This is a genomic window from Streptomyces sp. NPDC043746 (assembly GCF_056436485.1).
The window spans coordinates 144,499-257,338 of sequence record NZ_JBWKCM010000001.1 but is presented as its reverse complement, the minus strand read 5'-3'; the positions used below and the strand labels follow the sequence as shown (position 1 = coordinate 257,338).

The following is a 112,840-nucleotide window of genomic DNA, read 5'->3' as shown; positions in this document are numbered from 1 at the left end:
CCCCCGTACGCACGGCACGCGCTCGGTAGTCACGGCGTCCGCTCCGACCTACCGGCGGGCGTCGGCCCACGCCTGCTGGGCCTCCAGGTCCTTCTTCACCTCGGCCAGCTGGACGGCGACGGCGGAGGGGGCCGTGCCGCCCCGGCCGCTGCGGGAGGCGAGGGCACCGCGCACGTTGAGGACGGTGCGGACCTCGGGGGTGAGGTGCTCGGAGATCTTCGCGAACTGCTCGTCGGTGAGCTGGTCCAGCTCGATGCCGTGCTGCTCGCACTCCTTGACGCAGGCGCCCGCGACCTCGTGGGCGACCCGGAAGGGCACGCCCTGCTTGACCAGCCACTCCGCGATGTCGGTGGCGAGTGAGAACCCGGCCGGGGCCAGCTCCTCCATGCGCTCGCGGTTGACGGTGAGGGTGGCCATCATCCCGGTGAAGGCGGGGAGCAGGACTTCGAGCTGGTCGCAGGAGTCGAAGACGGGCTCCTTGTCCTCCTGGAGGTCCCGGTTGTACGCGAGCGGGAGCGCCTTGAGGGTGGCGAGGAGGCCGGTCAGATTGCCGATGAGGCGGCCGGACTTGCCGCGGGCCAGCTCCGCGATGTCCGGGTTCTTCTTCTGCGGCATGATCGAGGAGCCGGTGGAGAAGGCGTCGTGGAGGGTGACGAAGGAGAACTCCTTCGTGTTCCAGATGATGATCTCCTCCGCGATCCGGGAGAGGTTGACGCCGATCATCGCGGTGACGAACGCGAACTCCGCGACGAAGTCCCGCGAGGCGGTGCCGTCGATGGAGTTGCCGGCCGAGCCGTGCTCGAAGCCGAGGTCGGCGGCGACCGCCTCGGGGTCGAGCCCGAGCGAGGAGCCCGCGAGCGCCCCGGATCCGTACGGGGAGACCGCCGTGCGCTCGTCCCACTGGCGCAGCCGCTCGGCGTCCCGGGAGAGGGACTGCACGTGGGCGAGCACATGGTGGGCGAAGAGCACCGGCTGGGCGTGCTGGAGGTGGGTGCGGCCGGGCATCGCCACGTCGGGGTGGGCCTCCGCGAGGCCGACCAGGGCTGCCTGGAGGTCCGCGATCAGGCCGCCGATGATCCGGGCGTGGTCGCGCAGGTACATCCGGAAGAGCGTGGCGATCTGGTCGTTCCGGGACCGCCCGGCGCGCAGCTTGCCGCCCAGGTCGGGGCCGAGCCGTTCCAGGAGCCCGCGCTCCAGGGCGGTGTGGACGTCCTCGTCCGCGATGGTGCCGGTGAAGGAGCCGTCCGCGACATCGGTCTCGAGCTGGTCGAGCCCGGCGAGCATCCGGGTCAGCTCGTCCTCGGTGAGCAGGCCCGCCTTGTTCAGGACGCGGGCGTGGGCGCGGGAGCCCGCGATGTCGTACGGGGCGAGCCGCCAGTCGAAGTGGACGGAGGCGGACAGCCTGGCCAGCGCCTCGGCCGGTCCGTCGGCGAAACGCGCGCCCCAGAGCCGGACGTCACCGTTGTTGCTGCTCACTGCGTGCTCCTCAAAGGCAAGGGCGTGGGGCCGGGGTGCGGATATGCGGCCGCCTCCCTGCCGCGTGACGACGGGGAGGCGGCTGTACAACGAGAAGAGGTCGGGCGAGGTACGCGTCGGGCTATGCCTGCAGATCACGCTTCGCGGCGATCTTCGAGGAGAGGCCGAAGATCTCGATGAAGCCCTGCGCCTTGGACTGGTCGAAGGTGTCGCCCGAGTCGTAGGTGGCGAGGTTGAAGTCGTACAGCGACTCCTCGGACCGCCTGCCGGTGACGACGGCACGGCCCGCGTGCAGGGTCATCCGGATGTCGCCGGTGACGTGCTGGTTGGCTTCGTTGATGAAGCCGTCCAGGGCCCGCTTCAGCGGGGAGAACCAGAGGCCGTCGTAGACCATCTCGCCCCAGCGCTGCTCGACCTGCCGCTTGTAGCGGGCCAGCTCGCGCTCGACGGTGACGTTCTCCAGCTCCTGGTGGGCGATGATCAGTGCGATCGCGCCGGGCGCCTCGTACACCTCACGGGACTTGATGCCCACGAGCCGGTCCTCGACCATGTCGATCCGGCCGACGCCCTGGGCACCGGCCCGCTCGTTGAGCTGCTGGATCGCCTGGAGGACCGTGACGGGGCGGCCGTCGATGGCGACCGGGACACCCTCCTTGAAGGAGATGACGACCTCGTCGGCCTCGCGCGGGGTGGCGGGGTTGGAGGTGTACTCGTAGATGTCCTCGATCGGCGCGTTCCAGATGTCCTCCAGGAAGCCCGTCTCGACGGCCCGTCCGAAGACGTTCTGGTCGATGGAGTACGGGGATTTCTTGGTGGTGGCGATCGGGAGGTTCTTGTCCTCGCAGAAGGCGATGGCCTTGTCCCGGGTCATCGCGTAGTCCCGGACCGGGGCGATGCACTTGAGGTCGGGGCCGAGCGCGGAGATACCGGCCTCGAAGCGGACCTGGTCGTTGCCCTTGCCGGTGCAGCCGTGGGCGACGATCCCGGCGTTGTGCTTCTTGGCGGCGGCGACGAGGTGCTTGACGATGGTCGGCCGGGAGAGGGCCGACACCAGCGGATAGCGGTCCATGTAGAGGGCGTTGGCCTTGATCGCCGGGAGGCAGTACTCCTCGGCGAACTCGTCCTTGGCGTCCGCGACCTCGGCTTCGACGGCACCGCAGGCGAGCGCGCGCTTGCGGATGACGTCCAGGTCCTCGCCGCCCTGGCCGACGTCCACGGCAACGGCGATGACCTCGGCGCCCGTCTCCTCGGCGATCCAGCCGATGGCGACGGAGGTGTCCAGGCCGCCCGAGTAGGCGAGTACGACGCGCTCGGTCACGGGTTTCTCCTTACGGTGCAATCACTGATGGGCATAACTATGCAGTGGTCCGTATGCTTTGTCAAAGCAGCAGGTCAGGGCGGCGCATACGGGTGCATGACCGACGGGTGGGGCACTGGGCCGTACGGAGCAGACGCGGAGGCCCCTCACCCGGGCCCGCCGTACGGTCCGGGCATGCGCCGACCCCTGCTGACCCTCGCCGTCCTCCTCGCCCTGGCCACCGGCTCCCTCGGGGCCGCCCCCGTTGACACCCCGCCTCCGCTCCCGTATCGGCTGGCGGACACCGGCGGCGGCTCGCAGCTGATCACGGCCGAGGCCCCCGACACCGGCTCGACCACCGGCACGGTGTCCTGGTGGGAGCGGCGCGGGGGCCGGTGGGTGGAGAAAGGCTCGGCTCCGGCGCGGTTCGGGGCGAACGGGCTGGCCGAGGGCGGCAGTCGTAAGCAGGGCACCAGCACCACGCCGACCGGGCTGTACGACCTGCCGTACGCGTTCGGCACCGAGGACGCCCCGGCGGGGACGCGGTATCCGTACCGCAAGGTGAACGACGACTCCTGGTGGTGCCAGGACAACGCCTCGCGCGCGTACAACCGCTGGGTGGAGCCCCGGCCGGACCACTGCCGGGCGGACGAGGCCGAGCATCTGGTCACGTACGGGACGCAGTACGCCCGGGCGCTGGTGATCGGGTTCAACTACGACCGTCCGGTACGCGGCCGGGGCGCCGGGATCTTCCTGCATGTGAACGGGCGCGGGGCGACGGCGGGTTGTGTCTCGGTCCCGGCCCAGGCCATGGCGGAGATCCTGGCCTGGGTGCGGCCGGAGCGGCGGCCGCACATCGCGGTCGGGACCTCGTCGGGCCCGACCGCGATCACGCGGTACTAGCTCTCCGGCTCAGCGGTCGTTCTGAGCGAGCCTCAGCAGATGGTCGGCGAGCGCCTGGCCACCGTGGGGGTCGCGGCTGATGAGCATCAGCGTGTCGTCGCCCGCGATGGTGCCGAGGATGTCGTGCAGTTCGGCCTGGTCGATGGCCGAGGCGAGGAACTGGGCGGCGCCCGGCGGCGTACGGAGCACCACCAGGTTGGCCGAGGCCTCGGCCGAGATGAGCAGTTCGGCCGAGAGGCGGCGCATCCGCTCCTCCTTGGCCGAGCCGCCGAGCGGCGCCTGCGGGGTGCGGAAGCCGCCCTCGCTCGGCACCGCGTAGATCAGCTCGCCGCCGGTGTTGCGGATCTTGACCGCGCCCAGCTCGTCGAGGTCGCGGGAGAGCGTCGCCTGGGTGACGCTCAGCCCGTCGTCCGCGAGGAGCTTGGCCAGCTGGCTCTGCGAGCGGACCGGCTGCCGGTTCAGGATGTCCACGATCCGGCGGTGGCGGGCGGTGCGGGTCTGCGGCACGGACGGCCCGCCGTGCTCGGTCTCCTGCGCCTCGGTCATCGTCGTCGCCTCATTCTCCGGAGGGTCATGCTCCGGATCGTCCGTCCCCGTGTGCCGCGTCGAGAGCGCCCGGCAGGATCTCCAGGAACGCGTCCACCTCCGCGTCACCGATGATCAGCGGCGGCATGAGCCGTACGACATCGGGGGCGGGCGCGTTCACCAGGAGGCCGGCTCCCTGGGCCGCCTGCTGCACCTGCGGTGCGAGGGGTCCGGTGAGCACGATACCCAGCAGCAGGCCGCTGCCGCGGACATGGGAGACCAGCGGGTGTCCCAGCGCCTCCACACCGTCGCGGATCCTCTCCCCGAGCCGCTTGACCTGGTCGAGCACGCCGTCGGCCGCGAGGGTGTCCAGGACGGCGAGTCCGGCGGCGCAGGCGACCGGGTTGCCACCGAACGTGGTGCCGTGGTGGCCGGGCTTCAGCAGGTCGGCGGCCGGGCCGAAGGCGACGGTCGCACCGATCGGCAGCCCGCCGCCGAGCCCCTTGGCGAGGGTGACGATGTCCGGCTCGACGCCCTGGTGGGCCTGGTGCTCGAACCACTGGCCGCAGCGGCCGATCCCGGTCTGCACCTCGTCCAGGACGAGGAGGGTGCCGGTGGCGCGCGTGATCTCGCGGGCGGCTTCCAGGTAGCCCTTGGGCGGGACGACGACCCCGTTCTCGCCCTGCGTCGGCTCGACGATGACCAGTGCGGTGTCGGTGGTGACGGCCGCGCGCAGGGCGTCCACGTCCCCGTAGGGGACATGGGTGACGTCACCGGGCAGCGGGAGGAAGGGCTCCTGCTTGCCGGGCTGGCCGGTGAGCGCGAGCGCCCCCATCGTCCGGCCGTGGAAGCCTCCGTCGGTGGCGACCATGTGGGTGCGCCCGGTGAGCCGGCCGATCTTGAACGCGGCCTCGTTGGCCTCCGCGCCGGAGTTGGCGAAGAAGACCCGGCCCTGACGGCCGAAGAGCTGGAGCAGCCGTTCGGCGAGCGCGACGGGCGGCTCGGCGATGAAGAGGTTCGACACATGGCCCAGGGAGCCGATCTGGGTGGAGACGGCCTCGACGACGGCGGGGTGGGCGTGGCCGAGGGCGTTGACCGCGATGCCGCCGACGAAGTCGAGGTAGCGGGTGCCGTCCTCGTCCCAGACGTGCGCGCCCTCGCCGCGGACGAGGGGCAGGCGGGGGGTGCCGTAGTTGTCCATCAGCGCGCCCTGCCACCGCGCGGTGAGTCCGGTCTCGGATCCGGTGCCGGTCGTCATGATTCCCCCAGTTCAGGACCTGTGTGTACGGCGACGGGAGCGTCGGGCACGACCATCGTGCCGATCCCCTCGTCGGTGAAGATCTCCAGCAGGATGGAGTGCTGGACCCGGCCGTCGATGACTCGGGCGGTCTCCACGCCGTTGCGTACGGCGTGGAGGCAGCCCTGCATCTTGGGGACCATGCCGCTGGACAGCTCGGGCAGCAGCTTCTCCAGCTCGCTCGCGGTGAGGCGGCTGATGACGTCGTCGCTGTTGGGCCAGTCCTCGTACAGCCCCTCGACGTCGGTGAGCACCATCAGTGTCTCGGCGTTCAGGGCGGCGGCGAGCGCGGCGGCCGCGGTGTCGGCGTTGACGTTGTAGACGTGGTGGTCGTCGGCGGAGCGGGCGATGGAGGAGACGACGGGGATGCGGCCGTCGTCCAGGAGCGCCTGGATGGCCCCGGTGTCGATGGCGGTGATCTCCCCGACCCGGCCGATGTCGACCAACTCGCCGTCGATGGTGGGCCGGTGCTGGGTGGCGGTGATGGTGTGGGCGTCCTCGCCGGTCATGCCGACGGCGAGGGGGCCGTGCTGGTTGAGGAGGCCGACGAGTTCGCGCTGGACCTGTCCGGCGAGGACCATCCGTACGACGTCCATCGCCTCGGGCGTGGTGACCCGCAGCCCCGCCTTGAACTCGCTGACCAGGCCCTGCTTGTCGAGCTGGGCGCTGATCTGGGGGCCGCCGCCGTGCACGACGACGGGCTTGAGACCGGCATGGCGCAGGAAGACGACGTCCTGGGCGAAGGCGGCCTTCAGCTCCTCGTCGATCATGGCGTTGCCGCCGAACTTGATGACGACCGTCTTGCCGTGGTGCCGGGTCAGCCAGGGCAGCGCCTCGATGAGGGTCTGCGCCTTCGGGAGTGCGGTGTGCTTCCGCGCCGTGCTCATGAGCTGTACGCGCTGTTCTCGTGGACGTAGTCCGCGGTGAGGTCGTTGGCCCAGATGACGGCGGACTCGGTGCCCGCGGCGAGGTCGGCGGTGATCCTGACCTCCCGGTAGCGCATGTCGACGAGGTCGCGGTCCTCGCCCACTCCCCCGTTCTTGCAGACCCAGACGTCGTTGATGGCGACGTTGAGCCGGTCCGGCTCGAAGGCGGCCTGCGTGGTGCCGATGGCGGAGAGGACCCGGCCCCAGTTGGGGTCCTCGCCGTGGATGGCGCACTTGAGCAGGTTGTTGCGGGCGATGGAGCGGCCGACCTCGACGGCGTCGTCCTCGGTGGCCGCGTTGATCACCTCGATCCGGATGTCCTTGGAGGCGCCCTCGGCGTCCCCGATGAGCTGCCGGGCGAGGTCGTCGCAGACGGCCCGTACGGCCTCGGCGAACGCGTCCTGCTCCGGGGTGATGCCGCTGGCGCCGGAGGCGAGCAGCAGCACGGTGTCGTTGGTGGACATGCAGCCGTCGGAGTCGACCCGGTCGAAGGTGGTCCGGGTGGCCTCGCGGAGGACGGCGTCCAGCTGCGGGGCGGGCACGTCGGCGTCGGTGGTGAGGACGACGAGCATGGTGGCGAGGCCCGGTGCGAGCATGCCGGCGCCCTTGGCCATGCCGCCGACGGTCCAGCCCTCGCCGCCCGCGACGGCGGTCTTGTGGACGGTGTCGGTGGTCTTGATGGCGATGGCGGCCTTCTCGCCGCCGTGCTCGCTGAGGGCGGCGGCGGCCTGCTCGATGCCCGGGAGCAGCTTGTCCATGGGGAGCAGGATGCCGATGAGCCCGGTGGAGGCGACGGCGACCTCGCCCGCGCTGTGGCCCTCCAGCACCTCGGCCGCCTTCTCGGCCGTGGCGTGGGTGTCCTGGAACCCCTTGGGTCCCGTACAGGCGTTGGCGCCACCGGAGTTGAGGACGACGGCGGAGACCGCGCCGCCCTTGAGGACCTGCTCCGACCAGAGCACGGGGGCGGCCTTGACCCGGTTGGAGGTGAAGACGCCCGCGGCGGCGCGACGCGGCCCGTGGTTGACCACGAGGGCCAGGTCCGGGTTACCGCTCTCCTTGATCCCCGCGGCGATGCCCGCCGCCGAGAATCCCTGTGCTGCCGTGACGCTCACTGCATCTCCTTGTTCGCTTCTCCGACCGCGCAGCGCGGCGGCGCGGCTTTCGTGGCCCTCGGCAGCCCGGTGGCTGCGCGCTCGACGCTCACGGTGCGACTCCGACCGTCGTGAGTCCGGTGTCCTCGGGCAGCCCGAGGGCGATGTTCATGCTCTGGAGGGCGCCTCCCGCGGTGCCCTTGGCGAGGTTGTCGATGGCCGCGACGACGACGATCCGCCCGGCGGCGGGGTCGTACGCGACCTGGACCTGGACGGCGTTGGAGCCGTACACGGAGGCCGTGGCGGGCCACTGCCCCTCGGGCAGGAGGTCGACGAACGGCTCCCCCGCGAACGCCTTCCCGTACACCGCCCGCAGGCTCTCCGCGCTCACACCCGCCGTCGCCTTGGCACTGCAGGTGGCGAGGATGCCGCGCGCCATGGGGGCGAGAGTGGGCGTGAAGGAGACGGTGACCGGCTGCCCGGCGGCGGCGCTGAGGTTCTGGATCATCTCGGGTGTGTGGCGGTGGCCGCCGCCGACGCCGTACGGGGTCATGTTGCCCATCACCTCGGAGCCGAGCAGATGCGGCTTGGCCGCCTTGCCCGCCCCGGAGGTCCCGGACGCGGCGACGACGACGGCCTCCGGCTCGGCGATACCGGCCTCGTACGCCGGGAAGAGCGCGAGCGAGACGGCGGTCGGATAGCACCCCGGCACGGCGATCCGCTTCACCCCGGCGAGCGCGTCCCGCCCGCCCGGCAGCTCGGGCAGCCCGTAGGGCCAGGTCCCGGCGTGCGGGGGCCCGTAGAACGCCTCCCAGTCCCCCGCGTCCTTCAGCCGGAAGTCGGCCCCCATGTCGACGACGAGGACCTCGTCCCCGAGCTGCTCGGCGACGGCGGCGGACTGCCCGTGCGGGAGCGCCAGGAAGACGACGTCGTGCCCGGCCAGCACCTCGGCGGTGGTGGGCTCCAGCACCCGGTCGGCCAGCGGCCGCAGGTGCGGCTGGAGCGAGCCGAGGGTCTGGCCCGCGTTGGAGTGCCCGGTGAGCGCCCCGATCTCGACTCCGGGGTGCGCCAGCAGGAGTCGGAGCAGCTCACCACCGGCGTATCCACTCGCCCCTGCGACTGCTGCGCGTACCGCCATCGGAACCCTCCTCGTTGATGGCATGACTATACGCAGTGCCGCACTTTTATGCAATCAGGGGTGACCTGTCGACGTGGGAACCTGGTGCGACCGAGATTTTTGCTTGGCGGACGAGCGTAGTAGTTGGCGGATCTTGCTTCGGTAACGCTGCGTTGTTGAGACTTGGCGCTCTCGTTGGCCCTTGAACGTTGCAGCTAGCCTGTGCCTGCCTGTGACTGAGCTCGGTAGGTGGCCCTTGAGCATTCCGGTTGGCCCCTGTGCATGATGGGTGGCCCCGTACGAGCCGCTGGATCACCGCCGAGAGGCTTCCGGTGGGCCGCCGGGCCAGCCATGATCAAGTTCCGGGGATTCGACAGTTGGGGTGTGACGTGGACTGGCGGACCGATCCGACGTTCGAGATGTGTCGGAAAGTGACGGACGGGGCGGACCTGGCCTCGTTCTCGGGGGGTCCGTTCGACGTGCGGGCGGCGGTGGCCAGCATCCTGCCCGAGCCTCGACAGGCCTTGGACTTGGATGCCGTCCCGTGGGGTAACTTCCCCCATGGGTACGACGTCCGGGAGGCGGTTTCCCTCCTGCGCGCTGGCGGCGAACCGGTCGTGGATGCGACGGGTGTGCTGTGGGGCCTGTGCGCCGACGACAGCCGGGCCGCCGCTGCCCTTGCCGTGCCGTTCCTCATTCCCCTCGCCATCAACGCCCACCACCCACACCGCACTGCCGCCCTCGCAGTCCTCTCCGGCCCCGTCCGTGCCAGGCACCACGGCGTCGCCTCTCGCGAGGAATTCCTCCTCCACCGCAACGATCCCCGGCGCCACGCCCCCGATACCCACGACGACTACGGCTACGAGGTGACCGGCTACCCGGCCGGCTGGTCGGTGGCCGCCGCCCGAGCCGCGATCACCACCGCCACCACCGCGCTCCTGCCCCTTCTTGGAGACTCCGACCCCACCGTCCGCGTCGACGCCGCCTACGTCCTGGCGACCGCCGCCGACCCCGCCCACACCATCCGGACTGCCTTGGCCAACGGATTCGCCACCGAAGGCGACGCCACGGTCCGCGCCGCCCTGCTCCTGGCCGCCGCCGAGATCACCCGGGCCCACCCGTACCCGCCGACTGTCAGGTGGCTGCGCGAACGGTGGCACGACCGAGCGGAGGCCCCCGAAGTCCGTCTGTCGGCGGCGGTCGGCTGGCTCTGCCTCACCGACCAATCCGCACCGGAGGAACTCCGCCGGGCCGTCGACACCCTCGCCGACAACGAGCGCGCACACGCCATGGAGGCCCTGCCGTGGATGAGCGCCGCCTCGGGCGCTAACGAACCAGGACTCCTGCGCTGCAGACGCTGCATGCTCCACCCAGAAGAACCTGACCCGGAAGAGGTCCTCTGGGACTCCTTGTTCTGAGCAACCGGTCGGCCAACTACCGTGCTCGGCCCGACTACCCGACTCGGGCACCCACCGCCCCGGCTCTTGAGGTTCCTGAGCTGGGCGTTAGCCTCAGCGGATGATTCCTGAGCCGCCACCGAAGGTCATCACGCGTCTCCGCGACGGCGGATGATTCCTGAGCCGCCACCGAAGGTCATCACGCGTCTCCGCGACGGGCGGATCCACGCCTACGTTGTGGGCTCCGGCGTCTACGGGACGCTGGAGCCCACAGCGGTTTTCCAACCGCGGGATGGCGAGGAGGTCGTAGCGTCGGTGGTCCGGCAGGATTTGGAGCGGGTCGTGTACACGACGCTGAACGAGGTCGTCTGCCTTACGCGCGCCGGCGACCTCATGTGGGCCTCGGACTTCGAACCGCGCTCTGACGTACGCCATGGCCACCGGCCTAACTGTGTGCTGTCGCGGGACGGTCGGACGGTGTGGGTCTACCGGCCGGACGCGATGGCGGGCCGCGGGGGCGGGGACCAGTGGGTCGTGCACGATGCCGACAACGGTGCGGTTCTCGCCCGCTGCGAGCTGGAGACGGTCGGGCACGGCGCCTCCCACCACGTGCATCCCGTGGACGGCAGCACCTACCTCGACATCGGTGAGGGCCAGGACGGCTCTGTCATTCTCCGGGGCACGGTTGGGGTGGACAGCGAGCCGGAGTTCGTGACGTACCCGTGGCAGGACCGCTGCCTGATCGACCTGGCTCCGTCCGGGCGTCAGTTCATGACCGTGGACCACGGGCAGGCGGACGTCGCCTTCCATGACCACCCCAACGGGGACGTGCTCTTCACCTTCCCTGTCGAAGCCTTCGGGTACGACCCGGAGGAGTCCTTCGTGGAATGGAGCGGCGGCTACCTGAGCGAGGACACGGCCATCGTCACCCTCGGCGGTGAGAGTCAGGACGAGGAGGAGTGGTTCCGTCACCACCTGGTCGACGTACGCACGGGCACCCTCAGCGGCGAGTTCACCGTTGAGGCGAGCAACCCGTACGAGCTGGTGCCTCTGGGCGACGGTTCCTGGCTCACCGGCGGCCCCGGCGGCGCCCCTGTCCGTTGGTCCAGCGCTCAGCAGCCGTCGGCACCGCCGCACCCGGCCGCACCGACCTCTCCATGCGGGGGGCAGCAACCGTGACGGCGGACCCCCGAGTGCCGGTGATTCCTCAGGCGCCTGAGGGCTTGAGCCGGCGAGCTCGTTACTTCGTTGAGGGACACGGGCTGCGTGTTCCACACCGCGACCTCAAGCTCTTCCGGGAGGCATGGCTCAAGCAAGGGATTCCGGATGCCGAGATCGACCGGGCTGTCGCCTTCCAAGAGCGCTGGGGCGGTCTCGCCCTGCCCCCGGCCCCCGAATACGAGGGCGGCCCGCGCGTTCTGGAAGCCGATGCCCCGGAGGGCTCAGCCGCGAACGGATGGCGGTTCCCGGCTGGCGACTGTCGTGTCTCCATGGCCCACGGGTTCATGATCGGGCCAGGAGGTGAGTTCGGGATCGACGCTGACCACTGGACGCCGCTGCACGCCAGCACAGAGGGATGGGTGGAAGCCCTGGCACTGGCCAGCCACGCGGGCTACTGGGCCAAGACCATCACGAAGATCAAAGGCAGCGCCGTCGAGGACCTGAACCTCGACGGATTCGAGCCGGTACCCGAAGTCCAGGGACTCGCTGACACCTGGTGGCGGGGCAAGGACTCGCTTATCGCCATCTACCGCGGCGAAGCCTCAGGCTTCAGCGCCCCCCACTGCCTGAGGGCGCATATCTACGGCGGGCTCGATGCATGGGGCCTGGCCGGCAACTGATCCCCGAACGCCGAGCCCTCGGTCCCGCCGCTGAGCGTTCGGGTTGCCACAGGGGCCAAATTGCAGCGCTAAGTCACAGTTGTGATCAGTTCCGAAGATCGGGCCCTGTCGCCATGCTGGTGGTGATGCTCTGGGTGAGTGAGCGAGGTAGCCAGGCCAAGGATCCGGTCGGACTCGAGTCGCCTCGATGAGCTTGTCGCGGGGTACAGCGGGGATGCCGCATTTCGGGATCAACTCGATCTCGCGGATGGCTGGATCTGTCGGTGGAGTTCGACGTGGCGGGTGGGTGCCGGTGAAGTCTGCTGGCCGGTCCGCGACGTGGCTCATGTTCCGGTGCTGTCGTCGCGGCCGATGCGGGGGTTCACATGGCGGGCGAAGCAGCGGCATCGTCCCGGCCTGGAGGTGATGGCGTCCACGGGCAGGGGGCACGGCTTCGAGTCGCTGGAGGAGATGCGGCTGCTGGTCGCGCTGGACTTCCTGGGGGCCTCGGAGGTGCTGTCGCAGCCCTTCCGGCTGGACTTCGCGCACAAGAGCGGATCGTCCTGGCACATCCCGGACTACTTGGCCGTGAGCGGCGGCGGGATCTGGCTGATGGACGTACGCCCGATGGGACTGATCAAGGACGAGGACGCGCTGAAGTTCGCGGCGGCCAGGGAGATGGCGGCGGCTTGCGGCTGGCAATACTCGGTGATCGCGGGCTGGCGCCCGCACGTCTGGAGCGTCCTTGACCACTTGTCATCGCGTCGTCGGCCGGTGAGGGATCTGCTGGGCATGCGGGACCAGCTGCTCACGATCATCGGTGGCCAGGAGGGGCGCGTGATGACGTTCTCCGCGCTGGCGGACGCGACCAGCGTGCCTTCCGTCGGCCGGGCCAACATCGTCCGGCTGCTCTGGCAGCGCGAGCTCGGCGTCGATCTGGGCAGTCCCTTGCGCGACAGCTCGCTGATCTGGGGGGTGTGATGGCGGCGAGGGGATTTTTGCAGGTCGCGCCGGGCAGGCGGGTCGCGCTCAACGGTGTCGAGTGGACGGTTGAGGATGTCCACGGCCAGTACGGTCGGCTCGTGCTCGTGGATGGCGGCGGTCACGCTGAGACCCGCTCGTTCCGCTGGCTCATCAACCATGCCGACCTGCGGCTCCTTCCGGCGGCCGAAGGGCCGGGGCGGCCGGCGCCGGTCTCCCGGCAGCCGAGGACACTGGCCGACCTGACCGAGGACCAGCTGGAACGGGCCCGGCTGCGGGCCGCGCATGTGCTGGAAGCCGAGACGGGGTTCCGGGAGGGGCACCCGGCTCGGGCCCTGCCCGGAGAGCCTCGCCCGGCTTACGACCCGGACCGCACGACGCTGACCCAGCGGCGGCACGCGAAGGCGGCGGAGATGAAGGCGATGCCCCGGCCGGAGGCGGTCCGGCTCGGTCTGCAGCACCTCAGTTTCCGGACGCTGGAGCGTCTGTCGGGACTCGCGGGTGGCAGTCTCCTGCTGGCCTGCGCGGACGGACGCTGGACCCGGCGACGCAGTGGCCACCGCAGCGTCACCGAGGAGGTCCGTGAGGCGATCTTCGCGGTCAAGGCCGAGTGCGGGGAACGCGCCCGCCTGAGTCTGGCCGCCCGGCACCGGTTGATGCACCAGTACATGCGCGAGCGGTTTCCGGCGTTTCCGGCCGAGAAGATCCCTTCCCGTTGGACGTTCGCGGACGTCTGGGAGGAATGGTTCGGGCCTGGGGGCGCCCGGCCGCGCTACGGGCGGACAGCGCAGGCCGCCGCGGAAGTCGGCGTTTCGGGCCGGATGGTGGTCCACCGCCCGGGCCAGGTCCTGGTGCGGACTCGACGCCGATGCCGGTGAAGCTGCGCGAGACCGTGTTCGGCGACGCGGTCACCGCGACGCTGACCCTCGCGCTCGATCTCTACACGCACGGGCTGCCGGCCTTCCGGCTCACGCTGCAGTCCGACACCTCGGTCGACATCGCGATGCTGCTGCGGGACGTGATGCTGCCCCTTCCGATGCGGGAGGGCTGGGGCGAGGACATGGAATGGCCCTACGCCGGGGTCCCGGCCGACGTGATCGCCGAGTTCACCGGGCACAAGGTCGCCGCTCTGCCGTTCTTCGCCCCGGAGACGGTCACCACCGACCACGGCGGCCCCTACAAGAACCACGACCTGGTGGAGGCCGAGCGGGAGATCGGCTGCCGGATCCTGCCTGCCCGTGTCCTGCGGCAGACCGACAAGTTCGCGGTCGAGCGCCAGTTCCTCACCGTCCAGACCATGCTCTTCGAGCACCTGCTGGGCTTTACCGGCGGTGACGTCGCCGACCGCGGGGCCGACCCGGAACGCGATGCGAGCCTCACGCTCGCGCAGGCCGAGCACCTCATCGCGACTTGGATCGTCCAGATCTGGCAGAACCGCAAACTAGGCGAATATGCACCGAGTTGGGCGCCGGGTGAGGATCACAGTCCCAGCACCCTGTTCGCTGCGGCGATGGAACAGGGTGGCTTCGACCTGGACTTCCCCGAACCGAGCTTCTTCTACAAGGTCCTGCGCAAGCATCACGTGAAGATCCATCCGCGTCGCGGGGTGAAGATCGTCGGGCTTTGGTATCACCACCCGGTCCTCGACGAGCCGCGCTTCCTGCAGCCCTCCGCCCGGGGCGGCAAGCACGCGGGCCAGTGGGTGGTCCGCAGTGACCGAAGGGACCGCCGGCAGGTGTTCTTCCAGGACCCTGCCGACCACGAAACCTGGCACATCCTGCGCTGGCGAGGGCTGCCGCCCGAAGGTGAGATCCCCGCTTTCTCGGACAAGACTGCCGACGCCCTCCTGACGCACGTGAGGGCGAACAACATCAGGATCCACTCCGAGAGCGAGCTCCTGGAGCATCTGCTCGGGATCCTCGGCTCGGTCACCCCCGTTGACCAGTGGCCCAGCCAGGCCAAAAAGAAGGCTGGGAAGAAGCGGCGCGTCGCCCAGGCGCGCGAGATCACCCGAGCGCAGGCCGCAGCGGCCGACCGCCCCGCCGCCCCGGCCGCCGAAGTCGAGCAGGCTCCGGCCGAGATGCCCGCGGTCTGGGCCGAGCACGCTCGCACGATCGACCACGCGGTCGACGCCGACCGGCGCCGACGACGCGAGGAAGCACTCGCCGACACCAGGCCCGTCGCTCCAGCAACACTGCACGCGGCCCTGAACCGACGCCGCATGTTCCGGCTTCCGCCTCCCGACGGCCCGGAAGCCGACTCAACCGTCAGGGAGGACGAAACGTGACCCAGGCTCTCTCTCACGACGATTCGGTGGAGGGCCTGCCTTCACGGGCCAGGATCGCCGAGTTGATCCTGAGCAGCCGCCCGTCCCTCGACACCTACGCCGGCTGGCAGCACTACCGCACCCACTGCGATCTACTCGTACCTGCCTCCGTGATCTCGCCGAAGCAGTGGTCAATGCTTCCCGCGAGCCGCCAGTACGACTACGACCTCTACCGAGAGCTGACGAACGCGAACCTCCCGCTGCAGGACACCCCCATGCACGACAAGGTCGGCAGGCTGATCCGACGCCGGTTGAGCGGCAACACCAGAAAGAAGAACGACCCGACCCGCGCCGGCGTCATGATCAGCGGCTGGGGCAATTACGGCAAGACCGCGTCTGTCTGCTCGGCCGGGGCCGTCTTCGAAGCCCAGTGGCTGGAGCTGCACAGCTCTCTCAACCCCGCGGCTGTTCCGGGCACTCGGGACCTCCATGCACCGGTCGTCTATGTCTCGACCCCGGTAACCGCGACCCCGAAGAGCCTTTGCGCATCCATCCTGGGCTTCTTCCGGGCCCAGACCCGCAAGTCGGCCACGCTGCCGGAACTGGTACGGCAGGTCTCTGACTCCCTGCACGACCACGGCGTCAAGGCGCTGATCCTGGAAGACATCAGCCGACTACGGATGCACAGAGCCGACGACCAGGACGTCCTCGACCTGATGCGGGCCTTCATGAGCCTGGACGTCACCTTGATCCTGACCGGCGTCAACATCCCCGGCACCGGGCTGCTTCGCGAGGCCAGGTGGAACAAGAAGACCCAGCAGTGGGAAATGCCGCCGCTGGAATCGACCCGCATCCACGATCTGGAGATCACCCAGACCGAGCACCGCTTCGAGCTCATCGAGATCGACCGCTTCCGCTACACCACGGCGAAGCAGATCCGGGCCTTCGTCGATCATCTGGAGGGAATCGAACAGCACCTGCGGCTCCTCAACGCGAAGGCGGGCATGCTCACCGGCGGCACCATGCCTGAGTACTTGATGCGTCGCACCGGTGGGGTCGTCGGTCTGCTGGGGCGCCTGCTCGAGGACGGTGCCCAGGAGGCCATGGAGTCCGGGAAGGAACTGATCGACGAGAGTGTGCTGGACGAGATCGTGCTCAGGCGGGACGCGCCCGAGCAAGCGCCGGACGAGCCCGTGATCCCAGCCGCCCCGCCGACCGCTGACAAGAAGACCAGGCCGGCGAAGCGCCCGCGGAACACCGTTTTCGATGATTCTGGCCCGGTTGCCCGGGCGGGCGCCTGACGGGTGATGCCACGATGCATCCACTGCCCCGGAGCCTCGACACTCTGTCTGGAGAGTCCCTGGTCAGCTATCTGCTGCGGCTCGGGCATCGTCTCGACCTCTCGCCTCTCCACCTGATTCGCGCGGCGGACTGGATCAAGCAGGGCAACCCCAATCACTTCCCCGGCAGTCTGCTGCTGGACCTTTCCAAGCCCCGAGCCGAAGCCTTCGCCCGGCTCACGGGACAGACGGCTAGGGAGGTCTCCGCTCTGACGCTGGCGCAGTGGCGGGACCGCTACCCGCCGATCGCCCGGTCCCTGCCCGGCCCGGGGCGCTTGATGAGGCCGGACGCATGGCTCTACGTCGGCTCGCCCCGCTTCTGCCCGTCCTGCCTGGCGGGCGATGGCAGCACGGTCCAGCAACTGCACGGCGGGCCCTGGCTCAAGCTCTGGCACCTGCCCATCGTCTTCGCCTGCACCGAGCATCGGATCTACTTGCAGACCGCATGCCCGCACTGCGGTCAGCCGCACGAGGCAGGAGGAGCTCTGATTCAACGAGCCAACGACCACACGCTGCATCCAGCGCAATGCCGGTGGACGGTCGACGCGCAGACGCCGAGGAGGAAGTCCTTCGCCTGCGCCGGCAGACTCGATCTCACCGTCTCGGGACGTGACCGGCCCCGACCGACTGCGGATATCCTCCGCTTCCAGAAGTCCCTCCGGGGCCGCCTGATATCGCCCACTCGAACCACGGACGCATCCGAGTACTTCACCGATCTCCGGCTGGCGACCGCACTGATCATCGCGACATGGCCTCACAGCCGGAGCCTCCTCGACGCCAACACCGCTGAGCGAATCGACTCCCACTTGCAGGACCCGCGTGTCGTTCCTGGCGGGAGGCGCAACCTGCAAATCCACGACACGCCACCGCGCGACCCCGTCACCTGCGGAGCTCTGCTCATGGCCGCAGATCGCCTGCTCTCGAGAGACGACCTGCCTGACCTCATCTCGGATCTCACGCGCGCGGCCTTCGGCAGCCCGTCGAGCCGAACACCATGGGCCGTTCTCTACGACAAGCACAAGAACGACTGCTCTGAGCGACTCCGCCAGGTCGCTGAACCCGTGACTCGGACGTTTCCCCGGGTCAACGGCCGCAGAGGCACACGAGGACCACTCCGAAGCGGCTACTACCAACCCGAGCACATCCCGGCGTTTCTGGAGCCCGACTGGTATCAGCGCTTCCTGGCCACCTGCGCGGGCTCAGAAGTCAAGTCCGTGCGCAGGGCCGCCGCCGTCCGGCTGGTCCAGTGGACCATGGGCGGAACCTATGACGACGCCGCGCGATTCCTCGGGATCGCCCCCGTCCAGACCCACCTACTCTCGGCACGCGAGACCCGGCGCTCAGGGCGAACAGGCTGCAACCCTCTTGAATTCGACAGGGCTCTCCGCGCTCTTGCCTCCGAACTGCAATCAGCACGTCAACCACTCGTTGACTACCGGCGCAGGCGCGAAGCGCTCCAGGAGTGGGTACTCGGCATCGACGCATGGAATGCGCTGGTCAGCGAACTTCCGCCCACGCTCGTCCAGTTCCGCCCCCGGACTGATGACCGCAAGCGCCAGAACGCCTCGGTATTCGTCTGGACGCTGGTCACGCGAGGCGAGCACCTCTTCGCTCCCCGCCCGCTCGAAGCCGCACAACCCACCGAGATCCAGCAACAGTGGGCCGCGCGGCGGAACACCACATGGTTCCAGTTCTCGCGCTCCGACCCACTGCCTCATTACGCGGACCTCCGCCGAGTCCTCGCCACCTACGCGCGGCGACTTGCCCGGGACATCGACTCGGGAGCTGGGCAGATCGGCATCAACTGAGCCCGGTCCAGTCTCAGGCCGGGCCTACCGCCTTGCCTGACCTGCGGATCGGCAAGCCAAGAACCTTGTCGACCTCCGTGGCCGCGACGTCGAGAAGTTCCTCACCGAACAGGCAGAGAGACTCTTCCCAAGGGTGTCCGAAGCTGCCTATGCGGAAGTCCTCTGTAAGGAAGATGTAGTAGTCACCGTCGGGATACGGGCTCAACGGCCAGGCCGGTTGACCAGGACCGCCCACCTCTTGCGGTGCGAAGCGGTACGACGGGTGCTGCCAGTCGAGGGCGAACAGAGTGCCTGACGGGCCCACGCAGGAGGACAGTCCCTGCTCGACGACGGCGACCAGGCGGTCCAGACGCTCGTAGTCAGGTTCGTCGGGAAGCGTCGCCAGACTCCATGTAACTGACGCACCGGGCTCTTTGATGGCTGGCCATTTGGACGGACGCGTGCTCGGCTGGAAGCTGAACTTCTCGTAGAAGCACTCCCAGACGCGGCGGTCCTCACCGTCTGACAGCTCCATCACAGGTTCGTCCATCACCCGTCGATCGTACCGACCGGCCAGCAGAGAGGGTGCTGAGAAATCGTTCACGAAAGTGCGGACAGCACCTTGATTTTCCCCACCCGGTGCTCAGGGGTTCTCCAGACCTGCTCACATTTCACCCTGCCCGCAGCGCGCTAACCCGCGGACGGGTGCCACCCGGGGAGTGCCATCCGATAGCCAGCCCAGCCAGAGCCGGAATGGCCGATGCTACGGCTGCTCGGTTGCCGACGGCAGGTTGTGCCACGCATGTCCGCAGGCGCCTTTGCAGTACGTCTCGCGGCGGCGATTGTCAGCAACGGCGAACACCGAAACGAGGACGCGGAACGCGTTGACGTGTTCGGCGGAGGGCAGGTCCGCGAACCCGTAGCGGGGCGGGTCCATGCAGATCATCACCGAGGGGTTAGCGGTGGGCTTCACACCGGATCGCGCCACCCCCACACGGCCGTCCACAGCTGTTATGTGCGTCTGCATCGCATAGCCAGCGACTTCCCGCAGAACCATCTGCTGGCGTGTCGGGGCGAGGCGGGAGAACCAGCTCACACCAGCGTCCAACGGGCGCAGCCCCTGTGCGATCTCGTTGACGACCAGCTCGGTCTCGCGCCGGAAGGTGCGGCTGTCGTCGCTGCTCGGTTCGGTCATCGCCTGATGATTTCATGACGCCGATTCCGAGCGAAGGCCGATACGCGCACCCGGGACAGCTCAGGCATCGTTCACGAGGTCGGCCGCCACACGACTCCCGAGGAACCGGACACAGCACGGGCGGCCCCGGCCATCGTTGCCGGCAGCAACCGGCTGGGGAACGAAGAGCAGCACTGGCCGACTTCACAGATCCTCATCACCAGCACCGTCGGCAATTACGCACAGTGATCATCGGCGCCCTTGAGTGCCAACTATCCCGCTCGGGTTGTGCCAACAAGAATTCTCCGAGCGAGCCTGACCTGCACGGCTCAGGCCGAGATGTGCCAACTAGAAGTCTCGGTCACACCTGGCTCCTCAGCCCTTGGGGGTCGCCCCCGACGCGGCGTTGGACCTGGTCGACGCGGCGGTCGACGGACGGTTCCACAGCTGGACCGACCACACGCTGCTCGGCAGCCGGCCGTCGCACGTTCCGACGTGTCGGCCGGCCCGGGGCAGCAGGCGCAACCGCCCAGCAGCGCGGGCCCGCCGTTGAACTCCGCGGAGTGCCGGCCGGGTGCGCGTCTCCGGGGTCCTGACGACGAGGATTCCGGATGGCAGGGCGCCATCGACCTCTTCCTCCTCAACAACGGCAACGCCTACACCGCGCTCGCCCGCCTGTTCGGCGTCCGGAACTCGTTCGGCTTCCGCCCACTGGCCGAGGGCCGCGGATTCCCGGGCGACGCATCCGAGGCGCTGCGGGTCGACTACGCCGCGTACGGCGAATCCCCCGACACCCACGGCACGACCTGGATCACCCGGGCCGAACTCGCCTCCGCCGAATGGCGGGAGACGGACGACTCCGGGGCCCGGAGCCGGGGGTCGGTCGCCGGGGACGGGAGCGGCCGGGGTCCGGTATCGGCGGTGATGCGGACGCTCGGGGAACTCCATGGGGCGGAGCATGTGCGGCTCGTCGTGTGGTTCTTCTGATCCCGGCTCGGCGTCGGATGCGCTCCAGGCCCTAGCCTGAGGCGCATGATCGTATGGCTGAACGGCACCCATGGCGCGGGCAAGACGACGACCAGCGCGCTCGTGCAGCAACTGCTGCCGGATTCACGCGTGTTCGACGCCGAGAAGGTCGGGGAAGCACTCATGGACATCAAGCCCGGGCTGCCCGCCCTGGGCAACTTCCAGCACTGGCCGCCGTGGCGGACGCTCGTGGTCGAGACCGCCCGTCGCGTACTCGACTACACCGGCGGCACCCTGGTGATGCCGATGACGGTCCTGGTCGAGGAGTACTGGCGGGAGATCAGCGCGGGCCTCCATCAACACGCCATCCCTGTACGGCACTTCGTGCTCCACGCCGACCAGGCCACGTTGCGGGGCCGGATCGAGGGCGATCCGGACATGGGCCCTTCCGCGTTCCGCCTCGAACACCTGGAGCCGTACGCCGAAGCGGCTCGCACCTGGCTGCACGCCGACGCCGAGGTGATCGACACCACGCGCCTGACGCCTACTCAGGTGGCCCAGCGGATCGTCGAGGCCGTGAAGAACTGACGCTGCGTCAGGGCACGTCGTAGCGCACCAGGGCCCTGGCGACCGGTTCGCCGCTGCGCCCGGCGTACGTCATCCGTTCGCGGACCTCCCGCAGCGTGCGAGGGCGGTAACCGGGGCCGCCACAGCAGCTCTTGTGGAAGCCGACACCGGCGTTCAGCAGCACACTGAGGGTCCGCCAGGCCGCCGTGTCCCGTCGACGGGGCGGGGCGAACGCCGAGCCCGCGTGGATCAGCGGCTCGGCGCAGCGCGGGCAACTCCGCTGCCTCGTGGGGTCGTAGCACTGCTTGTACGACGCCCGGCAGGCGAGGCAGACGTACGAGGTTCTCGCGGTGGCCATGGGGGCAGCCTAGGGATCCCGCCACCGGGGGGCCAGCGAGTTCCGGGCGCGCGTCACAGGCGGTCGCGGCCGGTGGCGCAGAGCAGGAGGGAGACCGTCGCCGCTGCGGTGACCGTGAAACCGGTCACCGCCAGGACCGTGAGGCGTCGACGACGGCCTCCTCCGACCGGCTCCTTCGGGAACCTCTTGACGCGCTTGGCCACCCGGCGGAACCCCGTGGCGGCCCGTTGTCGGCCACCCCGCTACCGGCCGCGCGGCTTTCCGCGTTTGCCCGCCGTCCTGCCGCCCTTGGGGGCGCCCGCGCGGCGGCCGGAGCCGGGCTGCCTGCCGCTCTGCTTGCCCTGCTGCTTTCCGCCGGACGTCGGCTTGGCGGAGCGCTTCGGCCGGGGCTCGGTCCTCGCCGCCTGCTGCTGGGCCGCCCGGCCCCGGGTGCTGTTGACCGTGCGGCCCCGGACGATGCCGATGAACTCCTCCACCAGGTCCGGGGTCGGCTCCTCCTGCGGCCACGACAGGGCGACGCGGGACTCGGGGGCCTCCGGGACCGGGCGGTAGGTGAGGTCCTTGCGGTGGTGCAGGCGGGCCAGGGACTGCGGGACCAGGAGGACGCCCACGCCCGCCGCCACCAGTTCGATCGCGTCCGCCGTGGTGGCCGGGCGTTCGATGGCGGGGCGTCCGGGGAGGGTGTCCCAGTCCAGGACGTCGTCGAGCGGGTGCAGGACGATCTCGTCGGCCAGATCGGGGAGCGTGACCTCCTCCGCGGCCGTGGCGGCGTGGTCCTTGGGAACCACGACGACCGTCGTCTCGGTGTAGAGGGGGATCGCGCTGAGGACGTCCCGGTCGACCGGGAGCCGTACGAGTCCGGCCTCCGCGCCGCCGTCCGCCAGCAGGCGGCCCGCGTCGGCCGGGGGGACCTGGACCAGCTCCAGCGGGGTGCCGGGCAGCCGCTCGTGCCAGACCCTCACCCACTTGGTGGGCGTCACGCCGGGTACGTACGCGAGCCTGAAGGATGAGGGTGTGTCCGAGCCTGTCACGGGTTCAGGCTACCGGTCCGTGGTCGGAGGTATGTCCTGTGGTCGATACCCTGGACCCATGACGTCGCACAAGACCGCCCAGACCATGAAGCCCGCCACCGCGGCGAAGAAGCTGGGTGTGTACCTCCAGGCCACCCCCGCCGAGTTCCAGGAGGGTGCCGTCTCGCGCACCGAGCTCAACGCCCTCCAGACCGACCCGCCCGCCTGGCTGGTCGAGCTGCGCCAGAGGGGGCCGCACCCGCGTCCCGTCGTCGCGGCGAAGCTCGGCGTCTCCATCGCGGGGCTGGCCCGCGGCGGGGTGACCGACGCCCTCACCACCGAGCAGATCGACGCCCTCAAGGCCGAGATGCCCGAGTGGCTCCAGAAGGAGCGGGCGACCCAGGCGGAGGTCCGCAAGGAGGCCGCCCGGATCAAGGAGCGCAACGCGGAGCGGGCCGCCCGGTCGGACTGACCGCGGCCCACCAGGAGAGCCGCGGAGAAACGGGAAGCCCGGCCGACGCCGTCGCGTCGGCCGGGCTCCCGTGTGTACGGGCCCGGAGGCTCGCTGTGCACGGGCCCGAAGGCTCGCGCTTCGGTCAGAGAACGCCGGACTCGGCGATGGTGACCTTGCCCCGGGTGCGACCGCTGGGGGAGCCGAGCGCCTCGATCTTGCGGACCAGGGCCATGCTGTCGTCGTCGGCGACCTCGCCGAAGACCACGTGCTTGCCGTCCAGCCACGGGGTCAGCACCGTGGTGATGAAGAACTGCGAGCCGTTGGTGTTCGGCCCGGCGTTGGCCATCGAGAGCAGGCCCACGCGGTCGTGCTTGAGCGTGAAGTTCTCGTCGGCGAACTTCTCGCCGTAGATGCTCTTGCCGCCGGTGCCGTCGCCGCGGGTGAAGTCCCCGCCCTGGAGCATGAAGTCCGTGATGACGCGGTGGAAGGACGAGCCGGCGTAGCCGAAGCCCTTCTCACCGGTGGCGAGCGCGCGGAAGTTCTCCGTCGTCTTGGGGACGACGTCGTCGAACAGGTTGAACGTGATCCGCCCAGCGGGCGCGTCGTCGATGGTGATGTCGAAGTAGACCTTGGTTGTCATGGTGACATCCTCACATTCCTGGCAACCGCAGGTGAAACCCGGGTTGGGTCAGCGGTGTGGAACGTCGCGCTCCGGTCATCCGCGGGCGGCGTCCCCGAGGGAGGCGTACACCGCGTCCACCAGGGCCCTCTTCCGCGGGTCGTCGGCCACGCCCGAACCCATCCGGTTCATGACGCACCCCAGGGCGATTCCGGCTTCCGGGTCGGCCAGTCCGCAGGAGCCGCCCGCGCCGTCGTGGCCCATCGCCCGCGGGTTGGGCCCGTAGGAGCGGTTGCGGCCGCTCAGCCAGAGGCCGAGCGCGATCTCCGTCTCGTGGGTGAAGGCGTCACCGAGGACCAGGTCGCGGCAGGCGCCCTGGCTCTCGCGGACGCGTTCGACGGCCTGCTCGGAGAGGATCCGGCGGCCGTCGAGGGTGCCGCGTCCGGCGAGGACGCCGTAGAGCGCGGCGACCGCGCGGGCGGTGCCGTGTCCGTTGGCGGCGGGGATCTCGGCGGCGCGCCACTCGGGTGTGTTGGCGACGGCCCGGCCGGTGGGCGGGTTGAGCAGGGAGGCGACGGCGACCGGTTCCATCCGGGCCAGCAGCGCGGCCTGGGCGGCACGGTCGGCGCGCTCCTGGACGAGTTCGGCCAGCCGGTGGGTCTCCTTGTCCGGGAGGCCGAAGGTGAAGTCGATCCCGAGCGGTCCGGTGATCTCCTGCCGCAGGTACTCCCCCGGCAGCATCCCGCCGACCCGGCGGACCACCTCGCCGACGAGGAACCCGTACGAGATCGCGTGGTAGCCGGACCGGGTCCCCGGCTCCCACCAGGGGGTGGTGGCGGCGAGCCGGGCGCAGGTCAGCTCCCAGTCGTACAGGTCGTCCAGCGTGTGCGGTACGTCGATCCCGGCGACCCCGGAGCGGTGCGAGAGGAGATGGCGTACGAGGACGGATTCCTTGCCGCCCGCCGCGAACTCCGGCCAGTACGCGGCCACGGGGGCGTCCAGGTCGAGCAGGCCGCGGTCCGCGAGGAGGTGGGCGCAGAGGGCGGTGGGGCCCTTGCTGGTGGACCAGACGTTGACCAGGGTGTCCCGCTCCCAGGGGCGGGTGCGGGCCTCGTCGGCCCAGCCGCCCCAGAGGTCCGCCACGGGCCGGCCGTCGAGGAGGACGGTGACGGCGGCGCCGAGTTCGCCGCGGGCCGCGAAGTTCTCCTCGAAGGCTTCCCGGACCCGGGCGAAGCGGTCGTCGCAGTGGCCGTGGATCTGCGGCACGTGGCCCCCTCCGGTGCGTTGCGGGATCGATGCCCCTGCAACGTACCGACTGGTCGGACCGGAGGGAAGAGCCCGGATGCCGCCCGGGGCGGACTTCAGGGAGGGATGCCGGTGAGGGACCGCCGTGATCGGGTCAGCGGACGCCGGACTCCAGGCTCAGGCTCCAGCGGCCGGGCGAGCCGGCGAGCGTGATCGTGGAGAGCGGGCGGACGTCCACGTTCCAGTACGCGGTCGGCGGCGCGTTCAGCGCGTAGACGAGGGCGGCCCTGATCACGGCGGGTTCCGCGACCGCGACGATGAAGCCGTCGCAGACCGGGCGGGTGTCCAGCCAGCCCCCGATCCGCCCGATGAAGGCGAGGAGCGGTTCCCCGCCGTGCGGGGCGCCGCCCGGGTCCGCGAACCAGGCGTCGACGGCGGCCGGTTCCCGGGCGGCGACCTCGGCCAGGGTCGCCCCGCGCCAGCGGCCCATGTCGCAGTCGCGCAGGGCGGGCTGGGCCATCGGGGCGTAGCCGAGCGCGTCGGCGGTGGCGCGGCTGCGCGGGCTCGGTGAGCAGTACCGCAGTTCGGCCGCCCCGAGCGGGACCAGGGTGTGGGCGACGCGCTGCACCTCGTACCAGCCGGCGTGGTCGAGCGGCCGGTCGTCGTCGAAGCGCTCGGCCAGGCGCGGCGAGGTGCGCGCCGCCGCGACCAGGGTGACCCGCTGCGTCATGGCCGGATGCGTCATGGCCGGATCGTGGTGCCGAACGCCTGTCCGGTCAAGAGGGCACCGGTCGGAACCTGGCTTGCCACAGCCGTTCACCGGAGTGTGCGGGTGGTTCACCCGGGTGTGTGCGGGCCGTTCGGTGCGCGCTGGGACCGTTCGACGGGTGCGCGCACCGCTTGCCGGACGCGCCCCGACCGTGGCGGGCGGGTGCGGACCGTGGCGGGCGCGCCCCGACCGTGGCGGGCGTGTGCGGACCCGTTCGACCGGACGCGCGGCGGACCGGCTGCCGGGCCCACCGGGTCCCGTTCCCGGGCGGCCGCGATCAGCCGCCGGTCGTCTCCCCCGGCCCCCGCAGTCCCTCATACGCCGTACGGAGCCGACGTACGCCCTCCGCGATCTCGGCCGCTCCGGAGACCGCGGCGAAACTCAGCCGTACGTGTCCGGCCGGGGGTTCGGCGCAGAAGTACGGGGTGCCGGGGGCGATGGCGACCGAGGCGCGCAGGGCGGCGGAGGCGATGGCCGCCTCGTCGGGTCCCGTGCCCGCGCCGGTCGCCGGGATCCGGAGCCAGAGGCTGCCGCCGCCCGCCGGGACCTGGGGCAGGGCGAGGGCGGGCAGTTCGGAGCGGAGGGCGGTGGCCATCACCGTACGGCGGCTGCGCAGTTCCGACGCGACCGCGGCCAGGTGGCGGCTCCACGACGGGGAGCCCACGAGTTCGAGCGCGGCTTCCTGGAGCGGTCTGGGGACGAAGAAGCTGTCGACGACCTGGATGGCGCGCAGGCGTTCGAGGACCGGGCCCCGGGCGGCCAGGGCGCCGACCCTGAGGCTGGGTGAGGTGACCTTGGTGAGTGAGCAGACATGGACGACCACCCCGTCGGGGTCGTCGGCGGCCAGGGGCGGCGGGAGCGGTCCGGCGTCCTCGTGGACCAGCCGGCGGGCGAAGTCGTCCTCGATGACGAACGCCCCGGCCGCCCGGGCGATCGCCAGGACCTCGGGGCGGCGGGCGGGGGCGAGGGTGGCCCCGGTGGGGTTCTGGAAGAGCGGCTGGGTGACGAAGACCCGGGCCCCGGTGGCGCGGAAGGCGTCGGCGAGCAGCTCGGGCCGGACCCCGTCCGCGTCCATCGGGACCGGGACCGGGCGCAGCCCCGCGGCGCGGGCGACCGCGAGCATCCCGGGGTAGGTGGGGGACTCCACGAGGACCGGGGCGCCGGGCGGGGCGAGGGCCCGCAGGGCGGTGGCCAGGGCGCTCTGGCCACCCGCGGTGATCAGGACGTCCGCGCCGAGGACGGCGGGGCCGATCTCGCGGGCGAACCAGGAGCGCAGTTCGGGCAGTCCATCCGTGGGCGGTCGGCCCCAGGCCCCCGGGCGGCGGCCGGCCCGGGCCAGAGCGGCGGAGAGGGCCCGCTCGGGCTGGAGGCCGGCGTGCAGATAGCCGCCGTTGAACTCGATGGTCCCGGGCGGTGGCGCGGTGAGGGTGGCCAGGACTCCGGAGGCGTCGACCGTACGGGGCACGACCTCGGGTCCGCCGTCCCCGCTCAACGACACCTCCTGCCAGGACGTGTCCCCGGGGGCGGGCACCTCGGCACGGGGCTCCGCCCGGAAGGCCCCCGAGCCGGGGCGGGTGGTGACGAGCCCTTCGGCGGCGAGCTGGGCGATGGCGCGGGAGACGGTGACGGGGCTGACCCGGAAGCGTTCGACGAGCGCGCGACTGGAGGGAAGCTTTCCACCGGGTGAGTAGCGGTTGAGTTCGGCACGGAGGGAAGCGACCAGTTCGGCCACGCTGCTACGCTCTTGCATGAGAGCACAGGATAGCGCTACCGATTCCGGAACGATAGCGGTCGGTGGTGGTACGGAGACCGCCTCGGCACCGGCCGCAGCCCCGGCTCCCGACGCACCGCGGCCCACCCTCAGGGCCCCCGCCCGCCGTGGCACGCTTCTCGCCTCGCTCGGCGTCGTGGCGTTCTCGCTCACCTTCCCCTCCACCGCCTGGGGCCTGGAGAGCTTCGGCCCCTGGTCCCTCGTCGCCCTGCGCTCCACGCTCGCCGCCCTCATCGCGGGCTGCTTCCTCCTGGCCGTCCGGGCGCCGGTGCCCGAGCGCCGCCACTGGGGCGGGCTCGCGGTGGTGGCGGGCGGTGTGGTGGTGGGGTTCCCTCTGCTGACGACCCTGGCGCTGCAGACCTCCACCACCTCGCACGCCGCCGTGGTCGTGGGGCTGCTGCCGCTGACGACCGCCGTGCTGGGGTCCCTCCGCACCGGGGAGCGCCCCTCCCGTACGTTCTGGGTCGCGGCCCTCGCCGGGGCCGCCGTCGTCATCGGCTTCACCGTGCAGCAGAGCGGCGGGGCCCTGACCTCGGGCGATCTGTATCTCTTCGGGGCGCTGCTGGTGTGCGCGGCCGGGTACGCCGAGGGGGGCCGGCTGGCCCGGGTGATGCCGGGGTGGCAGGTGATCGGCTGGGCGCTGATGCTCTGCCTGCCGTTCGCGGTGGCCGGCAGCGCCGTGGCCCTGCCGCTGGAGCCGGTCCACCTGACCGCCCACGGCGTCCTCGGCCTGGCCTGGGTGGCCGCCGGGTCGACCTTCTTCGGGCTGTACGTCTGGTACAAGGGCATGGCCGGGATCGGGGTCCCCCGGGCCAGCCAGCTCCAGCTCGCCCAGCCGCTGCTGACGCTGGCCTGGTCCGTCCTGCTCCTCGGCGAGCAGGTGTCGGCGGCGGCTCCGCTCGCGGCGGTCGCGGTGCTGGTGTGCATCGCCGCCACCCAGCGGACCGGGCGGCGCATCCACCAGCGGCCCCGGTCGGCGAAAGACCCTAGACTTGACCGTACGGACAGGCGGACCGCCACCCCGTGAGGAGGTCACCCCCATGGAGGCACACGCGGGCGACCGGCTGCTGATGCACGGCAGGACCGTGGGACAGCACGACCGGATCGCAGAGATCATCGAGGTTCTCGGGGACGGGGGCGCTCCTCCGTACCGGCTCCGGTTCCCCGACGGCCACGAACACCTGATGTCCCCCGGCCCCGACAGCGTCGTCCAGCACATCGAGGCGCCCCAGGGCCGACAGCCGCAGTAGCGGGCTCAGGTCGCGGGCGGGCGCATCAGGACCGGGGCCGGGGTCCGAGCGGCCCCGGCCCCTTCCTGTCCGCGCTTCGCTGCTCAGCGCGGTGCGCGCACCCGCTCCTGGTAGTGGTCGGCCACCACGCGGGCCATCGCGCCGATCCGATCCGCCGCCGCGTGCTTGGCGGAGAAGAAGATGTGCCCGGCCGCCTCCGCGTGGTCGCGGGCGAGGGTGAGGTGGCGGGAGAGTTCCGCGGGGTCCTGCCAGGGCGCGGCCTGGGCCGGGTCCCCCGCCTTGTACAGCGCCTCCCCCACGTACAGGTCCACGCCGGTGCCCCGGACGGTCGCGTTCCACCAGGCGAGGACCTTGGCGTAGTCGGCGGCCGTCTGGCCGATGTGCCAGTAGATCTGCGGGCAGATGTAGTCGATCCACCCCTGCTTGACCCACTTACGGGTGTCGGCGTGCAGGTCGTCGTAGGTCTCGACGCCCGCCCGGGTGTCGGAGCCGCGCGGGTCGGTCGCCGCGTTGCGCCAGACGGCGAAGGGGCTGATGCCGAACCGGACGCCCTGCCGGGTCTCCCGGATCCGCTCGCCCATCTCGCGCACCAGCCGGTCCACGTTGTCCCGGCGCCAGGCGGCCCGGTTCGGGAAGCCGGAGCCGTACCGGGCGTAGGCGGCACCGTCCTTGAACTCCTGGCCCGCCACCGGATACGGGTAGAAGTAGTCGTCCCAGTGCACCGCGTCGACCGCGTAGCGGCGGACCGCGTCCAGCATGGCGTCCTGGACGAAGCGGCGGACCTCCGGGAGTCCGGGGTTGTAGTAGAGCTTCCCGCCGTACGGCAGGACCCACTCCGGATGGAGCCGGGCCGGGTGGGAGGCGGTGAGACGGGCGGGGTCCGTGTGGTTGGCCACCCGGTACGGGTTGAACCAGGCGTGCAGCTCCAGGCCCCGGGCGTGCGCCTCGCGGACGGCGGTGGCGAGCGGGTCCCACCCCGGGTCCTTGCCCTGGACGCCGGTCAGGCAGTCGGCCCACGGTTCGTGCGGGGAGGGCCAGAGGGCGTCGGCGGTGGGGCGGACCTGGAGCACCACCGCGTTGAGCCGCAGCCGGACGGCCCGGTCGAGGTGGGCGGTCAGCTCGGCCCGCTGGGCCGCCGCCGTCAGGCCGGGCCTGGAGGGCCAGTCCAGGTTGGCGACCGTGGCGATCCAGACGCCGCGCATCTCGGCCCGCGCGAACCGGTCCTCGCCGCCGCCCCCTCCTCGTACGGAAGGAGACACCGAGAGAGCCGCCGCGTCACCGCCCGTCGTCATCGCCGCCACCAGTCCCGCCGCGCCCGCCACCAGCGACCGCCGGGTCATTCCTCCACGTCCACCGCGTCCACGTCGCATACGCCACTCGTCCCTTCACGTCGACCGTCACCCCCATCGCTGTACGTAACCGGATGATGCCCTTTCGTAGCCGTCCGACCCGCGGGTCACCGGGGTCGGATCGCGGAGTAACGTCGTGGGGTCGAGGCGGGCACCGGAATCACACGGGACCCTGCACTGCGGAGAAGAGCGAAAGGCACGAGGTGACGGACTCTATGGCCGACATTGCACGCGTCGGGGTGGTGGGCTGTGGCCAGATGGGCGCAGGGATCGCGGAGGTGTGCGCCCGCAGCGGCCTTGAGGTCAAGGTCGCCGAGACCACCGGTGAGGCGCTGGAGATCGGCCGCACCCGGCTGCACAACTCCCTCTCGAAGGCCGCCGAACGCGGCAAGATCACCGAGCAGGAGCGGGACGAGACCCTGGGCCGCCTCAGCTTCACCACCGACCTCGGGGAGTTCGCGGACCGCGACCTCGTCATCGAGGCCGTCGTGGAGAACGAGCAGGTCAAGACGGAGATCTTCCAGGTCCTGGACCAGGTGGTGGTCCGGCAGGACGCGATCCTCGCCTCCAACACCTCCTCCATCCCGCTGGTGAAGCTGGCCGTCGCGACCTCGCGTCCGGACCGGGTCATCGGCATCCACTTCTTCAACCCGGCGCCCGTCCAGAAGCTGGTCGAGCTGATCCCGGCGCTGACCACGTCGGACGAGACCATCAAGCGCGCCGAGGCCGTGGTCCACGACGTGCTGGGCAAGCACGCGATCCGCGCCCAGGACCGGTCCGGCTTCGTCGTGAACGCGCTGCTGATCCCGTATCTGCTCTCCGCGATCCGGATGTTCGAGTCGGGCATCGCGAGCCGCGAGGACATCGACAACGGCATGGAGATGGGCTGCGCCCACCCGATGGGGCCGCTGAAGCTCGCGGACCTGATCGGCCTGGACACCGTGGCCTCGGTCGCGGACTCGATGTACGCGGAATACAAGGAGCCGCTGTACGCCGCTCCCCCGCTGCTCCAGCGCATGGTGGACGCGGGCCGCCTCGGCCGCAAGACGGGGTCTGGCTTCTACCCGTACGCCTGAGCCTCCCCCTCACTTCGTGGAGCCGGTCCCGGACGATCCGGGGGCCGGCTCCTCGTGTGTCAGGAAGCGGGGTCCGCGCCCCCTCGCTCCCGTACGGGAGGCGGCTTGCGCTCCCCTCGCGTACGGGAGCGAGGCCCGTGCCCTCCTCAGCCCAGCCGCAGGTGGTGCAGCATCAGCAGCGCCGCCGCCATGTTGGCCGCGGGCACCTCGCCCCGGGCGACCATGTCCGGGATCAGCTTCAGCGGTATCCACTCACGGCGTGAGGACTCGAAGGCGTCCTTCGGGGGGCCCGTGTAGCGCCCCTCCTCCGCCCAGAAGACGTGGTGGCGGGCGTCGGTGAGGCCGTTGGCGGGCTCCACGGTGAGCAGCGGGCGCAGCGGACCGGGGCGCCAGCCGGTCTCCTCCTCCATCTCACGGGCCGCCGCCGCCGCGATGCCCTCACCCTCGTCCACGACCCCGGCGGCCAGCTCCCACCCCCAGCTGTCGGTGATGAAGCGGTGGCGCCACAGGAGCAGCACCTCGTCCGCCTCGTTGACGACGGTGGCCGCCGCGACCGGCCGGAGCCGGATGACGAAGTGGTCCAGGTGACTGCCGTCGGGCAGCTCGACATCCGCCAGGTTCACCCGGAACCAACGGTTCTCGTAAACATTCTGTTCGCTCAGGTTCGTCCACTGCACGTTTCTGACACCTTTCGACATGTTGGGGGCAACATGCCAGCAGGGTCGGACGCGAAGCGGAACGGACGACGGGATGCGCGGCGCAGCTCACAGGGGCACGCGGAGCGCCCCGCCGATGAGATCGGCCGTCTGTACGGCGTCGGGGCAGCCGCTCTGCGCCAGCTCCCGCCCCACCTGGCGCAGCCGGTCGCGCAACCGCTGGGACTCCATCCCCCGGGCCCGCTCGGCCATTTCGGCCGCCGTACCGGCTGCTCGGTCCGGTTCGCCCTGGAGCAGCTCGATATGGCTGAGCATGGCGAGCCGGTGTACGCGCCCCCGGTCGTGCGCCGGGGCGCGCACGGCGGAGGCCGCGTGCTCCCGTGCCGCGTCCAGATCCCCGAGGCTGAGCAGCGCCTCCGCCACTTGGACGTCGACCAGGCCCGGCTGGACGTACCCGGTCTCGTCCGGCTCCCGCCCCGTGTGGATCCGGCCCGCCTGCGCCTGCGCCCGCGCGATGCAGGCGCGGGCGCCCACCGCGTCGCCGAGCTGCGCGTACGCCTTGGCCTGCATGGCGTGGAGGTCGGCGGCGAGTGCCGGGCTGATGTGGCCCCCGGCGGCCCGCAGCGCGGCCTCGGCGAAGGCGATGGAGCGGCGGTGTTCGCCGAGGAAGAGGGACTGGGTGGTCAGCAGGGCGATCACATAGCCGCCGAGCGCCCGGTCGCCGCTGGACTTGGCGAGCCGTAGCGCCTGGTGGAAGTAGCGCTGGGCGAGACCGTGGGCGTCGGAGTCGTACGCGCAGATGCCGGCCACCGCCACCAGGGCCGCCGTGGCCCGGTGCAGCCGACGCCCGAGCGCGTCGCTGTGGCCGCCGCGCAGCAGGGGTGCGGCCTCGGCGTTGAGGAAGCGGACGACCCGGGGTCTCGTCGCGATGCCGCCCGCCTTGCGGTACAGCTGCTCGTAGTGGTCGCGGGCGGAGCGGAGGGTCTCTATGGCGGCCGGGCTGACCCGCCCGGGACCGGGGCGGGAGACGTCGGTGTCCTCCGGCGGGTTCTCCCACTCCCAGACCGGCATCACCGCCGGGGTGCCGGTCACGGCGGGCACAGCGGCCAGTTCGGGGCGCTGCTGCTCGTCGGAGCGCCAGAGCGCGGTGGCCCGGTCGACGAAGCCGGAGAGAGAGACGGGGCGGGAGGCCGTCCCCGTGCCGTAGCCACCGGAGGCTCCCATGCCGATGTCGTCGAGCGCCACCGGGCGGGTCAGCCGGGCGGCCAGCACCTCGCAGATCAGGTCGGGCACCTGGCCGCGCGGCCGCTGTCCCTTGAGCCAGCGGGAGACCGCCGTATGTTCGTACCGCAGGCTCAGGCCTCTGGCCCGGCCCGCCCGGTTGATGTGACCGGCGAGCCCCGCCCGGGACATCCCGGCCTCGTCGATCAGGGATTCGAGCAGGACATTCGGCTCCATCGTCCCCCCAGGTGCGTGTCGCGACGAGCCTAGTGGAGCACGATTCACACGGGGTGTGAACGGAATGCCCGAACCCTCCCGCTGTGCACTCTGCCGCACGGGGACCGGGCTCGGTTGAATGGGCTCCTCGCAACAGGCGGCCGGGTCGTCGGCACCCCCTCGTTAGGCCTACGACCCGCACCACGCCGTCCGCACCGCCGGCCTGCCCGATACTCCGTGGCCGTGCGGACGGCGCCGGATCGCGCGCCCCACTGCCCGACGACGAAGGAGGGTGGCCGCGGCCCGGGGCCCGGAACCGCGCTTCCTCCCGGTTCCGTGTCCGGTCCGCACGCGGTCCCCCGCCGCCCGCGCGAGAAGGGGAAGGGGCGTATCCGGTTGCCGGATACGCCCCTTCCTGACGCCCAGGGGGTGCTATGCCCCGCGCAGCACGGCGCCCGTGCGCTCGGCGGCCAGGGCCACCGCGCTGTCGCGGGCGGCCGAGGCCTCCTCGACGGTCAGGGTGCGGTCGGCGGCGCGGAAGCGGAGCGCGTACGCCAGCGACTTGTTGCCCTCGCCGATCTGCTCGCCCGTGAAGACGTCGAACAGCCGCAGCGATTCGAGGAGCTCACCCGCGCCCTCGCGCAGCGCCCGCTCCACGTCGGCGGCCGGGACGTCCCCGGCGACGACGAGCGCGACGTCCTGGGTCGCCACCGGGAAGGTGGAGATCCGAGGTGCCTGGAGCGCTCCGTCGACGGCCTGCTCCAGGACGTCCAGCTCGACCTCGGCGGCGCAGGTCCGCTCGGGCAGGTGGAGCGCCTTGATGACGCGCGGGTGGAGTTCGCCCGCGTGTCCGAAGAGGGTCTCCTCGCCGTTCACGGTGACATACAGCGCGGCGCAGCGGCCCGGGTGCCAGGGGGCGTGCTGGTCGGCGCGGACGGTGACCTCCACGCCTGCCTCGGCGGCGATCGAGCGGGCCGCCTCGACGGCGTCCGCCCAGGTGGCCGGGGTGCCCTTGCCCCACCAGCCGGCCTGCTCACGGGCGCCCGCGAGGACGACGGCGGCGCGGCGCGGCTGGCGCGGCAGGGCCGCGTTCAGCCCGGCGATCTCCTCGTCGGTGGGGCGGCGGTCGACGGGCAGCCGGACGGCGGGCGTCTCCTCACCCGTGGGCCGGAAGACCAGGCCCGTCTCGAAGAGCGCCAGGTCGTGGCTGCCGCGGCCGTCGTTGCGCCGCAGTGCGCCGAGGAGGCCCGGCAGCAGCGTGGTGCGCAGCGAGGGCTCCTCGTCGGAGAGCGGGTTGACGAGCCTGACCGTACGGCGGCGGGCGTCGTCCTTCTCCAGACCGAGCTGGTCCAGGACGGCGTCCCCGATGAACGGGTAGCTCAGCGCCTCGACGAAACCGGCTCCGGCCAGCACCCGGCCGATGCGGCGGTGCAGCCGCTGGCGGTCGGTGAGACCGCGGCCGGAGGGGGGCGTCGGCAGGGTGGAGGGCAGGTTCTCGTAGCCCTCCAGGCGGATGACCTCTTCGGCCAGGTCGTTCGGCTCGCCCAGGTCGGGCCGCCAGGACGGGACGGTGACGATCAGCTCGTCCTGCCCGTAGACATCGCAGCCGACCTCCTGGAGGCGGCGGACGACGGTCTCGCGCCCGTACGCCACACCCGCGACCCTGTCCGGGTGGTCGGCGGGCATGGCGATGGTGCGCGGGGCGGAGGGGGCGGTGATCTCGGTGACCCCGGCCTCGGCGGTGCCGCCCGCGAGGAGGACCAGCAGGTCCACCGTGCGCTGCGCGGCAGCGGCGGCGGCCTGCGGGTCGACGCCGCGCTCGAAGCGCTTGGAGGCCTCGGAGGACAGCTTGTGGCGGCGCGCGGTGCGGGCGATGGAGATCGCGTCGAAGTGCGCGGCCTCGATGACGACCTCGGTGGTGAGGGCGTGCTCGCCGTCCGCGTCCGCGATCTCGGTGTTGGCGCCGCCCATGACGCCCGCGAGGCCGATCGGACCGCGGTTGTCGGTGATGACCAGGTCCTCGGCGTCCAGCACGCGGACGGTGCCGTCCAGGGTGGTGAGCTTCTCGCCCTGGGTGGCGCGGCGCACGCCGATCGGCCCGTCGACCCGGTTGCGGTCGTAGACGTGCAGCGGCTGGCCCAGCTCCAGCATCACGTAGTTGGTGATGTCGACGGCCAGCGAGATCGGGCGCATCCCGGCCTTCTGCAGGCGGCGCTGCATCCAGATCGGGGAGCGGGCCTCGGGCTGGAGACCGGTCACGGTGCGGGCGGTGAAGCGGTCGCAGCGAAGCGGGTCGGAGATCTGTACCGGGTAGCCGTACGCGTTGGGCGCGGGCACGTCCAGCAGCGCCGGGTCGCGCAGCGGCAGCCCGTAGGCGGTCGCGGTCTCGCGGGCGACCCCGCGCATGGACAGGCAGTAGCCCCGGTCCGGGGTGACGGCGATGTCCAGGACCTCGTCGACGAGCTGGAGCAGCTCGATCGCGTCGGTGCCGACCTCGTGCTCCGGCGGCAGCACGATGATGCCGTGCGTGCCGTCGTCGCCCATGCCCAGCTCGTCGGTGGAGCAGATCATGCCGTGCGAGGTCTTGCCGTACGTCTTGCGGGCGGCGATCGCGAAGTCGCCGGGCAGGACCGCGCCCGGGAGGACCACGACGACCTTGTCGCCGACCGAGAAGTTGCGGGCGCCGCAGACGATCTCCTGCGGCTCGCCGGTGCCGTTGGCGGTGCCGACGTCGACGGTGCAGAAGCGGATGGGCTTCTTGAACCCCTCCAGCTCCTCGATGGTCAGGACCTGCCCGACGACCAGGGGGCCCTTGAGGCCCGCGCCGATCTGCTCGACGGTCTCGACCTCGAGTCCGACGGAGACGAGCTTGGCCTGTACGTCACGGCCGGTCTCCGTCTCCGGCAGGTCGACGTACTCCCGCAGCCAGGAAAGCGGGACGCGCATCAGATCTCCATCCCGAACGGCCGGGTGAACCGGACGTCACCCTCGACCATGTCTCGCATGTCTTCGACGTTGTGGCGGAACATCAGCATCCGTTCGATGCCGAACCCGAAGGCGAATCCGCTGTACTTCGTGGGGTCCACACCGCAGGCGGTGAGCACCTTGGGGTTGACCATGCCGCAGCCGCCCAGCTCGATCCAGCCTTCGCTGCCGCAGGTGCGGCAGGGGCGGTCGGGGTTGCCGACGGACTCGCCGCGGCAGACGTAGCAGACCATGTCCATCTCGGCGGACGGCTCGGTGAACGGGAAGAAGTTCGGCCGCAGCCGGGTCTTCATGTCCGGGCCGAAGAGCGCCTGGACCATGTGGTCGAGGGTGCCCTTGAGGTCGGCCATGGTGAGGCCCTCGTCGACGGCGAGCAGCTCGATCTGGTGGAAGACCGGGGTGTGCGTGGCGTCCAGCTCGTCGGTGCGGTAGACCCGGCCGGGGCAGACCACGTAGACGGGGGGCTTGCGCTCCAGGAGGGAGCGGGCCTGGACGGGCGAGGTGTGCGTACGCAGCACGACGCCGGACTCGTCGCCCTCGGTCGCCTTGCCGTCGGCCGTAGTGCCCTGGACGAAGAAGGTGTCCTGCATCTGGCGGGCCGGGTGGTCGGGCACGAAGTTCAGGGCGTCGAAGTTGAACCACTCCGCCTCGACCTCGGGGCCCTCGGCGATCTCGTAGCCCATGGCCACGAAGACGTCCGCGACGCGCTCCATGATGGTCGTCAGCGGGTGGCGGGCGCCGGCCGGGGTGCGGTCGTAGGGCAGTGTGACGTCCACGGCCTCCTCGACGAGCACCCGGGCGTCGCGCTCGGCCTCCAGCTCGGCCTGGCGGGCGGCCAGCGCCTTGGAGACGGCGCCACGGGCCTGGCCCACGCGCTTGCCCGCCTCGGCCTTGGCCTGCGGGGGCAGGGCGCCGATCTCGCGGTTGGCGAGCGACAGGGGCGAGGTACCTCCGGTGTGCGCGGTCTTCGCCTGGGCGAGCGCGTCGAGGTCGCCGGCGGCGGCGAAGGCGGCGAACGCCTCGTCCCGCATGCGCTCGATCTCTTCCGGTTTCAGTGCCTCGACCTCGACTGGGTCGTACGACTTGTTCGGTGCCGACATCTCTTCCCGTGCTTCCGATTGGCTGGTGGCGCGACCCGGCTGGAGAGCGCTGGACGCAAAGGTGCCAAAGGTCGAGTCTAAGGGCCGCAGGGCGGTCGGGGAGCCCGTGGGCGCCTCAGGCCCTTCCGTCCCCCCACTCCGCCCTGGCTGATTGGTTCGCAGACCCCTCTAGTTCAGATAGGCGGGCGCGCTCACGGGCAGGGTAAATCGGAACTCGGCCCCGCCGCCGGTCCCCCGGTCGACGGTGATCGTCCCGCCGTGCGCCTCGACGATGCCCTTGACGATGTAGAGGCCCAGCCCGGTGCCGCCGCGCTTGCTCCCCCGCCAGAAGCGGGTGAAGACGCGGCCCATCGACTCCTCGGGGATGCCGGGTCCTTCGTCGCTCACGGTGACAGCCGTTCCCATCTCGTCGCAGCCGCCCGGCGCGGGTGCGGGGGCGATATCGATGGTGACGGTTCCCTCGCCGTGGCGCACCGCATTTTCCAGGAGGTTCCCGAGGACCTGGTCGATCTTGTCGGGGTCGGCCCAGAGATCGGGCAGCGGCCCGCGGGCACGGACCCGGAAGCGGTCGGGTGCCTGGCCGCCCGCGATGAGCGCCTGGATGTGGCGGGCGACGGCGGCGGCGATGTCGACGGGCTGGCGGCGCAGCTCCAGGCGGCCGGAGTCGATGCGGGAGATGTCGAGCAGTTCGGCGATGAGCCGGGTGACCCGTCCGGCGTCCGCGTCGACGGTCTCCAGCATCAGCCGCTTCTGGTCGTCGGTGAACCGCTCCCACTTGGCGAGCAGGGTGGCGGTGAACCCTTTCACCGAGGTGAGCGGGGAGCGCAGCTCGTGCGCGACGGTGGCGATCAGCTCGGCGTGGCTGCGTTCGGTACGCCGACGGGCCTCGGTGCCGCGCAGCGAGACGACCACCCGGCGTACGGGGCCGGTCGGGTGCTCGCGTACGTAACGGGCGGAGACCAGCACCTCACGGCCGCCGGGCAGCAGGAGGTTCCGCTCGGGCTGGCCGCCCCGGGTGGCGAGGCCTCCGTACGGGTCGGTCAGCGCCCACCAGCGCTTGCCCTTGAGGTCCTCCAGCGGGAGCGCGGCCTCCAGCGGGCGGCCGAGGGCCTGGGAGCGGGGGGTGGCGGTGATGCGGGTGGCGGCGGCGTTGAAGCAGATGACGCGGCCGCTCTCATCGGCGACGACGAGCCCGTCGGGCAGGTCGTCGGGGTCGATGCCGGTGCCGTCCACGCGCGCGGCGGCGGTGCGCGCCGGTCGCGGCGAACTCATGCCGACAGCAGCCATACTCCCGTATCCCCACCTCTCGAACCGGTGCAGTGGGCCCCCGAGTTCGTCACCCTACTAGCCGTCGGGGAACCGGCGACACCCTGTGGGGGCGCGCGGAGGGAGTGCGCCGGTGGACGACGTACGGCAATGGCCGGGACCGTTCGGTGACGGAGCGTCGGACGGGCCCCGGTGACGTGCCCGGGGCGGGGCCGTACGCGCGGGGAAGCCGGGTTGCGCGTCCGGAGCGGGGCCGGCCGTACGTGTCGGGGAGCGGGGTCACGCCTCCGGTGCGCGGCGCGGGCGCTGGGCGCGGGCGGAGGCGTAGAGGCAGACGGCGGCGGCGGTGGCCAGGTTGAGGCTCTCCGCCCTGCCGTGGATCGGGACGCGGACGACGGCGTCGGCCAGCGCCCGGGTCTCCTCGGGCAGCCCCCAGGCCTCGTTGCCGAAGACCCAGGCGGTCGGGGTCCCCATGGTGCCCGCGTCCAGTTCGTCGTCCAGGTCGTCGTCCCCGGCCCCGTCGGCGGCGAGGATGCGCACCCCGGCGTCCCGGAGCCCCCGCACCGCCTGCTCGACGGGGACGCCGACGGAAACGGGCAGATGGAAGAGCGAACCGACCGACGCCCGCACGGACTTGGGGTTGTAGAGGTCCACGGAGGCGTCGGTGAGCACGACCGCGTCGGCGCCCGCCGCGTCGGCGCAGCGCAGCACCGTGCCGGCGTTCCCGGGGTCGCGGACGTTGGCCAGGACGGCCACCAGGGTGGGCCGGGCGTCCAGGATCTCCTGGAACGGGGAGTCCAGGAAGCGGCAGACGCCGATGAGGCCCTGCGGGGTGACGGTCTGCGAGACGTCGGCGAGGACGTCGTCACCGGCCAGGTGGACCCGGGCACCCGCCGAGTGGGCGGCGGCGACGATGTCGGCGTACCGCTCGGCGGCCTCGGGGGTGGCGAACAGTTCGATGAGGGTGGGCTGCCCGTCGCCGCCCCGGTGGGCGGCGGCCTCGCGCACGGCCTGGGGCCCCTCGGCGATGAACCTGCGCTCCTTGCCGCGGAAGTTGCGGCGGGCCAGCCGACGGGCGGCGGCGACGCGCGGGGAGCGCGGGGAGATCAGTTCGGGGGTGCCCATGGTCGGCGGCGGGCCTCTCTGCTCTGCGTGCGGCGGTGGGGTCGGCGTACGGGGGCGTACGGCGATGGGGTCTGCGCGTGAAGGGGCGTACGGCGGGCGTACGACCGTGGGGCGCGGCGGCGGCAACGCACCGGACCCGCAGGCGGCGGGCGCCTGCGGGTCCGGTTCACGTACGACCTGGAAGGTGGGGCCTGGATCAGGCGGCCTTCGGGGCGTTGACGTCGCTCGGGAGGGCCTTCTGGGCGACCTCGACGAGGGCGGCGAACGCGTTGGCGTCGTTGACCGCGAGCTCGGCCAGGATCTTGCGGTCCACCTCGATGTTGGCGGCCTTCAGACCCTGGATGAGGCGGTTGTACGTCATGCCGTTCTGGCGGGCAGCGGCGTTGATGCGCTGGATCCACAGCTGACGGAAGTCGCCCTTGCGCTTCTTGCGGTCGTTGTAGTTGTAGACCAGGGAGTGGGTGACCTGCTCCTTGGCCTTGCGGTACAGGCGCGAACGCTGACCGCGGTAACCGCTGGCCTGCTCGAGGATCGCCCGGCGCTTCTTGTGGGCGTTGACTGCCCGCTTGACGCGTGCCACTTGTTAACTCCTTGTAGCGGGGCCGTGGGTGTCTTCACACGGCCCGGAAACGAATCGGTCCCGGTGTGATCGAGGTCGTGCCCCCGGAACGGTCCGGGGGCCGGGCCTCACTTGCCGAGAAGCTTCTTGATCTTCTTGGCGTCGGCCGGAGCCACGACGACCGTGCCGGTCAGCGAGCGGGTCTTCTTGGACGACTTGTGCTCGAGCAGGTGGCGCTTGCCGGCCCTCTCGCGGAGCACCTTGCCGGAGCCGGTGACCTTGAAGCGCTTGCTGGCACCGCTGTGCGTCTTGTTCTTCGGCATCGCGCCGTTCTCTCCTCGTCAGTGGCGCCCCTCACGGTGCGGGCACCGGACTGCAGGGGCGTCAGTCTCTATGGGGTTCCGGGGGGACCCGGGGGGCGCCTGGGTGGCGGCCCCCGGAGGTCACGCCTCGGAAGGTGTGTCGGCCGAAGCCTCGGCGCTGTCGCCCTCGGACGCGGCGTCGGTGGAACCCTGACGCTCCGCCTTGCGGGCGGCCTGGGCCTCGCGGGCCTCGGCCATGGCTTCGGTCTTCTTCTTGTGCGGGCCCAGAACCATGATCATGTTCCGGCCGTCCTGCTTCGGGTTGGACTCGATGAAGCCCAGGTCCTCCACGTCCGAAGCGAGACGCTGGAGCAGTCGGAAGCCCAGCTCAGGGCGGGACTGCTCACGACCACGGAACATGATCGTGATCTTGACCTTGTCGCCCTGCTTGAGGAACCGGACGACGTGACCCTTTTTGGTGTCGTAGTCGTGCGGGTCGATCTTCGGCCGGAGCTTCATCTCCTTGATGACCGTGTGCGCCTGGTTCTTGCGCGCCTCACGGGCCTTCATGGCCGACTCGTACTTGAACTTCCCGTAGTCCATGAGCTTGCACACGGGCGGACGGGCTGTCGCCGCCACCTCGACCAGGTCGAGGTCGTACTCCTGTGCGAGTTCCAGGGCCTTGGCAAGCGGGACAATGCCGACCTGCTCGCCGCTGGGACCGACAAGTCGGACCTCGGGAACGCGAATCCGGTCGTTGATGCGGGGCTCGGCGCTGATGGATCCTCCTCGGTAGCACCACGCGACCGCCTGGCGGACAGCCGCGTAACGTCTGTAACGTCAAGACCAACCGAGCCGGAAGCGCAAAAATGCCCCGGACGGGACACAGGCGGGGCTCCTGGAACTACCGGAACACCGCCACGGTGAACCGCGGGGCGCATCGGGCGGCTCCATCGTCCGTACGGAACGATGGGGACCGCCTGACCGGTGACCCGCCGTCCGGTTCGGACGGCCAGGTGGGAGATCGGAGCCTCCACTTGTGGGCCGGGCACGCAGGTGACCGGCCGGTCGTTGTTACAGGTTAACAGCCGACCTGCCAAGGCGCTAATCCCCCGGTGCCCGGCCTCCCGGGGACCGGGCCCCGGCGTCCGGGCCTTATCGTGTGGGCATGAGCGACGCGACCCCCACCAGCAGTGAGAACCCCGGCTTCGACGCCATGGCCCGCGACATCGCGGAGGTCCCCGCCGTCGAGGTCATCGTGACGGTCGCCGTCAACCTGATGAGCGCGGCGGCGGTGAAGCTCGGCCTCACGGAGGAGGGCGAGGAGCACAAGGACCTGGACGAGGCCCGCAAGCTGGTCCACGCCCTGGCCGGGCTGCTGGACGCCTCCACCACGGAGATCAGCACCTTCCACGCCTCGCCGCTGCGCGACGGCCTGAAGTCCCTCCAGCTCGCCTTCCGCGAGGCCTCGCTGGTACCGGACGAGCCGGGCAAGGGCCCGGGCGAGAAGTACACGGGCCCGGTCTACGGCTAGTTTCCCGAGGCCGTACGCGACCGAGCCCGCCGCCCTTTCATAGGGGGGTGGGCTCGGTCGCGTAGGGGCTCAGCGGCCTGCCCGCACGGGCGTGCGCGGGCTCAGCGGCTGAAGAGCGGCTCCCCCGGTGCGGCGGCTGTGGCCGGGAGCAGGGCCAGGTCCAAGCCGCCGACCAGCCGGGCCCTCAGCGCCTCGCTGGCGGAGAGCGCCTCGGCCACCCGGCGGGCCGCCTCGGCGGGGACCGCGTCCGGGGCGAGGACCAGGGCGAGGGTGCCGTCAGCCCGGCCCGGGCCCAGGTGGGCGCGGAGCACGGCGGGCTCGGCGGCGACCACGTCCCGTACGGCGTCGAGCACCGCCGGGTCCCGGAGCGGGTCGGTGCTGGTGCGGTTCTCCGCCAGGGCCAGGAGCGCCTGGCCGCTCAGCTCGAAGGCGACGGGCCCGGCGAGGTCCAGCACCAGGGTGTCGGCCTTCTCGTGCGCGGCGGCCTGGAGCGCCTGGTGCAGCGGTACGGCGACGGGGCGCGCCTCGGGGTCCCAGCGGGCCAGCGAGTCGGTCGAGGTGAAGGCGGGCAGCGCACGCCGGTCACCGGCCTTGAGGGTGGGGACGGCCATGTCGCTGGTCTTCTCGCGCCGCAAGCCGTTCTCGTCCTCCTCGACCTCACCGAGGACGGCGACGACGGGAACGAGGAGCCGGGCCTCCCGGAGGGCCGCGAGGACCGGGCCGAGGGCGGTGCGGTCCTTCGACCAGGCTTCCAGCGCGCTGGTCAGGGCCGGGGACGCCGAGCCGTCGTCGTCGGAGAAACCGGGGTCCGGGATGTTCTTGAGCGCCACGGGACGAGCGTAGTGCCTGCGGCCGGGGCCAGGCCGCCAGGGGTGGCGGCTCAGCGGCGGCCGGAGGCGTTCCGGCCACGCCACAGGACGACCGCCGCCGCCAGCAGGGCCGCGCCGAGGGCCCCGGCGAGCAGGGCGGCCCCGTTGGCCGGGTCCTCGTCGGCGGGCGGCGGGGTGGGGCCGGGGCCGAAGTACTTCTCGCGGTGGCCCGCCGGGGCGGCCTGGGCGCCGAGGTCGCCGGGGCGCAGCCGGGAGCCCGCCTCGATGGCCTCCGCCGGGTCGACCATCCCGTACCCCCGGGCGTCGTCGCGTCCTCCGGCGGGGGCGTCGCGGGCCGTGTCGGCCAGGAGCTTCTTGATCTGGGCGGGGTCGAGGCCGGGGTGGGCCGCGCGGACCAGGGCGACGGCGCCGGAGACGAAGGCGGCGGCGGCCGAGGTACCCCACTCGATGTAGTAGTGGCCGTCCGGGTTGGCGACGACGATGTCGACGCCGGGTGCGCTGACGGTGGCGTACCAGCGGCGGGTGGAGAAGGAGGCGTGGGTGCCGTACGCGTCGACGGCGGCGACCGCGATCACGCCGGGGTAGGCGGCCGGGTAGGAGATCCGGTCCCCCTTCTCGCCGCCGTTGCCCGCCGAGGCGACCACGGAGATGCCCTTGGAGAGGGCGTACTGGATGGCGGAGTCCTCGCCCGGGTCCGGGTGGGCGGACTCGCTGTCGTCGCCCAGGGAGAGGTTGATGACGTCGGCGCCGTTGTCGGCGGCCCAGCGGATGCCGTCGGCGAGGGCGGTGCCGCGGGTCTTGCGGGCCTTGGCGCGGGCGGGGTCCTTGGACTCCAGGATGACCCGGACGGGCAGGATCTTGACCTCGGGGGCGATGCCGAGGACGCCGTCGGCGCGGCCGGGGCCGTTGCCGCGTCCGGCGATGATCCCGGCCATCGCGGTGCCGTGCAGGGCCCAGGAGGAGTCGCCGCGCGTGGCGCCGAAGCCGACGAGGTCCTTGCCGGGGAGCACCTGGCCGACCAGGTCGGGGTGGGAGCCGTCGACCCCGGTGTCCAGGACGGCGACGGTGACGCCCGCGCCCTTCGTGGTCTGCCAGGCGCGGTCGGTGTGCAGGGCCGCCAGGGCCCACTGCTGGTCGCGGATGGCGTCCGCGTGGGCGGGAGGGGCGGGGGTGAGCGCGAGGACGGCGGCGGCGCAGACCGCGGCGAGGGCGCGGCGGGGTCGTCGTCGGGTCATGCGGGGGGCTCCACGAGGTCGGTGACGGTCTTGCGGAGCCCTCGCTCCACCCGGTCCGCGATGCCCTTGGCCTCATGGCCGAGCCCGGCCTGGGCGATGTCCGTGTCGGCGCCCGTCTCGGTGGCCGCGTCGGCGGGCTGCGGTTCGGGGACGGTGCGGGCGTCGGCGAAGCCGGAGACGGCGAAGACGACGACGGGGATCTCGGTGAGCGGCCGGACGGTCCAGCTGGCCCGTTGCTGGTCGCCGAACCCGGCGGCGAGGGTGCCCTCGGGGGCGTACGTACGCGGCATCAGGTCCTTGCGCCCGGCGAGCCGCTGCTCGGTGAACCGGGTGCTCAGTGCCTGCATCCCGGCCTCGTCGGCCTCGGTGACGACCACGCCGACGGTGGTGACGGAGGAGCGGGTGACGTCGGTGTAGGTGGCGCGCACCATCCGCTCGCAGCCGACGGAGCGCAGGGTGGCGCGCAGCAGCGGGTCGAGCCCGTGGGAGCAGTCGCTGTCCGGGGCGACGGAGAGCCGGATCCAGGTGCGGTTGGTCCCGCCGGGCCCGGCGCCGGTGCCCTTGAGGGTGGGCGGGAAGAGCGTGTCGACGGGGACGCTGTGCCAGACGGTACGGCCGGTGGCGTACGGGGTCCGGGGCGGCTCGGCGGAGGAGTCGCCGGTCAGCCAGGCCCCGGTGGCCGCCCCGCCGATCAGCCCGAGCCCGAGCACGACGCAGACCGCCGACGCAACCGCCCGCCACCGCGGCCGCCCCGACGGGACGGGCCGCAGCCGGGTGGTGGTCTCCACGGGCGTCTCGGGATACCCGTAACGCGCCGGCACCCGGTACGCCCCCGGAGGCGGCGGCTGCGGAGCGGCCCCCGGCGCCGGGGTGAGGTCGACGGCCCCCACGGGCCTGCGCCGGGTGGTGAAGGCGGGCGGCGGCCCGGGGTGGGTGGGGTGGGGGCCGGGGGCAGGGGGTTCGGACGGCCCAGGGCGGGTGGGGGCGTCGGCTGCGGCGGGCGGTGGCGCCTGCGGGGGCGCGGGGGCGCCGGCCGGGTTCGGTGGTACGGGAGGGGCGGCGGGCACGGCCACGGTCGCCGCGGCATCCGTCCGCACCGTCGGCGGAGCGTCGGGCGCCGGTGGGGTGGAGGACCGCGGGGCGGAAGCGGAAGGTGCGGAATCCGTCGGCTGCGCAGGCGCCTGCGGGGCCGTCGGTCGGGCGGGCGCCTGCGGGGTCGTCGCCGGGGCCGAGGGGACCGGAGCCGTGGGCGGAGGGGGGGCCGCCGGGGAAGCGGAAGGCGGCGGAGACGTCGGGCGCGGGGGTACGGGAGCGCGTTGCGCTTCGGTACTCATCCGGCCCCCTGGTTCACTTCCCGTACCGACCACGGATCACCGCCGCCGTCAGGCGTGTTGGTGCTCGCGTGCCCGTCACTCTACGGGCTGCGGGCGTACGGCGGGGAACGGGACGTCCGGCCTCGGCCGATCTGCCCCGTACGTCCCCTACCCAGGGGTAGCGCTCTCTGGCAAGCTGCGGCCATGACTGCCCGTGCCGCCGACCGGGCCCGGTACGACCGGGCCACCGCCCATCTCGACGCCCCGCTGGCGATCGTCGATCTGGAGGCGTTCGACGACAACGCCGACGATCTGGTGGCCCGGGCGGGCGGGAAGCCGATCCGGGTGGCAAGCAAGTCCGTGCGGTGCCGGGCCCTGTTGGAGCGGGTGCTCGCGCGGCCCGGGTTCGCCGGGATCATGTCGTTCACGCTGGAGGAGTCGCTCTGGCTGGCGCGGGCCGGGTTCGACGACGTCCTGCTGGCGTATCCGTCCGCCGACCGGGCCGCCTTCGCGGAGCTGGCCGCCGATCCGAAGCTGGCCGCAGCCGTGACGGTGATGGTGGACGACCACTCCCAGCTGGAGCTGATCGACGCCTCCCGGGCCGGTGGGCGGGAGGAGATCCGGGTCTGCCTGGAGCTGGACACCTCGCTGCGGCTGCTGGGCGGCCGGATCAGGATCGGCGCGCTGCGCTCTCCCCTGCGCTCCCCCGCCCAACTCGCCGAGCTGGCCCGATCGGTGGCGCGTCGGCCGGGGTTCCGGCTCGTGGGGCTGATGGCGTACGAGGGTCATGTCGCCGGGGTCGGGGACGCGGTGGCCGGGCGGCCGCTGCGGTCTGGGGCGATCCGGCTGATGCAGGCCGCCGCCCGCAAGGAGCTGGCGGTCCGCCGGTCCGAGGTGGTGCGGGCCGTGCGGGCGGTCGCGCCCGGGCTGGAGTTCGTCAACGGCGGCGGCACCGGCAGTGTGCAGCACACGGCGGCCGAGGCCGCGGTCACGGAGGTCGCCGCCGGGTCGGGGCTCTACGTACCCCGCCTCTTCGACAACTACACCTCGTTCACCGCCCGCCCGGCCGCCCTGTTCGCCCAGCCCGTGGTACGGCGGCCCGGCGTGGGCGTGGTGACGGTGCTCGGCGGCGGCTACCCGGCGTCGGGGGCGGCGGGCGCGGACCGCTCCCCCGTCCCGTACCTCCCCGAAGGGCTGCGCTACGACGCGCAGGAGGGCGCGGGCGAGGTCCAGACGCCGCTGCTCGGCTCCCCCGCCGACGATCTGCTGATCGGGGACAAGGTCTGGTTCCGGCATGCCAAGGCCGGTGAGCTGTGCGAGCGTTTCGACGCACTGCGGCTGATCGAGGGCGACCGGATCACGGCGACCGTCCCGACGTACCGGGGGGAAGGGAAGACCTTCCTGTGAACCCCGCCCCGCCAGGTGAGGTCAGGGGCCGATCGTCGAGCCCACGCCGCCGTTCGCCGTGCTGTCCCCGATCGGGCGGATCGACCGGGTGATCGTGTCCATCAGGGAGAGCGGCAGCTCCGGCCGGTCCGCGTCGAAGGCGAACCGGACGATCACCGGCGCCTCGGTGCCCACGGTCGAGGGGAACGCCACGGACTGCACCACCCCGCCGGGGCCCTTCCCGGTGACGACCCGCCAGCGCACCAGGTAGCCGGTACGCCCGGCGACCGCGACCGGGCCCTCCTTGAGCACCTGGTGGGAGGTGATCCCGCCGTGGGTGCGCCGGCCGAGGGTGTCCTCCTCGTAGGCCTTGTCGGCGGCCGTGGTGATGTCGGCCTCCGCGATGGCCTTGGGGTCGGTCTGGTCGGCACGGGCGGTCCGGGTGGAGACCGTGCCCCGGTAGCAGAAGCCGGAGGTGCCGGGGCAGTCGTAGGAGACGGCGGTCCGCATGGTGGGGACGCCGCCGGTGGCGGTCTTCGCCTTCTCCCAGCCCTCGGGCACCGCCAGCGTGATCCCGTTGAGCTGGTCGACGAGGACGGCGGGGTCGTCCTCCGGAGCGCCGTCCTCCGAGGTGGGCGTGGCGGAGGGGGCGGCTGCGGTGGCGGCCGGGGCGGACGGGCTGGGCCCCGGGGCCGCTCGCGTACCGCTGTCGTCGCGGCCCAGCAGGACGACGGCGGTGACCGCCGAGCCCAGGACCAGCAGACCCGCGAGGGCGATCGCCAGGACCTTCGTCCGGCCGCCGCCGCGGGGAGCGGGCTGCGGGGGCCCGAACGTCTGCGGCGCGGAGGGCTGCTGGGCCGCTTCGGGCGCGTACGGCCGTCGGGCCGGTTCGGCCGGGGCGGTGGTGGCGGCGAGCGGGCGGGTGTGCGCGGTCCAGGCCGTGCCGTCCCACCAGCGCTCGGTGCCGGGTGTGCCCGCGTCCGGGTACCAGCCGGGCGGCGTCACGAAGGTCATGGGGCCACTCTAGGCGGCGGTCGCCGCCGGAGGTTCGCAGCGGCTACGGGGCACCCGGCACCCCGCTCCGGCCGGTGCGGGAGAGCAGGTCGCGGGCCGGGCCCGTGGGGCGGTGGCCCGCCGGCCAGACGGCCCGCAGCTGGCGGCGCAGCCGTACGCCCGCGACCGGGACCTCGACCAAACGGCGGGCGGACAGCTCCTCGCCGAGGGCCAGCTCGCTCAGGACGCACGGTCCGGCGCCGCTTACCGCCGCGCCCTTCACGGCGGTCGTGGAGGAGAGTTCCAGCAGGGACGGGGCGAGCCCGCCGTGGACGGCGAGGGCCGCGTCCAGGACCTGCCGGGTGCCGGAGCCGTGCTCGCGCAGGATCAGCGGGGTGGCGGCCAGTTCGTCCGGGAGCAGCGGGGTGCGGCGGCGGGCCCACGGGTGGGCGGGGGCGACCACGACGACCAGGCGGTCGTGGGCGATGACCGTGCCGTCGAGCCCTTCCGGTATCGACAGGCCCTCGACGAAGCCCAGGTCGGCCTCGCCGGTCACCAGGCGGCGGGCGACGTCCGCCGAGTTGCCGACGTGGAGCGAGACGGCGGTGTCCGGGCGGTCGGTGCGCAGGGCGATCAGCCAGCCGGGCAGCAGGTATTCGGCGATGGTCATGCTGGCCGCGACCCGCAGCCGGGAGTCCCGCCGGTCGCGCAGCGCCTGCGCCCCCGCGTCGAACGCCTCGGCGGCCTCCACCACGCGGCGCGCCCAGTCGGCGACGAGGGCGCCCGCGCCGGTCAGCCGGGAGCCGCGCGGGGAGCGGTCGAGCAGGGCCACGCCGAGCCGGCGCTCCATGGAGCGGATGCGGCTGGAGGCGGCGGGCTGGGTGATGCCGAGGTCCTTGGCGGCCCGGCCGAGGCTGCCGTGGCGGGCGACGGCGAGCAGCAGCTCCAGCGCCCCGAGGTCGGGGACCCGGTGGGAGAGGGGGGTGGGGGGCACGGGCGTTTCCCTGCTCATAAAGTCACCTTATGACCTCATAGGGGCGGAGTCCCTGGTGGGCCCGGGAGGGCGGGCGAAGAATCGTGGCATGGCCATCTTTCCGCAGACCAGCGCCCCCCTGTCGGCCCCCGGCACCGCTCCCCTCCCCTCTCCGGACGGCCGGCGTCCGGACGCCGGTACGCAGCCGCGGCTGCCCGCCCTGCGGCACATCGGCCCCAACTGGTACGCGAGCGTCATGGGCACCGCGATCGTGGCCGCCGCCGGGGCGGCGCTCCCGGTCGGCGTGCCCGGCCTCCGCACCGCGTGCACCGTCGTCTGGGGGCTCTCCGCCCTCCTGCTGGCCGCCGTCCTCGCCGCCCGGACCGGACACTGGCTCCACCACCGCGACCAGGCCCGCACCCACCTCCTGGACCCGGCCGTCGCCCCCTTCTACGGGTGCCTCTCCATGGCGCTGCTGGCGGTCGGCGGGGCGACGCTGACGGTGGGGGCGGACGTCATCGGCGCGCGGGCCGCGCTCGCCGTGGACGTGGTGCTCTTCGTCGCGGGGACGGCGATCGGGCTGGGGGCCGCCGTGGTGGTCCCGTATCTGATGGTCGTGCGGCACCGTCCGGCGCCCGGGACCGCGTCGCCCGTCTGGCTGCTGCCGCTGGTCGCCCCGATGGTCTCGGCCACGCAGGGTGCGCTGCTGGTGGCCCATGTGCCCGAGGGGCAGGGGCGGGAGGCGCTGCTGCTGGCCTGCTACGCCATGTTCGGGCTCTCCCTGCTGGCCACACTGGTGATGCTGCCGCTCGTCTTCGCCCGGCTCGTCCACCACGGTCCGCTGCCCCTGGCGCTGGCCCCGACGCTCTTCCTGGTGCTGGGGCCGCTGGGCCAGTCGACGACCGCCGTGAACCAGTTGGCCGACGCGGCTCCGGGGGCGGTGGCGAGCCCCTACGCCTCGGCGTTCGGCGCGTTCGCCGTGCTCTACGGGGTGCCGGTGATGGGGTTCGCGGTGCTGTGGCTGGCGCTGGCGGGCGCGATGGTGATCAGAGCGGCGCGGGACGGCATGGGGTTCGCGATGACGTGGTGGGCGTTCACCTTCCCCGTCGGTACGTGTGTGACAGGGGCGGCCGGACTGGCCCGGCACACCGGGCTCTCCGCCCTGACCTGGCTGGCCGTGGCGCTCTACGTGTTCCTGGTGGTGGCGTGGGTGGTGGCCGGGGTGCGGACCGTTCGCGGGGTGGTCAGCGGAGTGCTGACGGCAGCTCCCGCGCGGCCCGCGCCAGTGACGGCCCGTACCAGGTGAGCAGGCGGCCGTCGACGAGGGCGGCGGGCAGGCCGGGGAAGGCCTCGGGGCCGTCGTCCGTGGTGAAGCGGTAGGGCTCGTCCGGCAGCACGACCAGCTCGGCGCCGGACGCGTTCAGGTCGTCGAGCGCGATGCGCGGGTAGCGCTCGGCGTGGTCCGCGTAGACGTTGCGCACCCCGAGCCGGGCCAGCAGGTCCCCTGCGAAGGTGTCGGAGCCGAGCACCATCCAGGGGCGGCGCCAGATCGGCACGATCGCGGGGCGCGGGCTCGCGGCGGGGGCGGGGAGTGCGGCCCAGGCGGCCTCGGCCTCGTCCAGCCAGCGGGGGCGGGGCAGGCCGCAGCCGGCGGTGAGGACCCGGTCCAGCTCGGTGAAGGCCTGCTCCAGGGTGCGGATCCCGGTGACCAGGACGTCCAGCCCGGCCGCCCGGAGCGCCGCGAGGTCGGGGGCGCGGTTCTCCTCCTCGTTGGCGATCACCAGATCCGGGGCGAGGGCGGTGATCGCGGCCACGTCCGGGTTCTTGGTGCCGCCGATCCGGGCGGCGGCGAGGTCCGCCGGGTGCGTGCACCAGTCGGTGGCCCCGACGAGCAGCCCGGGGGCGGTGGCGGCGACGGCCTCGGTGAGGGAGGGGACCAGGGAGACCACACGCGGGGGTACGTTCGGCATGTCGGACGCTCCCGGTGCTCAGCGCCGTGAGTCGTACGTGGCGTCGATGTGCTCCGCGACTGCGACGAGCAGGAGCCGGGTGCCGGGGCGAGTGGCGCGCCAGCGGTGCCGTACACCGCCGGAGAGGAACAGGGTGTCGCCGCGCTCCAGCCGGTACGCCTGGCCCTCCGCCTCCACCTCGGCGGCGCCCTCCACGACGTACATCAGCTCGTCGTTGCGGTGCTGGAACTCGCGCCCGAGGTCGATCTCGCCGGTGAACTCCAGGGCGCTGAGCTGGTGGCGGCCGCGCACCACCCGGCGTACGCCGTCGCCCTCCTCGCCTCGTACGACGTCAACCGCGCGGGCCGAGTCGGCGGCGGCCCGCAGCCGGGAGGCGGTGGTCTCCAGGGCCTCGGCGACCCGGTCGAGGGAGCGGGCGCTGGGGCGGGCGCGCTCGTTCTCGACCTGGCTGAGGAAGGGCACGGAGAGCCCGCTGCGCCCGGCGACCGCGGCCAGCGTGAGGCCCAGGGTGCGGCGTCTGCGACGGACCGCGGCACCCACCCGCGGTGTGTCCTTGTCGTCCATGAGCGGCTCCCTCCCACCTCAGCCATCCTCCCGGCTGCCAGCACCTTACGCACATGGTTGCGCAAGACGTCCGGTAATCGGCCCCCGGACAGCCGGAAGGGGTGGGCCCCGCCCATCGGCGGAGCCCACCCCTCACCTGCGCTTTTGCTGGACCGGAGCCTCTACGGGAGCGCCATGGTGCCCGCGGTGCCCGGATTGTCGTCCGTCCAGGCCTCCACGGTCTGCTCCTCGTGGCCCGCGCCGCGTTTCCGGATCCCGTTGCTCCGGACCACCGAACTGCTTCCCGTTCAGCCGGGAGCCGAGGTCCGTCAGCTGGTCACCGTCACTGTCCCAGCAGTTCTTCCGCAGGGGCGGACCCGGCGGCCCGGACGGGGCGCTGGCGCTCGTCCTTCCCGGCCGCGGCCACCTGCTGCGCCCCGGCGGCCCGGGCGTTCTCGGCGCCCTCGGGGACCGGGGTCCACTGGTCCGCGACGCCCGGGTTGGCCTCCAGCCAGATGCGGACGGCCTCCTGCTCCTTGCCCGCGCCGGTCTTCTGGATCTCGGCTTCGAGGCTGGTGAGCTGCTTCTCGGTCATCTTGAAGCTCCCCAGCCACTGCGCGATCTCGGGCTGGTCCTGGGCGAAGCCCTTGCGCGAGAGGGTGTGGACGCCGTCGCCCTCGCCCCAGAGCTTCTTGGGGTCGGCGAGCTTGGTGAGGTCGTACTCGTTGTAGGCCCAGTGCGGCGACCAGAGCGGGACGACGATCGGTTCCTTCCTGGCGTACGCGCGCTTCAGCTCGGCCAGCATGGACTGGGTGGAGCCGTCGACGAGCTTGTACTCCTTGTCCAGGCCGTACCCCGGCAGGAGCTTCGACTTCAGCAGGCCCATCTCACCGGCGCTGGGCTCGATGCCGACGATCCGGCCCTTGAACTCGGAGGCCCGGCCCTTCAGGTCCTCCATGGACGTGATGTCGCTCATGTAGGCCGGGACGGCCAGCTCCAGCGAGGTGGGGGCGTACCAGGCGCCGAGGTCGTCCAGGCGGTCCTGGTACTTCTCCCAGTAGCTGGCGTGGGTGACGGGGAGCCAGGAGTCGGTCTGGAAGTCGATCTGGCCGTTGGCCATACCGGTGTAGAGCGATCCGGCCTCGTACTGGGTGACGTCGACCTCGAAGCCGCGGCGCTCCAGCATCTCCTTCCAGAGGTACGTGGAGGCGATGCCCTCGTCCCAGGGGATGTAGCCGATACTGACCTTCTTGCCCGCGCCGATCTGCGGGGTGCCGGAGGCGGTGGTGTTCTTGGCGGAGCCACCGAAGACGCCCATGCCGCCCGCGACGAGCGCGAGGGCGACGACGCCGGCGACCGCGACGACGGGCTGCGGACGGTACGTCCAGATCTTCCAGCCCTCGGAGGCGGCCTGGGCCCTGGCGGCGGCGCGGCGGCCCAGCGGGGAGACCTCGCGGCCGAGTGCGCCGGTCATCCGGTCCAGGTACATGGCGAGGATGACGATGGAGATGCCCGCCTCGAAGCCGAGGCCGACGTCGATGTTGCCGATCGCGCGGTAGACGGAGCCGCCGAGCCCGCCGCCGCCGACCATGCCCGCGATGACGACCATGGAGAGGCCCAGCATGATGACCTGGTTGATGCCCGCCATGATCGTGGGCAGCGCCAGCGGGAGCTGGACGCGCAGCAGGGTGTTGCGCGAGGTGGTGCCGAAGGCCTCGGCCGCCTCGACGAGTTCGCCGTCGACCTGGCGGATGCCGAGTTCGGTCATCCGGACGCCCGGGGGCAACGCGAAGATGATGGTGGCGATGATGCCGGGAACCACTCCGACGCCGAAGAAGATGACGCCGGGGATCAGGTAGACCATGGCGGGCATGGTCTGCATGAAGTCCAGGACCGGCCGGATCAGCGCGCTGACGGTCTTGGACCGGGAGGACCAGATGCCGAGCGGTACGGCGATGGCCAGCGTGACGATCGTGGCGACGAGCACCAGGGTGAGGGTGTCCATCGCCTCGGCCCACAGCTCGACGGAGTCGATGAGGGTGAACCCGGCGAAGGCCAGCAGTCCGGCCGGAAGGCCGCGCAGCCACCAGGCGATGATCGCGACGATACCGGCGAAGAGGAGCGGGTGGGGGCCGGAGAGGACGGCGGCTATGCCGTCGAACATGCCCCCGACGACCGTACTGATCGCGTCGAAGAGCCAGGAGAGGTGGGTCTGAAGCCAGTCGACGGCGGAGTCGACCCAGTCACCGAGAGGAAGCCTAGACACGGGCCACCTTCTTCACGTCGTTCTCGCCGGTGCCGTTCTCGACCGCATCGTTGTCGGACGGCGTGGCCTGCGGTGGTCCCGTGGGGGTCATCGGGTCGCCGAGGACGGCGAGCAGCCGGGAGCCGGGGACGACGCCGACGAGCTCGCCCTCGGCGTCGGTGACGGCCACCGGGTCCGTGCTCGTCGAGCAGGGGCCGAACAGCTCGATGACCGGCGTGGACGTTCCGACCGTGGCGGGAGCGGCGGCGAGGACGTCCTGCGGGGTGCGCAGCTCGGTGCCGGCCTCGGAGGTGGAGCCCATCACGGTGTGGGGTTCGGCCATGATGGCGCCCGCCGTGAGGACCCGGGAGCGGTCGACGTCCTGGGTGAAGGAGGCGACGTAGTCGTTGGCCGGGGTGACGAGGATGTCCTCGGCGGTCCCGAGCTGGACGATCCGCCCGTCGCGCATCACGGCGATCCGGTCGCCCAGGCGCATGGCCTCGTTGAGATCGTGGGTGATGAAGACGATGGTCTTCTTCAGCCGCTTCTGGAGCTCCAGGAGCTGGTCCTGCATGTCACGGCGGATCAGCGGGTCGAGCGCGCTGAAGGACTCGTCCATGAGGAGCAGGTCGGCGTCGGTGGCGAGCGCGCGGGCGAGGCCGACGCGCTGCTGCATACCGCCGGACAGCTCGTCGGGCCAGGAGTCCTCCCAGCCGGCCAGGCCGGTGAGCTGGAGGGCCTCGGTGGCACGCTCGATCCGCTCGGCCTTGGGCACGCCCTGGACCTCCAGGCCGTACGCGGCGTTGTCCAGGACGCTCCGGTGCGGGAAGAGCGCGAAGTGCTGGAAGACCATGCTGATCTTGGTGGAGCGCACCCGGCGCAGCTCGCGGGGGGCCAGGGCGGTCAGGTCCTGGCCGTCGAAGAGCACGCGTCCGGCGGTGGGTTCGAGCAGCCCGTTGAGCATCCGCAGCAGGGTGGACTTGCCCGAGCCGGAGAGGCCCATCACGACGAAGATCTGGCCCGGCTCCACCGTGAAGGAGGCGTCGATCACCGCTGCGGTCGTTCCGTCGGCCCGGAGTTCGTCGCGGTCCGCGCCGTCCTCCAGCTTCCGGACGGCTTGATCGGGTCGTCGGCCGAACACTTTGTACAAGTTTTCGGCTTGCAGCCTTGACACATGCACCTCACGGGTTGAACTGAAAAACGGTCTGCCACCCCCGCCGGCAGACCGTGGAGCGGTGCGGGTTCGGCCCGCATGGCACGTGCCCGTGGGAAAGGGGACGTGGTTCGCTCCGGTGGCGCGCCTGCCCGTCCTTACACGGACCAAACGGAAGAGTGACCCAGCTCACGGAAGCGATGCTTTTCGGTCACCGGGAGCCATCGGCGACGACTGTCGGTGGCGTGGGGCATCATCGGTTCCGTGACGCGACGCCTGATGCTCCTCGACACCGCCTCCCTCTACTTCCGCGCCTATTTCGGCGTCCCCGACTCGGTGCGCGCGCCGGACGGGACCCCGGTCAACGCCGCGCGCGGGCTGCTCGACTTCATCGCCCGCCTGGTGCAGGACCACCGACCGGACGAGCTGGTGGCCTGCTGGGACAACGACTGGCGCCCTCAGTGGCGGGTGGATCTGATCCCGACGTACAAGGCGCACCGGGTGGCCGAGGAGACTCCCGCCGGGCAGAGCGACGAGGAGGAGGTCCCGGACACGCTCTCCCCGCAGGTCCCGATCATCGAGGACGTGCTGGACGCGCTGGGTATCGCCCGGGTCGGTGTCACGCCGTACGAGGCGGACGACGTGATCGGCACGCTCACCGCCCGCGCCACCGGCCCGGTGGACATCGTGACCGGCGACCGCGATCTGTACCAGCTGGTCGACGACGCCCGGCAGGTGCGGGTGCTCTATCCGCTCAAGGGGGTCGGCACGCTCCAGCTGACCGACGAGGCGTGGCTCCGCGAGAAGTACGGGGTGGACGGGGCGGGCTATGTGGACCTGGCCCTCCTCCGCGGCGACCCGAGCGACGGACTCCCTGGCGTGCCCGGCATCGGCGAGAAGACGGCGGCCAAGCTGCTGGACGCGTACGGGGACCTGGCCGGGATCATGGCCGCGGTGGACGACCCGAAGGCGAAGCTCACCCCCTCGCAGCGCAAGCGGCTGGACGAGGCGCGGGACTATGTGGCGGTCGCGCCGAAGGTCGTGCGGGTGGCGACGGACGTGCCGCTGCCCGACTTCGACCCGGTACTCCCCCGCGAGCCGCGCGACCCGGCCGCCCTGGAAGCGCTCGCCGGGCAGTGGGGGCTGGGCGGGGCGCTTCAGCGGCTCCTCACCACACTCCGGACCTGAAGTGTTAACTTAGGCATGCCTAAGTCATTGGGGCCGGAGGTGTCCGGCCCCGTGCGCCGATACGTGCGTGGCACGCACCGTCCACCGACGGGCGCGCCCGCCCGTCACAACCCAGGGAGTACCTCGTGGCAGAGCGGCCGGCCCGGCAAGGACCCAAGACCCAGGGGGCGCGGGTCGTGCGCACCGAGCAGATCACGCCGCACATGGTGCGGGTGGTGCTCGGCGGCGAGGGGCTCGCGGACTTCTCCCTGGACGGCTTCACCGACCACTACATCAAACTGTGCTTCGCCCCCGACGGCGCGGACTACCCGCACCCGTTCGACATCGCCGCGATCCGCGAGAGCCACCCGCGCGAGCTGTGGCCCACGACGCGGACGTACACGGTCCGCTCCTGGGACCCAGTGGCCCGGGAGATGGCCGTCGACTTCGTGGTCCACGGCGACGAGGGCCTCGCGGGGCCGTGGGCGCAGCGCGCCCAGGTGGGCGAGCAGGTGACCTTCCTCGGCCCCGGCGGCGGTTACGGGCCGCAGGCCTCGGCCGACTGGCACCTGCTGGCCGGTGACGAGAGCGCCCTGCCGGCGATCGCCGCGTCGCTGGAGCAGATGCCGGCGGGCGCTCTGGTGCACGCGTTCGTCGAGGTGCCGGACGCCTCCGAGGAGCAGAAGATCGTGTCGCCCGACGGGGTGGCCGTGACCTGGCTGCACCGCGGCGACCGGCCGGTCGGCGAGCTGCTGACCGCCGCCGTGAAGGGGCTCGACTTCCCCGAGGGCGAGGTCCAGGCGTTCGTGCACGGGGAGGCGGGCTTCGTGAAGGAGATCCGCCGCCATCTGCGCGTGGAGCGGCAGATCCCGCTCGCCCAGCTGTCGATCTCCGGTTACTGGCGCCTGGGCCAGAACGACGACGCCTGGCGCGCGGTCAAGCGCGAGTGGAACGAGCAGGTGGAACGCGAGCAGGAGGGCGGAGCGGCCGCGTAGCCCTCCCTCCGGCCGGGACGGGGCCCGACCGGAGACGCTTCGGCAGGGTTCCGCGGCGGCCGCGCCGCCCGCCGCCCAGGGCCCGGCGGCAGCAGTCGTGTCGCCTCTCCCGCTCGCGGCCGCCCGGCGGCAGCCGCGTGACCCTCCGGCTGGGCCCGACAGGGGCCGCGTCGCCTCTTCTCCGGCTCAGGACCCCGCCCGACCGTACTCCCGGCGGGCGGGGTCCGTGCGTCCGCGGAGGTCTCGCCCCGGTCGTCGGGCCTCAGACCCCGGGCGCCCCCGCGCCTTTCGCACCCTCCACACCGTCAGGCGCACCGGCAGACCCACCGCTATCGGCAGGCCCCTCCCCCTCGCCGCCGCCCAGCCCCTCGTAGAGCCGGAACGAGACGTCCTCGTGGGCGAGCCTGCGCAGCGCGCCGAACATGGCCTCGCCCAGGACCGTCCCCACGACCACGCTCTCCACCAGGTCCTCGCGGGCCACCCGGCGCCGTACGTAGCCGATGTCGGCCCGGGCCACCGACTCGGCCGCGTCCGCGTACTCCTCGATCAGGTCGACCAGACCGCCGTGTCCGACCCGGCGCAGCGCCGCCATCACCCCGGCCAGCGACTCGGCGGCCGGCGTCCCCTCGCTGACCCGCCAACCGCGCCGGCGCAGCAGCTCGGCCACGTCCTCCCGGGCCTGGGCCAGCTCCGGACCGCTCTCGCCCTCCTCCAGCGGCGTGACCCCCGTCGCCGCCGCGCCGAGCACCTTGATGACCGGGCGGGCGGGGTCGTCGGTGGCTTTCAGGATCTCCCCGATGGTGGCGAGCGAGAGGCCGCCCACCTCCAGCAGGACCCGGATCAGGCGGAGTCGCCGCTCGTGGCCGGGGCCGTACTCCGCCTGGTTGGGGCTGGTCAACTCCCCTGCGGGCAGGAGCCGTTCCCGTACGTAGTACTTGATCGTCGGCACCGGCACCCCGGACCTGCGACTCAATTCACCGATGCGCACCGCGTGTTCGCCTTTCACCCTTGCCAGACCAGACCGCCATCATAGATAGTCCCCCTACCGGATAGCGGCGAGTGCCACTATCCATACATCAGCTCTCAGGAGACCCCCATGCCGTCATGGCGTACCTGGCATCGCCCGTTAGTCCTCTTCTCCGCCGTGATGGCCCTCGGGGCCGTCCTGTCCGCCGTGGGTCTCGTGGTCGACGACCGCGTCCTGGTGGACGCGCCGATCTGGGCGAAGCCGTTCAAGTTCTACCTCTCCTTCACCGTCTACGGCCTGTCCCTGGCGTGGATGCTCGCGCAGTCGACCCGGGGGCCCCGGACCGGCTGGTGGGCGGGGAACGCGGTCGTCGCCACGAGCCTGGTCGAGATGGCGATCATCACCGGGCAGGTCGTCCGCGGGAAGCGGAGCCACTTCAACGTCGAGACACCCCTCGACCGGGCCCTGTTCATGGCGATGGGGATCACGGTCATCGTCCTGTGGGCGGCCACCCTGGTGATCGGTCTCCTGCTGCTGCGCACCCGGTTCGCGGACCGGGCGACCGCCTGGGCGATCCGGGGCGGTGTCGTGATCACGCTGGTGGGCGCGGGGATCGGCTTCCTGATGACGCTGCCCAGCGCGGAGCAGCGGGCCGGCGGCACACAGAGCCCCGATGTGATCGGCGCCCACTCCGTCGGCGTACCGGACGGCGGCCCCTCGATGCCGCTCACCGGCTGGTCCACGACCGGAGGCGATCTGCGGATCCCGCACTTCGTGGGCATGCACGCGCTCCAGCTGATCCCGCTCTTCCTGATCGCCCTGGTGGTGCTCGCACCCCGGATCGCCCGGCTGAGCGATGCCGGGCTGCGACTGCGTCTCGTACGGGTGGTGACGGCCGGTTACGCGGGTCTCGTCGCCCTGACCACCTGGCAGGCACTGCGCGGTCGGCCCCTGATCCGCCCGGACACGGAGACGCTCGTCGCCGCGGGCGTCCTCCTGCTGGCGGTGGCCGCCGGAGTGGGGGCGGCCCTGCGACGGCCGACCGCGCCCACCCCCGTGCATCAGGAATCCGTACCGCGGGGATCCGAACCACGGGAATCCATCGCCCGGGAATCCGAACAGCCTTCCCGCAGCAAGGAGTTCACCGCATGACCGGCGCCGGCACCCTCTTCGACCTCACGTTCCTCCTGGCCGCCCCGTTCTGGCTGCTGATGATCTTCGCCCCCGCCTGGTCCGTCACCACCCGGATCGTCTCGTCACCGCTGACCGCGGTGCCGGTCGCCGTGCTGTACGCCGTCCTCGTCGCGCCGGTCTTCCCGGAGGTCTGGGCGGCGGTGACCGGGCCCGACCTCACCGGCTTCCAGCAGCTGATGACGCTGCCCGACGGCGCCGCGGCCGTCTGGGCCCATATCATCGCGTGGGACCTGCTGGTCGGTCAGTGGATGTTCCTCCAGAGCCGGAAGCTCGGATTCTCCCCCTGGCTGATGGGCCCTCTGCTGGCCCTCGCGATCCTGCTCTCGCCTCTCGGACTGCTGGTCTTCCTCGCCCTGCGGGCCCTTCGGCGCGACGCCGCTCCGCCCGACGCGGCTCAGCACGACGCGCCTCGGCATGACGCCGCTCGGCCGATCGCGACGGGCGACTGAGCCGCACCGCTGCGTCGCGCTGCCGAGCGGGGCGGGTTCTGGAAGGATCGCGGCCGTTGGACCAATCCGCACGGCCACCGGCTCCGAATCCCTCCTGGAACCGATGACGCCCCGGGAGGCAACCCGCGTGAACGAAGCCGTACAGATCAGCGGGGTGCCCTCACCCGGGCCCGACCTCCAGGAACTCCTGGTGCGGGTCGCACGAGGGGACCAGGCAGCCTTCGCCCAGGTGTACGACGCGGTCTCCGGGCCCGTGCTCGGCCTCGTCCGGAGCATCCTGCGCGACCCGGCCCAGTCGGAGGAGGTCGCCCAGGAGGTCCTGGTCGAGGTGTGGCGTACCGCCCCCCGCTTCCAGGCCTCCCGGGGCAGCGCGATGAACTGGGTGCTGACCCTCGCCCACCACCGGGCCGTCGACCGGGTCCGCTCGGCCGAGGCGTCGGCGGCCCGGGAGCACAGGGCAGCGCTCCTGGACCGCACGCCCGCCTTCGACGAGGTCTCCGAACAGGTGGAGACCCGGCTGGAGAGAGAACAGGTGCGCCGCTGTCTGCGCACCCTCTCCGAACTCCAGCGGCAGTCCGTGACCCTGGCCTACTACCGGGGCCTGACCTACCGTGAGGTGGCGGAACTCCTCACCGTGCCCCTGGGCACCGTGAAGACCCGACTGCGCGACGGCCTCATCCGACTGCGCGACTGCCTGGGGGTGAGCGCGTGAGCACGGCCGAACTGCACACGCTGACCGGGGCCTACGCCCTGCACGCGCTCCCGGAGGACGAGCGCCGCGCGTTCGAACGCCATCTCGCCGACTGCGAGGCCTGCGCCCAGGAGGTACGGGAGCTGTCGGCGACCGCCGCCCGGCTCGGCCTGGCCGTCGCCGAGGCCCCGCCGCGCAAGCTGCGGGAGCGGGTGCTGCGGGAGATCACGACCGTACGCCAGGAGGCTCCGTCGCACGGCAGACCCGGACGCAGGGGCGGCGGCGGGCGCAGCGGCCGCTGGTCCACCTACACCCTGGCCGCCTGTATCGCGGTGGCAGCGGCCTTCGGCGGGGTGGCGGTGTGGCAGAACCGGGTGGCGCAGGACGCCCGCCAGGAGGCGGACCGGGCCCAGCGGCAGAACGAGCGGCTGGCCCGGGTCCTCTCCGCCCCGGACGCGAAGACCAGTTCCGGCGAGCTGACCGGCGGCGCCCGCGGCACGGTCGTCGTCTCGCAGCAGGAGAACCGGGCGGTGTTCCTGGCCTCGGGGATGGCTCCGCCGCCGAGCGGCAAGGTGTACCAGATCTGGTTCAACGACGAGGGCACCATGCGTTCGGCCGGTCTCATGGACCCGAAGGCGAGCGACGACGCGGTGCTGCTGGACGGGCCGGTGGACCGGGCGACGGGGATGGGGATCACAGTCGAACCGACGGGCGGCTCGGCCGAGCCGACCTCCGACCCGGTGGCCCTGATGGACTTCCCGACCGCTTGATCGCCCGTCCCCCACATGGCAAGGAGCACCCGTCCATGAACGTCGCGGTGGTGCTGTTCACCTCCGATCTCCGTCTGCACGACAACCCGGTGCTGCGTTCCGCCCTGCGGGACACGGACCGGGTCGTCCCGCTCTTCGTCCGGGACGACGCCGTCCACCGGGCCGGGTTCGACGCCCCCAACCGGCTCGCCTTCCTCGCCGACTGCCTGGCCGACCTGGACGCCGGGCTACGGAGGCGGGGCGGTCGGCTCGTCGTCCGTACGGGCTCGGTGGCGAAGGAGGTGCGCCGGCTGGTCGTGGAGACCGGGGCCGGGGCGGTGCACATGGCGGCCGGGGTCAGCGGGTACGCGGCACGGCGTGAGGAGCGGGTGCGTGCCGCCCTGGCGGACACCGGCTGCGAGCTGCTCCTCCACGACGCGGTGGTCACCGCGCTCGCACCGGGCCGGGTGGTGCCGTCGGGCAAGGACCACTTCGCGGTCTTCACCCCGTACTTCCGCCGTTGGGAGGCGGCGGGGGTGCGGGGCACGCTGGGCGCGCCCCGCACGGTCCGGCTGCCGGACGGTCCGCTCGCCTCCGACGACCTGCCCGCCCGCGATGACGTCAAGAACGTGTCTCCCGGGCTGGCGGACGGCGGCGAGCAGGCGGGCCGGAAGCTGATGGCGTCCTGGCTCGACGGGGACATGGCCGACTACGCGGACGGCCATGACGATCTCGCGGGGGACGCCACCTCCCGGCTCTCCCCGCATCTCCACTTCGGTACGGTCTCCGCCGCCGAACTGGCCGTCCGGGCCCGGGAGAAGAGCGGGCCGGGCGGCGAGGCGTTCGTCCGGCAGCTGGCCTGGCGCGACTTCCACCACCAGGTGCTGGCCGCCCGCCCCGACGCCTCCTGGTCCGACTACCGCCCGCGGGATGACCGCTGGCGCTCGGACGAGGACGAGATCACCGCCTGGAAGACCGGGCGCACCGGCTATCCGGTGGTGGACGCGGCGATGCGGCAGCTGGCGCACGAGGGATGGATGCACAACCGCGGCCGACTGCTGGCCGCCGGCTTCCTCACCAAGACGCTGTACGTGGACTGGCGGGTGGGTGCCCGCCACTTCCTGGAGCTGCTGGTGGACGGCGACATCGCCAACAACCAGCTCAACTGGCAGTGGGTCGCGGGCACCGGCACGGACACCCGCCCCAACCGGGTGCTCAACCCGGTGACCCAGGCCAAGCGGTACGACCCGCGCGGCGACTACGTACGGCGGTGGGTGCCGGAGCTCGCGGAGGTGAAGGGGGCGGCGGTCCACGAGCCGTGGAAGGCCGAGGGCGAGCTGGACTACCCGCAGCCGGTGGTGGACCTGGCCGAGGCGCGGGCCCGGTTCGAGCGGGCGCGCGGGCTGGGCTGACCGTACGAGGAGGTGGAAGGGCCCGTTCCGCCCGGCGGCCCTTCCGGGTGATCACGCCCGCCGGGCGGAGCGGGCCCTTCCGGGTGATCACGCCCGCCGGGCGGCCGGGGGGAGAAACCGCCGGTACGGGCCGGTACTCGACGTAGCCGGGGCGGTCGGCGCTATGGCGTTCCAGCAGGGTCGCCCCGCTCCCCTCGGTCAACAGGCGGCTCATCACCACCGGGGCCGCGACGGTCGCGGCGGCAGCGGCAGGCGCCCGGCGGACGAAGAGGAACGGCCCCCACCGGACGAGGAAGTCACCGAAGTGGTTCGGGTGGCGGGTCCAGGACCGGAGCCCCCGGTCCATGATCCGCCCCTGCCGGCGGGGGCAGATCTGAACCGGGCGAGCGGGTGGTCCCGTTCGCCTCGAAGGCGAGGCCGACCGTCCCCAGGACCGCACCGCCTGGTCGGTGATCGGAAGGTACTCGATCGAGTGAATGCGCCGCCCGCACCAATCCGCCGGGCAGGCCGCACCGAATCCCTTACGTGACAGCAGATGGGGACCGGCGGCAGGAGCGAGGCGGCTCCTGGTCGGACGGCCTGATCCGGCGCCGGATCCGTCTCCTGCGGCTGGGAGACGGCCCCCGGGGGCCCGGGGGCGCTGTCCGCCCCGGCTCGCACCACCGCTGAGCAGCGTTTCCTTCCCTTTCCCCGCACCATCCTCGATCCAGGAGAGACACCATGAACATGCGCCACTTCCGCCGCACCGCCGTCGCCGTGGCCACCGCTGCCGTGCTGCCTCTGGCACTGACCGCCTGCTCCTCGGACGACTCCTCCAAGGACGCGGCGGCAGGCTCGACGCCCAGCGCGGCGGCGTCGACGAGCGCCGCACCCGACGGCTCCATGACGATGGACGAGCCCTTCGGTCCGGCCTGTTCCTCGGTGCCCACCGAGGGCGCGGGCTCGTTCGACGGCATGGCGAAGGACCCGGTCGCGACGGCCGCGTCGAACAACCCCGAGCTGTCGACGCTGGTGGCCGCCGTGCAGCAGGCCGGACTGGTCGACACGCTCAACAACGCCGAGAACATCACGGTGTTCGCGCCGACCAACGACGCCTTCGCGAAGATCCCGAAGGCTGACCTGGACGCGCTGCTGGCGGACAAGGCCGAGCTGACCAAGGTGCTGACCTACCACGTGGTGGGCCAGAAGCTGACGCCGCAGCAGCTGGAGAAGGGTGCGTTCGACACGCTGGAGAAGAGCAGGCTGACGACGGCCGGTTCGGGCATGGAGTACACCGTGAACGACTCCTCGAAGGTCGTCTGCGGCAACGTCCCGACGGCCAACGCCACGGTCTACATCGTGGACTCGGTCCTGATGCCCCCGAAGTAACCCGGAAGCGGAGGGCGGTGTACCGCGAGCGTCGCGGTACACCGCCCTCCAGCGTCCCCCGGGTCTGTCCTAAGGGCTGTCCGGATGATCATGCCGCACACTCTTCCCCGGGCCGCCCGGGTGGCCGGGGCAGTCGTCGGCTCGGCCGCGGGCGACGCGCTCGGCGCCCCCTTCGAGTTCGGCCCGGCCGGGGTGTTCTCCGCGAGCTTCCCCGATGGCGTCGGCCTGCTGTGCGGGGGTGGCGGCTGGGACCCGGGCGAGGCGACGGACGACACGCAGATGGCGGTGCTGGTCGGCGAATCGCTGCTGGAGCGCGGCGGGTTGGACCTGCCGGACGTGTTCGACCGGTTCCGGCGGTGGGCGGGCAGCGAGCCCAAGGACATCGGCCTCCAGACTGAGGACGTCCTGACGAGCGGGGCACCCTGGGACCGGGCCGCGGCGCTGCACTTCCAGGTCAACGGGCGGGCCGCGGGCAACGGTTCGCTGATGCGGGCGACCACGTCGGCGGTCTACTTCGCCCACGCCGGACGTACGGCGACGATGGAGGCGGCCCGCCGGATCGCCGCGCTCACCCATGGCGACCGGGCGGCCTGGGAGGGCACGGCGGTCTTCCACGAACTGGTCCGGGTGGCCCTGGCCGGAGAGGATCCACTGGCTGCCGTCCCCGAAACGCTCGACGAGGTCCATACCGCCCACCGGGCCCGGTGGGCGACGGCTCTGGCCCCCGACTGGCACCCCGCCCTGGCGACCGAGTTCAACGGAGCGGTCTGGCCGTGCCTGGCCACCGCCCTGTGGGCGCTCCGCACCACGGACACGTTCGAGTCCGCCCTCGCCGCCGCCGTCGACGTGGGCGGGGACACCGACACGGTGGCCGCCGTGACGGGCGGCATGGCCGGCGCGGTCTACGGCATCGACGCCGTCCCGAACCGCTGGACCACGCTCCTGCACGTACCGCTTCCGGGGCACGGGGGCCGGGTACTGCGCACCCCTGAGCTTCTCGACCTCGCCGCACGCCTGGACAACGAGGCACCCACGACTACGCATAAGGCTGAAATAAGAGCAGAATAGACATACGGGCGCCCGGCGCACACTCCGCACGGCGTCGGGGCCCGTAGGACCGAAGGAGACGAATCTCATGAGCAACGTCTCGGACGCCAGGAGCACCGTCAGAGGCGACCTCACAGGTCACCCCGACGCCTCCGAAATGCGCGCGCGGTACGACAAGGTGATGGGCGGCCGCGATGTGGCCCTGGTGGACGCGCCGGTGTTCCTCGTCGGCCTCTACTGCGCCGTCTCCCCGTGGGTACTCCACTTCACGGCCAGCCAGCCCGCGCTGGTGACGCACAACCTCGTCATGGGTATCGCCGTCGCGGTACTGGCCCTGGGCTTCACGATGATGCCCGAGCGCATGTACGGCCTCAGCTGGGCGATGTGCGCCATCGGTGCGTGGATCATCGTGTCGACCTGGGTGGTCGGGAGCAGCCCGGACGCCGGAGTGGTGGTCAACAACATCATCGTCGGCGGACTGACGGTGCTGCTGGGCATGGTCTGCGCCGGAGCGGCCATGAGAAGCCGCACCACCTGATTCACCCACCCGGACCCCGCCCCGCCAAGCCCCTCCGGAGCCTGATTTCCACCCCCTGTGGCGCTTGAGGAGCGGGGCCCGGGGCAGCGCCCCGGTTTCGGGAAGGGGCGGGGAAGGGAGGGGACCAAGCCCGCCGCAGGCGCCACGCCTCCACCACCCGCAAGCACGCCGCCCGCCCCACGCACCGCTCCCGGCCTCAGCCGACCGAGCTGTACGCCACGACCCCCCGCAACACCGCGTCGACCGCCTTCCGCGCGTTCCGCGCCACAGAACTCCCTCCGCTCCCCTCCCGAGGAGCCGCCGCGGCCACCTGCCCCAGCACGTCGATGACCTGCTTGCACCACCGTACGAAGTCCCCCGCCGGCATCTCCGCCTCGCGCAGCACCTCGTCCAGCGTGCGCCCGGAGGCCCACATGTAGACCGCCCAGGCGAAGCCGAGATCGGGCTCGCGCTGGCCGACCCCCTCCGTCTGGTTGATCTTGAAGTCGTCCTCCAGGGCGTCCAGCCGTCCCCAGATCCGCACCATCTCGCCGAGCGCGACCTTCGCCGGCCCGGACGGCAGCTTCGGCGCGACCGCGTCATCGGCCTGCCGCGCCTCGTACACCAGGGCGGAGACGCACGCGGCCAGCTCGGCGGGGTTGAGCCCCTCCCACACCCCGTCCCGCAGGCACTCGCTGGCGAGCAGGTCCAGCTCCCCGTAGAGCCGGGCCAGCCGCCGCCCGTTCTCCGTGACCTCGTTGCCCCGGAGGTAGTCCAGCTCGGTCAGGAGCGCGACGATCCGGTCGAAGGTGCGGGCGATCGTGTTCGTCCGCCCCTCGATCCGCTTCTCCAGCAGCCGGGTGTCCCGCCGCAGCCGGTGGTAGCGCTCGGCCCACCGCGCGTGGTCCTCCCGCTCGTCGCACCCGTGGCAGGGGTGCGCGCGCAGCTCGGCCCGCAGCCGGGCGATCTCGCGGTCGTCGGCGGCCGGTGCCCGCCCCTTGCGGTGCCGGTCGGGCACGATGTGCCCGGCCTTCGTCCGCAGTGCGGAGGCCAGATCGCGCCGGGACTGCGGCGAGCGCGGGTTGAACGACTTCGGCACCCGCATCCGGTCCAGCGCCTCCACCGGCACCGGGAAGTCCATCGAGGCCAGCCGCTTGACCTGCCGCTCGGCGGTCAGGACCAGGGGCCGCGGCCCGTCGTGGTGGTCGAAGCCCCGGTGCCCGTTGGCCCGCCCGGCGGGCAGCCCCGGGTCCAGCACCAGGGCCAGCCCCGCGAACTTCCCCGTCGGGACGTGGATCACATCGCCCGGCTTCAGCTTCTCCAGCGAGGCGGCCGCCGCCGCCCGCCGCTGGGCAGCGCCCTGCTTGGCCAGCTCCGTCTCCCGGTCCTTGAGGTCGCGGCGCAGCCGCGCGTACTCCTCGAAGTCACCGAGGTGGCAGCTCATGCCCTCCTTGTAGCCCTCCAGGCCCTCCTCGTTGCGCTGGACCTGGCGGGAGATCCCCACGACGGACTTGTCCGCCTGGAACTGGGCGAACGAGGTCTCCAGCAGCTCCCGCGACCGGTGCCGCCCGAACTGCTGCACCAGGTTGACGGCCATGTTGTACGAGGGGCGGAAGCTGGAGCGCAGCGGATACGTCCGCGTCCCCGCGAGCCCGGCCAGCGCCGTGGGGTCCATGCCTCGCTGCCAGAGGACCACCGCATGGCCCTCGACGTCGATGCCGCGGCGTCCGGCCCGGCCGGTGAGCTGGGTGTACTCGCCGGGGGTGATGTCGGCGTGCTGCTCGCCGTTCCACTTGACGAGCTTCTCCAGGACTACCGAGCGCGCGGGCATGTTGATGCCGAGCGCCAGGGTCTCGGTGGCGAAGACGGCCTTCACCAGGCCCCGTACGAACAGCTCCTCGACGACCTCCTTGAAGGTCGGCAGCATGCCCGCGTGGTGCGCCGCGATGCCCCGCTCCAGCCCTTCGAGCCACTCGTAGTACCCGAGGACGTGCAGATCCTCGCCGGGGATGGAGGCGGTCCGCTCCTCGACGATCTCCCGGACCAGCCGGCGCTTGTCCTCGTCGTTGAGCCGCAGGCCCGCGTACATGCACTGCTGTACGGCGGCCTCGCAGCCGGCCCGGCTGAAGATGAACGTGATCGCGGGGAGCAGTCCCTCGTTGTCCAGCCGCTCGATGACCTCGGGCCGTCCGGGCGTCCAGATCCGGCTGCGCTGGCGCCGCTCGCGCTCGCGGTCGGCCTCGCGGACCATCTTGCCGCGGCGGCGGTCGCGCGGGTTGTACCCCTGCTGGTTCTCCATGCGGGCGAGGCGCACCAGGTCGGGGTTGACCTCACGGCGTCCGGCGCCGCGCCCGCCGTGGTCGGTGGCCTCCTCGAAGAGGTCGTACATCTTGCGTCCGGCCATCACGTGCTGCCAGAGCGGCACCGGCCGGTGCTCGGAGACGATCACCTCGGTGTCGCCGCGCACGGTGTCCAGCCAGTCGCCGAACTCCTCCGCGTTGGAGACCGTGGCCGACAGGGAGACGAGCGTCACCGACTCCGGGAGGTGGATGATCACTTCCTCCCAGACCGCGCCCCGGAAGCGGTCGGAGAGGTAGTGCACCTCGTCCATGACGACGTAACCGAGGCCGGAGAGCGACTGGGAGCCCGCGTACAGCATGTTCCGCAGGACCTCGGTGGTCATGACGACCACCGGTGCCTCGGAGTTGACGCTGTTGTCGCCGGTCAGCAGGCCGACCTTGTCGGCGCCGTACCGCTTGACCAGGTCGGCGAACTTCTGGTTGGAGAGCGCCTTGATCGGCGTGGTGTAGAAGCACTTGCGGCCCTGCTCCAGGGCCAGGTGCACGGCGAACTCGCCGACGATCGTCTTGCCCGACCCGGTGGGGGCCGCGACCAGCACCCCCTTGCCCGCCTCCAGTGCCTGGCAGGCCTCGATCTGGAACGGGTCCAGTCCGAAGGCGTACATCTCCCGGAAGGGCCCGAGGGCCGTCGCCATCTCGGCCGCACGGACGCGGGATGCCTGGTATCGCTCAGCTGGTGAGAGGTCCTCTGTCATCTTGGCTACGAGCCTACCCGCCACCTCCGACAGTCAGCCCGATCTTTAAATCCCCTCGGCCTCTCACCTGGCAGCACCCGTAGGGCCGCCGGTACACAGGTCGCGGTGATGGGAGGAGGTCAGGTGATGTCGTCGTAACCGTTGAGCCGGTGCGGTCCCCGCCCGTCCGCCTCACCGGAGGCCTGTCCCGGGAGCACCCGGCGCTGATCGGTCACGGGCTCGACCCCGCCGACCGGCTCAGGGGTCAGGTCGAGGTGCGAGGCCTCGTCGTCGCTCAGCTCGGCGTCGGGGTTGTTGCGGCGGCGGCGCTTGTCGTTGAGCAGGGAGAAGCCGACAGCGATGAAGTAGAGGAGCGCGAGCGGACCGGCCAGCAGCAGCATCGAGATGGGTTCGCCGCCGGGCGTGGCGAAGGCGGCGAAGACGGTGAGGCCGACGATCATCCCGCGCCACCAGCCGAGCATCCGCTTGCCCGTGATGACGCCGGTCATGTTCAGCGCGATGAGCAGCAGGGGCAGCTCGAAGGCGAGTCCGAAGATGAGGACCATGCGGACGAGCAGGTCCAGATAACTGTCGAGCCCGATCTGGTTCTGCACGTCGTCGGGGCTGAATCCGAGCATGATCTCCGCGGTCTGCGGCAGGATCGCGTAGGCGAGGTAGCCACCGGCCACGAAGAGCGGTGCGCCGACGACGGCGAAGCCGTAGGCGTAGCGCTTCTCGCCCTTGTGCAGCCCCGGGGCGACGAACGCCCAGAGCTGGTACAGCCAGATCGGGGTGGCCAGCAGGACGCCGGACATCAGCGCGACCTTGAGCGCGTTGGTGAACGGGCCGATCAGGGTGTCCGTCTTCAGAAGCGCGCAGGACTTGCCGTCGACCGTGGTGACCACGCCGTTCTTGCAGCCGACCGAGTCCTGAATGGGCGCCAGGAGGAACTCGTAGATCTCCTTCTGGAAGAACGCCGCCACGATCATCACGACGACGATCGCCAGCACGGCCTTCAGCAGCCGGTTACGCAGCTCACGCAGGTGATCGAGGAGGGGCATCCGCCCCTCTGCGTCCTTCTCCTGCTTGCGGGCGGACTTGAGCAACCCACTTCCCTCGTCTCGTGCGGCGGCTGTCGGCGGAGCGTGTCTGCGGTCAGCTCTGAGTGGTGGGCTTGGGCTCGTTGACCGGGCGGGAGCTGGTGACGTCTCCCGGGGCGGCCTGGATGGTGCGGGCGGTGGTGGACTGCGGGGGTGCCGGGTCCGCGACGGTCTCCGTCGTGGGGGTGGCGGTCGTCGCGTCGTCCTTCTTCATGGCCTTGGCCTCGCTCTTGAGGATGCGGGCCGACTTGCCGAGCGAACGCGCCATGTCGGGAAGCTTCTTGGCACCGAAGAGCAGCAGGATGACAGCGATGATCAGAACGATCTCGAGGGGCTTCAGATTGCCGATCATGTGCGACTTCCTTCTCACTGAGGCGGCTGGAGGGTGGGCTCGCTACCCGTTCGACCGGGCATACGTCCGATCATTGCGCTTGACAGCGATCGTAACCCGCAGGGGTAAACGCGAGGCAATGCCCGTGCGTACTGCGGCTTGCGGCCCGTACCTCACTGCCCGGGCCACCCCGTGCAGCGTACTCCTCGGGGCTGCCGGGCATCAGGGCGCAGGCCTGTCGCGGCGGGCCGTCACCGCAGGCTGTCCCCGGTGGCCGCGAGACGGGTGGCCGCCCGTTCGAGGTCTTCCGACGCCTGGCTGATCCGCTCGGTGGTGGTGGTGACCTGGCGGCCGAGTCGCTGCGCCTCGACGAAGACCTTGATGCCGAGGACGCCGAGGACGGCGACGCCCAGGAATCCCAGGGCGATGGCGAGCATGGGCCAGAACATGGGGGGGAGTGCCTCTTCCTACGGGCGGTGCGGGGGCGCTAGCGGGTGGCGTGCAGGCGGAGGGTGCGTACGCCGCCGCCGGTGAGCAGTTCGATGATGCGCTCCCCCGCGGGCTTGCGGACCGGGGCCGCGCACTGGGGGCAGGTGAAGGTGTAGAAGGTGGTACGGCGGCTGGCGCCGATGGCCAGCCGCAGCGCTCCCGCGGCCAGCTCGAAGCGCCCGCGGCAGTCGGGACACGCGGCCCGGAAGCGTACGGCGGCGGGCACGGGCACCGGGACGGGCCCGGGACGGACGGTGGTGGGGGCTGCGGCGGTGCCGTCGGTCGCTCCGGTACGGACGGTGGTAGCGGCCTCGGCGGTGCCGCCAGGAGTGGCCGTGCGGGCGACCGTCGACGCGGTGCTCACGGGCTGCCCGCTGCGGCCGGTGGTCGTACCGCCGCCGTCGGCCGCCCCCGTGCGGGCGCCCGGCACAGAGGGTGCGACCGGCATCAGGTACGTCGGGTGCATCTCGTCTCCGCTCCGGCCCGCTCAGGGCGTCTCGTCGTACGCGGCGAGCGCCTCGCGGGCGGCCGTGCGGGCGCTCTCTGCCAGCTCCGGCGGGGTGACGATGCGCCCCTCCCCGCCCAGGCGCAGGGCGAGGCGGCGCAGCGAGGCCGGGTCGGGGGTGCGCAGGGTGATGCGGAGGCTTCCGCCGGGCAGCTCCTCGGCGCTGTCGTGCGGGTAGTACTCAGCGACCCAGCGGCCCCCGGTGGTGACCTCGATGACGACCTCGGGGTCCTCGGCGGCGGGGTGGACGAGCCCTTCGGAGAGGTCGCGCAGCTCCAGCTCGGGCGGAGCGGCGGGGGCGTCCAGGAGGCGGATCTCCGCGACCCGGTCGAGCCGGAAGGTCCGGCGGTCCTCCGAGAGCCGGCACCAGCCCTCCATGTAGGTGTGGCCGACGGCGAAGAGGCGGATCGGGTCGACCTCGCGCTCGGTGAGTTCGTCGCGGGCGGGCGAGTAGTAGCGCAGCCAGAGGCGTCGGCGCTCGGAGATGGCCCGGTCGACGTCCGCGAAGACGCCGCCCTCGGACTCGAAGGTGACCGAGAGCCGGGAGCTGGCCGCCCCGGACTCCCCGGCCGCCGTCTCCAGCTTGGCGGTGGCCCGGAGCAGGGCGTCGCGGTCGCTCTCGCGCAGTCCGGGCAGGGTGGCGACGGCCCGGGCGGCGACGAGCAGGGCGGTGGCCTCGTCGGCGGCGAGCCGGAGGGGTTCCGCGACGTCGTCCGGGTTGTGCCACCAGATGCGGTCGCCGTCGGTGTCGATGTCGAGGAGGTCGCCGCCGCGGAAGCTGGTGCCGCACATGGGCAGGACGTCGAGGTCGGAGATCAGCTCGTCCTCGGTGATGCCGAAGGCCCGTGCCACGTCCTGGACGTGGGCGCCGGGGCGCTCGCGGAGGTAGGTCACCAGGGAGAGCATCCGACGGGTCTGGTCGATCGCGTTCGTGGCCATCGTTCGGGTCCCCCTAGTCCTTGGCCACGGCGCGCAGCCGGTCCACCACATCGGCCCGCAGATCGGCGGGCTCCTCCACGACGACGTCCGGCCCGAACTCGACGAGCCAGGCGTCGAGACCGTGTCCGTAGGGGATCTCCAGCTCGTCCCAGCCGTCGCCGCGCTCCTTGACCGATATCGCCCGCGACCGCAGCGGGTAGCCGGCCCCGGCGCGGAGCCGGATCCGGGCGGTCCGGGTGGCGGTCTCGCCGGCCCAGCTCTCCACGGTCTCGCGGACGGTGACGACGTCGGGCACCTCGGCGGTGAAGGCTCCGGCGCGGGAGCGGACCTTGCCGGTGATGCGGGAGAGCCGGAAGACGCGTTCGGCTCCCCGGCCCCGGTCCCAGCCCGCGAGATACCAGTGGCCGCGCCAGCATTCGAGGGTCCAGGGTTCGACCTGGCGCTGCTCGGGGGCGGCGGAATTGGCCTTGCGGTAGTCGAAGGTGACGGGGCGGCGGTCGCGGCAGGCGAGCATCAGCGGCTCGAAGGCTGCCTCGTGGACGGGGATACGGGGTTCGAGGGCGCTGTGCACCTCGTAGGCGTCCTCGGCCTCGGGCATGCCGGCCGCGCGGAGCTTCTGGAGCGCGCCGCTGGCGGCTCCGGCGAGGCGGGCCTGCTGCCAGACCTTGGCGGCGAGGCCGAGGGCGGCGGCCTCCTCGGCGTCCAGGGTGATGGGGGGCAGCCGGTTGCTGTCGCGCCGGGCCAGATAGCCGGTGTCGCCGTCCAGGTTCTCGACGGTCTCGATGACCAGGCCCAGCTCGCGCAGGTCGTCCTTGTCGCGCTCGAACATCCGGTTGAAGGATTCGTCGGAGCCCGCTTCGAGGTAGGCCTCGATGGAGCCGCGGAGTTCGCGCTTGCTGAGCGGGCGCCGGGTCCCCAGGAGGCACAGCGCGAGGTTCATCAACCGCTCGGCCTTGGCAATCGCCATCGACGCCCTTTCTCTGGTGCTCTACGACGGTCGACCGTACCGCCCCGGGGTGTCGGTGCCAAAGCGAGCCCGCGGCCCGGACCACGGCGGGGCCCGCCGAACGGCGAGGGCCCCCACCGCACCGGTGGGGGCCCTCACTCACGCGCGTCCGGAGCGGCTCAGACCGAGACCAGGTCGCAGACGAAGATCAGCGTCTCGCCCGGGGCGATGGCGTCGCCGGCGCCGCGGTCGCCGTAGGCGAGGTGCGCCGGGATGGTCAGCTGGCGGCGTCCGCCGACCTTCATGCCCTGTACGCCCTGGTCCCAGCCGGCGATGACCTGGCCGACGCCGAGCTGGAAGGCCAGCGGGCGGCCGCGGTTCCAGGAGGCGTCGAACTCCTCGCCGGTGGAGAAGGCCACGCCCACGTAGTGGACCTGGACCTTGTCGCCGGCCTTGGCGACCGGGCCGTCGCCCTCCCAGATCTCCTTGATCTCCAGGTCGGCCGGCGGCTCGCCGCCCGGGAAGTCGATCTCGGGCTTCTCGATGCTCACTGAACTGCTCCTCAGAATGATGAACTGGGCAACCGGGACAGTCTTACATCCCTGGCCAGGGCGTCCTCACATCGTGGCCAGGACGTCCACGGCGAAGACCAGCGTGGAGTTCTTGGGGATCGACTGCTGCTGCTGGTCGCCGAAGGCCTGGTCCGGCGGGATGACCAGGAGGACGCGGCTGCCGACCTTCTTGCCGATCAGGCCGTCCTTGAGGCCCTTCAGGGTCACCTGGGACAGCGGGAAGGTCTGGGTCTTGCCCTGGGTGTAGGTGGAGTCGAACTCCTTGGCGTCCTTCCAGACCATGCCGACGTAGTTCACGACGACGCTGTCGGTCTCCTTGATGACCTCGCCGTCGGACTCCAGGATGTAGGTGGAGGACAGCTTCTTCGGCGGGTCGCTCTTGGGGATGGTGACCTTCGGCGCCTTGCCGTCGTCGCCGGTGCCGACCTTGGGCAGGTCGATGTTGTCCTGGGCGACCTCGGTGCCCTTGGCGGAGGCCGGGATCTGGGTGGCCTTCAGGATGTCGACGACGAAGACGAGGGTGGCGTTGGGCTTGATGTCGCCCTGGCCCTGCTCGCCGTAGCCGAGGTCCGGCGGGATGACGAGCTGGACGCGGCTGCCGACCTTCTGGCCGACGAGGCCCTTGTCCCAGCCCTGGATGACCATGCCCGCGCCGAGCGTCAGGTCGAAGGGCTGCTTGCGGTCGAAGCTGTTGTCGAACGGCTTGTCGGAGTCCCACGACTGGCCGAAGTAGTTGACCTGGAGCGCGTCGCCGTTCTTGAGCTTCGCGCCGTCCCCGTCGCTGATGACCTCGGTCTTCAACTCCTTGGGCGGGTCTCCCTCGCCCTTGGAGAGGGTGGGCTTCTCGCCGAACTTCGCACCTGCGGTGATCGCGGGCACGCCGTTCTTGGACGAGGCGGAGTCGGAGGCCTTGTCGTCACTGCCGCAGGCCACTGCCGACAGCAGCAGGAGGGGGGCGACGAGAAGGCCGGCAATTCGGCGCACTGGTTCCTCAGATCTCAGGGGGCACTGTGGTTGGTCCGAACACTCTAGGCCGTGGCGAAGGCCCCGTACGAGGAACGTACGGGGCCTTGTCACGCGACATCGGTCCGAGGGCGCCCCCGGGCAGCGCTCACATGCCCGCGATCAGCTTCTCCACCCGCTCGTCCACGGAGCGGAACGGGTCCTTGCAGAGCACCGTGCGCTGCGCCTGGTCGTTGAGCTTGAGGTGGACCCAGTCGACGGTGAAGTCCCGCCGCTGCTCCTGGGCCCGGCGGATGAAGTCGCCGCGGAGCCTGGCCCGGGTGGTCTGCGGGGGCACCGACTTGCCCTCGAAGATCTTCAGGTCGTTGCAGATGCGGGCGGTCTGGCCCTTCCTCTCCATGAGGTAGAAGAGGCCGCGGCGACGGTGGATGTCGTGGTAGGCGAGGTCTATCTGGGCGACCCGCGGGTTCGACATGGTCATGTTGTGCTTGGCCCGGTACCGCTCGATGAGCTTGTACTTCATGACCCAGTCGATCTCGGTGTCGATCCGGTCGAGATCCTCGGCCTCGACGGCGTCGAGCGTGCGGCCCCACAGCTCCAGGACCTGGTCGACGGTGCCGGTGCGGATGCCCCGGCGCTCGACGAAGTCCACGGCCTTCTCGTAGTACTCCCGCTGGACCTCGATGGCCGAGGCCTCCCGGCCGCTGGCCAGGCGCACCTTGCGGCGGCCCGTGAGATCGTGGCTGACCTCGCGGATGGCCCGGATCGGGTTCTCCAGGGTCAGGTCGCGCATCACCGTGCCCGCCTCGATCATGCGGAGCACCAGGTCGGTGGCGCCGACCTTGAGCAGCATGGTCGTCTCGGACATGTTCGAGTCACCGACGATGACGTGGAGGCGGCGGTACCGCTCGGCGTCGGCGTGGGGTTCGTCGCGGGTGTTGATGATCGGCCGGGAGCGGGTGGTGGCGGAGCTGACGCCCTCCCAGATGTGCTCGGCGCGCTGGCTGACGCAGTAGACGGCGCCGCGCGGGGTCTGGAGCACCTTGCCCGCCCCGCAGATGAGCTGGCGGGTGACGAGGAAGGGGATGAGGATGTCCGCGAGCCGGGAGAATTCTCCGTGCCGGGCGACGAGGTAGTTCTCGTGGCACCCGTAGGAGTTTCCCGCCGAGTCGGTGTTGTTCTTGAAGAGATAGACGTCGCCCGCGATTCCCTCCTCGTGCAGGCGGCGTTCGGCGTCGACGAGCAGGCCTTCGAGAATGCGCTCGCCCGCCTTGTCGTGCGTGACCAGCTCGGTCACGTTGTCGCATTCGGGGGTTGCATATTCCGGATGCGATCCCACGTCGAGGTAGAGGCGGGCGCCGTTCCGCAGAAAGACGTTGCTGCTGCGGCCCCATGACACAACACGGCGGAAGAGGTAGCGCGCCACTTCGTCAGGTGACAGTCGGCGCTGTCCCCTGAACGTGCACGTGACGCCGTACTCGTTCTCCAGCCCGAAAATGCGGCGGTCCATGACTGAACATTACGCCTTACGGCCGGTGCTGAAACCGGGTTCGACAGCACCGTTTCGATCATTTTCCGATCCCGCCACGGCCTCGGCCGTGCGGGCGGGAGCCGCGAGGAGCCTTCCGGTGGCCAGCAGGACGGCCAGGGCGGCCACTCCACCGGCCCCGGCGACCGCGAAGCTCCAGGCGGTCGAGCCCAGTTCGACGGCCGGTCCCGCCGCGGCCGTGCCGACGGCCGCGCCCACCCCGAAGGTGGTGACGAGCCAGGAGAACGCCTCGGTCACCGTGCCGCGCGGGGCGTGCCGGTCCACCACGATGAACGAGCAGGCGATGGCCGGGGCGAGGAAGAGACCGGCCAGGGCGGCGAGGGCGGTCATGGCGGGGACCGACGGGGTGAGCGTCAGCGGCAGGTAGCCGAGCGCCAGCAGGGCCACGATCACCCGCAGCCGCTTCTCGGGCTCCCCCGACCACTGCCGCGCCCCGTAGCCGAGGCCGCCGATCAGGGCGCCGAGCCCGAGCGCGGCCATCAGCCAGCCGTACACCGACTCGCGGCCGTGGTCGTCCGCGTACGCCACACCGGCCACCGTGATGGAGCCGAGCGCGAGCCCGACGAAGAAGAACGCGCCGAGCAGGGCGAGGAGCCCGGGCGAGCGCAGGGCGCCCAGCCAGTGGGCCTCGCGGGGAGCGGAGCGCCAGGTGCGGGAGGGCTCGGACAGGACCACCGACAGGGCGCCGAGGACGCCGATGGCGTTGATGACGAGCAGCGCGGCGGCGGGGGACCAGAGGGAGACGAGGAGCGTCACCAGGAGCGGCCCGACGGTGAACATGACCTCCTGTGCCACGGCATCCAGGGCGTACGCGCGGTGCACCCGGTCCTCGCGCTTCAGCACGCTGGGCCACAGGGCCCGCAGGCCCCCTTCCAGGGGCGGGGTGGCGACTCCGGCGACGACGACGGCCGCGTACGCCAGCGGGAGCGAGCCGAGCCCGGCCACGGCGAACAGGGCCATGCCGAGCGCGGAGAGCACGGCGGCGGGGAACTGGACGCGCGGCTGCCCGTACAGGTCGACCGCCCGGCCGAGCAGCGGCTGTCCGACGGCGGTGGCGAGACCGTACGCGGCCGCCAGGGCGCCGGCCAGCGTGTAGCTGCCGCCCTCGGCCCGGGTGAAGAGCACGATCGCGATGTGCGCGGTGCCGTTGGGCAGCCGCCCCACCAGCGTGCCCGTCAGCAGCCGGGCGGCGTGCCGCGCCCGGAGGATGTCCAGATATCCCGCGGCCATTCCCGCCCCTTTCCGCCGGACGGCTGCCACCATCCGAAGTTTTACGTATAACGTCGAGGTTCATACGTACCATGTGCGCAGTCCGCGGGTCCACCTCGCGGCGGCATGGAACCAGCCCGCACGGAGGCCCGCGTGACCGACCCGCACCAGCCCCTTCCACCCCGGCCCACCAGCCGCGACGTGGCCCGCGCCGCAGGCGTCTCGCAGGCGACGGTCTCCCTGGTGCTGGGCGAGAAGTGGCCGGGCCGGGTCTCCGAGGCCACCGCCCAGCGGGTCCGGGAGAGCGCGGCGGAGCTGGGGTACCGGCCCAATCTGGCCGCCCGCAGCCTCCGGCTCGGCCGGACCAGGACCGCACTGCTGGTCGTACCGGCGCTCACCAACGAGTTCTTCGCCCGGGTCTACACGGGGGCCGCCGCCGTCGCCGCCGAGCACGACTTCGGCGTGGTGCTCTACCCCTCGCCGGACGGCACGGGCCCGGCCCGGGACCCGTTCGCCTCGGCCCGCGCCTCGTTGGACGGGGTGATCGCCTCCTCGATGGCCTCCGACGCGCTGAGCGCCCTGCACGGGGCCGATCTGCCGCTGGTGATGCTGGACAGCGACCCGGCCGGGAGGGACGCGGCGGCCCACGTCAACCTGGACATCGCCGACGGCATGCGCCAGGTGACGGGCCATCTGCTGGGGCTGGGCCACCGCCGCCTGGTCCATCTGGCGTCCGCCGTGGACACCTGGACGTTCGCGGTCCGGGCGCAGGCGCTGCGCGAGGCGGTGGGTGCGGTACCGGACGCCGAGGTGCGTACGGTACGGGCCCCGCTCGACGTACGGGCCGGGCGGGAGGCGGCCGAGCAGGCACTGGCCGTGACCGGGGAGCGGCCCACGGCGGTCGTCTGCGACGACGACATCCTGGCGGCGGGGGCCTGCAAGGCCGCCCGGCGGCTCGGGCTGCGGGTGCCGGACGACCTCTCGGTCACGGGCTTCGACGACCTGGCGCTGGCCAGCGCCGTGGAACCGGAGCTGACCACCGTGCAGCTGCCCGCCGAGCAGGTCGGGGAGCGGGGCATGGCGGCCCTGCTGGCCGTGCTGGAGGGCCGCGAGGCGGAGACGGGCAGTCTGCCGGTGCGGCTGGTCGTCCGTGGCTCCACGGCGGCTCCGCCCGCCACCGCCTTCCGGACGTGACGGATGCCCCCGGGACGGGCGGGACCCGGGGGCATCGAGGGCGTGCTGTCTACTCCTCGGTGGAGCCGGAGGAGCTGCCGGTGTCGGTCCCGGTCGCGTCGGTCTCCTCCACGTCGGACGGGGCGTCCGTCGGGGTGGTGCTCGCCGCCTCCGCCTCCAGCAGCCGGGTCAGCTGGCGGCCGACGATCCGCTTGAACTTGCGCTGCTGGGGCCGCGTACGGTCCAGTACGGCCACTTCGAGGCGCTCGGCGGGGATCTCCCGCTCGCCGCCTCCGGGCTCCCGGGAGAGCGCCTGGACGGCCAGCTTGAGCGCCTCGGCGAGCGTCATGCCGTCGCGGTGGCGCTGGTCCAGGAAGCTGCTGATCTGCTCGGCGTTGCCGCCGACCGCGACCGAGCCGTGCTCGTCCACGATCGAACCGTCGTGCGGCAGCCGGTAGATCTGGTCGCCCTCGGGGGCGGCGCCGACCTCGGCGACGACCAGCTCCACCTCGTAGGGCTTCTCGGCCGCGCTGGAGAAGATGGTGCCGAGCGTCTGGGCGTAGACGTTGGCCAGCCCACGCGCCGTCACATCGTCCCGGTCGTAGGTGTATCCGCGCAGATCGGCGTAGCGCACGCCGCCGATGCGGAGGTTCTCGTACTCGTTGTACTTGCCGGCGGCCGCGAAGCCGATCCGGTCATAGATCTCGCTGAACTTGTGCAGCGCGCGGGACGGGTTCTCGCCGACGAACACAATGCCGTCGGCATACTGCAGCACAACGAGGCTGCGACCACGGGCGATGCCCTTGCGGGCGTATTCCGCCCGGTCGGCCATGGCCTGCTGGGGTGAGACATAGAACGGCGTCGACACCGGCTATCCGTCCCTTTCTGTCAGTGACGAGTGCGTCGGGGGAGGCTCGGAGTCCGGATCAGAGCAGCGCGGCGCGCGGGCCGTCGGGCTGCTCCAGGCGGCGTTCCAGGATGGAGCGCGCGATGTCGGAGGACTCCTGGTCGCCCAGCCTCCGGAAGCCTTCGTCGGTGATGACGGTGACGATCGGGTAGATCCGGCGGGCCACGTCCGGGCCGCCGGTCGCCGAGTCGTCGTCCGCGGCGTCGTACAGCGCCTGCACGACGAGGGTGAGGGCCTGCTCCTCCGTCAGGTCCTCGCGGTAGAGCTTCTTCATGGACCCCCGGGCAAAGATGGACCCCGAGCCGGTGGCGGCGTAGCCGTTCTCCTCGGAGCGGCCGCCGGTGACGTCGTACGAGAAGATGCGGCCCTTCTCGCGGTCGACGTCGTATCCCGCGAAGAGGGGGACCACGGCGAGACCCTGCATGGCCATGGCCAGGTTGGAGCGGATCATGGTGGAGAGCCGGTTGGCCTTGCCCTCCAGGGAGAGCTGGGCGCCCTCGACCTTCTCGAAGTGCTCCAGCTCCAGCTGGAAGAGCTTGACCATCTCCACGGCCAGCCCCGCGGTGCCGGCGATGCCCACCGCCGAGTACTCGTCGGCCGGGAAGACCTTCTCGATGTCGCGCTGCGCGATCATGTTGCCCATGGTGGCGCGCCGGTCGCCGGCCAGGACCACGCCACCGGGGAAGGCGGCCGCGACGATGGTCGTCCCGTGCGGTGCCTCGATCGCCCCCTGGAGCGGCGGCAGGCTCCGGTTGCCCGGGAGCATCTCGGGCGACTGGTCGGCCAGGAAGTCCATGAACGAGGACGAGCCCGGCGTCAGGAAGGCTGCTGGTAGACGCCCGGTGCTACGAGTGTTGGCTTCCACGCGTTTCCCTCCAGGTATGCGATGGCCCTGCGCAAGAGAGTCAGGATCATCCCCCAACTTGCCGATGGCCGAATTGCCGTCGAAGCAACGTACGCCACGGACCCTACCCGCCCGGGGGCGGTGATCCACATGTTCGGCGGAGGGATCTGTGCGGATCCCGCGCCCGCGGTCCGGTGGCGCCTGTCCGGGTGGCGAGCGGGGTGACGGCGACCGCCGCGGCGGTCGCCGTCACCCCGTCTCCCCCGATGCGTCACGATCGCCCGGGATCTACCGAGCGTTCACACCCCTGAACTACTGTCCGCCCTTCTGAACGAACGACCGCACGAAGTCCTCGGCGTTCTCTTCCAGGACGTCGTCGATCTCGTCCAGCACCGAGTCGACGTCGTCGCTCAGCTTCTCCTGGCGCTCCGCGAGGTCCTCGGACGCCTGCGCGTCCTGCGCCTGCTCCTCGACCTCCTCGGTGGAGCGCGTCGCCTTCTGCTGTCCGCCGCCGGTGTCCTTGGTCGCCATGTAGCTCACCCCGCTCGGTTCGAAGCAATCGAAGCTCTTGATCAGACCCTACCCACGGGGTCCGACATTTGGCCCGGTAGTTGTTGAACGTCCGGGCCATGGTTCATTGATTCCCCTCCCGGACACCTTTCAGCCGCCCGAGAGCACCCGGACCAGCTCGTCCGCCGTACGACAGCGGTCGAGCAGGCCTTCGACGTGCTCCCGGGTCCCCCGCAGCGGCTCCAGCGTGGGCACGCGCTGGAGCGAGTCGCGGTCCGGCAGGTCGAAGATGACCGAGTCCCAGGAGGCGGCCGCCACGTCGTCGGCGTACTGCTCCAGGCAGCGGCCCCGGAAGTACGCCCGGGTGTCCTCCGGAGGCTTCGTACGGGCCCTGGTGACGTCGTCCTCGTCCAGGAGGCGCTTCATCCGGCCCCGGGCCGCCAGACGGTTGTAGAGGCCCTTGTCCGGCCGTACGTCCGCGTACTGGAGGTCGACGAGGTGCAGTCGGGGGGCGTCCCAGTCCAGCGAGTCGCGGCGGCGGTAGCCCTCCATCAGCTGCCGCTTGGCGATCCAGTCCAGCTCCCCCGCCAGGCTCATCGGGTCGGTCTCCAGCCGGTTGAGGGTGTCCTCCCACCGGGTCAGGATGTCCTTGGTCTGCTCGTCGGCGTCGGTGCCGTACCGCTCGTCGACGTATTTGCGCGCCAGCTCGAAGTACTCCATCTGGAGCTGCACAGCGGTGAGTGTCCGGCCGCTGCGGAGCGTGATCAGGTGGTGGAGGTCCGGGTCGTGCGAGACCTGGTGGAGTGTGCGGACGGGCTGGTCGACGGCGAGGTCGACGGTGATGAAGGCGTCCTCGATCATGGACAGCACCAGGGATGTGGTGCCGAGCTTCAGATAGGTCGAGACCTCCGAGAGGTTGGCGTCGCCGATGATCACATGGAGCCGGCGGTACTTCTCCGCGTCGGAGTGGGGCTCGTCCCGGGTGTTGATGATGGGGCGCTTGAGCGTGGTCTCCAGCCCGACCTCGACCTCGAAGTAGTCGGCGCGCTGGCTGATCTGGAAGCCGTGCTCCTGGCCGTCCTGGCCGATGCCGACCCGTCCGGCGCCGGTGACGACCTGGCGGGAGACGAAGAAGGGCGTCAGATGGCGCACGATGTCCGAGAACGGGGTCTCCCGCTTCATCAGGTAGTTCTCGTGCGTGCCGTAGGAGGCGCCTTTGTTGTCGGTGTTGTTCTTGTAGAGGTGGATCGGCTGGGCACCGGGGATGGCGGCGGCCCGCTCGGCGGCCTCCGCCATGATCCGTTCGCCGGCCTTGTCCCAGAGGACCGCGTCGAGCGGGTTGGTGATCTCCGGTGAGCTGTATTCGGGGTGCGCGTGGTCGACGTAGAGCCGGGCACCGTTGGTGAGGATCACATTGGCCAGGCCGATGTCCTCGTCGGTGAGCTGGCTGGAGTCGGCGGTCTCACGGGCGAGGTCGAAGCCTCGCGCGTCACGCAGCGGATTCTCCTCCTCGAAGTCCCAGCGGGCGCGTCGCGCCCGGTGCATCGCCGCCGCGTACGCGTTGACGATCTGGGACGAGGTGAGCATGGCATTGGCGTTGGGGTGACCGGGGACGGAGATCCCGTACTCCGTCTCGATGCCCATCACTCGCCGTACGGTCATGCGGCCCTCCTTGCCCGGCGTCGGCCCGTCCGGGCGCGACGCTCAAGTACCGCTGCTTGTCCGGTGCGTATGCGGTGCCCGTGACCGCACTGCGCGACTCGGCGGTACCGCAGAGCCTAGAGCGCCTCTGCGCCGGTGGGGAGATCAATTGCGACATTGCTCCGGCATGGCCGGAACGGGGGGAAAGCGACCGGCTGCGGATGCCTCTCCAGGCATCCGCAGCCGGTCGGCGTATTACAGGTACTGGCCGGTATTGGCCACCGTGTCGATGGAGCGACCGGTGTCCGCGCCCTGCTTTCCGGTGACCAGTGTGCGGATGAAGACGATCCGCTCACCCTTCTTGCCGGAAATCCTGGCCCAGTCGTCCGGGTTGGTCGTGTTGGGCAGGTCCTCGTTCTCCTTGAACTCGTCCACGCAGGCCTGCAGGAGATGAGCGACCCGCAGCCCCTTCTGGCCGTGTTCCAGGAATGCCTTGATGGCCATTTTCTTTGCCCGGTCGACGATGTTCTGAATCATCGCACCGGAGTTGAAGTCCTTGAAGTAGAGGACTTCCTTGTCGCCGTTGGCGTACGTCACCTCGAGGAAGCGGTTCTCCTCGGACTCCGTGTACATCCGCTCCACGACCGACTGGATCATGGCGTGGGCGGCGGCCTCGCGCGAGCCGGTGTGCTCGGAGAGGTCGTCCGCGTGCAGCGGCAGCGACGGGGTGAGGTACTTCGCGAAGATGTCCTTCGCGGCCTCGGCGTCCGGACGCTCGATCTTGATCTTCACATCGAGTCGGCCGGGGCGCAGGATGGCCGGGTCGATCATGTCCTCGCGGTTGGAGGCGCCGATGACGATGACGTTCTCCAGGCCCTCCACACCGTCGATCTCGGCGAGCAGCTGCGGGACGATGGTGTTCTCCACGTCCGAGCTGACGCCGCTGCCGCGGGTGCGGAAGAGGGACTCCATCTCGTCGAAGAAGACGATGACGGGCGTGCCCTCGCTCGCCTTCTCCCGGGCACGCTGGAAGACCAGGCGGATGTGGCGCTCGGTCTCACCGACGTACTTGTTGAGCAGCTCGGGGCCCTTGATATTGAGGAAGTAGCTCTTCCCCGCGGGCTGCCCGGTCACCTCGGCGACCTTCTTGGCGAGCGAATTGGCGACGGCCTTGGCGATGAGCGTCTTGCCGCAGCCGGGCGGGCCGTAGAGCAGGATGCCCTTCGGCGGTCGCAGTTCGTGCTCCTTGAAGAGGTCGGGGTGGAGGTAGGGCAGCTCGACCGCGTCGCGGATCAGCTCGATCTGGTCGCCCAGGCCACCGATCTTGTCGTAGTCGATGTCCGGGACCTCTTCGAGGACGAGCTCCTCGACCTCGCTCTTGGGGACCACCTCGTAGACGTAACCGGACCGGGAGTCGAGCAGCAGGGCGTCACCGGCGCGGATGGTGATGTCCAGCAGCGGCTCCGCGAGCCGCACCACCCTCTCCTCGTCGGTGTGCCCGACCACCAGGGCCCGCTCGCCGTCCTCCAGGATCTCCTTGAGGGTGACGATGTCCCCGGCCCGCTCGAACTCCATGGCCTCGACCACGTTGAGCGCTTCGTTGAGCATGACCTCCTGGCCGCGCCGGAGGTCCTCCAGCTCGACGCTGGGAGACACGTTCACCCGGAGCTTGCGGCCCCCGGTGAAGATGTCGCAGGTGCCGTCCTCGTTGGCCTGCAGGAAGACACCGAAGCCGGCCGGCGGCTGGGCCAGCCGGTCGACCTCCTCCTTGAGGGCCACGATCTGGTCGCGCGCCTCGCGGAGCGTGTTGGCGAGCCGCTCGTTCTGTGCGGACACGCCTGCCAGATTCGTCTGCAACTCGACGATCCGCTCTTCGAGAATCCTCGTATGCCGCGGAGAGTCGGCGAGCTTGCGTCGCAGGACGGCGATTTCCTGCTCGAGATAGGCAACCTGGCCGGCTGGGTCCTCGGACCCGCGCGCGGGCCGGATGCCGCGGTTGATGTCGTCGTCGTGGGCTGCCACGGTCCTCACCTCCTCCATGGGGAGCTGGACGCTTCCTGACCCTACCTGGGCTGGTGGTGATTGAAACCCCTAGATCACAAAGACTGCGGGGTGTGTCCGATCTTCACCCTTGCGCTCTCCCTCACGTCAAGGGAATACCCACCCTTCGGCGTCGGAAAGCCGCCGGTTGTATCGTCGAACCGTTCAACACCCGTCAGGGCTGGCTCCCATGGGTTCGGATACGCAGGAACGGCAGGACACATGACCGTGCAGCAGGACGCGCCGGGCGACGGTGACGCGCAGGACCTGGAGGTCTGGATCGACCAGGACCTCTGTACGGGCGACGGCATCTGCGCGCAGTACGCGCCGGAGGTCTTCGAGCTGGACATCGACGGCCTGGCGTATGTGAAGAGCGCCGAGGACGAGCTGCTGCAGGCCCCCGGCGCCACCACCCCGGTGCCGCTGACGCTCCTCCAGGACGTGGTCGATTCGGCCAAGGAGTGCCCCGGGGACTGCATCCATGTCCGGCGGGTGAAGGACAGCGTCGAGGTGTACGGACCGGACGCGGCCTGATCCGTACGGTGACGGCCTGAGCCCTACGGTCCCCCGTCGCACGGTCACACGGCCGCCCGTACGGTCACACGGCGCGCGCGAGGTCCGCGGTCGTGCGCACGAAGGCCTTGCCCTGGTACCGCCAGGAGGCCTGTTCCTCCTGGTCGGGGCAGCAGCGGGGGACCTCCAGCGAGGAGTAGCCGAGCAGGGTGGCGAAGACGCGTCCCTCCCGTACGGCGAAGTCCGTGACGGTCTTCCTGTCCGCGGGGTCCACCAGGGTCGCCACGACCCTCGGCGCTGCCCCGCTCCCCTGGGTCAGGACGTAGACGCCGCTCGGTGGCGTCCCCGAGCCCGCGTCGCAGTGCACCACGGCCACCGTCTCCGGCCGCCCGTCCCCGTCGAGGTCCCCGGGGGCCTGCTTGGCCACCGTGGTCCCGGCCCCGCCGCACTCCAGGGGGAAGGCCACATCCGCCGGGTCCGGGGCGGCCACGGGCGTGGCGGTCCGCTTCTCGGGGGCCGTGGCGGTGGCGGTCGCCGTACGGGGCTGGAGCAGCCCGGCCAGGGCGACGACGGCGGCCATGGCCGCGGCCGTGGCGAGCCAGTGGACCGGCTTCGTGACGGTGTGCGCGAGGTCCGGGAGCGCGGAGGTCTGCACGCGGTGTCTCTCCATGTGGTTCCTGGGAGCCCGGGAGGGGGCGGGGCACCCCCGAGGGGTGGCCAGCATCGTGCCACACCTCACACGCCGGGGGAACGGCGGGGTGTGCTCCGGTTCCACCGCCGGGGCGCGTTCCGGCGGCAACGGGAAGGCGGGGGGGGGGGGGGGGGGGGGGGGGGGGGGGGGAGGGGGGAGGGGGGGGGGGGGGGGGGGGGGGGGGGGGGGGGGGGGGGGGGGGGGGGGGGGGGGGGGGGGGAGGGGGGGGGAGGGAGGGGGGGGGGGGGGGCGCCGGCCCCCCCCAGAGTGCACCCCCCCCCCCCCCCCCCCCCCCCCCCCCCTGCTCCCCCCCCCCCCCCCCCCCCCCCCCCCCCCCCCCCCCCCCCCCGGTTCGTTGGGCGGGTCAGCCGCGGTCGGCGGCGGAGCCTCCGCGGCTCTGGCTGCCCGGTCCCTCGTAGTCCTCGCCGTAGGCGCCCTTGGAAGGACGGCGGCGGCGCAGCGGCGGCTCCACGCCGTCCGCGAGCCGGCGGGCGGTGACCAGGAATCCGGTGTGGCCGATCATCCGGTGGTCGGGGCGGACGGCCAGGCCCTCGACGTGCCAGTTGCGGATCATCGACTCCCAGGGCTGCGGTTCGGCGAAGCAGCCGATCTCGCGGATGGACTCCACGGTGCGCGAGAGCTGGGTGGTGGTGGCCACGTAGGCGCAGAGGATGCCGCCGGGCACCAGGGCCTTGGAGACGGCCTCCAGGCATTCCCAGGGGGCGAGCATGTCCAGCACGACGCGGTCGACGTCGGTGTCGGAGAGGTTGTCCTGGAGGTCTCCGACGGTCAGCTGCCAGGCGGGGTGCGGCGAGCCGAAGTAGCGCTCGACGTTCTGCTGGGCGATCTCCGCGAAGTCCTCACGGCGCTCGTAGGAGTGCAGCATGCCCTGCTCGCCGATGGCCCGCAGCAGGAAGGTGGAGAGCGCGCCGGAGCCGACCCCGGCCTCCACGACGCGGGCGCCGGGGAAGATGTCCGCGAAGGCCAGGATCTGGCCCGCGTCCTTGGGGTAGACCACGGCGGCGCCGCGGGGCATGGAGAGGACGTAGTCGGGGAGCAGGGGGCGCAGCGCGAGGTAGGCGACGTTTCCCGTGGTGCGGACAACACTGCCCTCGGGAGCACCGATCAGCTCGTCGTGCTGGAAAGAACCCTTGTGGGTGTGGAAGCTCTTCCCGGCTTCGAGCGTGAAGGTGTAGTGGCGTCCCTTGGGGTCGGTGAGCTGTACCTGGTCCCCGACCTTGAAGGGCCCACGTCGGCGGGCGGCACCGGTCGGTTCAGACATGTGACCAGCGTACCGGTGTTTCGAGGGCCCTCTTCCGGGGCCTTCAGGACTCGGGGCGGGCCATGGCCTTGACGAAGGCGCGCTCGACGTCGGCGGTGGAGAGGACGCCGTAGATCTGGCCGGTCTCCTCGACGACCAGGTACTCGGTGGCGGGGGTGGCCTTGAGCCGGTCCAGGAGGGCTTCGCCGGCCAGTTCGGCGGGGACCCTCATTCCCTCGGTGAGGTCCTGGGCGAGGCCGCTGACGGCGACCCAGGGGCGGCGGTGCTCGGGGACGCCGGCGATGGCGGCCTCGCGGACGACGCCCTTGGGGTTGCCCTGGCCGTCGACGACGACGAGCGCGCGGGCGCCCGCCTCGTTGGCCCGGCGCAGCGCCTCGGAGAGGGGGGTGGCGGACTCGACGGGGACGGCTCGGCGAGTGAGGGTGCGGGCGCGGAGGTCGGGCAGGTGCTCGCGGAGGCGGGCCATGCGCAGGCTGTTCCCGGCGCCGGTCCAGATGATGCCGGCCAGGATCGCGGCGAGCAGCGCGTCCATGACGGTCTCCACCCCGCCGATCTTCTGGTTGGCGCTGCCGAGGACCCCGGTGTGGGTGAGCAGCGGCAGTCCGATGAGGACGGTGACGGCGAGGCCCCGGCCGACCCAGGCGGCGGCGACGGTGCCGCTCATGGGGTTGCCGGTGATCTTCCAGACGACGGCGCGGAGCATCCGGCCGCCGTCGAGGGGCAGGCCCGGGAGCAGGTTGAAGGCGGCCACGATGAGGTTGGAGATCATCAGCCCGGCGAGCAGGACGCCGGGCACGGTGCCGGGCTCGACGAGCTGCATCGCTCCGTAGAAGACCCCGCCGAGGGCGAGGGAGAGGAGGGGGCCGACGAAGGCGAGGACGAACTCGCGGCCGGGTGTCTCGGTCTCCTTCTCGATCTCGGAGACGCCACCGAAGAACTGGAGCTGGATGCGGCGCACGGGCAGCTTGTAGTGCAGGGCGGCGACCGTGTGGGCCAGTTCGTGGACGAGCACGGAGGCGTAGAAGGCGATCGCGAAGAAGAGGGCGACGAGATAGCGGGCACCGCCCAGCTCGGGCAGGACCCGGTCGAGCTGGCCGCCGAAGACCCAGGTGATCAGCGCGGCGACGACGAACCAGCTGGGCGCCACGTAGACGGGCACCCCGAAGGGGCGGCCCATGAGCAGGCCGCCACCGGGCTCGGCGGGGCGTCTGGGCTGCTCGCCGCCGGGGGCGGCGCCGGGGTCGGTTCCCCCTGCGCCGGACTGCGGCCGCCCGCTGTCGCCGCTCTTGTCCACGTGGTCCCTTCGGTTCGGTGTGTGGCCCGCGCCACGCTGATGCTGTCCGCGAGGGCCTGCCGTCGATGGTATGCCGCTGACTGTCGGTGGCGGGCCGTAGGGTCTTGAGACATGACCTCCGTGCCCCGGCCCCCGCAGCCGCCTTCGTCCCTGTCGCCGTCGCGCGCGAGCGATTTCATGCAGTGCCCTCTGCTCTACCGCTTCCGGGTCATCGACAAACTGCCGGAGAAGCCCAGCGAGGCGGCTACCCGCGGCACGCTGGTCCATGCGGTGCTGGAGCGGCTGTTCGACGCCCCGGCGGCAGACCGTACGGCGCCACGGGCTCGGGCGCTGGTGCCCGGCCAGTGGGACCGGCTCCTGGAGGCGCGGCCGGAGCTGGGCGAGCTGTTCGCGGACGATGCCGGGGGCGAGCGGCTGGCGCGCTGGCTGGGCGAGGCGGAGCGGCTGGTGGAGCGGTGGTTCTCGCTGGAGGACCCGACGCGTCTGGAGCCGGCGGAGCGGGAGATGTCCGTCGAGACGGAGCTGGAGTCGGGGCTGCGGCTGCGCGGGGTGATCGACCGGATCGATGTGGCGCCCACCGGTGAGGTGCGGATCGTCGACTACAAGACGGGGAAGGCGCCGCGGCCGGAGTATGCCGAGGGCCCACTGTTCCAGATGAAGTTCTACGCGCTGGTGATCTGGCGGCTGAAGGGGATCGTGCCGCGCCGGCTCCAGCTGGTCTATCTGGGCAGCGGCGACGTGCTGACGTACGACCCGGTGGTGGCGGACCTGGAGCGGGTGGAGCGGAAGCTGCTGGCGCTGTGGGAGGCGATCTCGCTGGCGACGGAGACCGGTGACTGGAGGCCGCGCCCGACGAAGCTGTGCGGCTGGTGCGACCACCAGGCGGTCTGTCCGGAGTTCGGTGGGACTCCCCCGGTCTATCCGCTGTCGGTCCGCCCGGCGGAGCCGGGCGAGGGTGACCAGGGCAGAATGGGGCCCGTCCGGGCCGAGGCCGGCCGACCCGTGGCTCTTGAGGGCCTGTAAGGAGTTTTCGTGGCGATCCGCGTCCTACTGGTCGACGACCAGCCGCTGCTGCGCACCGGTTTCCGGATGATTCTGGAGGCCGAGGGCGATCTCGCGGTGGTCGGTGAGGCCGGTGACGGCCTGCAGGCCATCGACCAGGTGCGGGCGCTGCAGCCCGACGTGGTGCTGATGGACATCCGGATGCCGCGGATGGACGGGGTGGAGGCGACCCGCCAGATCACCGGTCCCGGCAAGGACGGTCCGGCGAAGGTTCTGGTGCTGACCACGTTCGATCTCGACGAGTACGTGGTGGAGGCGTTGCGGGCGGGGGCCAGCGGTTTCCTGCTGAAGGACGCCCCGGCGGCCGAGCTGGTGCAGGCGATCCGGGTGGTGGCGGCGGGCGAGGCGATGCTCGCCCCGAGCATCACGCGGCGGCTGCTCGACAAGTACGCGGACCATCTGCCCTCGGGCGAGGACCCGGTGCCGGACGCCCTGCACACGCTGACGGACCGTGAGGTGGAGGTCCTGAAGCTGGTGGCGCGGGGCCTGTCCAACGCGGAGATCGCCGCGGACCTGTTCGTCAGCGAGACGACGGTCAAGACGCATGTGGGCCATGTGCTGACCAAGCTGGGCCTGCGCGACCGCGTGCAGGCCGCGGTGTACGCGTACGAGAGCGGGCTGGTGCGTCCGGGCGCCCAGTGAGCCCCCTGAGACGCAGCCGTGAACGCGGCCGTCCGGCCCGCTCCCGCTGATGTCGGGGCGGGCCGGACGGCTTTCGGGTTCCCGGCCTGTGGTCAGGCGGTCTTGTGCAGCTCCCAGAGCTGGAGTTCGGCGGTGGCGCTGATGGACCGCTCGACGCCCGCGACCCCGCTGCGGGAGGCCACGTACTGCTTGCCCTGCCAGATCGGCAGGACGGGGACGTCGGTGGCGACGATGTCCTGGAGCTTCTCGTAGGTCGTCGCGGCCGCGCTGCGGTCGGCCTGGCGGCGCGACTGGGGGATCAGGACGTTCTGCGCTTCCTTCGACTGGTAGGGGGAGTTGAGGAAGTTGTTCTTGTCCAGGAACGGGGCGGTGTAGTTGTCCGGGTCCGGGAAGTCGGGGAACCAGCCCATGCCGTAGGCCGCGTAGTCGCCGCGCTTCTGCTCGGGGCGGTACTTCGACCACTCCTTGCCCTGGACGTCGACGTTGAAGAGGCCCGAGCGGTTGAGCTGCTGCTGGAGCGCCTTGAACTCCTTGGCGGTGGCGGAGCCGTAGTGGTCGTCGGTGTAGTGCAGGGTGAACTTCACCGGCGTCTTGACGCCGGCCTTCTCCAGGGTCTCGGCGGCCTTGGCGGTGCTGGGCTCGCCGTACTTGTTGAAGAAGGCGTTGGTGTGGCCGGTGATGCTGGAGGGGATCAGCGAGTAGAGCGGCTCGGCGGTGGTGCCGTACACCTTGCCCGCGATCTCGCCCCGGTCGATGATCTGCGCCATGGCCTGTCGTACGGCCTTGTTGACCACCGGGTCCTTGGTGTTGAAGCCGAGGTAGCTGATGGCGAGACCGGGCATCTCGGTCAGCTCGATGCCCTTCTTCGGGTTCACCAGCATCTCGCCGGCCTGCTCCGGGGACATGGCCCGGGTCATCATGTGGATCTTCTTCTCCTCCAGCGCCCTGCCCATGGCCTCGGCACCGGGGAAGAGGTCCATCACGACCTTCTCGTTGAGGACCTTCAGCTCGCCCTTGTACGAGGGGTTCTTGGTGAAGACGATCCGGGTGATCCGGCCGTCCTCGGTCTGCGGCTTCATGGTGTACGGCCCCGAACCGTCGACCTGGAAGCCGGTGCGCGCCTCCTTCGCCGGGTACTTCGCCTTGGGGACGATGCCGGCGGCGGGGGTGGCGAGCTTGTACGGGAAGGTGGCGTCGGGCGTGTTCAGGTGGAAGACCACCTGGTCGTCGCCCTTCGTCTCGATCATGTCGATGTTGGCGAGGAGCCCGACCGGCCCGCTGTCGGAGTCGATGTCGATGACCCGCTGGATGGAGTACTTCACATCCTCGGCGGTGACGGGGGTGCCGTCCGCGAACTTCAGGCCGGGCCGCAGGGTGCAGCGGTAGCTCTCGTTGGCGGTGTCGGTGAAGGTGCAGCTCTGGGCGGCCTCGGGGATCGGCGCACCGCCGCCGACGGGGACGCTGGTCAGGGTCTGCACGGTCTGCCGCAGGACGTTCCAGACGCCTGCCTCGTACCCGATGGCCGGGTCGAGAGGAGCGGGGTTCTCCTCGGAGGCCACGAGCTGGTCCGTGGTGCCGACGACGATGGCGCCTTCGCCACCGGCGCCGCTGTCCGTGCTGCCGCAGGCGGCGAGCACGGGGGCGAGCAGGCCGACGACGGCCGGCAGCACCAGGGTCTTGCGGTTCATACGGGCGTTCTCCCTCATCACGGTGGGTGAGGAATCAAAGTTAGTAGCCGCCGGTGGTCGCGCCGACCGCGCGCGGAGCGGCCGGCCCCCCTCCGGCGCCCGAGGGGGGCGATATTTGATCAGCATTACGGACAGATCATCCGATGATGACGGCCCACCGGCACCTCACAGGTGAGGAAGCTCACCCGTCCGACCTCTTCACATTTCCCGCCCATGGCTGATTCACGTCCATGGAAAGGTGCCGGAACGCACACGGAACGTTCAACACGCAACGTTCAGCGCCATCGCTCAGCCCGTGGGGGTGATCAGCCTCCGCAGGAAGGGCAGGTCGACCTCTTCGAGAGACCCGACGACGACCCGGCCGGCGGCGGGGGCGATGGGGGCCACGGAGGGGACGGCGACCACCCGGCACCCGGCGGCCTCGGCGGCGGCCACGCCGGTCGCGGTGTCCTCGATGACGGCACAGCGCCAGGGGTCGGCGCCGAAGCCCGCGGCGGCGGTGAGATAGGGCTCGGGGTGCGGCTTGGTCCGGGTGACCTCGTCCCCGGCGACCGTCAGGGCGAAGTGGTGGTGGCCGACCGAGTCCAGCACCCGGTCGATGATCCGGCGGTGCGAGGCGGAGACGAGCGCGGTGGGGATCCTGGCCGCGGACAGCTCCGCGAGCAGCCGTTCGGCGCCCGGCATCAGCGGCACCCCGCGCACGATCCGCTTCTCGAAGCCGTCGTTCAGCAGCACGGTCAGCTCGTCCAGCGCGATGTCGGCGCCGGTCACGTCGATGAGGTAGCCGGCGCTGCGGGTCATCGGTCCGCCGACGACGACATCGCGCCAGGCCTCGTCCAGCCGGTGCCCGAGGCCGGCGAAGACCTCCTTCTCGACGTCCCACCAGAAGCCCTCGGTATCGACCAGGGTTCCGTCCATGTCGAGAAGGACCGCCTGCAGGGCGGCGCCTCCGGCCGTGCGGGTCAAGGACGCGGGGACCGTACTGGTCATCCGGCACACCTTCCGTAAGGGACGAGAAGGCCGGCCGCCATCCCCGGAAGGGGGAGGGCGACCGGCCTGCACTGGACCGACCAGTGTACGACCTGTCCGGCTACGGTGCGCGAACGACGCGGGGCCGAGGCGGGACCGGGCGGTTACCGTGCGTTGAAGTACTTCGCCTCGGGGTGGTGGATGACGAGGGCGTCGGTGGACTGCTCCGGGTGGAGCTGGAACTCCTCGGACAGCTCCACCCCGATCCGCTCCGGCCGCAGGAGATCGGCGATCTTGGCTCGGTCCTCCAGGTCGGGGCAGGCCCCGTAGCCGAGCGAGAACCGCGCGCCCCGGTACTTCAGCGCGAACATGTCCTCCACCTCGGCCGGGTCCTCGCCGCCGAAGCCCAGCTCGCCGCGGACGCGGGCGTGCCAGTACTCCGCGAGGGCCTCGGCGAGCTGGACGGAGAGGCCGTGCAGTTCCAGGTAGTCGCGGTAGGAGTCGGCGGCGAACAGCTCGGCGGTCGCCTCACCGATCCGGGAGCCGACGGTGACGACCTGGAGGCCGATGACGTCCCTCTCGCCGGACTCCTCGGGGCGGAAGAAGTCCGCGAGGCAGAGGCGGCGGCCGCGGCGCTGGCGCGGGAAGGTGAAGCGGGTGCGCTCGGAGCCGTCCTCGTGGAGGAGGATCAGGTCCTCGCCCTTGGAGACGCAGGGGAAGTAGCCGTAGACGACGGCCGCTTCCAGGAGGTTGTTGGACTGGAGGTGGTCGAGCCAGCCGCGCAGGCGCGGGCGGCCCTCGGTCTCCACCAGCTCCTCGTACGTCGGTCCGTCACCGGTCCTGGCCTGCTTCAGGCCCCACTGCCCCTTGAACAGGGCGCCCTCGTCGAGCCAGGAGGCGTACTCCTTGAGCGGGATGCCCTTGATGACCCGGGTGCCCCAGAACGGCGGCTCGGGGACGGGGTTGGTGGTGGAGACGTCGGAGCGCACCGAGCCCTCGGGCTCCTCGACCTCCAGAGCGGCAGTGGCCTTCTTGGGGACCCGGCGCTGCTTCAGCTCGGGCAGGGCCGCCCCCGGCACGCCGCGCTTGACGCCGATGAGCGCGTCCATGAGGCGCAGCCCCTCGAAGGCGTCGCGGGCGTAGCGGACCTCGCCCTCGTAGATCTCGTGCAGGTCCTGCTCGACGTAGGCCCTGGTCAGCGCGGCACCGCCGAGGATGACCGGGAAGTCGGCGGCCATCTTGCGCTGGTTGAGCTCCTGGAGGTTCTCCTTCATGATCACGGTGGACTTCACCAGGAGGCCCGACATGCCGATGACGTCGGCGCGGTGCTCCTCGGCGGCCTCCAGGATCGCGGAGACGGGCTGCTTGATGCCGAGGTTGACGACGTTGTAGCCGTTGTTGGAGAGGATGATGTCGACGAGGTTCTTGCCGATGTCGTGGACGTCGCCGCGGACGGTGGCGAGCACGATCGTGCCCTTGCCCTCGTCGTCGGACTTCTCCATGTGCGGCTCCAGGTGGGCCACCGCGCTCTTCATGACCTCGGCGGACTGGAGGACGAACGGCAGCTGCATCTGGCCGGAGCCGAACAGCTCACCGACGACCTTCATGCCCTCCAGGAGGGTGTTGTTGACGATGTCCAGGGCGGGGGTGTCCTGGAGGGCCTCGTCGAGGTCGGCCTCCAGGCCGTTCTTCTCGCCGTCGATGATGCGGCGCTGGAGCCGCTCGTCCAGCGGGAGGGCCATCAGCTCCTCGGCCTTGCCCGCCTTCATCGACTTCATGTTGACGCCCTCGAACAGCTCCATGAGCTTCTGGAGGGGGTCGTAGCCCTCGGCACGGCGGTCGTAGATCAGGTCGAGGGCGACCTTGACCTGCTCCTCCTCCAGCCGGGCGATGGGCAGGATCTTGGAGGCGTGGACGATCGCGGAGTCCAGGCCCGCCTTGACGCACTCGTCGAGGAAGACGGAGTTCAGCACGACCCGGGCCGCCGGGTTGAGGCCGAAGGAGATGTTGGAGAGGCCCAGCGTGGTCTGGACGTCCGGGTGGCGCTTCTTCAGCTCGCGGATGGCCCCGATGGTGGCGATGCCGTCGCCCCGGGACTCCTCCTGGCCGGTGCAGATGGTGAAGGTCAGGGTGTCGATGAGGATGTCGGACTCGCGGATGCCCCAGTTGGTGGTGAGGTCCGCGATCAGCCGCTCCGCGATGGCGACCTTGTGCTCGACGGTGCGGGCCTGGCCCTCCTCGTCGATCGTCAGCGCGATCAGGGCGGCGCCGTGCTCGGCGGCCAGGGCGCTGACCTGAGCGAACCGGGAGTCGGGGCCGTCGCCGTCCTCGTAGTTGACCGAGTTCAGCACGGCCCGGCCGCCGAGCTGCTCCAGTCCGGCGCGCAGGACGTCCAGCTCGGTGGAGTCCAGCACGATCGGCAGGGTGGAGGCGGTGGCGAAGCGTCCGGCCAGCTCGGTCATGTCGGCGACGCCGTCACGGCCCACGTAGTCGACGCAGAGGTCGAGCATGTGGGCGCCCTCGCGGATCTGGTCGCGGGCCATCTCCACGCAGTCGTCCCAGCGGGCCTCCAGCATGGCTTCGCGGAACTTCTTGGAGCCGTTGGCGTTGGTGCGCTCCCCGATCGCGAGGTAGGCGGTGTCCTGGCGGAAGGGGACGTGCTGGTAGAGCGAGGCGGCGCCGGGCTCGGGGCGCGGCTCGCGCTCGGGCGGGGTGAGCCCGTGGGCACGCTCCACGACGGCCTTCATATGGGCCGGGGTCGTACCGCAGCAGCCTCCGATCAGGGAGAGGCCGTAGTCGCGGACGAACAGCTCCTGGGAGTCCGCGAGGCCGTCGGGGCCGAGCGGGAAGTGCGCGCCGTCCTTGGTGAGGACGGGCAGACCGGCGTTGGGCATGCACATCAGGGGCGTACGGGAGTGGCGGGCGAGGTAGCGCAGGTGCTCGCTCATCTCGTCCGGGCCGGTCGAGCAGTTCAGCCCGATCAGGTCGATGCCGAGCGGCTCCAGGGCGGTCAGGGCGGCGCCGATCTCGGAGCCGAGCAGCATGACGCCGGTGGTCTCGAAGGCGAGGGAGCAGATCAGGGGCACGTCGATGCCGAGGGCGTCCATGGCCCGGCGGGCGCCGATGATGCTGGCCTTGGTCTGGAGGAGGTCCTGGGTGGTCTCGACGATCAGGGCGTCCGAGCCGCCCGCGAGGAGGCCCTCGGCGTTGCGCTGGTAGCCGTCGCGCAGGACGTCGTACGTGATGTGGCCGAGGGAGGGCAGCTTGGTGCCGGGCCCGATCGAGCCCAGGACCCAGCGCTGGCGGCCGTCCCTGGCGGCGAACTCGTCGGCGACCTCGCGGGCGATGCGGGCGCCGGACTCGGACAGCTCGTGGATCCGGTGGGCGATCTCGTACTCGTTGGCGGCGGAGTGGTTGGCGCCGAAGGTGTTGGTCTCGACGCAGTCGACGCCGACCTCGAAGTACTCCTCGTGGACCGAGCGCACGATGTCGGGACGGGTGATGTTGAGGATCTCGTTGCAGCCTTCGAGGTTCTCGAAGTCCTCCAGCGTCGGGTCCTGCGCCTGGAGCATGGTGCCCATCGCTCCGTCGGCCACCACCACCCGGGTGGCGAGCGCTTCGCGCAGGGCCTGTGCGCGGGTCCGGCTGTCGGGGGCGGGTGTCGGCAACGAGGCCATGGATGATCTCCCAGGGATGCGACGGCTGTCGGCTTTGCGTCCTTCTCGGGGAAGGCGCACCACGCCAGCCTAGCCGGACACCCCGCAGCGCGGTCGGCCCGTCCATGGGGCGGACTGCATGCTGTGCGGGTGCGGAGCGGCCGGACGGCAGGAGGAGACTTTCCCCGGGAGTCCAGCACAGGTCGGCATCGACCGATAGTGTTCAGCATTGTCGAACCGAGGTGGAGGAGTACGGCGCGATGGCCAAGAACATCCAGTCGCTGGAGCGAGCGGCCGCGATGCTGCGTCTGCTGGCGGGCGGCGAGCGGCGGCTCGGGCTGTCCGACATCGCCTCCTCCCTGGGACTGGCCAAGGGCACCGCCCACGGGATCCTCCGCACGCTCCAGCTGGAGGGGTTCGTCGAACAGGACGCCACCTCGGGCCGCTACCAGCTCGGCGCCGAGCTGCTGCGGCTGGGCAACAGCTATCTGGACGTCCACGAGCTGCGGGCCCGGGCCCTGGTCTGGACGGACGACCTGGCCCGCTCCAGCGGCGAGAGCGTCCATCTGGGCGTGCTCCACCAGCACGGCGTGCTCATCGTCCACCACGTCTTCCGGCCCGACGACAGCCGCCAGGTGCTGGAGGTCGGGGCGATGCAGCCACTGCACTCCACGGCGCTGGGCAAGGTGCTGTCCGCGTACGACCCGGTGGCGCACAGCGAGGTCATGGAGGCCGAGCGCCGCTCGTTCACCGCCCGTACGGTGACGGCCGCCGACGAGTTCGAGGCGATGCTCGACCTGATCCGCGCCCAGGGGTGGGCCGCCGACGCCGAGGAGACCTGGGAGGGCGTGGCGGCCGTCGCCGCCCCCGTCCACGACCGGCGCCGGATGCCGGTGGGCGCGGTGGCCGTGACGGGGGCGGTGGAGCGGGTGGCGCCGGGGGGCGTGCTGCGCCCCGAGCTGATCGCGGCCGTCCGGGACTGCGCCCGGGCGGTCTCCCGGGACCTGGGCGCCGGCCGCTTCTGAGGGGCGGACGGCCCCCTCCCTAACGCCTGTCGCACCCCCTGCCGCCGGGACCTGGGCGCCGGCTGCTTCCGAGGGGCGCTCGACCCTCTCCGCAACGCCTGTCGCACCCCTGCCGCAACCGTGCGCTCGCGCGTCCGCACGTCCGGGCGCATCGTGGGGTAACGATCGCGTCGCGCACCGAGTCCTCCGCCACAGAACCCTTGACGCCTCCTTCACTCGGGGGAACACTGCCGTTCAACGGTCGGCATTGTCGAACGCCTAACGGCAATACGCGTTAGGGTGTGACAGTGCCAAGGGCCGGTCAAGCCCTTACAGGTGGGCTGCCCACGCTGCGTGGACATCCATCTGGGGCGCGGACCACCGGAGGGACCCGGTGTTCCGCTCTCCCCTGGACGAAGGACAAAGGAGTCGCGGGTGTCCAGCTCCGACATTTTCATCGGCGAGACCATCGGTACCGCCATACTCATCCTGCTCGGTGCCGGCGTCGTCGCCGCCGTCACGCTGAAGCACTCGAAGGCCCGCGACGCGGGCTGGCTGGCCATCACCTTCGGGTGGGGCTTCGCCGTGCTGACCGGCGCCTACCTCGCCGGCGGTGTCTCGGGCGCCCACCTCAACCCCGCGGTCACGCTCGGCCTGGCCATCAAGGGCGGCACCGCGTGGGGTGACGTGCCCCTCTACCTCGCCTCCCAGCTGCTCGGCGCGATGATCGGCGCCGTACTGGTCTACGCGGTGTACTACGGGCAGTTCCACGCCCACCTCAACGACCCGGAGGTCGTCGCGACGAAGCCCACCCACGAGGGCATGGTCGACCAGGCCGCCGCCCCCAAGGCCGGACCGGTGCTCGGGATCTTCTCCACCGGCCCCGAGATCCGCAACAGTGTGCAGAACGTCGTCACCGAGGTCATCGCCACCGTCGTGCTCGTCCTGGCGATCCTCACCCAGGGCCTCAACGACGACGGCAACGGTCTGGGAACGCTCGGCGCCCTGATCACGGCCCTGGTGGTCGTCGGTATCGGCCTTTCTCTCGGCGGGCCCACCGGCTACGCCATCAACCCGGTCCGCGACCTCGGACCGCGCATCGTGCACGCGGTGCTGCCGCTGCCGAACAAGGGTGGTTCGGACTGGGGCTACGCGTGGGTACCCATCGTGGGTCCGCTCATCGGCGGCGCACTCGCCGGCGGGCTCTACAACCTCGCCTTCGCCTAGCCCGAGACCGGGACGCGGACCCGAGTCCGGGTACCAGCGCCGTAACCCCTATCACTTCACAGACCTCCGGGAGCACACCGTGACCGACGCACACACCACCGGCACCCACGGCAGCGGGCCGTTCATCGCGGCCATCGACCAGGGCACCACCTCCAGCCGCTGCATCGTCTTCGACAAGGACGGCCGGATCGTCTCGGTCGACCAGAAGGAGCACGAGCAGATCTTCCCCAAGCCGGGCTGGGTCGAGCACGACGCCACCGAGATCTGGGAGAACGTGCAGGAGGTCGTCGCCGGGGCCATCGTCAAGGCCGGCATCACCTCCGCCGACGTCAAGGCGATCGGCATCACCAACCAGCGCGAGACCACCCTGCTCTGGGACAAGAACACCGGTGAGCCGGTGCACAACGCGCTGGTCTGGCAGGACACCCGCACCGACGCGCTCTGCAAGGAGCTGGGCCGCAACGTCGGCCAGGACCGCTTCCGCCGCGAGACCGGGCTGCCGCTCGCCTCGTACTTCGCCGGGCCCAAGGTCCGCTGGCTGCTCGACAACGTCGAGGGGCTGCGCGAGCGCGCCGAGGCCGGCGACATCCTCTTCGGCACCATGGACTCCTGGGTCATCTGGAACCTGACCGGCGGCACCGACGGCGGCGTCCACGTCACCGACGTCACCAACGCCTCGCGCACCCTCCTGATGAACCTGCACACGATGGCGTGGGACGAGAAGATCCTGCACTCCATCGGCATCCCGGCCGCGGTCCTCCCCGAGATCCGCTCCTCCTCCGAGGTGTACGGCAACGCCAAGGGCGGCATCCTCGACGGCGTGCCCGTCGCCTCCGCGCTCGGCGACCAGCAGGCGGCCCTGTTCGGCCAGACCTGCTTCGCCGAGGGCGAGGCCAAGTCCACCTACGGCACCGGCACCTTCATGCTGATGAACACCGGTGGCACCCCGGTGAACTCGTACAACGGGCTGCTCACCACCGTCGGTTACCAGATCGGTGACAAGCCCCCGGTGTACGCCCTGGAGGGCTCCATCGCGGTCACCGGTTCGCTGGTGCAGTGGATGCGCGACCAGATGGGCCTGATCAAGTCGGCCGCCGAGATCGAGACGCTGGCCTCCTCGGTCGAGGACAACGGCGGCGCCTACTTCGTGCCCGCCTTCTCCGGACTGTTCGCCCCCTACTGGCGTCCCGACGCCCGGGGCGTGATCGCCGGTCTCACCCGCTACGTCACCAAGGCGCACATCGCCCGTGCCGTCCTGGAGGCCACCGCCTGGCAGACCCGCGAGATCAGCGACGCCATGACGAAGGACTCCGGCGTCGAGCTGGCCGCGCTCAAGGTCGACGGCGGCATGACGTCCAACAACCTGCTGATGCAGACGCTCGCCGACTTCCTGGACGCACCGGTGGTGCGCCCCATGGTCGCCGAGACCACCTGCCTCGGCGCGGCCTACGCCGCCGGCCTGGCCGTCGGCTTCTGGCCGGACACCGACGCGCTGCGCGCCAACTGGCGCCGGGCCGCCGAGTGGACCCCCCGCATGGACGCGGACACCCGTGCCCGCGAGTACAAGAGCTGGCTCAAGGCCGTCGAACGGACCATGGGCTGGATCGAGGACGAAGAAAGCTGACGAGGAGCATTCCATGACCACCCTGCAGAGCGTTCCCGCCCTCGGAACGCACCCGGCCTCCGGTTCCCTGCCGAGCCGCGCCGAAACCCGGGAGCAGCTGTCCCGGGCGACGTACGACCTCCTGGTCATCGGCGGCGGCATCCTGGGCATCTCCACCGCCTGGCATGCCGCGCAGTCCGGGCTGCGGGTGGCTCTGGTGGACGCCGGTGACTTCGCCGGCGCCACCTCCTCCGCCTCCTCCAAGCTGCTCCACGGCGGTCTGCGCTACCTCCAGACCGGCGCGGTCAAGCTGGTCGCGGAGAACCACTTCGAGCGCCGCGCGGTCTCCCGCGAGGTGGCCCCGCACCTGGCCAACCCGCTCACCTTCTACCTGCCGGTCTACAAGGGCGGCCCGCACGGCGCGGCCAAGCTCGGCGCGGGCGTCTTCGCCTACTCCGCGCTCTCCGCCTTCGGCGACGGCGTCGGCCACGTGATCTCCCCGGCCAAGGCGCAGCGCGACGTGCCCGAGCTGCGCACCGACAACCTGAAGGCCGTCGCGGTCTACGGCGACGACCAGATGAACGACGCCCGCATGGCGCTGATGACGGTCCGCGCGGCCGTCGACGCGGGCGCGGTCGTCCTCAACCACGCGGCCGTCACGGGCCTGCGCTTCACCCGGGGCCGGGTCACGGGCGCCGAGCTGAAGGACGGCGTGGACGGTACGGAGTTCGGCGTCACCGCCCGCCTCGTGCTGAACGCGACCGGCCCGTGGGTCGACCACCTGCGGAAGATGGAGGACCCGAACGCGGCCCCCTCCATCCGCCTCTCCAAGGGCGCCCACCTGGTCCTCAAGCGCACCCGGCCGTGGCGGGCGGCGCTGGCCACCCCGATCGACAAGTACCGCATCACCTTCGCGCTGCCGTGGGAGGACATGCTGCTCCTCGGCACCACGGACGAGGAGTACGAGGGGGACCCGGCGGACGTCTCGGTGACCGAGGCCGACACCGCGCAGATCCTCGACGAGGCGGCGTTCTCGATCAAGGACCAGCAGCTCTCGCGCGACCTGATCACCTACTCCTTCGCCGGTCTGCGCGTGCTGCCCGGCGGTCCGGGCGACACGTCCAAGGCCAAGCGCGAGACGGTCGTCACCGAGGGCCGCGGCGGGATGCTGTCGGTCGCCGGCGGCAAGTGGACGACCTTCCGCCACATCGGCCGTACGGTGATGAACAAGCTGGCCGCCCTGCCGGGGCACCCGCTGGCCGAGGACATGGAGCCGATGAACCGGCTGCCGCGGAAGCTGCCGCTCCCCGGCATCGCCAACCCGAACGCGGTCGCCCACCGGCTGCTCGTCGACGGTCCGGCCCCCGGCCCGCGCATGGCGCCCGACACCGCCCGGCACCTGGCCACGCACTACGGCTCGCTCGCCTTCGACATCGCGCGGCTGGCGAACGAGAACCCGGAGCTGGCCGAGCGCGTCCACCCGGACGCCCCGGAGATCTGGGCCCAGGTCGCCTACGCCCGCGACCACGAGTGGGCCCAGACGGCGGACGACGTACTGCGCCGCCGGACCACGCTGACCATCCGGGGCCTGGCGACGGACGACGTCCGCGACGGCGTCGAGAAGCTGCTGGCCGACCGGGACTGAGTCTCCCCACGGGGCACGGCGGACGGGGCGGCTTCCACGCGGGAGCCGCCCCCTCCTCGTACACGCGCCTCCCCGTCCGGCAGTGAGGGAGGGCAGGGCCGATGCACTGTTCGGCCCGATGATCCACTCCTGCTGGCGAGGTTCACCCGGCCGTGCAAACGGGCTGCGGTCCCCGGGGCCCGAAGCCGTAAGGTTGCTCCGTACGTATGGAGTCAGCGGAAGGAGGCCCGGGTGATCGAGCTCGAGTCGGTACCCGAGCTGGTCGACCCGGTCATGGTGGCCGCGTTCGAAGGCTGGAACGACGCCGGTGACGCCGCCTCCACAGCGGTCGGCCATCTGGACCGGGAGTGGAAGGGCGAGGTGTTCGCGGCGCTGGACGCCGAGGACTACTACGACTTCCAGGTCAACCGGCCCACGGTGTGGCTGGAGAACGGGGTGCGCAAGGTCACCTGGCCGACGACCCGGCTGTCGGTGGTGCGCGTCGGCGGGGAGAAGCCCCGGGACCTGGTCCTGGTGCGCGGGATCGAACCGTCGATGCGCTGGCGCTCGTTCTGCAACGAGATCCTGGGCTTCGCCCATGAGCTGGGCGTCGAAATGGTCGTCATCCTGGGCGCGTTGCTCGGGGACACCCCGCACACCCGGCCGGTCCCGGTGAGCGGGGTCACCTCGGATCCGGACCTGGCGCGGACGATGCAGCTGGAGGAGACCCGGTACGAGGGCCCGACGGGCATCGTCGGCATCCTCCAGGAGGCGTGCACCCATGCCGGGGTGCCCGCGGTGAGCCTGTGGGCGGCGGTGCCGCACTACGTGTCGCAGCCGCCGAACCCGAAGGCGACGCTGGCCCTGCTCAACCGGCTGGAGGACCTGATCGGGCTGCGCATCCCGCTGGGCGAGCTGCCCGAGGACGCGCGGGCCTGGCAGCTCGGCGTGGACCAGCTGGCCGCCGAGGACAGCGAGGTCGCGGAGTACGTCCAGACGCTGGAGGAAGCACGGGACACCGCGGAGCTGCCCGAGGCGTCCGGCGAGGCCATCGCCCGGGAGTTCGAGCGGTATCTGCGGCGCCGTGACGGTGGGCCGGGGCCGGGCGGCCACGCGACGGAGAGCGGGGACACGACCTATCTGCGGGACCCGTCGAGCAGCCGCACCCGCCCGCCGAAGCCGCCACGCACGGACGGGGGGCCGGGCCAGGGCAGGAAGCCCGAGGAGCGCCCCGAGGACAGGGGCCCTGACGAGGCGTCCGGGGAGAGCTCCGGCGGGGAGTGAGTGAGCACAGCGTGCCGTGAAGGTCCGGGCGTCGTACGGGAGTTCCTGCCGTACGACGCCCCTTCCGTGGGATCGGGCCGGGCTCGGGCGCCCCGGGGCGGGGAGCGGACAAGGGCCGGCCCCGGGCTTCTCCGCGAAGTCCGGGGCCGGTCCGATGGGTTGGGGCGGGGCGGCGGCGGGCCGCCCTCCGTCCTACAGGGCGACCCCCAGCAGGGCGTCGACGGTACGGGAGACGAGGCCGGGTGCCCCCTCGTCCGTACCGCCCTCCGCGCTCTGGAGTTCGGCCCAGCGGTCCACGGCGGCGAGCGCGGTGGGGGTGTCCAGATCGTCGGCGAGGGCCTCGCGGACCTCCTCCACCAGGGCGTCGGCCGACCGGCCGTCGGGGCGGGAGACCGCGGCGCGCCAGCGGGCGAGGCGCTCGACGGCGTCGGTGAGGACCTGGTCGGTCCACTCCCAGTCGGCGCGGTAGTGGTGGGAGAGCAGGGCGAGGCGGATGGCCGCCGGGTCCACGCCCTCGCGGCGCAGGGTGGAGACGAAGACGAGGTTGCCGCGGGACTTGGACATCTTCTCGCCGTCGAGGCCGACCATGCCGGCGTGGACGTAGGCCTTGGCGAACGGGTGCTCGCCGGTCAGTGCCTGGGCGTGCGAGGCGCCCATCTCGTGGTGCGGGAAGACCAGGTCGGATCCGCCGCCCTGGATGTCGAAGCCCATACCGAGGTGGTCCAGCGCGATGGCGACGCACTCGATGTGCCACCCGGGGCGGCCTTCGCCCAGGGAGGCCCCGTCCCAGCTCGGCTCGCCCGGGCGGGCGGCCATCCAGAGCATCGGGTCCAGGGGGTTCTTCTTGCCGGGGCGCTCGGGGTCGCCGCCGCGCTCGGCGGAGAGCAGCCGCATCGCCGCCGCGTCGAGGCCGGAGACCTCGCCGAAGTGCGGGTCGGCGTCGACGGAGAAGTAGACGTCGCCTTCGAGGTCGTAGGCGGCGCCCGCCTCCCTCAGCCGTTCGACGAGGGGCACGATGCCGGGTATGGCCTCGACGGCTCCGATGTAGTGGCGCGGGGGCAGCATCCGCAGGGCGGTCATGTCCTCGCGGAAGAGTGCCGTCTCGCGCTCCGCGAGCTCGGTCCAGTCCTGACCGTCGCGCACGGCCCGCTCCAGGAGGGGATCGTCCACGTCGGTCACGTTCTGGACGTAGTGGACCTGCCGCTTGGTGTCGAGCCACACGCGCTGAACGAGGTCGAACGCGTTGTAGGTCGCCGCATGACCCATGTGGGTCGCGTCGTACGGCGTGATGCCGCAGACGTAGATGCGGGCGACGGGACCGGGGTCAAGGGTGATCCGTCCGCCGGTCGCGGTGTCGTGGATCCGAAGGTCGCGGCCCTTGCCGGGCAGGGCGGGGACCTCAGAAGCGGGCCAGGCATGCATGTCATGAGCGTAACCGGACGATCCTTCCGGATACGAACCGGATCCGGAATCCTGTCCGAAGAGTCACTCCTGCGATAAACCTTCGAAAGACTGTACGGAAAAACCTTTCGCCCGCGCTCCGGTCCGCTCCCTACACGGGCGGCCAGGGAATCGGCGGCCACTGCCCGCTCGGCTCCGGGTGCGCCCTGGTGTCGAGCAGCCCCGCCACCCGCGCCCGCAGGGCGTCCAGTTCGGCGGGCGTGATGAGTTGCTCCATCCGGGTGGCCAGGGGCTCCCCCGCCGCCAGCTCCCCGGCGAGCAGGGTGAGCACCGCCAGCGCCTCCTCGGTGAGCGGTTCGCCGGCCCAGCCCCACAGGAGGGTGCGCAGCTTGTCGTCCGCGTTGAAGGTGACCCCGTGGTCGATGCCGTACAGCAGCCCGCCGGGGCCCGGCAGCAGATGGCCGCCCTTGCGGTCACCGTTGTTGATCACCGCGTCCAGCACCGCGAGCCGCCGCAGCCGGGGGTCGTCCGCGTGCACCAGCAGCGCGGTCTTCCCGTTCCCCACGTCCGCGTAGCCCACGGCCTTCCAGCCCTCGCCCGGCTCGTCGCCCTCGACGAGGGCCAGCAGCTCGGGCGTGTCCTCCTCGGGCCCGGGCCCGTCGATCCAGAGCTGGCACATGCCCTGCCCGTACGGGCCCTCCCGCAGCACGGTGGGCGGCACCAGGTCCCAGCCGGTCGCCCGGGAGATCTCGTACGCCGCGACCTCCCGCTGCGCCAGCGTCCCGTCGGGGAAGTCCCAGAGCGGCCGCTCGCCCGCGACCGGTTTGTAGGCGCAGGTGCGTTCCTCGCCCTCGTACGCGACGGAGCAGTGCAGCACCGCGTTGGACGCGCCTCCGACCTGCCCGAGGACGGTGAGCGTGCCCTCGGTGAGCAGGGCGGTCAGGTCGGTGTCCGTCAGGCTCCGCGACGGTATCCGTTCTGGCGCGGGCATACGTGTCCTTCCGGATCGAGCGGCAGGCTGCACAGCGGGCACGGCGGACGGCCGGCGTTGACGACGTCCAGGGCGCGCTTGGCGAACGCGCGGGCCTGGGCACCGCTGAGCCGGACGCGGAGCATGGGCGGGCCGTTCTCCTCGTCCTGGAGGAGCTTCTCCTCGGCCTCCGCGAGGTCGTCCTCGGAGTCCGCGTCCAGCTCGACGAGGGCCTGCGCCTCGACGATCATGCGCTGCTCGTCGCCGTCCCAGGCCAGGGCCATGGTGCCGACCCGGAACTCCTCCTCGACGGGGACGTCCAGGGGGGCGGTGTCGGTGACGTCGGTGGGGGCCACGGCGGGCACCGGCGAGTTGCCGCCGGTCCGCCGGACCACCTCGTCGAGCAGTTCGTCGATCCGCTCGGCCAGGGCGGCCACCTGGGTCTTCTCCAGGGCGACGCTGGTGACCCGGCCCTTGGAGGAGGCCTGGAGGAAAAACGTACGGCGGCCAGGCAACCCGACCGTACCGGCCACGAATCGGTCCGGTGGGTCGTAGAGGAACACCTGACGGGACACGTCCTGTCTCCCTTGAGAATCGATGGGCGGATAGCGGCGCTACGGCGCGTCCACCCTACTGCCCGCGGAGATCACGGCGCGCCCCCGCCGCCGCCGACCGCCGCGTCCGACGTGCCGTCACCCGCGGAGGTGGACACGGCGTCAGCTCCGGCGGGCTGTTCACGCGGTGCCAGGGGGGTGAGGTCGCCGGTGTCCCCGACGCGCAGGAGGAAGGGGCGCAGCCGCGTGTAGCGGATGGCGGTGACCGAGCAGGGGTCGACCTGGATGCGCTGGAAGAGGTCCAGGTGCATGCCGAGGGCGTCCGCGACGAGGGACTTGATGATGTCGCCGTGCGAGCACATGAGGTAGGTGGCGTCCTCGCCGTGCTCGGCGGTGACCCGGTCGTTCCAGTCGCGTACGGCGTCGACGGCGCGGGCCTGCATGGCGCGCATCGACTCGCCGCCGGGGAAGGCGGCGGCGGAGGGGTGCTGCTGGACGACGGACATCAGGGGCTCGTCGGACAGCTCGGCGAGCTTGCGCCCCGACCAGTCGCCGTAGTCGCACTCGCTGATGCGCTCCTCGGTGTGCACGGCCAGCCCGGGGCTGGCCTCCAGCAGTGGCTGGAGCGTCTGGCGGCAGCGCTCCAGGGGGCTGCTGACGACGACGGCGAGCCCGAGGGCGGCGAGTCGGGCGGGCAGGGCGGCGGCCTGTTCGGTGCCGCGCTCGTCGAGCAGGACCCCGGGGGTGCGGCCCGCGAGCACTCCGGCGGTGTTGGCGGTGGAGCGTCCGTGGCGTACGAGGATCAGCGTCGGCATACCGGCCAGGGTAGATGTCCCGTGACGCCGGGTGCGAGAGAGGAGCCACGGGGAAGGAGGCGACGGTGGACGGGCCCCGCCGTCCGCCTTGTACGTTGTGGTCCCTGACCTCCCGAGGATGCCGAATGATCGTGGACTGTGCCATCTACCAGGACGGCCGCCGGACCGAGGGACCCGGCGACTTCTCCGAGGCCCTCGCGCGGGCGCGGAGGTCCGGTGACGCCTTCCTCTGGATCGGCCTGCACGAGCCGACCGAGGAGGAGTTCGGGCGGGTGAGCCAGGAGTTCGGGCTGCACCCGCTCGCGGTGGAGGACGCGCTCCGCGCCCACCAGCGGCCCAAGCTGGAGGTGTACGACGACTCCCTGTTCGCGGTGTTGAAGCCGGTGGTCTACGAGCCGGACGACGACACGGTGGGCGCCGACGAGCTGATGGTCTTCATCGGTGACTCGTTCGTGGTGACGGTCCGGCACGGGGAGAGCGCCCCGCTCTCGGATGTCCGCAGCCGTCTGGAAGCGGAGCCGGAGATCCTGGCACACGGGCCGACGGCGGTGCTGTACGCGATCAGCGACGCGGTGGTGGACCACTACATCGACGTGGCCGGGGAGCTCCAGGTGGACCTGGAGGAGCTGGAGACCGAGGTCTTCGCCCCGAGCGGCAGCGGTGGTTCCTCGAACACGGCGGCGAGCATCTACACGTTCAAGCGGCAGGTGCTGGAGTTCCGCCGGGCCACCGGGCCGCTGACGGCGCCGATGACCCGGCTGGCGGGGGCCGGGGTGCCGTTCGTGCACCAGGAGGCGCAGCCGTTCTTCCGTGACGTCGCCGACCATCTGGCCCGGGTCAACGAGCAGGTGGAGGGGTTGGACCGGCTGCTGTCGGACATCCTCTCGGCCCACCTCGCGCAGATGGGGGTGCGGCAGAACGACGACATGCGGAAGATCTCGGCGTGGGCGGCGATGGCCGCCGTCCCGACCATGGTGGCGGGTATCTACGGCATGAACTTCGACCACATGCCGGAGCTGCACTGGGCGTGGACGTATCCGGTGGTCATCCTGTGCATGACCGGGGCGGTGCTGGGCCTGCACCGCCTGTTCAAGCGGCGCGGCTGGCTCTGACCCCCCGTACGGAGTCCCGGAGTCCCGGAGTCCCCAAGTCCCTACCGGCTCACGCGAACTCCGGTTCCGGCACCGCCCGGCCGCCCAGGGCGTCGCGGCGCTCGGGCATCTCCAGGCTCACCATGCGCCGCCAGCCGCCGAGGCGCTCGTACGCGTACACGGCGTGGATCCCGGCCGCCAGCGCGAGGGCCTTGGGGCGCGGCCATCCCAGCAGCCGCCCCATGTGGTCCATCACCGCGAGGCTGACGTCGCGGTAGACCCTGATCTCCGCCAGGGCGCACTCGCGCATGGTCCGCTGGATGGTGCGGCCGTGGCCCTCCCGGGCGAGCCGCAGCAGCTCCTCGTGGCAGTAGGCGAGGTGGTTGTCCTCGTCGTCGGAGATCATCCGCACCGCGCGCCCGATGTCGGGGTGGTCGCGGAAGTGCCGGCGCAGCAGCCGCATCTGTTCCGACGCGCGCTGTTCGGTGATCCGGCTGTGGGCCAGATAGGTGATGATGTCGCGCTCGGTGAGCCGCTCCTCGCCGCGCAGCCGGGAGTGGGCGAGACCGATGCCCTGCTGCTCCAGGAGCATCGTGTAGTCGGTCTCCGGCGGGACGTCGGCCGGTCGCAGCCCGCGCTTTTTCAGAAGGGCCCTGAAGATCCGGCCGTGCTTGTCCTCGTCGGCGCCGTGCCGGACGATCCGGGGCGCCAGGGAGCGGCGGCTCTCCGGGACCAGCGCGGCGATGCGGGCGTTCTCCCAGCCGCCCTGGGACTCCCCGCTGGCGGCGATGGAGCAGAAGAGCCGGTAGGCCTCGTCGTCGTCCAGGATCTCCTGGAACAGGCCGCGGGCTGAGAGCATGAGCGCCACCTCCGTGCCGGAGCCCGCGGAGTCGGCGCCGCGGGCAGTCGTGCGCAGAGCAGCAGTCAAAGGCGCCGGGGCCCGGTCGGCAACCGGAGCAAGGGAGGAGGGGGCGAGGGGCCCGGCGTAACCCCGGGACGTGCGGCGCGTTGTTCCCGGTGACGGCCGTGGCGGGGAAGACCCCCGAGCCCCCACCACGGCCGTAGTGCTGCCCAAAGGTGCTACGCGAGCCCGGAGCGCTCCAGGGCGTCGGTCCCGGCGCGCAGGGCGGTGAGCCGCTCCTCCAGGGTGAAGCCGGCGGGGGCGAGGTTGAGCGTGGTGACCCCGGCCGCCGCGTACGCCTGCATCCGCTCCGCGATACGCTCGACGGGGCCGAGCAGCGCGGTCTGGTCGATCAGCCGGTGCGGCACGGCGGCCGCCGCCCCGGCCTTGTCGCCGTCCAGGTACTTGTCCTGGATCTCGGCGGCCTCCTTCTCGTACCCCATGCGCTGGGCGAGCTGGTTGTAGAAGTTCTGCTTCCGGCTGCCCATCCCGCCGACGTACAGGGCGGTGTACGGGCGGAACATGTCCGCGAGGCCCTGGACGTCGTCACCGACGGCGAGCGGGAGCGTCGGGGAGACGTCGAAGCCCTCCATCGTCTTCCCGGCCTTCTCCCGGCCCGCGCGCAGATGGCTGATCGCGGTCTCCTCCAGGTGGTCGGCGGAGGGGAAGATCAGCAGGGCGCCGTCGGCGATCTCGCCGGTCTGCTCCAGGTTCTTCGGGCCGATCGCGGCGATGTAGAGCGGGATGTGCTCGCGCTCCGGGTGAACGGTGAGCTTGATCGGCTTGCCGGGGCCGCCGGGCAGCGGGAGCGTCCAGTGCTCGCCCTCGTACGAGAGCCGCTCGCGGGTCATCGCCCGGCGGACGATCTCGACGTACTCGCGGGTGCGGGCCAGCGGCTTGTCGAACTTGACGCCGTACCAGCCCTCGGATACCTGCGGGCCCGAGACACCGAGGCCGAGCCGGAACCGGCCGCCGGAGAGCGAGTCCAGGGTGGCGGCGGTCATCGCCGTCATGGCGGGCTGGCGGGCCGGGATCTGCATGATCGCGGAGCCCACGTCGATGGATTCGGTCTGGGCCGCGACCCAGGTCAGGACGGTCGGTGCGTCGGAGCCGTAGGCCTCGGCGGCCCAGCAGACGTCGTAGCCGAGCCGGTCGGCCTCCTGGGCGACGGCGAGGTTGTCGCCGTCCATGCCGGCGCCCCAGTAACCGAGATTGATGCCGAGCCGCATAGCCGCTCCCCTTACTGATCAGTAACGTCCCGTTCCGGGGACTCTAGCGCGGGTGGCGGTGATCCGGCAGGCCCACGCGACCTCCCGTTGTCCACAGGCTTCCACCCGGTGGGGCCATGGCCAGTAATCTCGCGCCCATGGAGCAGAGGCATCTCGGCCGCACCGGCCTACGCGTGTCCCGGATCGGGCTCGGCACCCTCACCTGGGGCCGGGACACGGACGAGCACGACGCCGCCGACCAGCTCAAGGCCTTCTGGGACGCGGGCGGCACCCTGGTGGACACCGCCGATGTGTACGGGGGCGGAGAGGCCGAACTCATGCTCGGGCACCTCCTGGACGGCCTCGTGCCACGGCAGGATCTGGTCATCGCCACGAAGGCGGGCAACGCCCCCGACCCGTACCGCAGGGTCAACGGCTCGCGCGGGCATCTGCTGGCCGCCCTGGACGCCTCGCTGGAGCGGCTCGGCACGGACTACGTGGACCTGTGGCAGGTCCACGCCTTCGACCCGCAGACCCCGCTGGAGGAGACGCTCCAGGCGGTGGACCTGGCCGTCTCCTCGGGCCGGGTCCGCTACGCAGGCGTGTCGAACTTCTGCGGCTGGCAGCTGGCCAAGGCCGCCACCTGGCAGCTCGCCGCGCCCGGGGTGCGCTCCCGGCTGGCCAGCACGCAGATGGAGTACTCGCTGCTCCAGCGGGGCATCGAGCGGGAGGTGCTGCCCGCCGCGCTGGACCTCGGGATCGGGGTGCTGCCGTCCTCGCCGCTGGGGCGCGGGGTGCTGACCGGCAAGTACCGCCAAGGGACCCCGTCCGACTCCCGGGGCGCCTCCGAGCTGCTGGCCCCCTTCGTCGAGCCCTATCTCGACGACGCGGCGGCCCGGATCACCGACGCGGTGGCGACGGCGGCGGACGGGCTGGCGACGAGCCCGCTGCACGTGGCGCTGGCCTGGGTGCGGGACCGCCCCGGGGTGGCCGCCCCGGTCGTCGGCGCGCGCAACGCCGCGCAGCTCACGGAGGCGCTGTCAGTGGAGGCGCTTACTCTTCCCTACGAGATCTGCCAGGCGCTCGACGATGTGTCGGCGCCCGTGCACCGCTATCCCGACCAGGACTGGAGCACGCTGTGACTGCGCTTCCCGGGGAGACCCCCGGCACCGCCGGCACGGACACACCGCGGGGCGACGCGCCCACGGAGGCCACCGACGCCGAGGCCCCCGCGCACACCGGAGCGCCCGACGCCACCGGAGCCGGAGCCGAGTCCACGGAGGCCGGGGCTTGCGCCGATGAGACCGGTGAGGTCGCGGTGGCTTCCGCCGATGAGGCCGCGGAGTCCGGTGGGGCCACCGAGGGCGCCGGCGACACCGCCGGCGCTTCCGCCGACGGGGAAGGGGACCCCGCCGCGCCCGTGCTCTCCGAGGCGCAGGCCGAGCTGGCCGCCCAGCGGGAGCTGCGCGAGCGGATCGCGCAGCGCAAGGCGGCCAAGGACGGCCCCGTCGCCGCCGGTACGAAGCTGAGCGGCACCGCGGCCGACCTGCTGGCGGCCGTCCGGGCCGTGGAGAGCGGTGAGAAGGCGGGCACCGAGTTCTTCGACTCGCACCTCGGCACGCCCACGCCCCGCCGCGCCGCCCCGGCCCCCGCCGCACCGCCCCGACGTCCCGATCCGGCCGCAGCCCCCGTCGAGCGGCCCGCCGCCTCCCCCGAGGCCGTGGACGCGGTGCGGGCGGTCCTCACCGAGGGCGGGGCCCCCGAGGCGCTGGCCCGCCCGGCCACCGGGGTGCTGGGTGAACAGGCCGCCGAGCTGCTGCGCGCCGACCCCTGGCAGCTGCTGGCCGTCCCCGGCGTCCGGCCCGAGCAGGCGGACGCCTTCGCCCGGGCCCTGCTCGGCGCCGGCTGCGGCCCGGACGACGAGCGCCGCACGGCCGCCCTGGTCGGCTGGGTGCTGGAGCGCGCCGCCCTCCGGGGGCACACCGCGCTGGACGCGGATGCCGTCCGGGCTGCGCTCGCCGAGCGGTCGGTGCGCGATCCCGACCAGGCCGTACGCCACGCCGTGGAGGAGGGGGTGGCCCTGGTCTTCCAGGAGGGCGCGGAGGCCGGGTCCGACGGAGACGAGGACGCGGAGGCCGAGGCCCCGGCGGAAGGGGACGCCCCCAGGGGCGAGGAGGCAAACGCCCCGGAGCCGGTCCAGGTGCTGCTGGGCCTGGACCGCTACGCGCTGGCCGAGGAGAGCCTCGCCGACGGCCTGGCCCGCCTGCTGAACACCTGCGAGAAGGGCGCCGACTGGGCGGAGGCCGCCGCTGCCGCGCCCTCCCCCTCCGCCGCCGAGCTGATCCGCACGGCGGCCACCGCCGGGCTCGTCGTCCACAGCGGCGGCGAGGCGGCCCGGGCCGAGCCCGCCGCCCTGATCGCCGCGGCGCGGGGCCTGGGGCTGCGGGCCCTGGGCGCCGCCCACAGCGAGGACGGCCGCCGCAGACTGGCACAGGCGGTCGGCGCCCCGGAGGCGGCGGTCACCCTGGCCGGACTGCTCTCCGGTGCCGAGGGCCCCGGCCGGGACGAGGAGGGGGCGCTCGCCCTGGACCTGCTGGTGGTGCTGGACGCCCCGCAGCTGGACGTCGAGGGCGCGGCCGTTCTCGTCGAGGCGCTGGCGGACGGGGCCCGGCTGGTGCTGAGCGGCGACCCCGGAGTGCTGGGTTCGGCGGGGGCCGGGCGGGTCTTCGCCGATGTGCTGGCCGCGCGGGCGTGCCCGCAGGTCGTCTCCCGTACTCCGGACGCCGGGCCCATCGGGGAGCTGGTCTCCGGGATCGGCATCGGGGAGCTGAACCAGGTGGCGGCCCCGGGCAAGGAGGTCGTGATCGTCCCCGTCCGGGACGCGGGCGAGGCGGTCCACCGCACGGTGCAGCTCGTCGCGGACTCGGTGCCCCGGGCCTTCTCGATCCCCGCCGCCGACACCCAGGTCATCACGGTCGGCCTCGGCGGCGCGGCCGGGACCCGGGCGCTCAACGAGGCCCTGAAGCAGCGGCTCAACCCCGGCCCCGGCCGGTTCGGCGGGTTCGACCCGGGCGACCGGGTGGTCCATGTCCCCGCGCCCGGCCGCGCGGTGCCCGGGGTGGTGCGCTCGGCCGACGCCGAGGGGCTGCACCTGGACTGCGACGGCGTCCCCGTCGTCGTACCGCAGGACCGGGTGGAAGCGGCGGTGCGGCACGGCTGGGCGCTCAGTGCCCACCAGGCGGCCGGGATGCGCTGGCCCGCCGCGGTGGTGGTGCTGCCGGGCGACGCGGCGGCGGGGCTGAGCCGACCCTGGGTCTACACCGCGTTCGGCCGGGGCGAGCGGCATCTGTCCGTGGTGCAGGGCGTGGACCAGGCTCTCCCGCACGCGGTGGCGCAGGTCCCGGCCCGGGAGCGCACGACCCGGCTCCGCCCGCTGCTGGAGGCGCTCCCGACGCCCGACGCGGCTTCCTGAGGGCGTCGGGCGGACATGGCTGTGGGGGGGGGGGGGGGGGGCGCCGGGGGGGGGGAGGGGGGGGGGGGGGGGGGGGGGGGGGTGTGGGGGGGGGGGGGGGGGGTGGTGATCGCTCTGGTCTCCAACGGCCTCAACGACGCGCTGA

103 protein-coding genes and 3 pseudogenes are annotated in these 112,840 nt (G+C 71.8%); 40 read left to right on the top strand and 66 right to left on the bottom strand.

The genetic code is table 11. The features are described 5' to 3' along the window. Positions 1 to 48: 48 nt before the first annotated feature. Entirely contained in the window at positions 49 to 1,476 is a 1,428-nt protein-coding gene (gene argH / locus AC0682_RS01240; RefSeq protein WP_478530408.1) for an argininosuccinate lyase, read from the bottom strand. Positions 1,477 to 1,597: 121 nt separating this feature from the next. Beyond that, positions 1,598 to 2,794 (bottom strand): argininosuccinate synthase, encoded by a 1,197-nt coding sequence (locus AC0682_RS01235; RefSeq protein WP_478530407.1) that lies wholly within the window; start codon positions 2,792 to 2,794, stop codon positions 1,598 to 1,600. A 174-nt stretch (positions 2,795 to 2,968) separates the two neighbouring features. On the opposite strand from AC0682_RS01235, the gene AC0682_RS01230 reads away from it, so the two are divergent. Then, positions 2,969 to 3,676, top strand: a complete 708-nt coding sequence (locus AC0682_RS01230) for a L,D-transpeptidase family protein (RefSeq protein ID WP_478530406.1) — start codon at positions 2,969 to 2,971, stop codon at positions 3,674 to 3,676. A gap of 9 nt (positions 3,677 to 3,685) precedes the next feature. On the opposite strand, the gene AC0682_RS01225 is transcribed toward AC0682_RS01230, so the two are convergent. The 5 genes from AC0682_RS01225 to argC form a co-directional block, all read right to left on the bottom strand. After that, a complete protein-coding gene (locus AC0682_RS01225; protein ID WP_073769816.1) occupies positions 3,686 to 4,222 on the bottom strand; it encodes an arginine repressor in 537 nt (178 codons plus the stop codon). A 25-nt stretch (positions 4,223 to 4,247) separates the two neighbouring features. After that, positions 4,248 to 5,459 carry an acetylornithine transaminase gene (locus tag AC0682_RS01220; RefSeq protein WP_254812956.1) on the bottom strand — a complete coding sequence of 404 codons (1,212 nt, stop codon included), beginning with the start codon at positions 5,457 to 5,459 and terminating at the stop codon, positions 4,248 to 4,250. Further along, positions 5,456 to 6,385, bottom strand: coding sequence for an acetylglutamate kinase (argB, locus tag AC0682_RS01215; RefSeq protein ID WP_478530405.1), 930 nt, complete (start codon positions 6,383 to 6,385; stop codon positions 5,456 to 5,458). Before argB ends, AC0682_RS01220 begins: the two co-directional genes overlap by 4 nt. Beyond that, positions 6,382 to 7,536 carry a bifunctional glutamate N-acetyltransferase/amino-acid acetyltransferase ArgJ gene (gene argJ, locus AC0682_RS01210; RefSeq protein ID WP_478530404.1) on the bottom strand — a complete coding sequence of 385 codons (1,155 nt, stop codon included), beginning with the start codon at positions 7,534 to 7,536 and terminating at the stop codon, positions 6,382 to 6,384. Before argJ ends, argB begins: the two co-directional genes overlap by 4 nt. Positions 7,537 to 7,624: 88 nt before the next feature. Next, positions 7,625 to 8,653: an N-acetyl-gamma-glutamyl-phosphate reductase gene (argC, locus tag AC0682_RS01205; RefSeq protein WP_478530403.1), complete on the bottom strand. Its 1,029-nt coding sequence runs from the start codon at positions 8,651 to 8,653 to the stop codon at positions 7,625 to 7,627. Positions 8,654 to 9,249: 596 nt separating this feature from the next. On the opposite strand from argC, the gene AC0682_RS01200 reads away from it, so the two are divergent. From AC0682_RS01200 to AC0682_RS01165, 8 genes are all read left to right on the top strand, one after another. After that, positions 9,250 to 10,050, top strand: coding sequence for a hypothetical protein (locus tag AC0682_RS01200; RefSeq protein WP_478530402.1), 801 nt, complete (start codon positions 9,250 to 9,252; stop codon positions 10,048 to 10,050). A gap of 150 nt (positions 10,051 to 10,200) precedes the next feature. After that, complete coding sequence (locus AC0682_RS01195) at positions 10,201 to 11,208, top strand: hypothetical protein (RefSeq protein WP_478530401.1); 1,008 nt, start codon at positions 10,201 to 10,203, stop codon at positions 11,206 to 11,208. Continuing rightward, positions 11,205 to 11,870: a hypothetical protein gene (locus AC0682_RS01190; RefSeq protein ID WP_478530400.1), complete on the top strand. Its 666-nt coding sequence runs from the start codon at positions 11,205 to 11,207 to the stop codon at positions 11,868 to 11,870. Before AC0682_RS01195 ends, AC0682_RS01190 begins: the two co-directional genes overlap by 4 nt. 405 nt (positions 11,871 to 12,275) lie before the next feature. Next, a complete protein-coding gene (locus AC0682_RS01185; RefSeq protein WP_478530399.1) occupies positions 12,276 to 12,830 on the top strand; it encodes a hypothetical protein in 555 nt (184 codons plus the stop codon). A 101-nt stretch (positions 12,831 to 12,931) separates the two neighbouring features. Beyond that, the gene (locus AC0682_RS01180) at positions 12,932 to 13,708 is read left to right on the top strand and encodes a hypothetical protein (RefSeq protein ID WP_478530398.1); all 777 of its coding nucleotides are present in this window, start codon (positions 12,932 to 12,934) and stop codon (positions 13,706 to 13,708) included. After that, entirely contained in the window at positions 13,705 to 15,117 is a 1,413-nt protein-coding gene (locus AC0682_RS01175) for a hypothetical protein (protein WP_478530397.1), read from the top strand. The genes AC0682_RS01180 and AC0682_RS01175 overlap by 4 nt, the downstream gene beginning before the upstream one ends. Continuing rightward, positions 15,114 to 16,397 carry a TniB family NTP-binding protein gene (locus tag AC0682_RS01170; RefSeq protein WP_478530396.1) on the top strand — a complete coding sequence of 428 codons (1,284 nt, stop codon included), beginning with the start codon at positions 15,114 to 15,116 and terminating at the stop codon, positions 16,395 to 16,397. The genes AC0682_RS01175 and AC0682_RS01170 overlap by 4 nt, the downstream gene beginning before the upstream one ends. A gap of 14 nt (positions 16,398 to 16,411) precedes the next feature. Further along, positions 16,412 to 18,244, top strand: a complete 1,833-nt coding sequence (locus AC0682_RS01165; protein WP_478530395.1) for a TniQ family protein — start codon at positions 16,412 to 16,414, stop codon at positions 18,242 to 18,244. A 13-nt stretch (positions 18,245 to 18,257) separates the two neighbouring features. On the opposite strand, the gene AC0682_RS01160 is transcribed toward AC0682_RS01165, so the two are convergent. Together AC0682_RS01160 and AC0682_RS01155 are read right to left on the bottom strand one after the other, a co-directional pair. Beyond that, positions 18,258 to 18,773: a DUF2716 domain-containing protein gene (locus AC0682_RS01160; protein WP_478530502.1), complete on the bottom strand. Its 516-nt coding sequence runs from the start codon at positions 18,771 to 18,773 to the stop codon at positions 18,258 to 18,260. Positions 18,774 to 18,986: 213 nt separating this feature from the next. Next, the gene (locus tag AC0682_RS01155; protein ID WP_358758980.1) at positions 18,987 to 19,418 is read right to left on the bottom strand and encodes a DUF5958 family protein; all 432 of its coding nucleotides are present in this window, start codon (positions 19,416 to 19,418) and stop codon (positions 18,987 to 18,989) included. A gap of 474 nt (positions 19,419 to 19,892) precedes the next feature. On the opposite strand from AC0682_RS01155, the gene AC0682_RS01150 reads away from it, so the two are divergent. Both AC0682_RS01150 and AC0682_RS01145 read left to right on the top strand, forming a co-directional pair. Further along, a complete protein-coding gene (locus AC0682_RS01150) occupies positions 19,893 to 20,384 on the top strand; it encodes a hypothetical protein (RefSeq protein ID WP_478530394.1) in 492 nt (163 codons plus the stop codon). A gap of 45 nt (positions 20,385 to 20,429) precedes the next feature. Beyond that, positions 20,430 to 20,951: an AAA family ATPase gene (locus AC0682_RS01145; protein ID WP_478530393.1), complete on the top strand. Its 522-nt coding sequence runs from the start codon at positions 20,430 to 20,432 to the stop codon at positions 20,949 to 20,951. A gap of 7 nt (positions 20,952 to 20,958) precedes the next feature. Here the strand turns inward: AC0682_RS01145 and AC0682_RS01140 are convergent, their stop codons facing one another. From AC0682_RS01140 to AC0682_RS01130, 3 genes are read right to left on the bottom strand one after another with little or no spacing between them, the layout of a single operon-like run. Then, entirely contained in the window at positions 20,959 to 21,288 is a 330-nt protein-coding gene (locus AC0682_RS01140; protein WP_478530392.1) for a deoxyxylulose-5-phosphate synthase, read from the bottom strand. A gap of 53 nt (positions 21,289 to 21,341) precedes the next feature. Then, positions 21,342 to 21,491: a hypothetical protein gene (locus AC0682_RS01135; RefSeq protein WP_478530391.1), complete on the bottom strand. Its 150-nt coding sequence runs from the start codon at positions 21,489 to 21,491 to the stop codon at positions 21,342 to 21,344. A gap of 39 nt (positions 21,492 to 21,530) precedes the next feature. Beyond that, positions 21,531 to 22,319, bottom strand: a complete 789-nt coding sequence (locus tag AC0682_RS01130) for a LysR family substrate-binding domain-containing protein (RefSeq protein ID WP_478530389.1) — start codon at positions 22,317 to 22,319, stop codon at positions 21,531 to 21,533. Between the two features lie 58 nt (positions 22,320 to 22,377). Between AC0682_RS01130 and AC0682_RS01125 the strand changes: the two genes are divergently transcribed. Continuing rightward, entirely contained in the window at positions 22,378 to 22,770 is a 393-nt protein-coding gene (locus tag AC0682_RS01125; protein ID WP_478530387.1) for a DUF5997 family protein, read from the top strand. 124 nt (positions 22,771 to 22,894) lie between these two features. Here the strand turns inward: AC0682_RS01125 and AC0682_RS01120 are convergent, their stop codons facing one another. From AC0682_RS01120 to AC0682_RS01105, 4 genes are all read right to left on the bottom strand, one after another. Continuing rightward, a complete protein-coding gene (locus tag AC0682_RS01120; protein ID WP_478530385.1) occupies positions 22,895 to 23,392 on the bottom strand; it encodes a peptidylprolyl isomerase in 498 nt (165 codons plus the stop codon). Between the two features lie 75 nt (positions 23,393 to 23,467). Continuing rightward, positions 23,468 to 24,637 (bottom strand): serine hydrolase domain-containing protein, encoded by a 1,170-nt coding sequence (locus AC0682_RS01115; protein ID WP_478530383.1) that lies wholly within the window; start codon positions 24,635 to 24,637, stop codon positions 23,468 to 23,470. Between the two features lie 133 nt (positions 24,638 to 24,770). After that, positions 24,771 to 25,346 carry a histidine phosphatase family protein gene (locus AC0682_RS01110; protein ID WP_478530501.1) on the bottom strand — a complete coding sequence of 192 codons (576 nt, stop codon included), beginning with the start codon at positions 25,344 to 25,346 and terminating at the stop codon, positions 24,771 to 24,773. Positions 25,347 to 25,662: 316 nt separating this feature from the next. After that, positions 25,663 to 27,135, bottom strand: coding sequence for an aminotransferase-like domain-containing protein (locus AC0682_RS01105; protein WP_478530382.1), 1,473 nt, complete (start codon positions 27,133 to 27,135; stop codon positions 25,663 to 25,665). Here AC0682_RS01105 and AC0682_RS01100 point away from each other — a divergent pair. Then, positions 27,134 to 28,183 carry a DMT family transporter gene (locus AC0682_RS01100; protein ID WP_478530380.1) on the top strand — a complete coding sequence of 350 codons (1,050 nt, stop codon included), beginning with the start codon at positions 27,134 to 27,136 and terminating at the stop codon, positions 28,181 to 28,183. The two genes, AC0682_RS01105 and AC0682_RS01100, sit on opposite strands and share 2 nt — an antisense overlap. 13 nt (positions 28,184 to 28,196) lie before the next feature. Next, a complete protein-coding gene (locus AC0682_RS01095; RefSeq protein WP_478530378.1) occupies positions 28,197 to 28,406 on the top strand; it encodes a DUF1918 domain-containing protein in 210 nt (69 codons plus the stop codon). A gap of 83 nt (positions 28,407 to 28,489) precedes the next feature. On the opposite strand, the gene AC0682_RS01090 is transcribed toward AC0682_RS01095, so the two are convergent. Continuing rightward, complete coding sequence (locus AC0682_RS01090) at positions 28,490 to 29,746, bottom strand: glycoside hydrolase family 10-like protein (RefSeq protein ID WP_478530376.1); 1,257 nt, start codon at positions 29,744 to 29,746, stop codon at positions 28,490 to 28,492. Positions 29,747 to 29,970: 224 nt separating this feature from the next. On the opposite strand from AC0682_RS01090, the gene AC0682_RS01085 reads away from it, so the two are divergent. Continuing rightward, positions 29,971 to 30,831: a 3-hydroxybutyryl-CoA dehydrogenase gene (locus AC0682_RS01085; protein ID WP_478530375.1), complete on the top strand. Its 861-nt coding sequence runs from the start codon at positions 29,971 to 29,973 to the stop codon at positions 30,829 to 30,831. A gap of 146 nt (positions 30,832 to 30,977) precedes the next feature. Here the strand turns inward: AC0682_RS01085 and AC0682_RS01080 are convergent, their stop codons facing one another. The 9 genes from AC0682_RS01080 to infC all read right to left on the bottom strand — a co-directional run bounded on the left by AC0682_RS01080 (position 30,978) and on the right by infC (position 41,041). After that, the gene (locus AC0682_RS01080) at positions 30,978 to 31,508 is read right to left on the bottom strand and encodes an NUDIX domain-containing protein (protein WP_478530373.1); all 531 of its coding nucleotides are present in this window, start codon (positions 31,506 to 31,508) and stop codon (positions 30,978 to 30,980) included. Positions 31,509 to 31,595: 87 nt separating this feature from the next. Next, positions 31,596 to 32,945: a transcriptional regulator gene (locus AC0682_RS01075; RefSeq protein ID WP_478530371.1), complete on the bottom strand. Its 1,350-nt coding sequence runs from the start codon at positions 32,943 to 32,945 to the stop codon at positions 31,596 to 31,598. 411 nt (positions 32,946 to 33,356) lie between these two features. After that, the gene (gene pheT, locus AC0682_RS01070) at positions 33,357 to 35,870 is read right to left on the bottom strand and encodes a phenylalanine--tRNA ligase subunit beta (protein WP_478530369.1); all 2,514 of its coding nucleotides are present in this window, start codon (positions 35,868 to 35,870) and stop codon (positions 33,357 to 33,359) included. Continuing rightward, positions 35,870 to 37,009 carry a phenylalanine--tRNA ligase subunit alpha gene (gene pheS / locus AC0682_RS01065; protein ID WP_254812949.1) on the bottom strand — a complete coding sequence of 380 codons (1,140 nt, stop codon included), beginning with the start codon at positions 37,007 to 37,009 and terminating at the stop codon, positions 35,870 to 35,872. The genes pheT and pheS overlap by 1 nt, the downstream gene beginning before the upstream one ends. A gap of 168 nt (positions 37,010 to 37,177) precedes the next feature. Then, positions 37,178 to 38,281, bottom strand: coding sequence for a sensor histidine kinase (locus AC0682_RS01060; RefSeq protein WP_478530367.1), 1,104 nt, complete (start codon positions 38,279 to 38,281; stop codon positions 37,178 to 37,180). A gap of 273 nt (positions 38,282 to 38,554) precedes the next feature. Then, positions 38,555 to 39,400, bottom strand: a complete 846-nt coding sequence (locus AC0682_RS01055; protein ID WP_254812947.1) for a TrmH family RNA methyltransferase — start codon at positions 39,398 to 39,400, stop codon at positions 38,555 to 38,557. Positions 39,401 to 39,596: 196 nt separating this feature from the next. Further along, positions 39,597 to 39,980: a 50S ribosomal protein L20 gene (gene rplT / locus AC0682_RS01050; protein ID WP_018103794.1), complete on the bottom strand. Its 384-nt coding sequence runs from the start codon at positions 39,978 to 39,980 to the stop codon at positions 39,597 to 39,599. 107 nt (positions 39,981 to 40,087) lie between these two features. Then, positions 40,088 to 40,282, bottom strand: a complete 195-nt coding sequence (rpmI, locus tag AC0682_RS01045) for a 50S ribosomal protein L35 (RefSeq protein ID WP_019762413.1) — start codon at positions 40,280 to 40,282, stop codon at positions 40,088 to 40,090. A gap of 120 nt (positions 40,283 to 40,402) precedes the next feature. Beyond that, complete coding sequence (gene infC, locus AC0682_RS01040; protein ID WP_254813294.1) at positions 40,403 to 41,041, bottom strand: translation initiation factor IF-3; 639 nt, start codon at positions 41,039 to 41,041, stop codon at positions 40,403 to 40,405. Positions 41,042 to 41,429: 388 nt separating this feature from the next. Between infC and AC0682_RS01035 the strand changes: the two genes are divergently transcribed. Continuing rightward, positions 41,430 to 41,795, top strand: coding sequence for a DUF1844 domain-containing protein (locus AC0682_RS01035; protein WP_018487849.1), 366 nt, complete (start codon positions 41,430 to 41,432; stop codon positions 41,793 to 41,795). 101 nt (positions 41,796 to 41,896) lie between these two features. Here the strand turns inward: AC0682_RS01035 and AC0682_RS01030 are convergent, their stop codons facing one another. From AC0682_RS01030 to AC0682_RS01020, 3 genes are read right to left on the bottom strand one after another with little or no spacing between them, the layout of a single operon-like run. Beyond that, a complete protein-coding gene (locus AC0682_RS01030) occupies positions 41,897 to 42,625 on the bottom strand; it encodes an SseB family protein (protein ID WP_254812946.1) in 729 nt (242 codons plus the stop codon). 50 nt (positions 42,626 to 42,675) lie between these two features. Then, positions 42,676 to 43,860 (bottom strand): type VII secretion-associated serine protease mycosin, encoded by a 1,185-nt coding sequence (mycP, locus tag AC0682_RS01025; protein WP_478530363.1) that lies wholly within the window; start codon positions 43,858 to 43,860, stop codon positions 42,676 to 42,678. Continuing rightward, positions 43,857 to 44,750 (bottom strand): hypothetical protein, encoded by an 894-nt coding sequence (locus tag AC0682_RS01020; RefSeq protein ID WP_478530500.1) that lies wholly within the window; start codon positions 44,748 to 44,750, stop codon positions 43,857 to 43,859. The genes mycP and AC0682_RS01020 overlap by 4 nt, the downstream gene beginning before the upstream one ends. A gap of 627 nt (positions 44,751 to 45,377) precedes the next feature. On the opposite strand from AC0682_RS01020, the gene AC0682_RS01015 reads away from it, so the two are divergent. Then, entirely contained in the window at positions 45,378 to 46,580 is a 1,203-nt protein-coding gene (locus AC0682_RS01015) for an amino acid deaminase/aldolase (protein WP_254812944.1), read from the top strand. A gap of 21 nt (positions 46,581 to 46,601) precedes the next feature. On the opposite strand, the gene AC0682_RS01010 is transcribed toward AC0682_RS01015, so the two are convergent. Further along, entirely contained in the window at positions 46,602 to 47,573 is a 972-nt protein-coding gene (locus AC0682_RS01010) for a DUF2510 domain-containing protein (RefSeq protein WP_254812943.1), read from the bottom strand. Between the two features lie 43 nt (positions 47,574 to 47,616). Continuing rightward, positions 47,617 to 48,564 carry a LysR family transcriptional regulator gene (locus AC0682_RS01005; RefSeq protein ID WP_478530361.1) on the bottom strand — a complete coding sequence of 316 codons (948 nt, stop codon included), beginning with the start codon at positions 48,562 to 48,564 and terminating at the stop codon, positions 47,617 to 47,619. 70 nt (positions 48,565 to 48,634) lie between these two features. Here AC0682_RS01005 and AC0682_RS01000 point away from each other — a divergent pair, with 70 nt between their 5' ends. Continuing rightward, positions 48,635 to 49,831, top strand: coding sequence for a TDT family transporter (locus AC0682_RS01000; protein WP_478530359.1), 1,197 nt, complete (start codon positions 48,635 to 48,637; stop codon positions 49,829 to 49,831). Here AC0682_RS01000 and AC0682_RS00995 read toward each other — a convergent pair. The 4 genes and pseudogenes from AC0682_RS00995 to AC0682_RS00980 form a co-directional block, all read right to left on the bottom strand. Continuing rightward, on the bottom strand, positions 49,770 to 50,495 hold the full coding sequence (locus tag AC0682_RS00995) for a helical backbone metal receptor (RefSeq protein ID WP_478530357.1): 726 nt from the start codon (positions 50,493 to 50,495) through the stop codon (positions 49,770 to 49,772). The two genes, AC0682_RS01000 and AC0682_RS00995, sit on opposite strands and share 62 nt — an antisense overlap. Positions 50,496 to 50,513: 18 nt before the next feature. Beyond that, on the bottom strand, positions 50,514 to 51,059 hold the full coding sequence (locus AC0682_RS00990) for a helix-turn-helix domain-containing protein (protein ID WP_478530355.1): 546 nt from the start codon (positions 51,057 to 51,059) through the stop codon (positions 50,514 to 50,516). Between the two features lie 433 nt (positions 51,060 to 51,492). After that, positions 51,493 to 53,304: pseudogene (locus AC0682_RS00985) on the bottom strand (ABC transporter permease/substrate binding protein); the annotation flags it as partial. Then, positions 53,297 to 54,457: a quaternary amine ABC transporter ATP-binding protein gene (locus AC0682_RS00980; RefSeq protein WP_254812939.1), complete on the bottom strand. Its 1,161-nt coding sequence runs from the start codon at positions 54,455 to 54,457 to the stop codon at positions 53,297 to 53,299. The gene AC0682_RS00980 and the pseudogene AC0682_RS00985, both read right to left, overlap by 8 nt. A 258-nt stretch (positions 54,458 to 54,715) precedes the next feature. Between AC0682_RS00980 and AC0682_RS00975 the strand changes: the two genes are divergently transcribed. After that, the gene (locus AC0682_RS00975; RefSeq protein ID WP_478530499.1) at positions 54,716 to 55,624 is read left to right on the top strand and encodes a 5'-3' exonuclease; all 909 of its coding nucleotides are present in this window, start codon (positions 54,716 to 54,718) and stop codon (positions 55,622 to 55,624) included. A 125-nt stretch (positions 55,625 to 55,749) separates the two neighbouring features. Continuing rightward, a complete protein-coding gene (locus tag AC0682_RS00970) occupies positions 55,750 to 56,598 on the top strand; it encodes a siderophore-interacting protein (protein WP_478530353.1) in 849 nt (282 codons plus the stop codon). Between the two features lie 262 nt (positions 56,599 to 56,860). Here AC0682_RS00970 and AC0682_RS00965 read toward each other — a convergent pair whose 3' ends face one another. After that, a complete protein-coding gene (locus AC0682_RS00965; protein WP_478530498.1) occupies positions 56,861 to 57,553 on the bottom strand; it encodes a MerR family transcriptional regulator in 693 nt (230 codons plus the stop codon). Positions 57,554 to 57,745: 192 nt separating this feature from the next. On the opposite strand from AC0682_RS00965, the gene AC0682_RS00960 reads away from it, so the two are divergent. The 5 genes from AC0682_RS00960 (at position 57,746) to AC0682_RS00940 (ending at position 62,060) form a co-directional block, all read left to right on the top strand. Beyond that, a complete protein-coding gene (locus AC0682_RS00960; RefSeq protein ID WP_478530497.1) occupies positions 57,746 to 58,717 on the top strand; it encodes a hypothetical protein in 972 nt (323 codons plus the stop codon). After that, a complete protein-coding gene (locus AC0682_RS00955; protein ID WP_478530351.1) occupies positions 58,714 to 59,208 on the top strand; it encodes an ABA4-like family protein in 495 nt (164 codons plus the stop codon). Before AC0682_RS00960 ends, AC0682_RS00955 begins: the two co-directional genes overlap by 4 nt. 127 nt (positions 59,209 to 59,335) lie before the next feature. Then, complete coding sequence (locus AC0682_RS00950) at positions 59,336 to 59,920, top strand: sigma-70 family RNA polymerase sigma factor (protein WP_478530350.1); 585 nt, start codon at positions 59,336 to 59,338, stop codon at positions 59,918 to 59,920. Continuing rightward, on the top strand, positions 59,917 to 60,669 hold the full coding sequence (locus AC0682_RS00945) for an anti-sigma factor (RefSeq protein WP_478530348.1): 753 nt from the start codon (positions 59,917 to 59,919) through the stop codon (positions 60,667 to 60,669). The genes AC0682_RS00950 and AC0682_RS00945 overlap by 4 nt, the downstream gene beginning before the upstream one ends. A gap of 35 nt (positions 60,670 to 60,704) precedes the next feature. Next, positions 60,705 to 62,060, top strand: a complete 1,356-nt coding sequence (locus AC0682_RS00940; protein WP_478530346.1) for a cryptochrome/photolyase family protein — start codon at positions 60,705 to 60,707, stop codon at positions 62,058 to 62,060. 98 nt (positions 62,061 to 62,158) lie between these two features. Here the strand turns inward: AC0682_RS00940 and AC0682_RS00935 are convergent. Continuing rightward, positions 62,159 to 62,500: pseudogene (locus tag AC0682_RS00935) on the bottom strand (DUF1295 domain-containing protein); the annotation flags it as partial. 280 nt (positions 62,501 to 62,780) lie between these two features. Between AC0682_RS00935 and AC0682_RS00930 the strand changes: the two are divergent. The 3 genes from AC0682_RS00930 to AC0682_RS00920 all read left to right on the top strand — a co-directional run bounded on the left by AC0682_RS00930 (position 62,781) and on the right by AC0682_RS00920 (position 65,013). Then, positions 62,781 to 63,428, top strand: coding sequence for a fasciclin domain-containing protein (locus AC0682_RS00930; protein WP_478530344.1), 648 nt, complete (start codon positions 62,781 to 62,783; stop codon positions 63,426 to 63,428). Positions 63,429 to 63,512: 84 nt separating this feature from the next. After that, entirely contained in the window at positions 63,513 to 64,496 is a 984-nt protein-coding gene (locus tag AC0682_RS00925; protein WP_478530342.1) for an ADP-ribosylglycohydrolase family protein, read from the top strand. A gap of 67 nt (positions 64,497 to 64,563) precedes the next feature. After that, entirely contained in the window at positions 64,564 to 65,013 is a 450-nt protein-coding gene (locus AC0682_RS00920) for an SPW repeat protein (protein ID WP_478530340.1), read from the top strand. 196 nt (positions 65,014 to 65,209) lie between these two features. On the opposite strand, the gene AC0682_RS00915 is transcribed toward AC0682_RS00920, so the two are convergent. The 11 genes from AC0682_RS00915 to AC0682_RS00865 form a co-directional block, all read right to left on the bottom strand. Then, positions 65,210 to 68,047, bottom strand: a complete 2,838-nt coding sequence (locus tag AC0682_RS00915) for a DEAD/DEAH box helicase (protein ID WP_478530338.1) — start codon at positions 68,045 to 68,047, stop codon at positions 65,210 to 65,212. 119 nt (positions 68,048 to 68,166) lie between these two features. Beyond that, entirely contained in the window at positions 68,167 to 69,132 is a 966-nt protein-coding gene (gene tatC, locus AC0682_RS00910; RefSeq protein ID WP_478530336.1) for a twin-arginine translocase subunit TatC, read from the bottom strand. Positions 69,133 to 69,181: 49 nt separating this feature from the next. Next, the gene (gene tatA / locus AC0682_RS00905) at positions 69,182 to 69,478 is read right to left on the bottom strand and encodes a Sec-independent protein translocase subunit TatA (RefSeq protein WP_478530334.1); all 297 of its coding nucleotides are present in this window, start codon (positions 69,476 to 69,478) and stop codon (positions 69,182 to 69,184) included. Between the two features lie 230 nt (positions 69,479 to 69,708). Continuing rightward, positions 69,709 to 69,906 (bottom strand): hypothetical protein, encoded by a 198-nt coding sequence (locus AC0682_RS00900; protein WP_478530332.1) that lies wholly within the window; start codon positions 69,904 to 69,906, stop codon positions 69,709 to 69,711. 38 nt (positions 69,907 to 69,944) lie between these two features. Then, entirely contained in the window at positions 69,945 to 70,178 is a 234-nt protein-coding gene (locus AC0682_RS00895) for a hypothetical protein (RefSeq protein WP_478530496.1), read from the bottom strand. 255 nt (positions 70,179 to 70,433) lie between these two features. Then, positions 70,434 to 71,390: a helix-turn-helix transcriptional regulator gene (locus AC0682_RS00890; protein WP_478530330.1), complete on the bottom strand. Its 957-nt coding sequence runs from the start codon at positions 71,388 to 71,390 to the stop codon at positions 70,434 to 70,436. 13 nt (positions 71,391 to 71,403) lie between these two features. Next, complete coding sequence (locus AC0682_RS00885) at positions 71,404 to 72,357, bottom strand: helix-turn-helix transcriptional regulator (RefSeq protein WP_478530328.1); 954 nt, start codon at positions 72,355 to 72,357, stop codon at positions 71,404 to 71,406. 158 nt (positions 72,358 to 72,515) lie between these two features. Then, positions 72,516 to 72,887, bottom strand: coding sequence for an FKBP-type peptidyl-prolyl cis-trans isomerase (locus AC0682_RS00880; protein ID WP_478530326.1), 372 nt, complete (start codon positions 72,885 to 72,887; stop codon positions 72,516 to 72,518). A 66-nt stretch (positions 72,888 to 72,953) separates the two neighbouring features. Continuing rightward, a complete protein-coding gene (locus tag AC0682_RS00875; RefSeq protein WP_254812933.1) occupies positions 72,954 to 73,892 on the bottom strand; it encodes an FKBP-type peptidyl-prolyl cis-trans isomerase in 939 nt (312 codons plus the stop codon). A 127-nt stretch (positions 73,893 to 74,019) separates the two neighbouring features. Further along, on the bottom strand, positions 74,020 to 75,381 hold the full coding sequence (pafA, locus tag AC0682_RS00870; RefSeq protein WP_254812932.1) for a Pup--protein ligase: 1,362 nt from the start codon (positions 75,379 to 75,381) through the stop codon (positions 74,020 to 74,022). 9 nt (positions 75,382 to 75,390) lie between these two features. Continuing rightward, positions 75,391 to 76,650: an MFS transporter gene (locus tag AC0682_RS00865; RefSeq protein WP_478530323.1), complete on the bottom strand. Its 1,260-nt coding sequence runs from the start codon at positions 76,648 to 76,650 to the stop codon at positions 75,391 to 75,393. A gap of 132 nt (positions 76,651 to 76,782) precedes the next feature. Between AC0682_RS00865 and AC0682_RS00860 the strand changes: the two genes are divergently transcribed. Continuing rightward, positions 76,783 to 77,823, top strand: a complete 1,041-nt coding sequence (locus AC0682_RS00860; RefSeq protein WP_478530321.1) for a LacI family DNA-binding transcriptional regulator — start codon at positions 76,783 to 76,785, stop codon at positions 77,821 to 77,823. A 49-nt stretch (positions 77,824 to 77,872) separates the two neighbouring features. Here the strand turns inward: AC0682_RS00860 and prcA are convergent, their stop codons facing one another. The 6 genes and pseudogenes from prcA to arc all read right to left on the bottom strand — a co-directional run bounded on the left by prcA (position 77,873) and on the right by arc (position 83,726). Further along, the gene (gene prcA / locus AC0682_RS00855) at positions 77,873 to 78,670 is read right to left on the bottom strand and encodes a proteasome subunit alpha (protein WP_254812929.1); all 798 of its coding nucleotides are present in this window, start codon (positions 78,668 to 78,670) and stop codon (positions 77,873 to 77,875) included. 58 nt (positions 78,671 to 78,728) lie between these two features. Then, positions 78,729 to 79,574: a proteasome subunit beta gene (gene prcB, locus AC0682_RS00850; RefSeq protein WP_254812928.1), complete on the bottom strand. Its 846-nt coding sequence runs from the start codon at positions 79,572 to 79,574 to the stop codon at positions 78,729 to 78,731. Continuing rightward, a pseudogene (locus AC0682_RS00845) lies at positions 79,526 to 79,712 on the bottom strand (endonuclease domain-containing protein); the annotation flags it as partial. The pseudogene AC0682_RS00845 and the gene prcB, both read right to left, overlap by 49 nt. A gap of 153 nt (positions 79,713 to 79,865) precedes the next feature. Continuing rightward, positions 79,866 to 80,084, bottom strand: coding sequence for a ubiquitin-like protein Pup (locus AC0682_RS00840; protein WP_003970166.1), 219 nt, complete (start codon positions 80,082 to 80,084; stop codon positions 79,866 to 79,868). A gap of 129 nt (positions 80,085 to 80,213) precedes the next feature. Then, positions 80,214 to 81,725 (bottom strand): depupylase/deamidase Dop, encoded by a 1,512-nt coding sequence (gene dop / locus AC0682_RS00835; protein WP_478530317.1) that lies wholly within the window; start codon positions 81,723 to 81,725, stop codon positions 80,214 to 80,216. 234 nt (positions 81,726 to 81,959) lie between these two features. Continuing rightward, the gene (gene arc, locus AC0682_RS00830) at positions 81,960 to 83,726 is read right to left on the bottom strand and encodes a proteasome ATPase (RefSeq protein ID WP_254812926.1); all 1,767 of its coding nucleotides are present in this window, start codon (positions 83,724 to 83,726) and stop codon (positions 81,960 to 81,962) included. Between the two features lie 240 nt (positions 83,727 to 83,966). On the opposite strand from arc, the gene AC0682_RS00825 reads away from it, so the two are divergent. Then, positions 83,967 to 84,278, top strand: coding sequence for a ferredoxin (locus AC0682_RS00825; protein WP_478530315.1), 312 nt, complete (start codon positions 83,967 to 83,969; stop codon positions 84,276 to 84,278). Between the two features lie 64 nt (positions 84,279 to 84,342). Here the strand turns inward: AC0682_RS00825 and AC0682_RS00820 are convergent, their stop codons facing one another. The 3 genes from AC0682_RS00820 to AC0682_RS00810 form a co-directional block, all read right to left on the bottom strand. Further along, the gene (locus tag AC0682_RS00820; RefSeq protein WP_478530495.1) at positions 84,343 to 84,912 is read right to left on the bottom strand and encodes a hypothetical protein; all 570 of its coding nucleotides are present in this window, start codon (positions 84,910 to 84,912) and stop codon (positions 84,343 to 84,345) included. Between the two features lie 400 nt (positions 84,913 to 85,312). Further along, positions 85,313 to 86,230: a tRNA (adenine-N1)-methyltransferase gene (locus AC0682_RS00815; RefSeq protein WP_254812925.1), complete on the bottom strand. Its 918-nt coding sequence runs from the start codon at positions 86,228 to 86,230 to the stop codon at positions 85,313 to 85,315. 43 nt (positions 86,231 to 86,273) lie between these two features. Then, on the bottom strand, positions 86,274 to 87,524 hold the full coding sequence (locus tag AC0682_RS00810; RefSeq protein WP_478530313.1) for a site-2 protease family protein: 1,251 nt from the start codon (positions 87,522 to 87,524) through the stop codon (positions 86,274 to 86,276). 177 nt (positions 87,525 to 87,701) lie between these two features. Here AC0682_RS00810 and AC0682_RS00805 point away from each other — a divergent pair, with 177 nt between their 5' ends. Next, a complete protein-coding gene (locus tag AC0682_RS00805) occupies positions 87,702 to 88,547 on the top strand; it encodes a RecB family exonuclease (RefSeq protein ID WP_254812923.1) in 846 nt (281 codons plus the stop codon). 9 nt (positions 88,548 to 88,556) lie between these two features. Next, a complete protein-coding gene (locus AC0682_RS00800) occupies positions 88,557 to 89,228 on the top strand; it encodes a response regulator (protein ID WP_003970158.1) in 672 nt (223 codons plus the stop codon). Positions 89,229 to 89,320: 92 nt separating this feature from the next. On the opposite strand, the gene AC0682_RS00795 is transcribed toward AC0682_RS00800, so the two are convergent. The 3 genes from AC0682_RS00795 to metH form a co-directional block, all read right to left on the bottom strand. Then, entirely contained in the window at positions 89,321 to 90,916 is a 1,596-nt protein-coding gene (locus AC0682_RS00795) for an ABC transporter substrate-binding protein (protein WP_478530311.1), read from the bottom strand. Positions 90,917 to 91,204: 288 nt separating this feature from the next. After that, the gene (locus AC0682_RS00790; RefSeq protein WP_254812921.1) at positions 91,205 to 91,906 is read right to left on the bottom strand and encodes an HAD family hydrolase; all 702 of its coding nucleotides are present in this window, start codon (positions 91,904 to 91,906) and stop codon (positions 91,205 to 91,207) included. Between the two features lie 143 nt (positions 91,907 to 92,049). Then, positions 92,050 to 95,562: a methionine synthase gene (gene metH / locus AC0682_RS00785; RefSeq protein WP_478530309.1), complete on the bottom strand. Its 3,513-nt coding sequence runs from the start codon at positions 95,560 to 95,562 to the stop codon at positions 92,050 to 92,052. Between the two features lie 239 nt (positions 95,563 to 95,801). Between metH and AC0682_RS00780 the strand changes: the two genes are divergently transcribed. The 5 genes from AC0682_RS00780 (at position 95,802) to AC0682_RS00760 (ending at position 102,283) form a co-directional block, all read left to right on the top strand. Then, positions 95,802 to 96,566 carry an IclR family transcriptional regulator gene (locus AC0682_RS00780; RefSeq protein WP_254812919.1) on the top strand — a complete coding sequence of 255 codons (765 nt, stop codon included), beginning with the start codon at positions 95,802 to 95,804 and terminating at the stop codon, positions 96,564 to 96,566. A 414-nt stretch (positions 96,567 to 96,980) separates the two neighbouring features. After that, entirely contained in the window at positions 96,981 to 97,772 is a 792-nt protein-coding gene (locus AC0682_RS00775; protein WP_478530307.1) for an MIP/aquaporin family protein, read from the top strand. 79 nt (positions 97,773 to 97,851) lie between these two features. Beyond that, complete coding sequence (gene glpK / locus AC0682_RS00770) at positions 97,852 to 99,396, top strand: glycerol kinase GlpK (protein ID WP_254812918.1); 1,545 nt, start codon at positions 97,852 to 97,854, stop codon at positions 99,394 to 99,396. Positions 99,397 to 99,409: 13 nt separating this feature from the next. After that, positions 99,410 to 101,020, top strand: a complete 1,611-nt coding sequence (locus tag AC0682_RS00765) for a glycerol-3-phosphate dehydrogenase/oxidase (RefSeq protein WP_478530304.1) — start codon at positions 99,410 to 99,412, stop codon at positions 101,018 to 101,020. Between the two features lie 231 nt (positions 101,021 to 101,251). Further along, entirely contained in the window at positions 101,252 to 102,283 is a 1,032-nt protein-coding gene (locus tag AC0682_RS00760; RefSeq protein WP_478530302.1) for a PAC2 family protein, read from the top strand. A 192-nt stretch (positions 102,284 to 102,475) separates the two neighbouring features. Here AC0682_RS00760 and mshC read toward each other — a convergent pair whose 3' ends face one another. From mshC to AC0682_RS00740, 4 genes are all read right to left on the bottom strand, one after another. Further along, a complete protein-coding gene (gene mshC / locus AC0682_RS00755) occupies positions 102,476 to 103,705 on the bottom strand; it encodes a cysteine--1-D-myo-inosityl 2-amino-2-deoxy-alpha-D-glucopyranoside ligase (protein ID WP_254812915.1) in 1,230 nt (409 codons plus the stop codon). Between the two features lie 130 nt (positions 103,706 to 103,835). After that, on the bottom strand, positions 103,836 to 104,675 hold the full coding sequence (locus AC0682_RS00750; protein WP_478530300.1) for an SCO1664 family protein: 840 nt from the start codon (positions 104,673 to 104,675) through the stop codon (positions 103,836 to 103,838). Beyond that, positions 104,639 to 105,229, bottom strand: a complete 591-nt coding sequence (locus tag AC0682_RS00745) for a DUF3090 domain-containing protein (protein ID WP_018515374.1) — start codon at positions 105,227 to 105,229, stop codon at positions 104,639 to 104,641. The genes AC0682_RS00750 and AC0682_RS00745 overlap by 37 nt, the downstream gene beginning before the upstream one ends. Before the next feature lie 71 nt (positions 105,230 to 105,300). Beyond that, positions 105,301 to 106,023, bottom strand: coding sequence for a histidine phosphatase family protein (locus AC0682_RS00740; RefSeq protein WP_254812913.1), 723 nt, complete (start codon positions 106,021 to 106,023; stop codon positions 105,301 to 105,303). 125 nt (positions 106,024 to 106,148) lie between these two features. On the opposite strand from AC0682_RS00740, the gene corA reads away from it, so the two are divergent. Then, entirely contained in the window at positions 106,149 to 107,135 is a 987-nt protein-coding gene (corA, locus tag AC0682_RS00735) for a magnesium/cobalt transporter CorA (protein WP_478530298.1), read from the top strand. A 49-nt stretch (positions 107,136 to 107,184) separates the two neighbouring features. Here the strand turns inward: corA and AC0682_RS00730 are convergent, their stop codons facing one another. Continuing rightward, entirely contained in the window at positions 107,185 to 107,973 is a 789-nt protein-coding gene (locus AC0682_RS00730; RefSeq protein WP_478530296.1) for a ferritin-like domain-containing protein, read from the bottom strand. A 221-nt stretch (positions 107,974 to 108,194) separates the two neighbouring features. Then, positions 108,195 to 109,244 (bottom strand): LLM class F420-dependent oxidoreductase, encoded by a 1,050-nt coding sequence (locus AC0682_RS00725; RefSeq protein ID WP_254812910.1) that lies wholly within the window; start codon positions 109,242 to 109,244, stop codon positions 108,195 to 108,197. Positions 109,245 to 109,381: 137 nt separating this feature from the next. Between AC0682_RS00725 and AC0682_RS00720 the strand changes: the two genes are divergently transcribed. Together AC0682_RS00720 and AC0682_RS00715 are read left to right on the top strand one after the other, a co-directional pair. After that, the gene (locus AC0682_RS00720; RefSeq protein WP_254812909.1) at positions 109,382 to 110,365 is read left to right on the top strand and encodes an aldo/keto reductase; all 984 of its coding nucleotides are present in this window, start codon (positions 109,382 to 109,384) and stop codon (positions 110,363 to 110,365) included. Further along, positions 110,362 to 112,695, top strand: coding sequence for a helix-hairpin-helix domain-containing protein (locus tag AC0682_RS00715; protein WP_478530293.1), 2,334 nt, complete (start codon positions 110,362 to 110,364; stop codon positions 112,693 to 112,695). The genes AC0682_RS00720 and AC0682_RS00715 overlap by 4 nt, the downstream gene beginning before the upstream one ends. Positions 112,696 to 112,840 lie beyond the last annotated feature (145 nt).

Coding starts and splice junctions, on each gene's coding strand:
- tatA (WP_478530334.1), bottom strand. CDS start 69,478: ATGATCGGCAATCTGAAGCCCCTCGAGATCGTTCTGATCATCGCTGTC.
- AC0682_RS00825 (WP_478530315.1), top strand. CDS start 83,967: ATGACCGTGCAGCAGGACGCGCCGGGCGACGGTGACGCGCAGGACCTG.
- AC0682_RS00955 (WP_478530351.1), top strand. CDS start 58,714: ATGACCGGCGCCGGCACCCTCTTCGACCTCACGTTCCTCCTGGCCGCC.
- AC0682_RS00930 (WP_478530344.1), top strand. CDS start 62,781: ATGAACATGCGCCACTTCCGCCGCACCGCCGTCGCCGTGGCCACCGCT.
- AC0682_RS01165 (WP_478530395.1), top strand. CDS start 16,412: ATGCATCCACTGCCCCGGAGCCTCGACACTCTGTCTGGAGAGTCCCTG.
- AC0682_RS00740 (WP_254812913.1), bottom strand. CDS start 106,023: ATGCCGACGCTGATCCTCGTACGCCACGGACGCTCCACCGCCAACACC.
- pheT (WP_478530369.1), bottom strand. CDS start 35,870: ATGCGCGTCCCGCTTTCCTGGCTGCGGGAGTACGTCGACCTGCCGGAG.
- corA (WP_478530298.1), top strand. CDS start 106,149: ATGATCGTGGACTGTGCCATCTACCAGGACGGCCGCCGGACCGAGGGA.
- AC0682_RS01055 (WP_254812947.1), bottom strand. CDS start 39,400: ATGGGCACCCCCGAACTGATCTCCCCGCGCTCCCCGCGCGTCGCCGCC.
- AC0682_RS01010 (WP_254812943.1), bottom strand. CDS start 47,573: ATGACCTTCGTGACGCCGCCCGGCTGGTACCCGGACGCGGGCACACCC.
- AC0682_RS00805 (WP_254812923.1), top strand. CDS start 87,702: ATGCAGTGCCCTCTGCTCTACCGCTTCCGGGTCATCGACAAACTGCCG.
- AC0682_RS00975 (WP_478530499.1), top strand. CDS start 54,716: ATGCTCCTCGACACCGCCTCCCTCTACTTCCGCGCCTATTTCGGCGTC.
- AC0682_RS00865 (WP_478530323.1), bottom strand. CDS start 76,650: ATGGCCGCGGGATATCTGGACATCCTCCGGGCGCGGCACGCCGCCCGG.
- AC0682_RS00750 (WP_478530300.1), bottom strand. CDS start 104,675: ATGCCCGCGCCAGAACGGATACCGTCGCGGAGCCTGACGGACACCGAC.
- AC0682_RS01185 (WP_478530399.1), top strand. CDS start 12,276: ATGGCGTCCACGGGCAGGGGGCACGGCTTCGAGTCGCTGGAGGAGATG.
- mycP (WP_478530363.1), bottom strand. CDS start 43,860: ATGACCCGACGACGACCCCGCCGCGCCCTCGCCGCGGTCTGCGCCGCC.
- AC0682_RS00730 (WP_478530296.1), bottom strand. CDS start 107,973: ATGCTCTCAGCCCGCGGCCTGTTCCAGGAGATCCTGGACGACGACGAG.
- AC0682_RS00995 (WP_478530357.1), bottom strand. CDS start 50,495: ATGCCGAACGTACCCCCGCGTGTGGTCTCCCTGGTCCCCTCCCTCACC.
- AC0682_RS01225 (WP_073769816.1), bottom strand. CDS start 4,222: ATGACCGAGGCGCAGGAGACCGAGCACGGCGGGCCGTCCGTGCCGCAG.
- AC0682_RS01000 (WP_478530359.1), top strand. CDS start 48,635: ATGGCCATCTTTCCGCAGACCAGCGCCCCCCTGTCGGCCCCCGGCACC.
- AC0682_RS01085 (WP_478530375.1), top strand. CDS start 29,971: ATGGCCGACATTGCACGCGTCGGGGTGGTGGGCTGTGGCCAGATGGGC.
- AC0682_RS01160 (WP_478530502.1), bottom strand. CDS start 18,773: ATGGACGAACCTGTGATGGAGCTGTCAGACGGTGAGGACCGCCGCGTC.
- AC0682_RS01125 (WP_478530387.1), top strand. CDS start 22,378: ATGACGTCGCACAAGACCGCCCAGACCATGAAGCCCGCCACCGCGGCG.
- rpmI (WP_019762413.1), bottom strand. CDS start 40,282: ATGCCGAAGAACAAGACGCACAGCGGTGCCAGCAAGCGCTTCAAGGTC.
- AC0682_RS01015 (WP_254812944.1), top strand. CDS start 45,378: ATGACTGCCCGTGCCGCCGACCGGGCCCGGTACGACCGGGCCACCGCC.
- AC0682_RS01220 (WP_254812956.1), bottom strand. CDS start 5,459: ATGACGACCGGCACCGGATCCGAGACCGGACTCACCGCGCGGTGGCAG.
- AC0682_RS00790 (WP_254812921.1), bottom strand. CDS start 91,906: ATGACCAGTACGGTCCCCGCGTCCTTGACCCGCACGGCCGGAGGCGCC.
- AC0682_RS01090 (WP_478530376.1), bottom strand. CDS start 29,746: ATGACCCGGCGGTCGCTGGTGGCGGGCGCGGCGGGACTGGTGGCGGCG.
- AC0682_RS00725 (WP_254812910.1), bottom strand. CDS start 109,244: ATGCGGCTCGGCATCAATCTCGGTTACTGGGGCGCCGGCATGGACGGC.
- pafA (WP_254812932.1), bottom strand. CDS start 75,381: ATGGACCGCCGCATTTTCGGGCTGGAGAACGAGTACGGCGTCACGTGC.
- argB (WP_478530405.1), bottom strand. CDS start 6,385: ATGAGCACGGCGCGGAAGCACACCGCACTCCCGAAGGCGCAGACCCTC.
- AC0682_RS01035 (WP_018487849.1), top strand. CDS start 41,430: ATGAGCGACGCGACCCCCACCAGCAGTGAGAACCCCGGCTTCGACGCC.
- AC0682_RS01230 (WP_478530406.1), top strand. CDS start 2,969: ATGCGCCGACCCCTGCTGACCCTCGCCGTCCTCCTCGCCCTGGCCACC.
- AC0682_RS00990 (WP_478530355.1), bottom strand. CDS start 51,059: ATGGACGACAAGGACACACCGCGGGTGGGTGCCGCGGTCCGTCGCAGA.
- AC0682_RS00925 (WP_478530342.1), top strand. CDS start 63,513: ATGATCATGCCGCACACTCTTCCCCGGGCCGCCCGGGTGGCCGGGGCA.
- argC (WP_478530403.1), bottom strand. CDS start 8,653: ATGGCGGTACGCGCAGCAGTCGCAGGGGCGAGTGGATACGCCGGTGGT.
- AC0682_RS00720 (WP_254812909.1), top strand. CDS start 109,382: ATGGAGCAGAGGCATCTCGGCCGCACCGGCCTACGCGTGTCCCGGATC.
- AC0682_RS01105 (WP_478530382.1), bottom strand. CDS start 27,135: ATGCAAGAGCGTAGCAGCGTGGCCGAACTGGTCGCTTCCCTCCGTGCC.
- AC0682_RS00940 (WP_478530346.1), top strand. CDS start 60,705: ATGAACGTCGCGGTGGTGCTGTTCACCTCCGATCTCCGTCTGCACGAC.
- AC0682_RS01060 (WP_478530367.1), bottom strand. CDS start 38,281: ATGAGTTCGCCGCGACCGGCGCGCACCGCCGCCGCGCGCGTGGACGGC.
- AC0682_RS00780 (WP_254812919.1), top strand. CDS start 95,802: ATGGCCAAGAACATCCAGTCGCTGGAGCGAGCGGCCGCGATGCTGCGT.
- AC0682_RS00765 (WP_478530304.1), top strand. CDS start 99,410: ATGACCACCCTGCAGAGCGTTCCCGCCCTCGGAACGCACCCGGCCTCC.
- AC0682_RS01075 (WP_478530371.1), bottom strand. CDS start 32,945: ATGGAGCCGAATGTCCTGCTCGAATCCCTGATCGACGAGGCCGGGATG.
- AC0682_RS01095 (WP_478530378.1), top strand. CDS start 28,197: ATGGAGGCACACGCGGGCGACCGGCTGCTGATGCACGGCAGGACCGTG.
- AC0682_RS00890 (WP_478530330.1), bottom strand. CDS start 71,390: ATGGCCACGAACGCGATCGACCAGACCCGTCGGATGCTCTCCCTGGTG.
- AC0682_RS00795 (WP_478530311.1), bottom strand. CDS start 90,916: ATGAACCGCAAGACCCTGGTGCTGCCGGCCGTCGTCGGCCTGCTCGCC.
- AC0682_RS01100 (WP_478530380.1), top strand. CDS start 27,134: ATGAGAGCACAGGATAGCGCTACCGATTCCGGAACGATAGCGGTCGGT.
- AC0682_RS00920 (WP_478530340.1), top strand. CDS start 64,564: ATGAGCAACGTCTCGGACGCCAGGAGCACCGTCAGAGGCGACCTCACA.
- AC0682_RS00840 (WP_003970166.1), bottom strand. CDS start 80,084: ATGGCGACCAAGGACACCGGCGGCGGACAGCAGAAGGCGACGCGCTCC.
- AC0682_RS01195 (WP_478530401.1), top strand. CDS start 10,201: ATGATTCCTGAGCCGCCACCGAAGGTCATCACGCGTCTCCGCGACGGG.
- AC0682_RS00960 (WP_478530497.1), top strand. CDS start 57,746: ATGGCCCTCGGGGCCGTCCTGTCCGCCGTGGGTCTCGTGGTCGACGAC.
- dop (WP_478530317.1), bottom strand. CDS start 81,725: ATGACCGTACGGCGAGTGATGGGCATCGAGACGGAGTACGGGATCTCC.
- AC0682_RS01005 (WP_478530361.1), bottom strand. CDS start 48,564: ATGAGCAGGGAAACGCCCGTGCCCCCCACCCCCCTCTCCCACCGGGTC.
- AC0682_RS00900 (WP_478530332.1), bottom strand. CDS start 69,906: ATGTTCTGGCCCATGCTCGCCATCGCCCTGGGATTCCTGGGCGTCGCC.
- AC0682_RS00915 (WP_478530338.1), bottom strand. CDS start 68,047: ATGACAGAGGACCTCTCACCAGCTGAGCGATACCAGGCATCCCGCGTC.
- mshC (WP_254812915.1), bottom strand. CDS start 103,705: ATGCATGCCTGGCCCGCTTCTGAGGTCCCCGCCCTGCCCGGCAAGGGC.
- AC0682_RS01120 (WP_478530385.1), bottom strand. CDS start 23,392: ATGACAACCAAGGTCTACTTCGACATCACCATCGACGACGCGCCCGCT.
- AC0682_RS00815 (WP_254812925.1), bottom strand. CDS start 86,230: ATGTCTGAACCGACCGGTGCCGCCCGCCGACGTGGGCCCTTCAAGGTC.
- AC0682_RS00885 (WP_478530328.1), bottom strand. CDS start 72,357: ATGGCGATTGCCAAGGCCGAGCGGTTGATGAACCTCGCGCTGTGCCTC.
- metH (WP_478530309.1), bottom strand. CDS start 95,562: ATGGCCTCGTTGCCGACACCCGCCCCCGACAGCCGGACCCGCGCACAG.
- AC0682_RS01110 (WP_478530501.1), bottom strand. CDS start 25,346: ATGACGCAGCGGGTCACCCTGGTCGCGGCGGCGCGCACCTCGCCGCGC.
- AC0682_RS01155 (WP_358758980.1), bottom strand. CDS start 19,418: ATGACCGAACCGAGCAGCGACGACAGCCGCACCTTCCGGCGCGAGACC.
- AC0682_RS01140 (WP_478530392.1), bottom strand. CDS start 21,288: ATGGCCACCGCGAGAACCTCGTACGTCTGCCTCGCCTGCCGGGCGTCG.
- pheS (WP_254812949.1), bottom strand. CDS start 37,009: ATGTCGGCACCGAACAAGTCGTACGACCCAGTCGAGGTCGAGGCACTG.
- AC0682_RS01145 (WP_478530393.1), top strand. CDS start 20,430: ATGATCGTATGGCTGAACGGCACCCATGGCGCGGGCAAGACGACGACC.